This is a genomic window from Leifsonia sp. Y862 (genome assembly GCF_057669585.1).
This window is the reverse complement of record NZ_JBYHFR010000001.1, coordinates 1,713,520-1,825,463: the sequence shown is the minus strand read 5'-3', so window position 1 is coordinate 1,825,463 and position 111,944 is coordinate 1,713,520. Positions and strand designations below refer to the sequence as shown.

Annotated in this window: 109 protein-coding genes, 1 tRNA gene and 1 riboswitch (2 of these 111 only partly in view); of the genes, 66 read left to right on the top strand and 44 right to left on the bottom strand. The window is 65.0% G+C overall.

Translation table 11 applies throughout. The features are described from left to right. From AC25Z0_RS08615 to AC25Z0_RS08605, 3 genes are all read left to right on the top strand, one after another. On the top strand, positions 1–1,549 hold the 3' portion of the coding sequence (locus AC25Z0_RS08615) for an ATP-dependent helicase (RefSeq protein WP_488132904.1). 920 nt of this gene lie to the left of the window's left edge; 1,549 of the gene's 2,469 nt are visible here — the last part of the coding sequence; its start codon lies off the left edge, out of view; the stop codon is at positions 1,547–1,549. Further along, positions 1,549–2,700, top strand: coding sequence for an FUSC family protein (locus AC25Z0_RS08610; protein WP_488132903.1), 1,152 nt, complete (start codon positions 1,549–1,551; stop codon positions 2,698–2,700). The genes AC25Z0_RS08615 and AC25Z0_RS08610 overlap by 1 nt, the downstream gene beginning before the upstream one ends. A gap of 131 nt (positions 2,701–2,831) precedes the next feature. Next, on the top strand, positions 2,832–3,011 hold the full coding sequence (locus AC25Z0_RS08605; RefSeq protein WP_488120649.1) for a hypothetical protein: 180 nt from the start codon (positions 2,832–2,834) through the stop codon (positions 3,009–3,011). 6 nt (positions 3,012–3,017) lie between these two features. On the opposite strand, the gene AC25Z0_RS08600 is transcribed toward AC25Z0_RS08605, so the two are convergent. Next, positions 3,018–3,518 (bottom strand): MarR family winged helix-turn-helix transcriptional regulator, encoded by a 501-nt coding sequence (locus AC25Z0_RS08600; protein ID WP_488132902.1) that lies wholly within the window; start codon positions 3,516–3,518, stop codon positions 3,018–3,020. Between the two features lie 110 nt (positions 3,519–3,628). Here AC25Z0_RS08600 and AC25Z0_RS08595 point away from each other — a divergent pair, with 110 nt between their 5' ends. From AC25Z0_RS08595 to AC25Z0_RS08550, 10 genes are all read left to right on the top strand, one after another. Then, on the top strand, positions 3,629–4,267 hold the full coding sequence (locus tag AC25Z0_RS08595) for an NADPH-dependent F420 reductase (RefSeq protein WP_488120651.1): 639 nt from the start codon (positions 3,629–3,631) through the stop codon (positions 4,265–4,267). A 71-nt stretch (positions 4,268–4,338) separates the two neighbouring features. Beyond that, positions 4,339–6,051 (top strand): long-chain-fatty-acid--CoA ligase, encoded by a 1,713-nt coding sequence (locus AC25Z0_RS08590; RefSeq protein ID WP_488132901.1) that lies wholly within the window; start codon positions 4,339–4,341, stop codon positions 6,049–6,051. A 164-nt stretch (positions 6,052–6,215) separates the two neighbouring features. Continuing rightward, positions 6,216–7,385, top strand: a complete 1,170-nt coding sequence (gene sucC / locus AC25Z0_RS08585) for an ADP-forming succinate--CoA ligase subunit beta (protein ID WP_488120653.1) — start codon at positions 6,216–6,218, stop codon at positions 7,383–7,385. A gap of 13 nt (positions 7,386–7,398) precedes the next feature. Next, positions 7,399–8,286, top strand: a complete 888-nt coding sequence (gene sucD / locus AC25Z0_RS08580; RefSeq protein WP_488120654.1) for a succinate--CoA ligase subunit alpha — start codon at positions 7,399–7,401, stop codon at positions 8,284–8,286. A 117-nt stretch (positions 8,287–8,403) separates the two neighbouring features. Continuing rightward, positions 8,404–9,714, top strand: coding sequence for a cell division protein PerM (locus AC25Z0_RS08575; protein ID WP_488132900.1), 1,311 nt, complete (start codon positions 8,404–8,406; stop codon positions 9,712–9,714). A gap of 45 nt (positions 9,715–9,759) precedes the next feature. Beyond that, positions 9,760–10,353 carry a phosphoribosylglycinamide formyltransferase gene (purN, locus tag AC25Z0_RS08570; protein WP_488132899.1) on the top strand — a complete coding sequence of 198 codons (594 nt, stop codon included), beginning with the start codon at positions 9,760–9,762 and terminating at the stop codon, positions 10,351–10,353. Next, a complete protein-coding gene (gene purH / locus AC25Z0_RS08565; protein ID WP_488132898.1) occupies positions 10,350–12,035 on the top strand; it encodes a bifunctional phosphoribosylaminoimidazolecarboxamide formyltransferase/IMP cyclohydrolase in 1,686 nt (561 codons plus the stop codon). The genes purN and purH overlap by 4 nt, the downstream gene beginning before the upstream one ends. 131 nt (positions 12,036–12,166) lie before the next feature. After that, on the top strand, positions 12,167–13,210 hold the full coding sequence (locus AC25Z0_RS08560; protein ID WP_488132897.1) for an isopenicillin N synthase family dioxygenase: 1,044 nt from the start codon (positions 12,167–12,169) through the stop codon (positions 13,208–13,210). A gap of 377 nt (positions 13,211–13,587) precedes the next feature. Then, positions 13,588–15,444, top strand: a complete 1,857-nt coding sequence (locus AC25Z0_RS08555; RefSeq protein WP_488132896.1) for an ABC transporter ATP-binding protein — start codon at positions 13,588–13,590, stop codon at positions 15,442–15,444. Further along, positions 15,441–17,246 carry an ABC transporter ATP-binding protein gene (locus AC25Z0_RS08550; protein ID WP_488132895.1) on the top strand — a complete coding sequence of 602 codons (1,806 nt, stop codon included), beginning with the start codon at positions 15,441–15,443 and terminating at the stop codon, positions 17,244–17,246. The genes AC25Z0_RS08555 and AC25Z0_RS08550 overlap by 4 nt, the downstream gene beginning before the upstream one ends. Positions 17,247–17,456: 210 nt before the next feature. Here AC25Z0_RS08550 and AC25Z0_RS08545 read toward each other — a convergent pair whose 3' ends face one another. Genes AC25Z0_RS08545 through AC25Z0_RS08530 form a run of 4 tightly spaced genes read right to left on the bottom strand, consistent with a single transcriptional unit; the run spans position 17,457 to position 20,929 of the window. Continuing rightward, positions 17,457–18,254: an ABC transporter ATP-binding protein gene (locus tag AC25Z0_RS08545; RefSeq protein WP_488120900.1), complete on the bottom strand. Its 798-nt coding sequence runs from the start codon at positions 18,252–18,254 to the stop codon at positions 17,457–17,459. Between the two features lie 52 nt (positions 18,255–18,306). Next, the gene (locus AC25Z0_RS08540; RefSeq protein ID WP_488132894.1) at positions 18,307–19,080 is read right to left on the bottom strand and encodes an ABC transporter permease; all 774 of its coding nucleotides are present in this window, start codon (positions 19,078–19,080) and stop codon (positions 18,307–18,309) included. Then, entirely contained in the window at positions 19,077–19,907 is an 831-nt protein-coding gene (locus AC25Z0_RS08535; RefSeq protein WP_488120663.1) for an ABC transporter permease, read from the bottom strand. The genes AC25Z0_RS08540 and AC25Z0_RS08535 overlap by 4 nt, the downstream gene beginning before the upstream one ends. 50 nt (positions 19,908–19,957) lie before the next feature. After that, the gene (locus AC25Z0_RS08530) at positions 19,958–20,929 is read right to left on the bottom strand and encodes an ABC transporter substrate-binding protein (RefSeq protein WP_488132893.1); all 972 of its coding nucleotides are present in this window, start codon (positions 20,927–20,929) and stop codon (positions 19,958–19,960) included. Between the two features lie 156 nt (positions 20,930–21,085). On the opposite strand from AC25Z0_RS08530, the gene AC25Z0_RS08525 reads away from it, so the two are divergent. Genes AC25Z0_RS08525 through AC25Z0_RS08505 form a run of 5 tightly spaced genes read left to right on the top strand, consistent with a single transcriptional unit; the run spans position 21,086 to position 25,438 of the window. Beyond that, positions 21,086–21,817 (top strand): PIG-L deacetylase family protein, encoded by a 732-nt coding sequence (locus AC25Z0_RS08525; protein WP_488120665.1) that lies wholly within the window; start codon positions 21,086–21,088, stop codon positions 21,815–21,817. A gap of 10 nt (positions 21,818–21,827) precedes the next feature. Then, positions 21,828–22,529, top strand: coding sequence for a 4-carboxy-4-hydroxy-2-oxoadipate aldolase/oxaloacetate decarboxylase (locus AC25Z0_RS08520; protein WP_488120666.1), 702 nt, complete (start codon positions 21,828–21,830; stop codon positions 22,527–22,529). Beyond that, a complete protein-coding gene (locus AC25Z0_RS08515; protein WP_488132892.1) occupies positions 22,529–23,329 on the top strand; it encodes an NAD(P)-dependent oxidoreductase in 801 nt (266 codons plus the stop codon). Before AC25Z0_RS08520 ends, AC25Z0_RS08515 begins: the two co-directional genes overlap by 1 nt. Continuing rightward, on the top strand, positions 23,326–24,420 hold the full coding sequence (locus AC25Z0_RS08510; protein WP_488132891.1) for a 4-oxalomesaconate tautomerase: 1,095 nt from the start codon (positions 23,326–23,328) through the stop codon (positions 24,418–24,420). The genes AC25Z0_RS08515 and AC25Z0_RS08510 overlap by 4 nt, the downstream gene beginning before the upstream one ends. Positions 24,421–24,424: 4 nt before the next feature. Continuing rightward, positions 24,425–25,438, top strand: coding sequence for a VOC family protein (locus tag AC25Z0_RS08505; protein ID WP_488132890.1), 1,014 nt, complete (start codon positions 24,425–24,427; stop codon positions 25,436–25,438). A gap of 12 nt (positions 25,439–25,450) precedes the next feature. Here AC25Z0_RS08505 and AC25Z0_RS08500 read toward each other — a convergent pair whose 3' ends face one another. The 4 genes from AC25Z0_RS08500 to AC25Z0_RS08485 form a co-directional block, all read right to left on the bottom strand. Continuing rightward, on the bottom strand, positions 25,451–26,086 hold the full coding sequence (locus AC25Z0_RS08500) for a GntR family transcriptional regulator (RefSeq protein WP_488132889.1): 636 nt from the start codon (positions 26,084–26,086) through the stop codon (positions 25,451–25,453). Between the two features lie 167 nt (positions 26,087–26,253). Beyond that, positions 26,254–27,576: an HNH endonuclease signature motif containing protein gene (locus AC25Z0_RS08495; protein WP_488132888.1), complete on the bottom strand. Its 1,323-nt coding sequence runs from the start codon at positions 27,574–27,576 to the stop codon at positions 26,254–26,256. 224 nt (positions 27,577–27,800) lie between these two features. Further along, positions 27,801–28,151, bottom strand: a complete 351-nt coding sequence (locus AC25Z0_RS08490) for an MGMT family protein (RefSeq protein WP_488132887.1) — start codon at positions 28,149–28,151, stop codon at positions 27,801–27,803. 15 nt (positions 28,152–28,166) lie between these two features. After that, entirely contained in the window at positions 28,167–28,619 is a 453-nt protein-coding gene (locus tag AC25Z0_RS08485; RefSeq protein ID WP_488120673.1) for a GNAT family N-acetyltransferase, read from the bottom strand. Between the two features lie 219 nt (positions 28,620–28,838). Between AC25Z0_RS08485 and AC25Z0_RS08480 the strand changes: the two genes are divergently transcribed. Beyond that, the gene (locus AC25Z0_RS08480) at positions 28,839–30,053 is read left to right on the top strand and encodes an NADP-dependent isocitrate dehydrogenase (protein ID WP_488120674.1); all 1,215 of its coding nucleotides are present in this window, start codon (positions 28,839–28,841) and stop codon (positions 30,051–30,053) included. A gap of 157 nt (positions 30,054–30,210) precedes the next feature. Then, positions 30,211–32,193: a heavy metal translocating P-type ATPase gene (locus AC25Z0_RS08475; protein WP_488133128.1), complete on the top strand. Its 1,983-nt coding sequence runs from the start codon at positions 30,211–30,213 to the stop codon at positions 32,191–32,193. A 76-nt stretch (positions 32,194–32,269) separates the two neighbouring features. Here the strand turns inward: AC25Z0_RS08475 and AC25Z0_RS08470 are convergent, their stop codons facing one another. After that, the gene (locus AC25Z0_RS08470) at positions 32,270–33,052 is read right to left on the bottom strand and encodes an endonuclease/exonuclease/phosphatase family protein (protein ID WP_488132886.1); all 783 of its coding nucleotides are present in this window, start codon (positions 33,050–33,052) and stop codon (positions 32,270–32,272) included. Between the two features lie 281 nt (positions 33,053–33,333). Here AC25Z0_RS08470 and AC25Z0_RS08465 point away from each other — a divergent pair, with 281 nt between their 5' ends. From AC25Z0_RS08465 to AC25Z0_RS08440, 6 genes are all read left to right on the top strand, one after another. Further along, entirely contained in the window at positions 33,334–34,506 is a 1,173-nt protein-coding gene (locus AC25Z0_RS08465) for an ROK family transcriptional regulator (protein ID WP_488132885.1), read from the top strand. Between the two features lie 68 nt (positions 34,507–34,574). After that, positions 34,575–35,924, top strand: a complete 1,350-nt coding sequence (locus AC25Z0_RS08460) for an extracellular solute-binding protein (RefSeq protein ID WP_488132884.1) — start codon at positions 34,575–34,577, stop codon at positions 35,922–35,924. A 132-nt stretch (positions 35,925–36,056) separates the two neighbouring features. After that, positions 36,057–36,983, top strand: coding sequence for a carbohydrate ABC transporter permease (locus AC25Z0_RS08455; RefSeq protein WP_488120678.1), 927 nt, complete (start codon positions 36,057–36,059; stop codon positions 36,981–36,983). Beyond that, positions 36,980–37,933 carry a carbohydrate ABC transporter permease gene (locus tag AC25Z0_RS08450; RefSeq protein WP_488120679.1) on the top strand — a complete coding sequence of 318 codons (954 nt, stop codon included), beginning with the start codon at positions 36,980–36,982 and terminating at the stop codon, positions 37,931–37,933. Before AC25Z0_RS08455 ends, AC25Z0_RS08450 begins: the two co-directional genes overlap by 4 nt. 5 nt (positions 37,934–37,938) lie before the next feature. Beyond that, positions 37,939–39,462 carry a glycoside hydrolase family 3 protein gene (locus AC25Z0_RS08445; RefSeq protein WP_488132883.1) on the top strand — a complete coding sequence of 508 codons (1,524 nt, stop codon included), beginning with the start codon at positions 37,939–37,941 and terminating at the stop codon, positions 39,460–39,462. Between the two features lie 207 nt (positions 39,463–39,669). Beyond that, positions 39,670–40,455, top strand: a complete 786-nt coding sequence (locus AC25Z0_RS08440) for a glucosamine-6-phosphate deaminase (protein WP_488132882.1) — start codon at positions 39,670–39,672, stop codon at positions 40,453–40,455. A gap of 51 nt (positions 40,456–40,506) precedes the next feature. On the opposite strand, the gene AC25Z0_RS08435 is transcribed toward AC25Z0_RS08440, so the two are convergent. Then, positions 40,507–40,809, bottom strand: a complete 303-nt coding sequence (locus AC25Z0_RS08435) for a helix-turn-helix domain-containing protein (protein WP_488132881.1) — start codon at positions 40,807–40,809, stop codon at positions 40,507–40,509. 66 nt (positions 40,810–40,875) lie between these two features. On the opposite strand from AC25Z0_RS08435, the gene map reads away from it, so the two are divergent. Both map and AC25Z0_RS08425 read left to right on the top strand, forming a co-directional pair. Further along, positions 40,876–41,664: a type I methionyl aminopeptidase gene (gene map / locus AC25Z0_RS08430; RefSeq protein ID WP_488132880.1), complete on the top strand. Its 789-nt coding sequence runs from the start codon at positions 40,876–40,878 to the stop codon at positions 41,662–41,664. 25 nt (positions 41,665–41,689) lie between these two features. Then, positions 41,690–42,928, top strand: coding sequence for an MFS transporter (locus AC25Z0_RS08425; RefSeq protein ID WP_488132879.1), 1,239 nt, complete (start codon positions 41,690–41,692; stop codon positions 42,926–42,928). On the opposite strand, the gene AC25Z0_RS08420 is transcribed toward AC25Z0_RS08425, so the two are convergent. After that, on the bottom strand, positions 42,925–43,281 hold the full coding sequence (locus tag AC25Z0_RS08420) for a YrdB family protein (RefSeq protein ID WP_488120685.1): 357 nt from the start codon (positions 43,279–43,281) through the stop codon (positions 42,925–42,927). The genes AC25Z0_RS08425 and AC25Z0_RS08420 overlap by 4 nt on opposite strands. Positions 43,282–43,299: 18 nt before the next feature. Continuing rightward, positions 43,300–44,187 carry a formyltetrahydrofolate deformylase gene (purU, locus tag AC25Z0_RS08415; RefSeq protein WP_488120686.1) on the bottom strand — a complete coding sequence of 296 codons (888 nt, stop codon included), beginning with the start codon at positions 44,185–44,187 and terminating at the stop codon, positions 43,300–43,302. A 229-nt stretch (positions 44,188–44,416) separates the two neighbouring features. Between purU and AC25Z0_RS08410 the strand changes: the two genes are divergently transcribed. Then, positions 44,417–45,685 carry an MFS transporter gene (locus AC25Z0_RS08410; RefSeq protein WP_488132878.1) on the top strand — a complete coding sequence of 423 codons (1,269 nt, stop codon included), beginning with the start codon at positions 44,417–44,419 and terminating at the stop codon, positions 45,683–45,685. 186 nt (positions 45,686–45,871) lie between these two features. Here the strand turns inward: AC25Z0_RS08410 and nagA are convergent, their stop codons facing one another. Genes nagA through AC25Z0_RS08380 form a run of 6 tightly spaced genes read right to left on the bottom strand, consistent with a single transcriptional unit; the run spans position 45,872 to position 51,488 of the window. Next, positions 45,872–47,035, bottom strand: coding sequence for an N-acetylglucosamine-6-phosphate deacetylase (nagA, locus tag AC25Z0_RS08405; RefSeq protein ID WP_488132877.1), 1,164 nt, complete (start codon positions 47,033–47,035; stop codon positions 45,872–45,874). Continuing rightward, the gene (locus tag AC25Z0_RS08400) at positions 47,032–47,817 is read right to left on the bottom strand and encodes a DeoR/GlpR family DNA-binding transcription regulator (RefSeq protein ID WP_488132876.1); all 786 of its coding nucleotides are present in this window, start codon (positions 47,815–47,817) and stop codon (positions 47,032–47,034) included. The genes nagA and AC25Z0_RS08400 overlap by 4 nt, the downstream gene beginning before the upstream one ends. Positions 47,818–47,819: 2 nt before the next feature. Next, entirely contained in the window at positions 47,820–48,677 is an 858-nt protein-coding gene (locus AC25Z0_RS08395; protein WP_488132875.1) for a class II fructose-bisphosphate aldolase, read from the bottom strand. Then, positions 48,674–49,627, bottom strand: coding sequence for a 1-phosphofructokinase family hexose kinase (locus AC25Z0_RS08390; protein WP_488132874.1), 954 nt, complete (start codon positions 49,625–49,627; stop codon positions 48,674–48,676). Before AC25Z0_RS08390 ends, AC25Z0_RS08395 begins: the two co-directional genes overlap by 4 nt. Continuing rightward, positions 49,624–50,589, bottom strand: a complete 966-nt coding sequence (locus AC25Z0_RS08385; protein ID WP_488132873.1) for an ROK family protein — start codon at positions 50,587–50,589, stop codon at positions 49,624–49,626. The genes AC25Z0_RS08390 and AC25Z0_RS08385 overlap by 4 nt, the downstream gene beginning before the upstream one ends. A gap of 5 nt (positions 50,590–50,594) precedes the next feature. Next, entirely contained in the window at positions 50,595–51,488 is an 894-nt protein-coding gene (locus AC25Z0_RS08380; protein WP_488133127.1) for an SIS domain-containing protein, read from the bottom strand. Between the two features lie 297 nt (positions 51,489–51,785). Here AC25Z0_RS08380 and AC25Z0_RS08375 point away from each other — a divergent pair, with 297 nt between their 5' ends. From AC25Z0_RS08375 to AC25Z0_RS08305, 15 genes are all read left to right on the top strand, one after another. Next, positions 51,786–53,033, top strand: a complete 1,248-nt coding sequence (locus tag AC25Z0_RS08375) for an extracellular solute-binding protein (protein WP_488132872.1) — start codon at positions 51,786–51,788, stop codon at positions 53,031–53,033. 53 nt (positions 53,034–53,086) lie between these two features. Next, a complete protein-coding gene (locus AC25Z0_RS08370) occupies positions 53,087–54,061 on the top strand; it encodes a carbohydrate ABC transporter permease (protein WP_488120694.1) in 975 nt (324 codons plus the stop codon). A 1-nt stretch (position 54,062) separates the two neighbouring features. Beyond that, the gene (locus AC25Z0_RS08365) at positions 54,063–55,013 is read left to right on the top strand and encodes a carbohydrate ABC transporter permease (RefSeq protein ID WP_488132871.1); all 951 of its coding nucleotides are present in this window, start codon (positions 54,063–54,065) and stop codon (positions 55,011–55,013) included. A gap of 155 nt (positions 55,014–55,168) precedes the next feature. Continuing rightward, positions 55,169–56,287 carry a sugar ABC transporter substrate-binding protein gene (locus AC25Z0_RS08360; RefSeq protein ID WP_488132870.1) on the top strand — a complete coding sequence of 373 codons (1,119 nt, stop codon included), beginning with the start codon at positions 55,169–55,171 and terminating at the stop codon, positions 56,285–56,287. Positions 56,288–56,307: 20 nt separating this feature from the next. Then, a complete protein-coding gene (locus AC25Z0_RS08355; RefSeq protein ID WP_488132869.1) occupies positions 56,308–57,843 on the top strand; it encodes a sugar ABC transporter ATP-binding protein in 1,536 nt (511 codons plus the stop codon). Further along, entirely contained in the window at positions 57,840–58,856 is a 1,017-nt protein-coding gene (locus AC25Z0_RS08350) for an ABC transporter permease (protein WP_488132868.1), read from the top strand. Before AC25Z0_RS08355 ends, AC25Z0_RS08350 begins: the two co-directional genes overlap by 4 nt. Next, positions 58,853–60,100, top strand: coding sequence for an LVIVD repeat-containing protein (locus AC25Z0_RS08345; RefSeq protein WP_488132867.1), 1,248 nt, complete (start codon positions 58,853–58,855; stop codon positions 60,098–60,100). Before AC25Z0_RS08350 ends, AC25Z0_RS08345 begins: the two co-directional genes overlap by 4 nt. Positions 60,101–60,187: 87 nt before the next feature. Continuing rightward, the gene (locus AC25Z0_RS08340; RefSeq protein ID WP_488132866.1) at positions 60,188–63,250 is read left to right on the top strand and encodes a Na+/H+ antiporter subunit A; all 3,063 of its coding nucleotides are present in this window, start codon (positions 60,188–60,190) and stop codon (positions 63,248–63,250) included. After that, positions 63,247–63,750, top strand: coding sequence for a sodium:proton antiporter (locus AC25Z0_RS08335; protein WP_488120697.1), 504 nt, complete (start codon positions 63,247–63,249; stop codon positions 63,748–63,750). The genes AC25Z0_RS08340 and AC25Z0_RS08335 overlap by 4 nt, the downstream gene beginning before the upstream one ends. Beyond that, positions 63,747–65,312 carry a Na+/H+ antiporter subunit D gene (locus AC25Z0_RS08330; RefSeq protein WP_488132865.1) on the top strand — a complete coding sequence of 522 codons (1,566 nt, stop codon included), beginning with the start codon at positions 63,747–63,749 and terminating at the stop codon, positions 65,310–65,312. Before AC25Z0_RS08335 ends, AC25Z0_RS08330 begins: the two co-directional genes overlap by 4 nt. After that, entirely contained in the window at positions 65,309–65,920 is a 612-nt protein-coding gene (locus tag AC25Z0_RS08325) for a Na+/H+ antiporter subunit E (protein ID WP_488132864.1), read from the top strand. Before AC25Z0_RS08330 ends, AC25Z0_RS08325 begins: the two co-directional genes overlap by 4 nt. Further along, positions 65,917–66,180, top strand: a complete 264-nt coding sequence (locus AC25Z0_RS08320; RefSeq protein WP_488120700.1) for an MrpF/PhaF family protein — start codon at positions 65,917–65,919, stop codon at positions 66,178–66,180. The genes AC25Z0_RS08325 and AC25Z0_RS08320 overlap by 4 nt, the downstream gene beginning before the upstream one ends. Next, entirely contained in the window at positions 66,177–66,527 is a 351-nt protein-coding gene (mnhG, locus tag AC25Z0_RS08315) for a monovalent cation/H(+) antiporter subunit G (protein WP_488132863.1), read from the top strand. The genes AC25Z0_RS08320 and mnhG overlap by 4 nt, the downstream gene beginning before the upstream one ends. Positions 66,528–66,546: 19 nt before the next feature. Beyond that, positions 66,547–66,636: riboswitch (ZMP/ZTP riboswitch) on the top strand. 29 nt (positions 66,637–66,665) lie between these two features. Beyond that, a complete protein-coding gene (glyA, locus tag AC25Z0_RS08310) occupies positions 66,666–67,964 on the top strand; it encodes a serine hydroxymethyltransferase (protein WP_488132862.1) in 1,299 nt (432 codons plus the stop codon). Further along, complete coding sequence (locus tag AC25Z0_RS08305; RefSeq protein ID WP_488132861.1) at positions 67,964–68,863, top strand: bifunctional methylenetetrahydrofolate dehydrogenase/methenyltetrahydrofolate cyclohydrolase; 900 nt, start codon at positions 67,964–67,966, stop codon at positions 68,861–68,863. Before glyA ends, AC25Z0_RS08305 begins: the two co-directional genes overlap by 1 nt. Before the next feature lie 179 nt (positions 68,864–69,042). Here AC25Z0_RS08305 and AC25Z0_RS08300 read toward each other — a convergent pair whose 3' ends face one another. The 4 genes from AC25Z0_RS08300 to AC25Z0_RS08285 all read right to left on the bottom strand — a co-directional run bounded on the left by AC25Z0_RS08300 (position 69,043) and on the right by AC25Z0_RS08285 (position 71,301). Then, positions 69,043–69,579 (bottom strand): gamma carbonic anhydrase family protein, encoded by a 537-nt coding sequence (locus AC25Z0_RS08300; protein WP_488120704.1) that lies wholly within the window; start codon positions 69,577–69,579, stop codon positions 69,043–69,045. A 101-nt stretch (positions 69,580–69,680) separates the two neighbouring features. Next, positions 69,681–69,929, bottom strand: coding sequence for a hypothetical protein (locus tag AC25Z0_RS08295; RefSeq protein ID WP_488132860.1), 249 nt, complete (start codon positions 69,927–69,929; stop codon positions 69,681–69,683). Positions 69,930–70,007: 78 nt separating this feature from the next. Continuing rightward, the gene (locus AC25Z0_RS08290) at positions 70,008–70,484 is read right to left on the bottom strand and encodes a hypothetical protein (RefSeq protein WP_488120706.1); all 477 of its coding nucleotides are present in this window, start codon (positions 70,482–70,484) and stop codon (positions 70,008–70,010) included. 337 nt (positions 70,485–70,821) lie between these two features. Further along, a complete protein-coding gene (locus AC25Z0_RS08285; RefSeq protein WP_488132859.1) occupies positions 70,822–71,301 on the bottom strand; it encodes a hypothetical protein in 480 nt (159 codons plus the stop codon). A gap of 68 nt (positions 71,302–71,369) precedes the next feature. On the opposite strand from AC25Z0_RS08285, the gene AC25Z0_RS08280 reads away from it, so the two are divergent. The 6 genes from AC25Z0_RS08280 (at position 71,370) to AC25Z0_RS08255 (ending at position 76,025) form a co-directional block, all read left to right on the top strand. Then, a complete protein-coding gene (locus tag AC25Z0_RS08280) occupies positions 71,370–71,846 on the top strand; it encodes a YbaK/EbsC family protein (RefSeq protein WP_488132858.1) in 477 nt (158 codons plus the stop codon). Positions 71,847–71,972: 126 nt separating this feature from the next. Further along, positions 71,973–73,400 carry an amidase gene (locus AC25Z0_RS08275; protein ID WP_488132857.1) on the top strand — a complete coding sequence of 476 codons (1,428 nt, stop codon included), beginning with the start codon at positions 71,973–71,975 and terminating at the stop codon, positions 73,398–73,400. A gap of 62 nt (positions 73,401–73,462) precedes the next feature. Beyond that, positions 73,463–73,885: a MarR family winged helix-turn-helix transcriptional regulator gene (locus tag AC25Z0_RS08270; RefSeq protein ID WP_488132856.1), complete on the top strand. Its 423-nt coding sequence runs from the start codon at positions 73,463–73,465 to the stop codon at positions 73,883–73,885. Further along, positions 73,878–75,284, top strand: coding sequence for an MFS transporter (locus AC25Z0_RS08265; RefSeq protein WP_488132855.1), 1,407 nt, complete (start codon positions 73,878–73,880; stop codon positions 75,282–75,284). Before AC25Z0_RS08270 ends, AC25Z0_RS08265 begins: the two co-directional genes overlap by 8 nt. Before the next feature lie 47 nt (positions 75,285–75,331). Next, the gene (locus tag AC25Z0_RS08260; protein ID WP_488120712.1) at positions 75,332–75,568 is read left to right on the top strand and encodes a helix-turn-helix domain-containing protein; all 237 of its coding nucleotides are present in this window, start codon (positions 75,332–75,334) and stop codon (positions 75,566–75,568) included. Next, positions 75,561–76,025, top strand: coding sequence for a Clp protease N-terminal domain-containing protein (locus tag AC25Z0_RS08255; RefSeq protein ID WP_488132854.1), 465 nt, complete (start codon positions 75,561–75,563; stop codon positions 76,023–76,025). Before AC25Z0_RS08260 ends, AC25Z0_RS08255 begins: the two co-directional genes overlap by 8 nt. 24 nt (positions 76,026–76,049) lie before the next feature. Here AC25Z0_RS08255 and galK read toward each other — a convergent pair whose 3' ends face one another. Together galK and galT are read right to left on the bottom strand one after the other, a co-directional pair. After that, positions 76,050–77,216 (bottom strand): galactokinase, encoded by a 1,167-nt coding sequence (gene galK / locus AC25Z0_RS08250; protein ID WP_488132853.1) that lies wholly within the window; start codon positions 77,214–77,216, stop codon positions 76,050–76,052. Then, a complete protein-coding gene (galT, locus tag AC25Z0_RS08245; RefSeq protein WP_488132852.1) occupies positions 77,217–78,368 on the bottom strand; it encodes a galactose-1-phosphate uridylyltransferase in 1,152 nt (383 codons plus the stop codon). A 102-nt stretch (positions 78,369–78,470) separates the two neighbouring features. On the opposite strand from galT, the gene AC25Z0_RS08240 reads away from it, so the two are divergent. The 3 genes from AC25Z0_RS08240 to AC25Z0_RS08230 are packed head-to-tail and all read left to right on the top strand — an operon-like array spanning position 78,471 to position 81,526. Continuing rightward, the gene (locus AC25Z0_RS08240; RefSeq protein ID WP_488132851.1) at positions 78,471–79,292 is read left to right on the top strand and encodes a DeoR/GlpR family DNA-binding transcription regulator; all 822 of its coding nucleotides are present in this window, start codon (positions 78,471–78,473) and stop codon (positions 79,290–79,292) included. Positions 79,293–79,301: 9 nt separating this feature from the next. Next, positions 79,302–80,249: an aldose 1-epimerase family protein gene (locus tag AC25Z0_RS08235; RefSeq protein WP_488132850.1), complete on the top strand. Its 948-nt coding sequence runs from the start codon at positions 79,302–79,304 to the stop codon at positions 80,247–80,249. Next, entirely contained in the window at positions 80,249–81,526 is a 1,278-nt protein-coding gene (locus AC25Z0_RS08230) for a DUF445 domain-containing protein (protein WP_488132849.1), read from the top strand. Before AC25Z0_RS08235 ends, AC25Z0_RS08230 begins: the two co-directional genes overlap by 1 nt. 54 nt (positions 81,527–81,580) lie before the next feature. On the opposite strand, the gene AC25Z0_RS08225 is transcribed toward AC25Z0_RS08230, so the two are convergent. Next, a tRNA-Lys gene (locus AC25Z0_RS08225) sits at positions 81,581–81,653 on the bottom strand. A 26-nt stretch (positions 81,654–81,679) separates the two neighbouring features. On the opposite strand from AC25Z0_RS08225, the gene AC25Z0_RS08220 reads away from it, so the two are divergent. Further along, a complete protein-coding gene (locus AC25Z0_RS08220; RefSeq protein WP_488132848.1) occupies positions 81,680–82,309 on the top strand; it encodes a DNA-directed RNA polymerase subunit beta in 630 nt (209 codons plus the stop codon). Positions 82,310–82,498: 189 nt separating this feature from the next. Then, positions 82,499–83,386, top strand: coding sequence for an aminodeoxychorismate lyase (locus tag AC25Z0_RS08215; protein WP_488120720.1), 888 nt, complete (start codon positions 82,499–82,501; stop codon positions 83,384–83,386). 31 nt (positions 83,387–83,417) lie between these two features. Here AC25Z0_RS08215 and pstB read toward each other — a convergent pair whose 3' ends face one another. The 8 genes from pstB to AC25Z0_RS08175 all read right to left on the bottom strand — a co-directional run bounded on the left by pstB (position 83,418) and on the right by AC25Z0_RS08175 (position 92,441). Next, positions 83,418–84,197, bottom strand: a complete 780-nt coding sequence (gene pstB / locus AC25Z0_RS08210) for a phosphate ABC transporter ATP-binding protein PstB (protein ID WP_488120721.1) — start codon at positions 84,195–84,197, stop codon at positions 83,418–83,420. A 27-nt stretch (positions 84,198–84,224) separates the two neighbouring features. Further along, entirely contained in the window at positions 84,225–85,337 is a 1,113-nt protein-coding gene (pstA, locus tag AC25Z0_RS08205; protein WP_488120722.1) for a phosphate ABC transporter permease PstA, read from the bottom strand. Continuing rightward, the gene (pstC, locus tag AC25Z0_RS08200; RefSeq protein WP_488120723.1) at positions 85,337–86,299 is read right to left on the bottom strand and encodes a phosphate ABC transporter permease subunit PstC; all 963 of its coding nucleotides are present in this window, start codon (positions 86,297–86,299) and stop codon (positions 85,337–85,339) included. The genes pstA and pstC overlap by 1 nt, the downstream gene beginning before the upstream one ends. Positions 86,300–86,386: 87 nt before the next feature. Next, positions 86,387–87,481 carry a phosphate ABC transporter substrate-binding protein PstS gene (pstS, locus tag AC25Z0_RS08195; RefSeq protein ID WP_488132847.1) on the bottom strand — a complete coding sequence of 365 codons (1,095 nt, stop codon included), beginning with the start codon at positions 87,479–87,481 and terminating at the stop codon, positions 86,387–86,389. A gap of 153 nt (positions 87,482–87,634) precedes the next feature. Continuing rightward, on the bottom strand, positions 87,635–88,573 hold the full coding sequence (locus AC25Z0_RS08190) for an NUDIX hydrolase (RefSeq protein WP_488132846.1): 939 nt from the start codon (positions 88,571–88,573) through the stop codon (positions 87,635–87,637). Continuing rightward, positions 88,570–90,747, bottom strand: a complete 2,178-nt coding sequence (locus AC25Z0_RS08185; protein WP_488120726.1) for an RNA degradosome polyphosphate kinase — start codon at positions 90,745–90,747, stop codon at positions 88,570–88,572. The genes AC25Z0_RS08190 and AC25Z0_RS08185 overlap by 4 nt, the downstream gene beginning before the upstream one ends. Positions 90,748–90,799: 52 nt before the next feature. Further along, positions 90,800–91,774 carry a mycothiol synthase gene (mshD, locus tag AC25Z0_RS08180; protein WP_488120727.1) on the bottom strand — a complete coding sequence of 325 codons (975 nt, stop codon included), beginning with the start codon at positions 91,772–91,774 and terminating at the stop codon, positions 90,800–90,802. Beyond that, a complete protein-coding gene (locus AC25Z0_RS08175; RefSeq protein WP_488120728.1) occupies positions 91,749–92,441 on the bottom strand; it encodes a winged helix-turn-helix transcriptional regulator in 693 nt (230 codons plus the stop codon). The genes mshD and AC25Z0_RS08175 overlap by 26 nt, the downstream gene beginning before the upstream one ends. 72 nt (positions 92,442–92,513) lie before the next feature. On the opposite strand from AC25Z0_RS08175, the gene AC25Z0_RS08170 reads away from it, so the two are divergent. The 3 genes from AC25Z0_RS08170 to ygfZ all read left to right on the top strand — a co-directional run bounded on the left by AC25Z0_RS08170 (position 92,514) and on the right by ygfZ (position 94,738). After that, positions 92,514–92,777 carry a hypothetical protein gene (locus tag AC25Z0_RS08170; protein ID WP_488120729.1) on the top strand — a complete coding sequence of 88 codons (264 nt, stop codon included), beginning with the start codon at positions 92,514–92,516 and terminating at the stop codon, positions 92,775–92,777. Between the two features lie 156 nt (positions 92,778–92,933). Next, on the top strand, positions 92,934–93,548 hold the full coding sequence (locus AC25Z0_RS08165) for a heme-binding beta-barrel domain-containing protein (protein WP_488132845.1): 615 nt from the start codon (positions 92,934–92,936) through the stop codon (positions 93,546–93,548). An 11-nt stretch (positions 93,549–93,559) separates the two neighbouring features. Then, positions 93,560–94,738: a CAF17-like 4Fe-4S cluster assembly/insertion protein YgfZ gene (gene ygfZ, locus AC25Z0_RS08160; RefSeq protein ID WP_488120731.1), complete on the top strand. Its 1,179-nt coding sequence runs from the start codon at positions 93,560–93,562 to the stop codon at positions 94,736–94,738. A gap of 12 nt (positions 94,739–94,750) precedes the next feature. Here ygfZ and AC25Z0_RS08155 read toward each other — a convergent pair whose 3' ends face one another. Continuing rightward, positions 94,751–95,719 carry an ArsR/SmtB family transcription factor gene (locus tag AC25Z0_RS08155; RefSeq protein ID WP_488132844.1) on the bottom strand — a complete coding sequence of 323 codons (969 nt, stop codon included), beginning with the start codon at positions 95,717–95,719 and terminating at the stop codon, positions 94,751–94,753. Positions 95,720–95,775: 56 nt separating this feature from the next. On the opposite strand from AC25Z0_RS08155, the gene AC25Z0_RS08150 reads away from it, so the two are divergent. Continuing rightward, entirely contained in the window at positions 95,776–97,104 is a 1,329-nt protein-coding gene (locus AC25Z0_RS08150; protein ID WP_488132843.1) for an MFS transporter, read from the top strand. Between the two features lie 97 nt (positions 97,105–97,201). Here AC25Z0_RS08150 and AC25Z0_RS08145 read toward each other — a convergent pair whose 3' ends face one another. Further along, positions 97,202–98,476: an amidohydrolase family protein gene (locus tag AC25Z0_RS08145; protein WP_488132842.1), complete on the bottom strand. Its 1,275-nt coding sequence runs from the start codon at positions 98,474–98,476 to the stop codon at positions 97,202–97,204. Between the two features lie 121 nt (positions 98,477–98,597). Between AC25Z0_RS08145 and AC25Z0_RS08140 the strand changes: the two genes are divergently transcribed. Then, a complete protein-coding gene (locus tag AC25Z0_RS08140) occupies positions 98,598–99,275 on the top strand; it encodes a TetR/AcrR family transcriptional regulator (protein WP_488132841.1) in 678 nt (225 codons plus the stop codon). A 41-nt stretch (positions 99,276–99,316) separates the two neighbouring features. Continuing rightward, a complete protein-coding gene (locus AC25Z0_RS08135; RefSeq protein ID WP_488132840.1) occupies positions 99,317–100,663 on the top strand; it encodes a CoA transferase in 1,347 nt (448 codons plus the stop codon). An 84-nt stretch (positions 100,664–100,747) separates the two neighbouring features. On the opposite strand, the gene AC25Z0_RS08130 is transcribed toward AC25Z0_RS08135, so the two are convergent. Further along, on the bottom strand, positions 100,748–102,679 hold the full coding sequence (locus AC25Z0_RS08130; protein WP_488132839.1) for an HNH endonuclease signature motif containing protein: 1,932 nt from the start codon (positions 102,677–102,679) through the stop codon (positions 100,748–100,750). Positions 102,680–102,868: 189 nt separating this feature from the next. After that, on the bottom strand, positions 102,869–103,693 hold the full coding sequence (locus AC25Z0_RS08125; protein ID WP_488132838.1) for a class I SAM-dependent methyltransferase: 825 nt from the start codon (positions 103,691–103,693) through the stop codon (positions 102,869–102,871). Between the two features lie 32 nt (positions 103,694–103,725). On the opposite strand from AC25Z0_RS08125, the gene AC25Z0_RS08120 reads away from it, so the two are divergent. Then, entirely contained in the window at positions 103,726–104,475 is a 750-nt protein-coding gene (locus tag AC25Z0_RS08120; protein ID WP_488132837.1) for a phosphoglyceromutase, read from the top strand. A 97-nt stretch (positions 104,476–104,572) separates the two neighbouring features. Here the strand turns inward: AC25Z0_RS08120 and AC25Z0_RS08115 are convergent, their stop codons facing one another. The 5 genes from AC25Z0_RS08115 to phoU all read right to left on the bottom strand — a co-directional run bounded on the left by AC25Z0_RS08115 (position 104,573) and on the right by phoU (position 107,851). Further along, positions 104,573–105,337, bottom strand: a complete 765-nt coding sequence (locus AC25Z0_RS08115) for an ABC transporter permease (RefSeq protein WP_488120740.1) — start codon at positions 105,335–105,337, stop codon at positions 104,573–104,575. Beyond that, positions 105,337–106,191: an ABC transporter ATP-binding protein gene (locus AC25Z0_RS08110; protein ID WP_488132836.1), complete on the bottom strand. Its 855-nt coding sequence runs from the start codon at positions 106,189–106,191 to the stop codon at positions 105,337–105,339. Before AC25Z0_RS08110 ends, AC25Z0_RS08115 begins: the two co-directional genes overlap by 1 nt. Then, on the bottom strand, positions 106,188–106,556 hold the full coding sequence (locus AC25Z0_RS08105) for a DUF1048 domain-containing protein (RefSeq protein WP_488120742.1): 369 nt from the start codon (positions 106,554–106,556) through the stop codon (positions 106,188–106,190). Before AC25Z0_RS08105 ends, AC25Z0_RS08110 begins: the two co-directional genes overlap by 4 nt. 2 nt (positions 106,557–106,558) lie before the next feature. Beyond that, the gene (locus AC25Z0_RS08100) at positions 106,559–106,909 is read right to left on the bottom strand and encodes a PadR family transcriptional regulator (protein ID WP_488132835.1); all 351 of its coding nucleotides are present in this window, start codon (positions 106,907–106,909) and stop codon (positions 106,559–106,561) included. Between the two features lie 285 nt (positions 106,910–107,194). Beyond that, positions 107,195–107,851 carry a phosphate signaling complex protein PhoU gene (gene phoU, locus AC25Z0_RS08095; RefSeq protein WP_488120744.1) on the bottom strand — a complete coding sequence of 219 codons (657 nt, stop codon included), beginning with the start codon at positions 107,849–107,851 and terminating at the stop codon, positions 107,195–107,197. A 180-nt stretch (positions 107,852–108,031) separates the two neighbouring features. Between phoU and AC25Z0_RS08090 the strand changes: the two genes are divergently transcribed. Both AC25Z0_RS08090 and AC25Z0_RS08085 read left to right on the top strand, forming a co-directional pair. Continuing rightward, positions 108,032–109,186, top strand: coding sequence for a sensor histidine kinase (locus AC25Z0_RS08090; protein ID WP_488120745.1), 1,155 nt, complete (start codon positions 108,032–108,034; stop codon positions 109,184–109,186). Then, positions 109,183–109,863, top strand: coding sequence for a response regulator (locus AC25Z0_RS08085; protein ID WP_488120746.1), 681 nt, complete (start codon positions 109,183–109,185; stop codon positions 109,861–109,863). The genes AC25Z0_RS08090 and AC25Z0_RS08085 overlap by 4 nt, the downstream gene beginning before the upstream one ends. Positions 109,864–109,938: 75 nt before the next feature. Here the strand turns inward: AC25Z0_RS08085 and AC25Z0_RS08080 are convergent, their stop codons facing one another. Next, a complete protein-coding gene (locus AC25Z0_RS08080) occupies positions 109,939–110,433 on the bottom strand; it encodes a hypothetical protein (RefSeq protein ID WP_488132834.1) in 495 nt (164 codons plus the stop codon). Positions 110,434–110,589: 156 nt separating this feature from the next. On the opposite strand from AC25Z0_RS08080, the gene AC25Z0_RS08075 reads away from it, so the two are divergent. Then, a complete protein-coding gene (locus AC25Z0_RS08075) occupies positions 110,590–111,072 on the top strand; it encodes a CarD family transcriptional regulator (protein WP_488120748.1) in 483 nt (160 codons plus the stop codon). Between the two features lie 109 nt (positions 111,073–111,181). Continuing rightward, positions 111,182–111,944: the 5' portion of a 2-C-methyl-D-erythritol 4-phosphate cytidylyltransferase gene (gene ispD / locus AC25Z0_RS08070; RefSeq protein ID WP_488132833.1), read on the top strand. The gene runs 485 nt beyond the window's last position; only the first 763 of its 1,248 coding nucleotides appear in the window; the start codon lies at positions 111,182–111,184; its stop codon lies off the right edge, out of view.

The following is a 111,944-nucleotide window of genomic DNA, read 5'->3' as shown; positions in this document are numbered from 1 at the left end:
AGACCAGTCCATTTACGCTTTCCGTGGCGCCGACATCCGCAACATCAGCGAATTCGAACGCGACTTCCCAGGGGCCAAGGTGGTGCTGCTCGAGCAGAACTACCGGTCGACCCAGAACATCCTCTCCGCGGCGAACGCCGTCATCGGCAACAACTTCGACCGCAAAGACAAGAAGCTGTGGACCGCAGACGGCGACGGCGAGAAGATCGTCGGCTACACGGGGTACTCAGGGCACGATGAGGCGCAGTTCGTCGCAGACGAGATCGAAGTGCTGCACCAGGGCGGCATGGCATACCGTGACATGGCCGTGTTCTATCGAACCAACGCCCAGACGCGTGCACTCGAAGAGATCCTCGTGCGCGCCGCCGTGCCATACCGCGTCGTGGGCGGCACCAAGTTCTACGAGCGCGCCGAGATCAAGGATGCCCTCGCCTACCTCATTGCCGTGGCGAACCCACAAGACGAGCTGGCGCTTCGCCGCATCCTGAACACGCCCAAGCGCGGCATCGGGCCTGCGACAGAAACCCAGATCGGCAGCTTCGCCGAAGACAACGGCATCAGCTACCGACAGGCAATGCGCAACGCCGCGTCCCTCGGGCTCGGCCCGAAGGTGACAGGAGCGATCCTGCAGCTGGCCCGCCTGCTCGACGAGGCCGCGCTCATGCTCGACCCAGAAAACCCGGCCGGCGTCTCGAGCGTCTCCGACGTACTGGTGTTCCTGCTTGAGCAGAGCACCCTGCTCACCGTGCTGCGCAGCAGTCGCGACCCGCAAGACGAAGCGCGTGCAGAGAACATCGAAGAACTCGTCGCGCAGACCAAGGACTTCAACCGCGAGAATCCGGATGCCGGCCTGGTCGACTTCCTCACCCAGGTCTCCCTCGTCGCCGCAGCGGATGACCTCGACGATGCTTCCGGCACCGTGTCGCTCATGACGCTGCACACGGCCAAGGGCCTTGAATACGATGCGGTGTTCCTCACCGGCATCGAAGAAGGCCTTCTCCCGCACCAGATGTCGGCCAGCGAACCCGGTGGCCCCGCCGAAGAGCGTCGTCTCTTCTACGTGGGAATCACCAGGGCCCGCAAGCGCCTCTACCTGTCGCTGGCCATGACGCGTGCGCAGTTCGGCGACGTCAACGTTGCGATGCCGAGTCGCTACCTGCAGGAGATCCCAGCCAACCTCATCGAATGGCGCCAGTCGCCAGGCATGGCGAACTCACGTGGCGGCACCCAGCCGCGCGCGCTGAATGCCAGGCCTGGATTCAACGGCGGCTTCGGCAGTCGCAGTGGGGGCAACCAATACGACGGCCAGCAGAGCCTGCCGCCATCGCCCAAGCCGAAGACGGAGTGGGCAAACCGGGTGACCGCACAGGTGCGCGACAACGGCGACCTCACCCTGGAAGCCGGGGACCGCATCCGTCACGTCGATTTCGGCGAGGGGCGCGTGAACCAGGTGACCGGTGATGGGACCAAGCGCATCGCGCACGTACAGTTCGACACCGCGGGCGCAAAGAAGCTCCTGATCAAGATCGCACCGATCGAGAAGATCTAATGGCCGTCGGACCTCAGCCCGGGTCAGCGGCAGAGGAGTCTGGCGCGCAGCCAGCCAAGCCAGAGCTCTCACAGCCGGCCAAACCAGAGAGCCTGCGCGACTGGCTTCGGTCGTTGCGCGCACTCGATCTCGAGGTGGCGTCACGCGCCGCGCTCGCCGTCGCGCTTCCCCTCATCGTGCTTGTGGCGATCGGGCACATCGACTGGATTGCGTATGCATCGTTCGGTGCCATGACGGCGCTGTACGGTCGGACGGAGCGGTATCGGGTACGGATGCGCACGGTCACAATCGGTGCGGTATCCCTCCTCGTCTGCATCGCTCTCGGCATCCTGATGGCGGTCACGAACGCGCCGCTCATCATGCTGGTGCTCGGCTTGGTTGTCGTGATCGCCGGCGGCCTGCTGGTCAGTGCGGTCGGCGGGCTGTTTCCCCCCACCCCGATCTTCTTCGTGTTCGCCTATGTGGTCTGTGCCCAGTCGCCGACCCCCGCCGATGAGGTCGTGGTTCGACTTGCGGTCGCGGTTGCCGCGGCGGCCTTCGCTTGGCTGGTCACGATGTCTGGGTGGTGGTTGCGTCGACTCTCCGGCGACCGAACAGAAGCCGTCTTCAAGCCGCTCAAGGAGGGCAGAGACCTCCGCTTCGGCGCATTCCGTGACCGGCGCGTGTGGCTGGCCATTGTGCAGAACGTCGTCGGAGCCCTGCTGGCCGGTTGGCTCGCTATGGCCGTGGGAATCGGACATCCGTACTGGGCGGTGGTCAGCGTGGTGGCGGTTATCCCACCCCCAGGGGCTGCGCACTCCATCGTGCGGGCCATTCACCGCATTGTCGGCACCTGTCTCGGTGTGATTGTGACGGGCCTGGTGTTGTTCCCGGGCCCGCCGGTCGGTGTTCTGGTTGCCGTGATCATCGTCAGCCAATTCGGTGCAGAGATCCTCGTCGGGCGTCACTATGGGGCCGCGCTGCTGTTCATCACGCCTTTGGCACTCACCGTTGCGCACCTGGCGGCTCCCGTGCCGGTGACCGGGCTGCTCGTCGATCGCGCGGTTGAAACGGCGCTGGGCGGCGCGATCGCCATCGGTCTGGTGCTGCTCGCCCGGTGGCTGTTCCCGCCGGCGAAGCCCGTTGCGGCGGGCGCGACCCCGGCATCCTGACCGCAGCCTGAATAGGTCATTTGTGTCTCATCTGTGACCTTGTGAGCCGATGGGGCTGAGCGTAGCGTTGGCAGCACCGACCACGAACGACCCAGTCACGACTCACCAACTCATTAGAGGAGGGCGGATTCATGGTTAAGGATGAGGAACTCTGGCCACGCGTCACAGACGCTGGCAGTGATGGCATCGATGAGCAACGGGAAGTCGATGAGGCGCTTGCCGCCCTCGATGAGGAGGATCCGGAATTTGACGAGGTGAAGGTCGACGCAGACGATCGCCCTGTCGAAGCCTTGAACGACCCGGATGTCTAGCGTTTGCTACTGCGGCGTCAGCTCATCACTCTCAATGCCGAGCAGTCGATGATCGGGGTCGAGGGTGGTCAGTAGGCGCGCGCAGATGTCGTTGAGTTGCGTCACCTGAACTGGCGTGAGCGAGTCGAAGACCAGCGAACGGACTTCCTCGACGTGGCCTGGCGCACTGTCGACCACTTTCTGCCAGCCGGCATCCGTCAGGGTGGCGATCGACGTGCGCCCGTCGGTGGATGACGCGCTGCGGGTGAGGTAGCCGCTCTTCTCCAGGCGGGAAATCACGTGCGACAGCCGAGACAGCGAGGAATTGGTCTTCGCCGCCACACTCGTCAGCGGTGCGGAGCGGCGCGGGCTCTCCGAAATCATCGCGAGCACGTAGTACTCGAAGTGTGTGAGTCCGGAGTCGCGCTTCAGCTCAGCTTCAAGTCGGCTCGGCAGCAGCATGGTGACGGCCATCAGGCGCAGCCATGCCTGGCGTTCATCGTCGTTGAGCCATCGAGTCTCGGTCATGACGCCATTCTAACATTTAACTTGACGCTTCAAGTAAAGCGGGGTAGCTTTTTAGTTGTCGCTTCAACTAATAGCACCAGGTGACACACAATTCCTCCGAAGGAGCACTCATGACTGACATCACCATCATCGGCAGCGGCAACATGGCCCGCGGCATCGGAACGCGCGCCGTGGCAGCTGGGCGCAGCCTGCAGATCCTCGACCGCGACGCGGCCAAGGCAGCAGCGCTCGCCAGCGAGCTCGGTTCTGCCGTGACGGCCGGGCAGCTCGGCTCCGAGATCTCCGGTGCTCTCGTCGTTCTCGCCCTGCCGTTCGATGCCGCGAAGGAGGTTGCGGGTGCAGAGCGCCAGGTGCTCGCAGGCAAGACTGTCATTGACATCTCGAACCCGGTCAACTTCGAGACGTTCGACTCTCTTGTTGTGGCACCGGGCAGTTCGGCAGCCGAAGAGATCGCAGCCCTGATCCCGGAGTCCACCGTGGTCAAGGCCTTCAACACCACTTTCGCCGGGTCGCTCGCCGGCGGCACGGTCGCCGGTGTGCCGCTCGACGTTTTCATCGCCTCAGACTCCACCGAGGCGTCGAACGCCGTTGCCGCGTTCGTGGCGGATGCCGGACTCCGACCGATCGAAGTCGGCCCGCTCCGCCGCGCTCGCGAGCTCGAAGGCATCCAGTTCGTCATCATGACGCTGCAGGCCAACCCGGCTTTCGACACCTTCAACTGGAACACCGGACTCAACATTCTGGTCTAGGCATATTCCGGCGCCGCGCAGCTCATCGGGGCTGCGCGGCGTGTACCTGTCTGCCCACTTAGAGTTGACCGGTGACTATTGAAGCCGCACAGCCCTGGTTGGCCCACTACGCCCCGAGCGTCCCGACCGAGTTCATCGCCCCCGAAGGATCCCTGATCGACCTGGTGGAGGCATCCGTCACCCAGTTCCCGACCAGGGTGGCCCTCGAGTTCTTCGGCGGCACCGTGACCTATGCCGAACTCGGTGAGCGGATCAACCGCGCGGCAGAGGGGCTTCGCCTGCTGGGCGTGAAGCGGGGAGACCCCGTCGCCCTCATCCTGCCGAACTGCCCGGAGCACGTTGTGGCGTTCTATGCGGTGCTGCGCCTCGGCGCGATAGTCGTCGAGCACAATCCGCTGTACACGCCGCGTGAGCTTCGCCACCAGTTCGAAGACCATGGCGCACAATTCGCCATCGCCTGGGACAAGGTTGTGCCGACCCTGCAGGACATGACAGACGACATCGGCGTGCCAACCATCATCTCCGTTGACATCACCAAGGGCATGTCGCTCGCCACGCGTGCGGCGCTGCTGCTTCCCGTGCGGAAGGCCCGTGAGTCGAGGAATGCGCTCACCGCGCGCACCAGCGGAGCCACGGCGTGGTCGGCGATCGTCGCGAGTCCGCTGCTCGACCCTGACCATATCTCCCCTGCACAGGCCGATCTGGCCGTGATCCAGTACACCAGCGGCACCATCAGCCGACCGAAGGGCGCAGAACTCACGCACGGCAACCTCACCGCCAACGCGGCGCAGTCGCGAGCATGGGTGCCTGCCATCGAGCGCGGCAATTGCGTCGTGTACGCGGTGCTTCCCATGTTCCATGCCTATGGGCTCACCCTCTGCCTCACCTTCGCCCTGAGCATGGGCGCGACGCTCGTGCTCTTCCCGAAGTTCGACGCAGACCTGGTGCTCAAGGCCATCAAGAAGCATCCGCCGACGTTCCTGCCCGCCGTCCCCCCGATCTACGCACGACTCGCGGCGCGGGCGCTTGAGAAGGGCGTGTCGCTTGAGGGCATCAGCATCTCGATCTCTGGTGCCATGAACCTGCCGACATCCATCGTGGATCCCTGGGAGTTCCAGAGCGGCGGCTACCTCGTCGAAGGCTACGGGCTGTCTGAGACGTCACCGGTGCTGATGGTCAATCCGGTCAGCGATGGCCGCAAGACCGGCACCGTTGGACTTCCTGTGCCAGGGACAGAGGCGCGCATCGTCGATCCGGCGAACCCCACTCAGGATGTCGCCTCCGGCGCCGAAGGCGAACTCATCGTGCGCGGCCCGCAGGTTTTCCGCGGCTACTTCCAGAAGCCAGAGGAGACGGCCGCCGTGTTCGTGGACGGCGACTGGTTCCGCACCGGTGACATCGCCACCATGGACCATGACGGCTTCTTCACCATCGTTGACCGCATCAAAGAGCTCATCATCACCGGTGGCTTCAACGTGTCGCCGTCCGAAGTTGAGGACGCGCTCCGCCATGCCACAGGGGTGCTCGATGCCGCCGTCGTCGGACTTCCGAGCCCGAATGGCGGCGAAGATGTGGTCGCCGCGGTGCAGCTGGCTGCCGGCGCACACTTCGATGAACAGGCGCTCCGTGATTTCCTCCGCGAGCGACTGGCGGCGTACAAGGTGCCGAGGCGCATCGTGCAGGTGGATGAGCTGCCGAAATCCCTGATCGGGAAGACGTTACGCCGGGTGGTGCGTGAGCAGTTCCCGGCAGCGGCAGCGCCCGCCGCCAGCCCGGCCTCCTAACGGCGGCCGGGCATCAGCGTGAGCGTGACCGTTTCACGTCGCGATCAGGCGGTAGAGTTCTTCAGGGTCAGTTGTCTTGATATCGAGCTAGTTTCGACGTCATTCGCTCGCCCACATCAACCTCACCCATGCACGAACGCTAAGACGCGGATTGGAAGAGCAGCGTGGATCTTTACGAATACCAGGCCAGAGACCTGTTTGAACAGTATGGAGTCCCGGTTCTTCCGGGCATCATCGCGGACACTCCTGAGGAGGTGCGCGCAGCGGCCGAGAAGCTCGGCGGCGTTGTGGTCGTCAAGGCCCAGGTCAAGGTCGGCGGTCGCGGCAAGGCCGGCGGCGTCAAGGTCGCCAAGACTCCCGATGAGGCAGAGGCAGCAGGCCGCGCCATTCTCGGACTCGACATCAAGGGTCACACCGTCAACCGCGTCATGGTCGCCGGTGGCGCACGCATCGCGCAGGAGTTCTACTTCTCGGTGCTGCTCGACCGGTCGAACCGCTCATACCTCTCGCTCGCCAGCTACGAGGGTGGCGTCGAGATCGAGGTGCTCGCCGTTGAGAAGCCTGAGGCCCTCGCGTACACGTCGATCGACCCGAACACCGGAATCGATCTGGACACGGCCCGTGCGATCGCGATCGCCGCGAAGTTCCCCGCAGAGCTCGTTGAAAAGGTTGCACCCGTTTTCGTGCAGCTGTACAACGTCTACAAGGGTGAGGACGCGACGCTCGTCGAGGTCAACCCGCTCGTTCTCACCGAAGAGGGCGACATCATCGCCCTCGACGGCAAGGTCACCCTCGACGAGAACGCTGACTTCCGCCACCCGAAGCACGCCGCACTCGAAGACGCTGCAGCAGCAGACCCACTCGAGGCGAAGGCCAAGGAGAACGACCTCAACTACGTCAAGCTCGACGGTGAGGTGGGTGTCATCGGAAACGGTGCAGGCCTCGTCATGTCGACACTCGATGTCGTCGCATACGCCGGCGAGAACCACGGCGGCGTGAAGCCGGCCAACTTCCTCGACATCGGCGGCGGAGCATCCGCCGAGGTCATGGCTGCCGGTCTCGACGTCATCCTCGGCGACCCGCAGGTCAAGAGCGTGTTCGTCAACGTCTTCGGCGGCATCACCGCCTGCGACGCCGTTGCCAAGGGCATCGTCGGCGCACTCGCCGAGCTCGGCTCCGCTGCGAACAAGCCGCTCGTCGTGCGCCTCGATGGCAACAACGTCGAAGAGGGCCGTCGCATCCTCGCCGAGGCGAACCACCCGCTTGTCACACTGGCCGCCACCATGGACGAGGGCGCCGACAAGGCCGCCGAACTCGCCAACGCCGCGAAGTAAGGGATTTTCGAATATGTCAATCTTCCTCAACAAAGACTCCAAGGTCATCGTGCAGGGCATCACCGGCGGTGAGGGCACCAAGCACACCGCCCTCATGCTGAAGGCCGGCACCCAGGTCGTTGGCGGCGTCAACGCTCGCAAGGCCGGCACCAGTGTCGTACACGGCGACGTCGAGCTGCCCGTCTTCGGCACGGTTGCAGAGGCCATCGAGAAGACCGGCGCGGATGTCTCCATCGCGTTCGTTCCGCCGGCCTTCACCAAGGATGCCGTGATCGAAGCCATCGACGCCGAGATCCCGCTGCTCGTCATCATCACTGAGGGCGTTCCCGTGCAGGACTCTGCTGAGTTCTGGGCATACAACAAGGCCAAGGGCAACAAGACCCGCATCATCGGCCCGAACTGCCCCGGCATCATCACGCCGGGTGAAGCGCTCGTCGGCATCACCCCGGCGACCATCACCGGCAAGGGCCCCATCGGCCTCGTCTCGAAGTCGGGCACCCTGACCTACCAGATGATGTATGAACTGCGCGACCTCGGCTTCTCGACCGCGATCGGTATCGGTGGCGACCCCATCATCGGCACCACGCACATCGACGCTCTCGAAGCATTCGAGAACGACCCGGAGACCCTCGCCATCGTCATGATCGGTGAAATCGGCGGCGACGCTGAAGAGAAGGCCGCCGACTACATCAAGGCGCACGTCACCAAGCCGGTCGTCGGCTACGTGGCAGGGTTCACCGCTCCCGAAGGAAAGACCATGGGCCACGCCGGCGCCATCGTCTCCGACGGAGCCGGAACCGCCCAGGGCAAGAAGGAAGCCCTCGAGGCTGCAGGCGTCAAGGTCGGCAAGACGCCGAGCGAGACCGCAACGCTGCTGCGCGAGGTTCTCGCCAGCCTGTAGGGCTGCAGAACTGCAGAACCACTGCATGACCGGATGCCGATAATCGGCATCCGCATGAAGGGCTCACCGCTTGTCGGTGGGCCCTTCGCTGTTGTCGGCAGGTAGGCTCAAAAGCCGATGAACCAGCAGATGAACCAGGCGACGAACCAGCCCATGAACCGCACAACGACCGCGATGCTTGCCGCACTCGAGGCGGTGATCGTCGTCGCTATCGGCGTCGGCATCGCGCTGGTTCCGCTCACCATCCTGTGGGCCACCCACTTCGACCTCGCGGTGGACTGGCTGGTCTTCTGGCGCGCTGCCGTCGACATCTGGCTGCTCGGCAACGGCGTCGACCTCACGGTGACTCTCGACCCCGTCATGGTGGCGGCCCTCGGCGTGCCCGGAGCAGAGGCCCCGTTCGAACTCACGATGGCCTTGCTCGGCTTTGCCACGCTCGCCGTGCTGCTGGGCGTTCGCACCGGAACTCGCGCCGCTGAATCCGCGCACCGCACCGTGGGAGTCACCGCCGCGATCGTGGCCTACGGCATCCTGGCCACCCTGCTCACGCTGTCTGCGGGGGCTGCCGCGGTGACGCCAGCGCTCGTGCAGGGCATCGTTCTGCCAACCGCGATCTATGCGCTCGGCGTGGTCATCGGCTCAGAGCTCGGCCGCCGACAGTCTGTGAGTGACGACGACGGCCTCATCTCCCGGCTCACCGAGGCCGTTGAAGCGCAGTACCTGCGGCTCCCGAGTGAAGCGCGGGCCATCATCGCTGCGGCGCTCCGCGGCGGAACCGCCGTTGTCGCTGCCGTCGTCGCCGTGGCCGGCGTCATCGTCGCGGTGCTCATCGTCGTGAATTACGCCACCATCATCAGCCTCTACGAAACGCTGCAGGCCGGCATCATGGGCGGCATCGTCATCACCCTTGCCCAGCTCGCACTCATCCCCAACCTGGTGTTCTGGGCTGTCGCCTGGCTCATTGGTCCCGGTATCGCCGTCGGTGTCGGCACCAGCGTGTCACCCGTCGGAACGGTGCTCGGCACGGTGCCTGGCCTGCCCATCCTGGGCGCGCTGCCGCAGGGGAGCCCGGCCATGGGCTTTCTCGGGCTGCTCGTTCCCGTGCTCGCCGGCTTCGTCTGCGCCGTGTTGATCAGGCAGCGGATGCCGGAGCCCGGCCCCTCGGCGGCCTCGGCGTCTCGCACCAGGGAGTTCGTGCTCTCCGGTGTGGCCATGGGCCTCGTCGCCGGCGTGCTGATCGGCCTGCTCGCCTGGTGGTCGGCCGGTGCGATGGGACCTGGGCAGCTCGCAGAGATCGGGCCTGCACCGCTGATTGTCGGCGCGCTCGCCTTCGTGGAGACCGGGATCGGCGCCGTCGCCGGAATGCTGGTCGGCGGCCGGAAGCTGCCGCTGACGGCATCCGCTCGCGCGGCATCCGTTCACAAATAGGGGCAGCGTCCCGTGCGGGATAAACCGCGGGATAAACTCAGTCACGTGCTCTCACTGGTTGTGCTCATCTCCGGCGGCGGTTCCAACCTCCGCGCCCTGCTCGAGGCGTCAAGGGACGCTGATTTCCCCGCCAGGATCGTCGCCATTGGCGCCGACCGCAACGCTGATGGCCTCGCGCTCGGCGAGGAGTTCGGTATCCCGACCTTCGCCGTGCCGTACTCCGCTTACCCCAGCCGCGAAGCCTGGGGCGAGGAGCTGCTGGCACAGATCCAGACATGGACACCGGACGTCGTCATCCTGAGCGGCCTCATGCGGCTGCTGCCCGCCGCCGTCGTTGACGCGCTGTCGCCGAACCTGATCAACACGCACCCTGCCTACCTGCCTGAATTCCCCGGCGCCCACGGCGTGCGCGACGCCATCGCCGCCGGCGTCACCGAAACCGGAGCCAGCCTCATCGTCGTCGACTCCGGCGTTGACGCTGGGCCGATCATCTCCCAGGAGCGGGTGCCCGTCTTGCCCGGAGACACCGAGAGCTCCCTCCACGACCGCATCAAACCCGTCGAACGCCGCCTGTTGGTTCAGGCCGTACTCGACATCGCCACCGGACACGTCAACCTCAAGGAGCTTTCACACGCATGAGCGGCCACACCACCCCGCAGAGCCTTTACCGTGAGCGCGATCTCGTGCCCGTGAGGCGCGCCCTGATCTCCGTGAGCGACAAGACCGGCCTCGTTGAGCTCGCCACCGCGCTGGCAGGCTCCGGCGTCGAGATCGTCTCGACCGGATCGACGGCGGCCACCATCCGCGCTGCCGGCTTCGAGGTGACGGATGTGTCAGCCGTCACCGGTTTCCCCGAATCCCTCGACGGACGCGTCAAGACGCTGCACCCGTCTGTACACGCCGGCATCCTGGCCGACCTGCGCCTCGAAGCGCACGAGAACCAGCTGGCAGACCTGTCGATCGCGCCGTTCGAGCTCGTCGTCGTGAACCTGTACCCGTTCGTGGAGACCGTTGAGTCTGGTGCTGCCCCCGCCGACGTCATCGAACAGATCGACATCGGCGGCCCAGCCCTCGTTCGCGCCTCGGCCAAGAACCACGCCAACGTCGCAATCCTGGTCGACCCGGCCAATTACGACGAGCTCATCGCTGCCGTCACGGCCGGCGGCACCACCCTGAAGCTCCGCCAGAAGTTCGCTTCCCTGGCCTTCGAGCACACCGCCAGCTACGACCTCAGCGTCTCAGCCTGGTTCACCGAGAACGTCTATGACCAGTGGCAGGACGACAACGAGTCGCTCGCCGACGACATCCTGGAACAGTTCGACGCGTTGCTCGGGACCACCGCTGACAACCTCGACTCTGAATCCGCTTTCCCAGACACCCTCGTGATCGAAGCCGAGCGCGGCTCTGTGCTGCGCTACGGCGAGAACTCGCACCAGGCTGCGGCGCTCTACCTCGGTGAGGGCGGCGCCGGCATCGCGCAGGCCGACGTGCTGCACGGCAAGGAAATGTCGTACAACAACTACGTTGACGCGGATGCCGCTGTGCGTGCCGCATACGACTTCGACCAGCCGGCCGTTGCGATCATCAAGCACGCCAACCCGTGCGGCATCGCCGTGTCGAGCGAGGGTGCTGCTGACGCCATCGCGGATGCGCACCGCAGGGCGCACGCCTGCGACCCTGTGTCGGCATACGGCGGCGTCATCGCGGCCAACCGCACCGTGACCCTCGCGATGGCAGAGACCGTCAGCACCATCTTCACCGAGGTGCTGGTCGCTCCTGGATTCGAGCAGGAAGCCTTCGAGCTGCTGAGCGCCAAGAAGAACATCCGCCTGCTTGAGCTGCCAGATGGATTCCGTCGCTCATCGCTTGAGCTGCGCCAGATCTCCGGTGGCCTGCTCGTGCAGGAAGCCGACACGTTCGAGGAGTTCTCCTCCGCCGACTGGACCCTCGTCTCCGGCGAGGAGGTGGACGCGGCCACCCGCGCCGACCTCGAGTTCGCCTGGAAGGCGTGCCGCTCTGTGAAGTCGAACGCCATCCTGCTGGCGCACGACGGGGCATCCGTCGGTGTTGGCATGGGCCAGGTCAACCGGGTCGACTCCTGCCACCTCGCGGTGAGCCGCGCCGGCGAGCGTGCAGCGGGATCCGTTGCAGCCTCAGACGCGTTCTTCCCGTTCGCCGACGGCCTGCAGGTGCTGCTCGACGCCGGTGTGAAGGCTGTCGTACAGCCCGGTGGGTCTGTGCGCGATGAAGAGGTCATCGCCGCGGCCACCGCAGCCGGCGTCGCCATGTACTTCACGGGAGAGCGTCACTTCTTCCACTAGGACCGCAACACAGCGGGTGAACACGGGCTTTTCGGGGCCCGGTTCACCCGTTCTGTGTCGAATTCGAAACGATGTCGCGGATGCGTCGTAACATGCCTCTCGAGTCATTCTCGCGCTGCCAGAATGGCAGCATGCTGTCCTCGCTCCCCATTCTCGATCTCTCCCGCCTCGACGCCGGACCCGCTGAGGCCGACGCATTTCGCGCAGAACTTCGTCGCGTCACCCACGAGGTCGGATTCTTCTATCTGGTCGGCCACGGCGTCGATCAAGAACTGATCGACGAACTCCTCGCGGTGTCGCGACGTTTCTTCGAGCTTCCGGCCGAAGCGAAGCTGGCGATCGAAAACGTCAACAGCCCGCAGTTCCGCGGCTACACGCGTGTGGGCGGGGAGCTCACTCACGGTGACATCGACTGGCGCGAACAGATCGACATCGGCGTCGAGCGCGAGACCGTCCCGCCGGGGTCAGGAGTGGCCGACTACTGGCGGCTCGAAGGCCCGAACCTCTGGCCGGATGCCCTCCCCGAACTACGCGAGGTCGCCGTGCGCTGGAATGACGAGCTGAACACGCTCGCACTCCGCCTCCTGCGGGCATGGGCGGTCTCTCTCGGCGCCCCTGAGGACGTGTTCGATGCGGGCTTCGCAACGCATCCGTTCTCGTTGACCAAGATCGTGCGCTATCCGGGGGAGTCCAACCCGGAGCCGAAGCAGGGCGTCGGTGCCCACCGCGACGGCGGAGTGCTGACACTGCTGCTCGTCGAGCCAGGCAAGGGCGGCCTGCAGGTTGAGCACGACGGCGAGTGGATCGAGGCGCCCTCGGTTCCCGGGGCGTTCGTGGTGAACATCGGAGAGATGCTCGAGCTGGCTACTCACGGCTACCTCAAGGCGACACTGCACCGGGTGATCTCCCCGCTGCTCGGTGACGACAGAATCTCCATCCCGTTCTTCTTCAACCCGGCGCTTGATGCGACCATGCCCCGCCTCGAGCTCTCGCCAGAGCTGGAGGCCCAGACGCGTGGTCTGTCCGTCGACCCGACGAACAGCCCGATCCTGGAGACGTATGGCGACAACGCGCTGCGCTACCGTCTGCGCGCACACCCGAATGTGGCCGAGGTTCACCACAGCGACCTGGTGAAGCAGCGCGATCTGGTGAAGCAGCGGGACCTGGCAAAGTAGGTCGTCGGGTTCGGGGGCACTCCGGTGGATCCGAGCGCGAAAAAGTGCTTGCGGTCATCCGCTCCGTGCCCCTATTCTGGAAGGCTGCCTGAACAAGGCATGACGATGAATCGAAACGCACTGGGGGACGACATGACAAAGACTGCACAGCTCACGATCGTGGAGATTGCGAACACTGGCACATTCTTTGCCGTGCTCGCCTATCGGCGTCGCCCTGGTACACCGTCCATCGATTAAGGCCCATCCGTCTCGGATCCCTTGCAGCATTCGCTGCCCACTTATAGGAAGCTTGCGCTTCCTGATCGCTGCCGCTTGCGGCCACCGGCTTGCTCTGACGCGGCGTTCACGTGCTTTTTCTTACATTCAGGATTCCCACCATGACTGCGACCGCAGAACACTCCCATCCGCCCCAACCCGCAGGCACACCAGTACCTGCGCGCAAGAACACCTTCCAGACGCTCGTGCGCCTGTATCCCTTTGCCAAGCCAGCACTGCCCCGGATCTACCTCGGCATGCTCGCAGCGCTGCTTGCGGGACTGGTCGCCCTGGCGATCCCGCAGGTGCTCGCCGGCCTCGTTGACGGTCCGCTGTCCGACGGCGACGTGAGCGAGATCTGGCCTGCCGTCGGCATCGTGCTGGCGCTCGGCGTGCTCGAAGCCATCATGATCGCCCTCCGGCGCTGGTTCGTGCTCACGCCGGGCACGCACATCGAGGCGCGCATGCGCAACGGTCTCTACGCGCGTCTGCAGGATCTGCCCGTGACCTTCCACGACCGCTGGCCGAGCGGCCAGCTGCTCTCGCGTGCGGTCAGCGACCTCAACCTCATCAGGCGCTGGATCTCATTCGGCCTGGTGCTGCTCGTGGTCAACTTCCTCACGATTCTGGTCGGATTTGTCATCCTGATCTCGATGAACTGGATCCTCGGCCTGATCTTCCTGGTCTGCTCGATTCCGGTCTGGATCTACGGGTACATCTTCGAGAACAAGTACTCGGAGATCGCCAGGCGCAGCCAGGACCAGTCAGGCGACCTCGCGACAGCCGTCGAGGAGTCGGTGCACGGCATCCGGGTGCTCAAGGCGTTTGGGCGCGGCAAGTTCGCGCTGAAGAACTTTGAGACCCAAGCCGAAAGCCTGCGCGGCACCGAGATCGAGAAGGCCCAGGCGATCGCCGGGATCTGGTTGTGGCTGCTGCTGGTGCCGGATGTTGCATTCGCACTCTGCCTGATGGCCGGCGTCTGGCTGGCCAGCCAGGGCCAGCTCAGCGTGGGCGAGCTCGTCGCGTTCTTCGCGACGGCGACCGTGCTGCGCTTCCCCGTTGAGTCGATCGGCTTCCTGCTGTCGATGACGTTCGACGCGCGCACCGCGACCGACAGGTTCTTCGACATCCTCGACACCCCGAACGAGATCACCGACCCCGAGGCGCCCCAGACACTGGCCGACCCGAAGGGCCGCCTGTCGTTCGAGAATGTGCACTTCAGGTATCACGACTCGCCAGAGCGATTCTCTGACCTGCTCGACGGCATCGACCTGGTGCTCGAGCCTGGCGAGACGATGGCGCTTGTCGGCCTCACTGGATCTGGGAAGTCGACGCTGACAGCGCTGACCACCCGCCTCTACGACGTGACGGGCGGCGCGGTGAAGCTCGATGGCATCGACGTGCGCGACTTCAGCAGGGAGGAGCTGCGCAGCCACCTCGCCATGGCGTTCGAAGACGCAACGCTGTTCTCGACATCCGTCAGGGACAACGTGCTGCTCGGCAGACCCGAGTTCGCCGAACGCAGTCCAGAAGCGGATGCCGCACTGGACGAGGCGCTCGAGATCGCCCAGGCCTCGTTCGTCTACGACCTGCCAGAGGGCGCAGACACCAAGGTCGGTGAAGAAGGCATGAGCCTGTCCGGTGGTCAGCGTCAGCGGCTCGCCCTGGCGCGTGCCGTGGCGGCCAAGCCGGCCGTGCTCGTGCTCGACGACCCGTTGTCCGCACTCGACGTGAACACCGAAGCGAAGGTCGAGGCCGGCCTCCGTCGTGTACTGGCGGCCACCACCGCGTTGATCGTCGCCCACCGCCCATCCACGGTGATGATGGCCGACCGGGTGGCGCTGTTGCAGAACGGCCGGGTCACCGCTGTCGGCACCCACGCCGAACTGCTGGCCGCGAACGACCACTACCGGTTCGTCATTTCCAGCCTGGAAGACGAACAGCGACGCGAAGCACGCCGAGAGGGGGCCTCACTGTGAGTGTGACCGGAGTAGAGGGTGAAGAGCGCAACGACTTCACCAAGGAGGAAAGCGCGCAGATTCGTTCCCGATCGCTGGTGCTGTTGCGTTCGCTGCTGTACCCGGTGCGCTGGAAGGTGCTGCTGGCGATGGTTGTCGTCGTCGTGTCGACGGCAGCGCAGGTTGCAGGGCCAGCCCTGATCGCCTTCGGAATCGACCAGGGCCTGCCTGCTTTGATGAATCAGGACTGGGTGCCGCTCATGGCGACCGGCATCATCTACCTCGGCACCGGCGTGATCGGGGCTGTGCTGATCGCCTGGTACACCGTACTGTCTGCCCGCATCAGCCAGGCCGTGCTGATCGACCTGCGCAAGCGCGTCTTCCTGCACACGCAGAAGCTGAGCCTGGAGTTCCACGAGTCGTACACCTCAGGGCGCATCATCTCGCGCCAGACCAGTGACCTCGACTCGATCAAGGAGCTGCTGGACTCCGGCATCAACCAGCTCGTGCAGGGCGTGCTGTACATGGTGTTCGTCGCCATCGCGCTGTTCTCGCTCGACTGGGTGAGCGGCCTGGTGCTGTTCGTGTCGCTGGTGCCGCTGTTCTTCCTGACGCGCTGGTTCCAGTCGCGCTCGCAGACACTGTTCCGGCAGTCGCGGGTGGCATCCGCTCGCCTGATCGTGCAGTTCGTCGAGACGATGACCGGCATCCGTGCGGTGAAGGCATTCCGCAAGGAGAAGCGCAACGAGAAGGAGTTCGGCGAGTTCGTCGAGGACTACCGCGATGTCAACGCCAAGGTCATCCAGCTGTTCGGTGTCTTCGACCCGGGACTCGTGCTGATCGGCAACGTGACGGTGGCCGGTGTGCTGCTCGTCGGAGGAATCCGGGTAGCGGATGGCCAGCTCGCGATCGGTGCGCTGCTTGCGGCCCTGCTGTACACCCGTCGCTTCTTCGACCCCATGGAGGAGATGGCGATGTTCTACAACTCCTACCAGTCGGCAGCCGCGGCACTTGAGAAGATCTCTGGGGTGCTCGAAGAGCGCCAGAGCGTGCCGGACCCGTTGAAGCCCGTCGACCACCTCGTAGCCCAGGGAACCATTGGCTTCGACAATGTGCAGTTCGCCTACAGGGCCGATCGCGTCATCCTGCCGCACTTCGACCTTGAGATTCCGGCTGGGCAGACCATTGCCCTTGTCGGGTCGACAGGGGCGGGAAAGACAACCCTCGCCAAGTTGATCTCTCGGTTCTACGACCCGTCAGACGGCCACGTGACGCTCGATGGCATCGACCTGCGCGACCTGCACCCGAAGGACCTGCGCAGGGCGATCGTCATGGTCACCCAGGAGTCATACCTCTTCAGCGGCTCGGTGTCTGACAACATCGCGATCGGCAAACCGGATGCCACCTTCGACGAGATCGTCGCGGCGGCGCGCGCCGTCGGGGCGCACGAGTTCATCGAGGGGCTGCCGAACGGGTACAACACCGACGTGAACAAGCGCGGCGGGCGCGTGTCTGCCGGACAGCGCCAGCTGATCTCGTTTGCGCGGGCGTTCCTGGCCAACCCAGCTGTGCTGATCCTCGACGAGGCGACGTCATCACTCGACATCCCGAGCGAGCGACTCGTGCAGGAGGGGCTGACCACACTGCTGGCCGACCGCACCGCCGTGATCATCGCTCACCGGTTGTCGACCGTGGCGATCGCCGACCGGGTGCTGGTCATGGAGCACGGCATCGTCGTCGAGGACGGCACGCCCGATGCGCTCATTTCCGGCACCGGGCGCTTCGCGAAGCTGCACGCGGCCTGGCGGGAGTCGCTGGTCTAGCGGATGACGCCGGCCAGCGGCATCCGCTGCTGGCCGGCATCCGGTGGTCGAGGAGGCCCGCCAGGGCCGTCTCGAGACCAGCCCTCCTCGGCCTCACTTCTGGCGTCCACTTGTTCGCTTCCGACATCCGCTCGCAAGAAATCGACCTAAAACTGATGCTTTGGGTCGATTTCTTGCGAGTGGATTGCGTTGGCGGCCTGCGAGTGCTGGCTAGTGAGGTGCTGGCTGGTCAGGGGCGCCCTGGCCGCTCTTCGCCCGCTGAATCTGGGCATACACGTGTGAGCGCAGCTCTGTGAAGCGCGGCAGTGAGCGCGTGGTGAGCTGGTCGCGCTCGTCCGGCAGGTCGATGCGGAGGTCCTCCTGCACCACCGTTGGCGAGTTCGACAGCACGATCACGCGCTCGCCGAGATACACCGACTCATCGATGTCGTGCGTGACGAACAGGATCGTCACGCCGAGCTGCTTCCAGATCGTGCGGATGAGGTCCTCAAGGTCGGCACGCGTCTGCGCGTCGACGGCGGCGAACGGCTCGTCCATCAGGAGCACCTGCGGCTTGTACGCGACAGCGCGAGCGATGGCCACGCGCTGCTGCATGCCGCCAGACAGCTGCCAGGGGAAGCTCTTCGGCACGTGGTCGAGCCCGACAGCGGCGAGGGCTTCGTCGACAACGCGGGTGCGCTCCGCCTTCGGAACCTTCTGGTTCTTGAGCGGCAGCTCGACGTTGGCCCGAACTGTCATCCACGGGAAGAGACTTCGCCCATACTCCTGGAACACCACGGCCATCGCCTTGGGCGGCCCTGCCACCGTCGTACCGTTCAGCTCGACGGAGCCCGTCGTTGGGCTCATCAGGCCCGCAATGCACTTGAGCAGCGTGGTCTTGCCAGAACCAGACGGCCCGACGAGGCAGACGAGTTCGCCGGCCGCCAGGTCGAAGGTGAGGTTCCGCACCGCCTCGACGTCGCCGGAGGGAGACTTGTAGATCTTCTGCACGCCGCGCACCGAGAGCATCGGAACAGCGGTGCTGGCCGCTGTGGGTGGAGACACGGGCATGGGGAACTCGCTAACTGTCATTTTGGGCCTCTTTCAGGCCGTGGTACCACTGCAATACCCGGCGCTCGACGAACTGGAAGATGAGGGCAAGCGCCAGGCCGATCAGGCCGAGCACCACGATGCCGCTCCACATCTCTGGGATAGCGAAGTTGCGCTGGAATGCCACGATTGTGTACCCGAGGCCAGACGACGAGGCGAACATCTCTGAAATCACCATGAGGATGAGGCCGATCGACAGGCACTGGCGCACGCCGGTCATGATCTGCGGGCTCGCGCCGGGCAGCACAAGGTAGCGCACCCGCGCAAAGCCTGTGATGCCGTAGCTGCGGCAGTTGTCTGAGAGGGTGGCATCGACGCTCCGCACCCCTTCGACCGTGTTGAGCAGCACCGGCCAGATCGAGCCAGAGATGATGACGGCGATCTTCATCTGGTCATTGACGCCGATGATGAGCAGCAGCAGCGGCACAAGCACGGGCGGAGGGATGGCGCGAAAGAACTCGAGCAGCGGCTCCAGGAGCTTCCGCAAGAACTGGCTCGACCCGATCAGCACGCCGAGGGCAACGCCGAAGACGATGGCGCAGATTAAGCCGATGGCCAGGCGGCCGAGACTCGGGAGCACGTCCTCCCAGAACCGCTCGCCCGACCACGTGACCCAGAACGTCTCAACGAGCTGGCCCGGCTTCGGCACATAGAAGTTGGTGGATCCGGCGGTGAGAATTGCCCAGAGCGCGATGAGGATGACGGGGAGGCCGATGAAATACGCGATCCGCTTGAGCAGGCTCATACGATCACCTCTCCTCGAACGGATTGATGCCAGGCCAGGACGCGTCGCTCGACGGCGCGGGCGACGAGGTTGATCAGAACCCCGATCATCCCGGTCGCGAGCACCAGGGCGTACATCGAGGTGACGGCGCCCCCGGCCTGGGTGTCAGCGATCTGCTTGCCGAGCCCTGGCGTACCGATGATCAGTTCGGCCGTGATGGCGAGGATCAGGGCCACGGCTGCGGCCAGGCGAAGACCCGTCATCAGGTAGGGCAGGGTCGTCGGCCAGACAACGTAGCGGATGCGCGCCAGTCGGCCGAGCCCGTAACTCCTGGCGGTGTCGTCTGCAACTTTGTCGACATCCGCTATGCCGTACAGCACCTGGAGCAACACCTGCCAGAACGCCGCGTAGACGACGAGCAGGAGGGTTGATTCGATCCGTTGGCCGAACAGGAGCACGGCCAGGGGGATGAGGGCGACCGACGGGATGGGCCGGAGGAACTCGATCGTGGTGTGGGTGGCGCGCCGCAGGAATTGGCTGGAGCCGATGATGAGGCCGATCACGACCGCTGCGATGCTGGCAATGGCCAGGCCGAGTGCCCAGCTGGTCATGGTGTCGGCGACGTCGCCCCAGAACTCCGGTTCGACGAGGTACTGGCCGAGCTGGGCCAGTACCTCGCTGGCCGGCGGCAGGAACCGCTCGTTGACCAGGCCGAGCCGCGGGGCGGCTTCCCAGATAAGCAGGAACAGGATGATTCCGCCGGCACCGAGGGCCAGGCTGGATGCCCGGGTGATGCCGGCGGAGCCACGTGGCTTGCGCCTCTGACTCTGGTCACTGCTACTACTCATACTGGGAAGCCACTTCGTTGTGTGTATCCGGTGATGGGCGATGCGACGGGCTACGGCAGGAAGGTGCTCATATCCGGTGCGCTCTTCAGGACACCGTACTTGGCGGCGGCCTCACCCAGCTTCTCTGTCGCGTCGGCGTCGATCTCGGTCGGGAACGAGGGGAGGACGATCGTCGCCAGCACGTCGGCCGGTGTCTTGGTGTACGTCGCGATAATGGCGCGCACCTCGTCGGGGTTGGCCTCCGCGTACTCGAGCGACTTCTTCATGGCGCTCTGGAACTTGGAGACGAGCTCAGGATCGTTGTCGACGGTGTCGGACGTGGCGAAGTAGCCGGCGACGTTGAGGTTCGGGTCGAAGTCGGCGTATGCATAAGAGACCACGCGATCGCCGGCGGCCAGGGCAGCCGTGACGAAGGGTTCGACGACGTAGGCTGCGTCGACCTGCTTGTTGGCGACGGCAGCGCCGGCGTCGGGGAACGCGACCTCGACGAATTCAATGGTGGATGAGTCTCCACCGTCTTCGTCGACAAGGGTGCGCACCACGGTGTCGTTGATGTTGCCGAGGCTGTTGCTGGAGACCGTTTTGCCTTCGAGGTCCTTCATCGAGGTGATGGGGGAGTCTCCTGGCACGATGACGGCGCCGAAGTCGCTTTCGGTGTCCCCGGTCGAGGCAACGGCCGCACTGACGACCTGGAGCGGAAGCCCCTTCTCCTCGGCAACCATGAGCGAGAGCAGGTTGCTGAAGCCGAACTGGTAGTCACCGCTGACCACGGATGGCACGATGGCCGCGCCGCCCGTCGCCGTCTCGATGGTGACGTCCAGGCCCTCATCTGCGAAGAAGCCCTTGTCAACGCCGAGGTACAGGGCTGCGGTATCTGCGATGGGGATGACGCCGACCTTCACGGCGAGAGGAGCGGCGTCAGAGGCAGCATTCGACTCTGGTGTATCGGCGGGCGTGTTTGAGCACGCGCTCAGGGCGATGAGGGCCGCAGAGGCGAGTCCGATCACAAGCGTTTTCTTCATGACACTCCATTGTGTTGAGGCTGTTGTGTGAGGGAGCTAAGGGTGTACTACGAGATTGTTGACAATTATGTTACGACTTTGTAGCGTGTGTCCAGTACCAATTTCTGCTTCACGCCATTTGCACCTGCATCTCACCTATCTCACCGAGGAGATTCCATGACCGAGCCTGGTCCGCTGCTTGCCATCACCGCTCACCCTGGTGACTTTGTCTGGCGGGCCGGTGGTGCACTGGCCCTGGCCGTGTCACGCGGACAGCGTGCCGTCATCGCCTGCCTGAGCTATGGAGAGCGTGGGGAGTCTGCCAGCCTGTGGCGCGCAGGGAAGAGCATGGACGAGGTCAAGGCCGTACGGCGGGAAGAAGGCGAAGTCGCCGCTTCGCACCTCGGCGCAGAGGTGCGGTTCTACGACGCCGGCGACTATCCGCTGGTGGAAACCCCTGAACTGCTCACCCAGCTGGTGGAGCTCTACCGTGAACTGCAGCCGAGCGCCGTGCTCACCCACACGCCGGGCGATCCGTACAACGTCGACCACCCTGCCGCCGGCGAGATTGCGCGCAAGGCACGCATCCTCGCCCAGGCGGCCGGTGTGGTCGGGGCCGGCGATGTCATCGGTGCTCCGCCGGTGTTCTGCTTCGAACCGCACCAGAGCGAGGTCTCAGGCTTCGTGCCAGACGTGCTGCTCGACATCACGTCGGTCTGGGAGACCAAGCTCGCTGCCATGCAGAGCCTGGGCGCCCAGGGCCACCTGGTCGAGTACTACAGTGACCTCGGACGCCGAAGAGGTGTGCAGGCCAAACGCAACAGCGGGCCGAACCTCGGGCTGCCAGTCAACACATTCGCCGAGGCGTACCAGCGGGTCTATCCGCAGGTCACGTCAGAGCTGGCTTAGGGGGAAGCGGATGTCGCAACACCTCGTTGTGCGCACCATCGACCGCGCTGACCAGGAGACGATCGACGGACTCGCCAGCGTCGGTGTCGCAACCGCGCACGAAGCGGCTGGTCGTATCGGACTCCTCGGACCAGAGATCCAGGCCAGACAGGACGGCGCGGCCATAGCCGGCAGCGCGGTCACCGTCTCTGCTCACCCCGGCGACAACCTGATGATCCACGCCGCCGTTGAGGTGTGCAGGCCAGGAGACATCCTGGTCGTCACCACAACGTCGCCGTCCGTGCACGGCATGTTCGGCGACCTTCTGGCGACGTCGTTGCTCGCGAGAGGGGTGCGCGGCCTCGTGATCGATGCCGGAGTGCGCGACATCGCCACCCTGCGTGAGATGGGCTTCCCGGTCTGGTCGCGTGCCGTGCACTCGCAGGGCACCGTCAAGGCGACGCCGGGTTCTGTGAACGTGCCCGTGGTGTGCGCCGGCCAGCTGATCAACCCCGGCGACGTGATCATCGCCGACGACGATGGGGTGATGCGGGTGGACCGCGTCGACAGCGCTGCAGTGCTCGCCGCCTCCGAAGCGCGGGTGGCAAACGAGGCGACCAAGCGCCGGAAACTGGCCGATGGCATCCTGGGCGTTGATATGTACAGCTTGCGCCCGCTGCTGGCCGAGCTCGGCGTCGAGTACGTCGACCGCCTTCCCGCTCGCGAGCTCTGATGCCAGACACGATGGTCGTTGCCGTCCTGGGACTCGGTGAGGCCGGTCGCGTCCTGGCCGATGGCCTCGGTGCGACGGCCAGCGTGAGTGGCTACGACCCCGCGGTTGCGCCCCAATCCACCCGGTACACGACGGCGTCCTCTGCCGCGGAGGCCGTGGCAGGCGCCGCGGTCATCTTCGCCCTGACCGCTGCTCCAGATGCCTTCTCTGCACTGGAATCGGTGCTCGGGGCTGCCAGCCCCGGTGCTCTCTACGTTGACTTCTCCAGTTCGAGCCCGCACCTGAAGGTCGACCTCGCCCGCACCGCGAGCGAACACGGCATCAGTTTCGTCGACGCGGTGTTGATGGCACCGGTGACACTAGCCGGGCTGGCGACCCCTGTGCTGGCGTCCGGCCCCGGCGCAGACCGGCTGGCCGATGAGCTCGCCCCGCACGGCATGGTGATCGAGTCCCTGGGCGGCGAGGCTGGGGCGGCCGCAACGCGGAAGCTTCTTCGCAGCATCGTGGTCAAGGGCGTCACCGCGCTCCTGGTCGAGTCGCTGCGCACGGCGGAGGCCTATGACCAGCTCGACTGGTTCTCCGACCACGTCACAGAGACCCTGACCGGATTGAGCCCTGCGGTGCTCGGCCGGCTCCTCGACGGCACCATGCAGCACAGCGCTCGCCGCGTGCACGAGATGCAGGCGGCCGTTGAGATGGTGGAGGGAGAAGGCCTCTCTGCTGCGATGACGCGTGGCACCGTCGAAACGCTCATGTCGGTGGGCGCCGTCAGCATTCCACGGGGCGGTGTGCTGCGATGACCGCGTCCGGCGAGGCCGACGGCATCCCGTGCATGCTCATGCGCGGAGGCACCTCGAAGGGGGCCTACTTTCTCGCCGATGACCTGCCAGCGGATGCCGTAGAGCGCGACGACCTGTTACTGCGCATCATGGGTTCGCCCGATCCGCGGCAGATCGACGGAATTGGCGGCGGGCATCCGCTCACCAGCAAGGTCGCGGTGATCTCCCGCTCTGCAGAGCCGGAAATCGACATCGACTACCTGTTCCTGCAGGTGCAGGTCGATGCGCCGCTGGTGTCTGACCAGCAGACCTGCGGCAACCTCCTGGCCGGGGTGGCGCCGTTCGCGCTCGAACGCGGGCTGCTGCCGGCGCTGGGCGGGGGAGCGGATGCCGTCACTGCCGTGCGCATCCGCATCCTGAACCGCGGTGGGGGCACGGCAACCGCGCGCGTGTCGACCCCGGATGGACGGGTGAACTACGCCGGCGATGTGCTGATCGACGGGGTGCCGTTCCCGGCTGCAGGGGTGCCGCTTGAGTTTCCGAGCACCGGCTCGCCGCTGCTGCCGACCGGCAACGCCAGGGACACGTTCGCGGGGGTGGAGGTCACCTGCGTTGACGCCGGTATGCCTGTCGTGTTGCTGCGAGCAGACGACCTCGACGTCTCCGGTGCGGAGAGCCCCACAGAGCTTGAGGAGAATGGCACGCTCACTGCGCTGGTTGAGGAGATCCGGTTGCTCGCCGGCCACGCGATGGGACTCGGTGATGTGCGCGACAGCACGGTGCCGAAGATGTCCATTGTGTCGGCGCCCCAGCACGGTGGCACCCTGTCCACCCGCACGTTCATTCCGAAGCGGGTGCATACCTCCATCGGTGTCGTCGGTGCCATCTCGGTGGCCGCCGGCGCGCTGGTGCCCGGATCTGTCGCCGCGGACCTGGTCGGTGCGCGCACGGCTAGCGGGGCATTCCGCATCGAACATCCAACCGGGTACTTCGACGTCGAGGTTGAACTCGCGACGCACACTGGTGAGCTGCAGCTCACCCGCAGTGCCGTCATCCGCACCGCTCGCAAGCTCTTCGACGGCCGCGTCTGGCCCCGTACGCAAGGACACTGACACCATGGCAGACAGCCCCGCAACCGCGCCACTCGTCGACATCGCTGCGCCGAAGCTGACGCACGACCCTGCGCGTTCCCGCGACATCGCGCACGTGGGGCCGATCGAGTTGTACACGCCTGTGCTGGAGGAATCGCGCGATTTCTTCGTGAACCTGATGGCGTTGCGTGAGGTGTACCGCGACGCAGATTCGGTGTACCTGCACACCTGGGATGACTACCAGAGCTATACCGTGCGGCTTATCCAGCGGGAGGCGGCCGGCATCGGACGCACGTTCCTGCGGGCAGCGAGCCCCCAGGCGCTGGATCGCGAAGTCGCCGATGTCGAGGCCAGCGGCAGGGGGATGGGATGGGACACGTCGGTGCGCGGGCTCGGACCGGTCTATCTGTTCGACGATCCTGACGGTCACCCGATGGGGCTGTACTGGGAGGTCGAGCGCTACCAGGCAGACGACTCAGACCGGCCGGCCCTGAAGAACCAGGCGGCCGCCTTCCCCGGGCGCGGCGCGAATGTGCGCAGGCTCGACCACGTCAATTACCTGACGGGCGATGTGCCGCCGGTTGCCGATTTCCTCGGCGATGTGCTTGGCGCTCGCTGCACGGAGCGGATCGTCACGGACGACGGTGAGCCGGCAGCGATCTGGTACTCCGTCTGCAACAAGTCATACGACCTCGTCTACACGGGCGACTGGACGGGAGCCTCAGGGCGGCTGCACCACGTCGCCTTCGCGACGGACACCCGCGAGGACATCCTGCGGGCGGCAGACGTGTTCCTGGAGGCCGGCATCCACATCGAGACCGGCCCGCACAAGCACGCCATCCAGCAGACGTTCTTCCTTTATGTCTGGGAGCCGGGCGGCAATCGCATCGAGCTGTGCAACGCCGGCGCGCGGCTGATACTGGCGCCGGACTGGCAAACAATCAGCTGGACGGCGGCCGAACGCGCGAAGGGTCAGGCCTGGGGCCTGAAGACAATCGATACGTTCCACACCCACGGCACCCCGGTCGTCCCTGTCTAGAGGTCGGCGGGTCTAGACGTCGGCGGTGCGCAGCGGATCTGAGAGGGTTCTGGTCAGCTGGGCGAGGTGGCTGCGCATGGCCTGCTCTGCGGCATCCGGATCACGCCGCACAATGGCATCGACGACGGCGCTGTGCTCCGCGAACGATTTCTCCGGCCTGCCCGGCTGCATGATGGTGCGGTAGTGGTACCGCACCAAGTGTGAGTTGAGGTTGGCGACGAGGCGCGAGGCCGTCGTGTGCCCAGCCAGCTCCATGATCTCGCTGTGCAACTGCATGTTGACCTCTGAGGCGCCCATCAGGTCATCGGAGTCGAGGCGTGAGCGGATGTCGGTGACGAGCGCATTCAGGCGGGCGAGGTCGGCATCGGTGGCGAGCTCTGCGGCCTTCCGCGCGGCGAGTCCTTCGAGCAGGGCGCGCACCTCGTAGATCTCGATCGCCTCTGCCTCGCCGATGAATCGCACCCTGGCTCCGCGGTTGCGTTCGTGCTCGACGAGCCCTTCCTGCTCGAGGCGGACGAGTGCCGTGCGCACCGCGCTGCGCGACGCGGCGTAGCGGGCGCTGAGGTCGGCTTCGACCAGGCGCTCATTGGGGTGCAGCTGCCCGGTCGCAATGGCGTCGCGCAGCTGCTCGTAGATATCGACACTCATGGTTTTGATCGTAGTTCCAGTTGCGACCGTTGCTCTGACATGCGGGCGTGTTCGCTGCGGTGTCGAGCAATGACACCGCTGGCGCGGCGCAGCGATGAGAGACCGGTCGGGCGAGCTAGAACGGCGAGCTAGAACGGCGAGCTAGAACGGCGAGCTGGAACGGCGACCTAGAACGGCGGGATGCTCGTATCGGGTTCGGCCGGGACCGGGAGGACCGAGACTGGGACTGGGACTGGGACTGGGACTGTGGCCGGAACGCGTGGCCCGATCTCGTTTTCGGGTTCGGTGTCGTATTTGTGGCCGGTTGGGGATATCCAATGCAGGATGCCATCGTCGTTCTGACTAACCTGCCAACCGATCTCGTGCTTGTCGCGATGGTGCTTCGCGCAGAGGCAAGCCATATTCGTCAACCTCGTCTCACCCTGCTGCCCGTTCTCTTCGAATGGGATTGTGTGATCAAGATCGCTCTGCCTCCCGGCCCTGTTGCAGCCGGGGAACCGGCAGGTGCCGTCCCGCAACTGCAACACCGTGCGGAGATCGGCCGGTGGCCGGTAACGTTCCCGTCCCACGGACAGGAACGCGCCTGTTTCGGGGTGGGTGAGGATGCGCACGAAGCTCGTCGCGGAGCCAACGAGTTCCTTGGCGGTGTCCAGATCGATCGGGCCGTAGCCTTCGAGGATGGCGGGCTCGTCGCTCCGCCCGAGGAGCGTCAGCGCCGGCACCAGGATGGCTACATCGGCTTTGATGCCGCGGTTTCCACCACCGTCCGCGTCAAGGACGAGATCGACCAACACATCCGCCTTCAACTGCGTCAGCGTGCGCGACTCATCCGCACCCTGCAGACTCATCGCAAAGTTCGTCACCCGGTTCACGATCGCCTGCCCCTGGGCTGCAGGGAGGAACGCGCTGACCCAGCACATGCCGTCTTTGGCGGGTTCGAAGAAGACCGCTCGGTCTGCAACACTGCGTTCATGCCGGGCCGTGATGGACTCCGCATCGAGACGCTCCCGCACCAGGCGGGTTTTCCGCGCGAACTTCGCCGCCGTCAGCCTGCCCGCATCGGGCAGCACGGCCGCCTCCAGGGCCGCGGTGTTTTCCGGCGAGAGCCCGATGGTCTGGTCGACGAGGATGGTCGCGTGCCGATAACTGATTTCTCCTGTCTCCAGGACTGCCAGGGTGGCGGGCAGCTCATGCACAAGGGCTTTGCTGACCGCGATCATCGTTTCCACGGTGCGCTCCGGCACCCGGAACGCACAGGTCAGTTCGGTGACCAGCACTCGCTCGTTCGCCAAGGCTTGTTCCGCCTGGGGTGCGGTGATCGGTGCGGTGGTCATGGACTCGCTTGTCATGCGAGCCCGGTCGATCGCGACGGCCTCCGCCGCCGCGATGGTCGCGAGGCTCCGATGCAATCGGGCGGCCTCCTCGACTTCTATGCCGAGTTGTTTCATGAGGGGGTTCATACCCTGAATTATCCTCGGCACCACCGACATTCTTATGGGTCAGAAATATGCCCTGATCTGGGTATTTCACTGTGGATAACTGCCGCGAGGCGCGACCTGTGGAGGAGCCTGTCTGACGCCGGCCGAGAGGTCTCGAGACGCTCGCTGGCGCTCGCTCCTCGACCACCGGAGGTGGGCTCCATGTCGAGCTCAGCACGTTTCGAGATCGGCGCGCGTGGTGTCGAGGCCCGACCTCGTCCCTCAGGCGTTCGTCGTCAGCCGAGGTCGTCGTTGGGCGGGAACCAGCGCGCAGCGGGAGCAATGCGATACGTGCCCGTGGCCGCGCTGGTGCCCGTCCCCGACGCCAGCACCAGTGGCGTCTTCTCCGCCAGGTAGTGCTGCAGGGCGCGCTGCTCGTGCTCAATCGGCGGATGCCCGCCGGCGCGGATGACGCGCCACCACGCGACATCCGCTCCGTAGTGCGACATCACCTGGCCCACGAGACGAGCACCGCGTGAGCCGAGTACAGCCGCGACATCCCCGTAGGTCATCACGCGGCCGGCTGGAATTGAGTCGACGATGTCGAGCACGCTGGCCACGAACGGGCTGTCGGGGCCGAGGCGCATCGCTGGGGGAGGGCGCTAGAGTTCGAGCGCGCCGATGGTCTCGCCGTACTGGGTCTCGCCGACGTCGGTGAAGCCGATGCGGTGGAAGAACGCTTCAGGGCCGTCTTCGCCCGGCTCCCAGATGACGGTGATGCGGTTGAAGCCACGCTTCCGCGCTTCTTCGGCGAGGGCGTGCGCGGCAAACTTGCCGACACCCTGGCCCTGCGCGTCGGCGTCGACGTTGATGCGCCAGATGCAGGCGCGCAGTTCTTCCTGGGGAGACTCTGGGTCGAAGTTGCCGTGAATGAAGCCAACGACCTTTTCTTCGCTCAGCACAACGCGCTGCCAGGAGGTGGCCGGGTTGATGGTCGACGCGGCGACGGAGTACGTGACAGGGGCGATGAATTGCTCCTGGCCGGGCTTCAAGCTCAGGTTGTTGGCAGCAACGATGTTGCGTGCGGACAGTTCTTCCAGTCTCAGCTCAGGCATGTGAACAGGCTAACGTGCCGGTGGGGCTGGTGGTAGTCGTCCGTAGGGATGACATCTGGCGTTCACAGCGAATCCTTGCTACTTCACCGCAAACCTTGGGCGACGCACAGCGGATGTTTGGCTGCATTCAGCTGAAAACTGTCTCGATGTCGAGATACTTGACTGGCTCAGGTAAGCTTGACGCTGGCCAGCGCGGCCCACTTTCCTGAGGAGAAATAATTGTCGAAGATCAAGGTTGAAGGCACAGTCGTCGAACTCGACGGCGACGAGATGACCCGCATCATCTGGCAGGCCATCAAGGACACGCTCATTCACCCGTACCTCGACATCAACCTCGAGTACTACGACCTCTCGATCCAGAAGCGTGACGAGACCGACGACCAGATCACGATCGACGCGGCCCACGCCATCCAGAAGCACGGCGTTGGCGTCAAGTGCGCGACGATCACCCCCGACGAGGCACGCGTCGAAGAGTTCGGCCTGAAGAAGATGTGGCGCTCGCCGAACGGCACCATCCGCAACATCCTCGGCGGCACGATCTTCCGCGAGCCGATCATCATCAGCAACATCCCGCGCCTGGTTCCCGGCTGGAACAAGCCGATCATCATCGGCCGTCACGCGTTCGGCGACCAGTACCGCGCCACCGACTTCCGCTTCGAGGGTGAAGGCACCCTCACCATGACGTTCACGCCGAAGGATGGCAGCGAGGCCCAGTCGTTCGAGGTCTTCCAGTCACCGGGCAGCGGCGTCGCCATGGGTATGTACAACCTGGATGACTCGATCCGCGACTTCGCTCGTGCATCGCTCAACTACGGCATCTCCCGCAACTACCCGGTCTACCTCTCGACCAAGAACACCATCCTCAAGGCATACGACGGTCGCTTCAAGGACCTGTTCCAGGAAGTCTTCGACACCGAGTTCAAGGCTGCGTTCGAAGAAGCAGGGCTGACCTACGAGCACCGTCTCATCGACGACATGGTGGCATCCGCCATGAAGTGGGAGGGCGGCTACGTCTGGGCCTGCAAGAACTACGACGGCGACGTGCAGTCCGACACCGTTGCACAGGGCTTCGGCTCGCTCGGCCTGATGACCTCCGTGCTGGCCACGCCAGACGGAAAGGTCGTCGAGGCTGAGGCTGCTCACGGCACCGTGACCCGTCACTACCGCCAGCACCAGCAGGGCAAGCCCACGTCGACCAACCCGATCGCGTCGATCTACGCCTGGACCCGTGGGCTCGCGCACCGCGGAAAGCTGGACAACAACGACGCACTCATCGAGTTCTCGCACATCCTCGAGGATGTCGTCACCAAGACCGTTGAGAGCGGCAAGATGACCAAGGACCTCGCGCTCCTGGTCGGACCTGACCAGGCGTACCAGACCACCGAAGAGTTCCTCGCGGCCATCGCGGAGAACCTGCAGGCTCGCCTGGCGTAGTTCGTCTCTCGTCACGGTCGCTTCGCACCTGTGACACCCCGAAGGGCCTCGATCGATTCGATCGGGGCCCTTTGTGTTGCAGTGCGTCGTGAGTGAGGACACCGAGGCGAGCCTGTCCTCGCTGGCGCAACCCGCCACGAGTGACGACACTGGAGTCATGCGAGAAGTGCTCTCACTCATGCGTCGGTATCCGCTGGTCGCGGCGACCATCGTCATCGGCATCCTTGGCCTGGTGCTGTGGGCGATCGGATTTACCGAGCCGATCCCCTGGATTTTCAGCCTCTTCGCGCTTCTGGTGGCGGCCAGGTCGTTCATCGACATGCTCAGGGAGCTGAAGAGCGGCAGCTGGGGAATCGACATCCTCGCCGTCACGGCGATCATCGCCACCGTGCTCGTCGGCGAATACGTGGCCAGCCTGCTCATCGTGCTCATGCTCACAGGCGGCGAGGCGCTGGAGGATTATGCGGCCGGCAGGGCCAAGCGTGAACTGACTGCGCTGCTCAGTCGGGCGCCACAGATTGCGCACCGGATCGGCAGCACCGAAACCGGCAGCACCGAAACCGGCAGCGTCGAAACTGGCAGCACCGGTACCGGCAGCGTCGAAACTGGCAGAGACGAAACGGATGTCGAAGACGTGCCGGCCACGCAGGTGCGGCCAGGAGACATCCTGCTGCTCCGCCCCGCAGAAATCGTTCCCGTCGACGGCGACCTCCTCTCGCCGAGCGCGTCCTTCGACGAGTCGTCGCTGACCGGGGAAAGCATCCCCGTTGAGCACGTCACCGGCGACAGCATCCTGAGCGGGTCGATCAACGGCCAGTCAGCGGTGACGATGCGGGCGACGGCCTCGGCCGCGAACAGCCAGTACCAGCGCATCGTCGCCCTGGTCGCAGAGGCCTCTGAGAGCCGCGCACCCGTTGTGCGCCTGGCCGACCGCTACGCGGTGCCCTTCACGATCGTGTCCCTGCTGATCGCGGCGACGGCCTGGATCGTCACCGGTGACCCCGTGCGCTTCGCGGAGGTGCTCGTCGTTGCCACGCCGTGCCCGCTGCTCATCGCGGCTCCCGTCGCGTTCATGGGAGGCATGAGCAGGTCGGCCCGCAACGGCATCATCGTGAAGGGCGGGGGAGTGCTCGAGCAGTTGTCTCGCGCCAAGACGGTGGTCTTCGACAAGACCGGCACCCTCACGTATGGGCAGCCGTCGATCAACCGCATCAACCCGGCGGGTGCCGTCGCCGAACGGCCAGATGCCGAGAGCGAGCTGCTGAGGCTGGCCGCATCCGCTGAGCAGTATTCGTCGCACGTGTTGGCGGCGTCGATCATCGCCGAAGCCCACGCCCGCGGACTCGCGCTCGAACCGGCTGACGCAGCTAGCGAAGTGGCCACCAACGGCGTGGTTGCGAGAATCCACGGTCGCGAGGTGGCCATCGGCAAATTCGCCTTCATCGCCCAGCGGGCGAGCGACGCTGTCACGACCGAACTGCAGAGCGGCGAACTGGCCATTTACGTCGCCGTCGATGACTCCTTTGCCGGCAGCATTGTGGCCAGCGACCGGGTGCGCGACAACGCGCGCGCCACCATCGAGAACCTCGCCGCACACGGGGTGCGGAACACCATGATGCTCACCGGCGATGCCCGCGTGACGGCGGAGCACATTGCCAGAGACGTCGGCATCGACAAGGTTCAGGCAGAATGCCTCCCCAGCGACAAGGTCGACACCGTGCGCGGGTTGACCATTCGCCCGGTCATCATGGTCGGCGACGGCGTCAACGATGCCCCGGTGCTGGCCGTTGCCGATGTCGGCATTGCGATGGGGGCAAAGGGGTCGACAGCGGCGAGCGAATCAGCGGATGTCGTCATCATGCTCGATGACATCTCCCGCGCCGCCCGCGCTGTCATCATCGGGCAGGACACCGTGCGCATCGCCTTGCAGAGCATCTGGCTCGGCATCGCGCTCAGCATCGGCCTGATGATCATCGCGGCATTCGGCTTGATTCCGGCCACGATCGGCGCCTTGCTTCAGGAGCTGGTCGATCTCGCCACGATCCTGAACGCACTGCGGGCCATCGGTGCGCGCCGCGATGCGGCCGGGAAGCTGCTGTCGAGCCCCAGCCCGTCGCGCGTGCCCGCTGCCCGATCGTGATGCCGCGCGTCGCATCCGCTCGGTACCAATTCGACGCCCATGCGACGTGAGAGATTCCTCAGGATCGCAGGTTTGGTTAGAGCACGAAGTCGTCGTCCGTTGGCTCCGCCTTCGGCGGGGCAATACGTCCGGCTGGCTCGTGAGTCACGCTCTCCCGCACGGCTTCCTCGTGTCCGGCGCCCTGCTTGCCCGTCGTGTATGACGAGGTGACCAGGATCGGCATGTGGTCGCTCGTGCCACGAGCCAGCGTCTCGATGTTGTCGATGGTGAGACCGACGGACGTGGCGAGATCGAAGTGGCCACGGAAGAACTTGTATCGCGTGTACGTTCGGTTGTCGCTCAGAGTGAGGTCGTAGCCAGACTCCTTGACTCGATCGCTGAGGTGCGCTTTGAAGATTGGGTAGTTGTAGTCGCCGACCATGAGAGTGGGCAGGCCGGGGCCCAGCAGCCGCAGCTCGTGGAGCGCCGTGTGGATCTGCTTGCGCCGCAGGGAGTTGAGCGCCGTGAGTGGCGCGGCGTGGAAGGAGGCGACGACAAGTTCGCGTTCGGCTTCCCTGTCAATGAGGCGCGTGCCGATGAGGCGCTCGTGGGCAGGCTTCAGCACACGGTCGTGCAATGACTTCTTGAGCTCGAAGGCCTGTGTGGTGACAGCGTCGAACCTGTCCTTGCGGTAATACACGGCAAGGCCCAGCCGGTTGCGGCTCGTGGAGTCTGCCAGGTGCAGGTTGCCGATCTCTGCAGGGAGGTCGACGGTGTCGCATTCCTGCAGGCAGAGAACGTCTGGCCGGTAGTCCTCTGTCAGTGCGACTAGTTCGCCGACTGCGCGGTTCTTGCGGAGGTTATAGCTGATGACCCTCACGAACGACCTGCCTCAATTCTTGTAACGAGTTGCGTGTAACGAGTTGCGTGTAACGAGTGGTGCCTGCGCATGACGTGCGTGCGGTGAGCCAGCATACGACGATTACCTCTGAACTGGCAGATGCCGGGCGCATGAGTACGACATTCCCGCCCTCTCTCGAATCGCGAACCTGGCGCGACCACCCGTGCAGTGTGACTGCCGAATGTTACAACTGGGTAAAGAACCCGAATCGGCGGATCTTTTTCTTGCCTTCCTTTAGTTCGTAAGCTTTACTAACAAACATGACGGCAACGGATGCCCAACGACTGATTCACAGTCGGGCGCTACGCACCACCTCCAAGGTGTTGCCAGAGCATGCCCGTGGGCATAACCGCGCTCTCGTGCTGCAGACCCTCTATCACGCCGGGTCCCAGAGCAGGGCCGACCTGGCTCGCGAGACGGGCCTGACGCGGGTGACCATCTCCGACCTGGTGTCCGACCTCATCGCCGACAAGCTCGTCATTGAGCTCGGGCAGCGCGAGTCAGTGCGTCCTGGCAAGCCAGCCACCCTCGTCGACATCGATAGGGCCGCCTTCCAGATCATCTCCCTCGACCTGTCGGGGCACCGGATGCTGCGCGGCGGCGTCCTCAGCCTCGACGGCACCGTGCTGGAGCGATCAGAGGTCGCACTCGGGGCTGCGACCGGCGACGGCGCTGTAGCCCAGGTGATCGCCCTGCTCGATGCGGTGATCGCGCTCGCCACGGCTCCAATCCTTGGCGTCGGCATCGGGTCCCCAGGCATCGTCGACCTCGATGGTGTCGTGCGCAGCGCCCCAAACCTCGGCTGGGAGAACCTGCCGCTCTGCGCGCTTCTCGAGCAGCACACCGACCTCCCGGTCATCGTTGCCAACGACGCGAACGCCGCCGTGCTCGCCGAGCACAGCTTCGGGGGAGCGGATCACGACCTCCTGCTGGTCAAGGTCGGTCACGGCGTCGGTGCCGGGCTCATCATCGGCGGACGCCCGGTCTTCGGCGGCCGGTTCGCAGCCGGTGAGATCGGTCACGTGGTCGTCGGCACAGACGGCGGTCCGCTGTGCGCCTGCGGCAAGACCGGTTGCCTTGAGGCCTGGCTGGCCGCTCCCCGCCTGACCCAGGAGATCGAGCTGGCCATGGCATCCGTTGACCAGGCGAATGCGGCAGAGGCCCGTGACCACATTCTTGCGGAAGCAGGCCGACGCCTCGGCATCGTGCTCGCTCCCGTCGTCGGCGCCCTCAACCTGCACGAAATCGTGTTGAGCGGCCCAACCTCACTTCTTGATGGGCTGCTGGCAGCGGCAACCATCGAGACGCTTCGAAGCAGAACCATGGTCGATTTTCACAGCGACCTCACGCTTCGGATGACCTCGCAAGGAGCGGACATCGTACTTCGCGGCGCAGCCGTGATGGTCTTGTCCGGCCGACTCGGGGTTTCTTAACACAGCTTTTCCCTGCTCCACTCGGTGTGGCATCCGCATACGCCGGCAATCCAAGAAAGGAACCTCTCATGAAGAGAAAGCTCATCACGCTCGCCGCAGTGGCGACAGCGTCCGCCCTCGTTCTTGCAGGATGCTCCTCCGCCGCGCCTGGCGATGACGCCAGCACAGACGGCGCAGGCAAGACAATCACGTTGTGGCTGGCGGGCGGCGACACTCCAGACACGCTCCGGGACTACCTGAAGACGGAGTTCAACAAGGAGACCGGCGCAACACTGAACATTCAGCAGCAGGACTGGGGAGACCTCGTCACCAAGCTGACGACCTCGCTCCCAGACGCTAACAACACTCCGGATGTCACGGAGATGGGTAACACGCAGTCCCCAACGTTCACGAACGTCGGTGCGTTCCTCGACATCTCCGACATGTACGACGAGCTCGGCGGCGAGAAGCTGCTGCAGTCCTTCGTCGACGCCGGCAAGGTGGGCGACAAGAACTACACGCTGCCGTACTACTTCGGATCGCGTGCCGTCTTCACTCGCTCAGACGTCTGGGAAGCTGCCGGCGTTGCGCAGCCCACCACGCTCGATGAGTTCAATACCGCCGTTGCAGCCGTCAACGCCGCCAACCCGCTGAACATCCCCGGCTTCTCCGGCTTCTACCTGGGGGGACAGGACTGGCGGAACGGTATCTCCTGGATCTTCGCCAACGACGGAGAGCTCGCCACGGTGAAGGACGGCACCTGGACGTCGACGCTCGCGTCTGAAAACACCCAGAAGGGCCTCGAGCAGCTTCAGGAGCTGTACAACACGGCGTCCAACGCGCCGAACGACGCCAAGGACTCCAACCAGTACATCTACCTGAACGACAGCGACGAGATCAAAGACGCCGACGGAAACGTCACGTCGAGCACCTCACTCTCCGCCGCGACGATCATGGCGCCGACCTGGGCGCACTGGTCGATCGGAACGCTGGGAACGGATGCCGACGGCAAGGCCACCCGCACCTGGGATGACAGCAAGAATGCCGTCTTCGCTCTGCCTGGCAACGACGGCAAGCCGGCACCGGTCTTCGCCGGTGGCTCCAACATCGGTATCTCCGCCACGAGCAAGAACCCCGAACTGGCCAAGACCCTGATGAAGATCATCTACTCAGAGGACTACCAGACGATGCTCGGCGAGAACGGCCTCGGCCCGGCAAACAGCGACTACGTGAACTCGCTCGGTGACGACCAGTTCGCCCAGGCACTCATCGAGTCGGCCTCCAACTCGAAGCTCACCCCGGCAGCACCCGGCTGGGCAACGGTTGAAGGATCGCTCGTGATGGAAGAGTTCTTCAGCAAGATCAAGGACGCACCCGACCTGAAGGCGCTCGCCGCAGAGTACGACGAGAAGCTGACCCCGATGTTGAACGGCAAGTAACACTGCACCACGCCGTCGTTGGTTGAGGAGGCCGTTCACGGCCGTCTCGAAACCTCGTGATGGTTTCGAGACGGGCCTGACGGCCCTCCTCAACCAGCGACGTGTCAGTCACCACATGAAAGGAGGGACAGCGTGACAACGCAGAACCTCGTGTTGGCCGAGAGGCCACGCAGGAAAAGGGGCAGATTCACCCCCTACCTGCTCATCGTCCCCGCCATCGCCATCCTCGTGCTGGCACTCGGCTATCCGCTGGTCTGGCAGTTCGTCACCTCGATGCAGAAGTTCGGCCTTGCCCAGCAGTTCGGGCAGCCCCCTGAGTTCGTCTGGTTCGACAACTACATCACCCTCTTCACCGACCCGTACATGTGGGCCGTCGTCGCCAGGTCTGTGGCGTTCTGCCTTGTCACCGCCGGCGTCACCATGGTCGTCGGCACCCTGCTCGCGCTGCTGATGAACGCCGTTAACGCCGTGGTGCGCATCACCCTGCAGATCGCCATGCTGCTGGCATGGGCGATGCCCGTCGTCGCAGCCATGACGGTCTGGAACTGGCTGATCGACTGGCGTCGTGGCGTGCTCAACTCGGTGTTGGTGAGCATGGGCCTCGACTTCCAGAACCACAATTGGCTGGCCGAACCGCTTTCCTTCTTCTTCATCGCCATGGTGATCGTGGTCTGGATGAGCGTGCCGTTCGTGGCTTTCTCCATCTATGCCGGGCTGACACAGGTGTCAACCGAGGTGCTGGAAGCGGCCCAGATGGACGGCGCGCGGCCCGCGCAGCGGCTGCGGTTCATCATCGTGCCGATCATCCGTCCCGTGCTTGCGATCATCATGCTGCTGCAGGTGATCTGGGACCTGCGCGTCTTCACCCAAATTCGGTTGTTGCAGGATGCCGGCTCGATCGCATCCGAAACCAACCTGCTCGGCACGTACATCTACCAGCTCGGCGTTGGCTCCAGCGACTTCGCCATGGCCAGCGCCGTCTCGATCTTCGTGCTGATCCTGACCGTCGCACTCAGCTGGTTCTACGTGCGCAGCATGCTCAAGGAGGACGAATCATGACCTCAGAACTGACCTCGCCCCGCACCGAAGATGGTGCAGCGGGCACAGCGCCCGCGCGACAGGGTTATCGCCCTGCTGGCGCCAGTGGAACCCAGGGGGCACGGAGCGGCAACCGCCGTTTCAAGCCCACCAAAGTACTCCTCGGCGTCGTCGGGATCGTCGTCTCGCTCATCTGGGTGTTCCCGGTGTACTGGATGGTCAACTCGTCGCTGCTGCCGAACGTCGTGCTGCAGAACACCACACCGACCTGGCTGCCGTTCGGCGGATCCCTCGACAACTTCGTCGCGGTCGTCGAGGGGGGAAGCTTCCTGCCTGCGCTCGGCATGAGCGTGGCGATTGCGTTCATCACTGTGACGTTCTGCCTGCTGTTCGCCTTCTTCGGCGCACTGGCAATCAGCCGGTTCCGATTCAGGGGGCGGAAGTCGTTCGTGCTCGCGGTGCTGCTGATCCAGATGCTGCCGGCCGAAGGCCTGTTCATCGCCCAGTACAAGCTGATGGGCAGCCTCAACCTGCTCAACTCCATCGTCGGCGTGAGCATCATCTACATTGCCGCCGTTGTGCCATTCACGATCTGGATGCTGCGCGGCTTCGTCGCCGGCGTGCCAGCCGACCTCGAGGAGGCCGGCATGATCGACGGGCTCAGCCGTACGCAGGCGTTCATGCGAATTACGTTCCCGTTGCTGGCCCCTGGGCTCGTGGCATCCGGTGTCTATGCGTTCCTGCAGGCCTGGAACGAGTTCACGGTGGCGCTGGTGTTGCTGCAGAACAATTCAGACCAGACGCTGCCGCTGTGGCTGCGCGGCTTCATCCAGGCCAGCGCGAGCAGGGCGATCGACTGGGGCCAGGTCATGGCCGCATCGACGCTGGTCGCCGTACCCGTCATCATCTTCTTCCTCTTCGTGCAGGGGCGGATGACCAGCGGGCTGGTCAGCGGGGCGGTCAAGGGTTGAGCCTCGTGGACACGGCGGTGGAGCGCGACGTGCTGCGTCGACAGATCGCCACAACACTCATGCCCGGCTTCGTCGGCACCACCCTCCCGGCCTGGCTGGAGCGTCGCCTGCGGGGCGGACTCGGTGCGGTGTGCATCTTCGGGCCCAACATCGTCTCGCGCACGCAGCTGCGTCGGCTGACGGCTGAGATCCTGGCCGCGAATCCGAATGCCGTCATCGCCATCGACGAGGAGGGTGGCGATGTCACCCGGCTGTACTACGAATCGGGGTCGCCGTACCCCGGCAACGCCATTCTTGGTCGACTCGACGATCTGGAGCGCACCGAACGCGTCGGGCGCATGGTCGGCTGGGATCTGCGGCAGACCGGCTGCACTCTGACCTTCGCACCGGATGTCGACATCAACTCCAACGCGGACAACCCCGTCATCGGGGTGCGGAGCTTCGGCACTGACCCTGAGCACGTGGCTGCCCACAGCGCGGCGTGGGTGCGCGGGCTGCAGTCGACGGGCGTCGCGTCGAGCCCGAAGCACTTCCCTGGCCACGGCGACACCGCCCAGGACTCGCACCTGGCGATGCCGGTTGTCGATCTGACCCTCGCTGAGCTGCAGGAGCGGGAGCTGGTGCCGTTCAGGGCAGCGATCGCCGCGGGTGCTCTGACCGTCATGACGTCGCACATTCTGCTGCCGCAGGTGGATCCGGTGTACCCGGCCACGCTGTCCAAGCGCATCCTGCTCGGGTTGCTGCGCGATGAACTCGGCTTCGACGGCGTCATCGTGAGCGATGCGCTCGACATGGCAGGGGCAAGCGCGCAGCTGGGCATTCCGGCCGCGGCTGCCGCAGCGCTGGCCGCCGGCTGTGACCTGCTCTGCATTGGTACAGAGAATACCGACGCCCAGCTGGATGAGATTGAGGCTGCGGTGCTCGGCGCGATCGAGTCCGGCGAGCTGGACACCGACCGGGTGGCTGAGGCCGCCGCGCGAGTGCTCGCCCTGGCAGAGACGACACGGGCCGCTGCGGCGGAGCTGCCGATTCCGGCCGGCGTGAATTCCGTCGATGAGCCTGAGTTCGACATCCGCTTGATCGTGGATTCGTTTGCGATGAATGAGGCGGCGGCGACCTGGGTGGCTTCCGCCCCTGCGGTCTACTCGGTGGTGCGGCTCGAGACGGTCGCGAACATCGCCGTTGGAGTGGCACCGTGGGGGCCATTCGCTGAGGCGGCGGACCACCCGGAATCTCCGTCGGTCGAGGCGTGGGCTTCGCATCCGGTCGTGACCTGCACGGTGGACAGTGAACGGGAGATCGTGCTCGCCGGCCTGGCCCCGGTGCTCGTGATCGGCAAGGACAACCACAGGCACGAATTCGCCAGGGCGATCATCGATCGGCTGCGGGCAGAGGGGCGCGAGGTACTTGTCGTCGACATGGGTTGGCCCTCTGATGACCTGGCGTACGCCGATATCGCCACCTTCGGGGCGTCGCGGCTGGTGGGGCGGGCGCTGTTGGCGCTGCTGGTAAATACCCCCGTTGATTGAGGAGCGAGCGCCAGCGAGTGTCTCGAAATCTGTCGGCCGATCCCTTCGCTATGGGTCTCGAGACGGCCGCTGCCGGCCTCCTCGACCAACGACGCCGCGCAGCGGCGCCACCGGGCGAATTCTGGCCGGCGATGACGTGATTGATTCTGATTGGTAAAGATAGGATTAGCGCAAGGAAAGTCAGAGTTATGTGGTTGGAGTTGGGTAATGGCTGAGGTTGTCGTTGTAGAAAATGAGTGGGCAGCCGGTGAGCTGATTGCAGCATCCATTCGGGATTTGATCGCGCACAAGCCGGATGCCGTGCTCGGCCTGGCCACGGGGTCGACGCCGCTGCCTGTTTATCGCGCGCTCGCAGAGTCGTTTGCGGCTGACCCTCTCGACGTGTCCCGCGTGCGCGGCTTTGCGCTTGACGAGTACGTTGGCTTGCCGGCCGGACACCCGGAAAGCTACCGCGCGGTCATCACGCGCGATGTCGTCGAGCCGCTCGGCCTGACCGCAGCGAACATCCACGTGCCGAACGGCGACCTGGCCACCATCGCCACCGCTGGCGACGACTACGAGCGTGCGATCATCGAAGCCGGCGGGGTCGACGTGCAGATCCTCGGCATCGGTCGCACCGGCCACCTCGGCTTCAATGAGCCTGGATCGTCGTTCGCGTCGACCACCCGCATCAAGACGCTCACAGAGAAGACCAGGGAAGACAACGCACGGTTCTTCGATTCCCCCGACGACGTGCCCATGCACTGCATCACCCAGGGACTCGGCACCATCCTGCGGGCCAAGCACCTCGTGCTGCTCGCGTTCGGTGAGGCCAAGGCCCACGCCATCGCTGAGGCCGTCGAGGGTGCGCTCTCTGCCAGCCAGCCAGGCACCGCGATCCAGCTGCACCCGCGGGTGACGGTCGTGGTCGATGAGGCCGCAGCCAGCCAGCTCGCCAACCTGCCGTATTACAAGCACGCCTGGGCACACAAGCCCGCCTGGCAGGGCATCTAGCCGTACCTGTAGCCGCCTGGGCAGCCGTTCGCCGGCTGCTCGGGTTGTGAGTTACGAGACCAACCGCTCACGTGGGTGGTGACCGGAGTGCTCCGGCTCACCGACGTGATCGGGCTCGTTGATCTCGGCCCACACCGCATCGAGGGAGAGGCCGACGACATCCGCGATTGCGGCGATCGTCGGGAATGCAGGAGTCGCCACGCGGCCAGACTCGATCTTCCGGAGGGTCTCCGGGGACACTCGGGCGTCGAGCGCGGTCTGGAGCATCGAACGCTCGCCCCTGGCTCGCCGCAACAGGGCCCCAAGGCGCTCTCCACGCTCGACCTCTGCGGGAGTAAGCGGCAACCTGACCATGGCTCCGATTCTAGTACCGGGATAATATGGCCGGTATAGTTATTGGTTCCACGAGGAAGGCACCGGATGATCGAGATACTGAACCCCACTGAACTGGCCAAAGCGAAGGCCACAGGCGGCCTGGTCGCCGACATCCTGCAGGCCATGAAGAGTCGCAGCGCAGTCGGCACGAACCTCCTCGACATTGATCGGTGGACCAAGGCCATGATCATCGAGGCCGGAGCGCAGTCCTGCTACGTGGACTACGAGCCCTCCTTCGGACGCGGGCCGTTCGGCCACTACATCTGCACGTCCGTCAATGACGCTGTGCTCCACGGACTGCCACACGACTACGCGCTTGCCGACGGCGACCTGCTGACCCTGGACCTCGCCGTCTTGCTCGGCGGAGTCGCCGCAGACTCTGCCATCAGCTTCATCGTGGGCGAATCGAAGCCCCCGGAGAGCGTCGCGTTGATCAGCGCGACCGAACGCGCGTTGAGCGCGGGAATTGCCGCCGCAGGACCAGGCGCTCGCATCGGCGACATCTCGCACGCCATCGGTACGGTTCTCAGCGAGGCCGGATACCCGATCAACATGGAGTTCGGCGGTCATGGCATCGGAACGACGATGCACCAGGACCCCCATGTCTCAAACGACGGGCGGCCCGGCCGCGGCTACACGCTGCGCCCTGGGCTGTTGCTCGCGCTGGAACCGTGGGTCATGGTGGACACCGCTGAGCTCGTCACCGATGCTGACGGGTGGACGCTCCGTAGTGCGACAGGCTGCCGCACAGCGCACAGCGAGCACACCATTGCCATCACCGACGACGGAGCCGAGATCCTCACCCTGCCGACACAAGCGCCCCTGCACCCCTGAGAGCCCGAGCGATTACGCTGGTCGGATGAGATCTTTCCGGCACGGCGGCACTGATATCCGCCGAGTCGGGTCGAAGCCGCGGTTGCCCCGCGATGTCTACGTGCTGGGCGTCATCTCCTTCTTCGTGATGGTCGGCTTCGGCGTCGTCATCCCCGTGCTGCCCGTGTACGTGCGCAGCTTCAACGTCGGAAACTTCGAGATCGGCGCTGTCGTCTCTGCGTTCGCCCTGATGCGTCTCGTGGCGAGCCCGTTCTGCGGTCGGCTGATCGACTGGATGGGCGAACGCCTGGTACTGGCCATCGGAATCGGCATTGTCGCGGTATCAAGTGGCATGGTCGGCATCGCGGCCAACTATCCGCAGCTGCTGGTCCTCCGCGGGGTCGGCGGCATTGGCTCTGCGATGTTCACCGTCGCTGCGATGACCATGCTCCTCGGCTCCACCTCGCCAGCGCTGCGGGCCAGGGCCATCGGCTTCTACCAGGGCGGATTCCTGCTCGGCGGCATGGCAGGCCCAGCCATCGGCGGGCTGCTCGCCACAATCTCTCTCACCGCACCGTTCTTCTTCTACGCCGGCACACTGGCGATTGCCGGGATCATCGGGCTGGTCCTGCTCAGGCCGCGCACTCTGCACCACGACGCGGCAGCGGATGCCGAGGCTGCCGTCCCGATCCCGTTCCGGATGGTGCTCACCGATCGCCGGTACCGGGCAGCATGCGTGGCCAACTTCGCGCAGGGCTGGACCTCGTTCGGGGTGCGGAGCTCCCTCATCCCTGTGCTCATCGTCGAGGTGTTGAACGGGCCAACGGCGTGGACGGGCATCGCCTTCGCGATTGCGGCCATCGCCCAGACGATCGCACTGGCTCCCGCAGCCCGCTTCATCGACACGGTGGGCCGGAAGCCGGCCATCGTCGGTTCGTTCGCGGCCGCAGCACTCATCATCGCCGCAGTGCCGTTTGCGCCGAACATCGGCGTGCTGACCGTGCTGCTGTGCCTCTACGGGATCGCGTCGGCGTTCATGGGCACCGCGCCTGCCGCAGCCGTGGGGGACGCTGCAGGGTCGCGGAGCGGTCGCGCTGTCGCGGTGTTCTCGATGTGCGCTGACGTTGGCGCCATCGTCGGTCCGCTGGCCGCAGGGCTGCTCGCCGACACGTTCTCATACCCCGTGGCGTTCGGGGTGGGCGGACTGCTGTTCCTGGCGGCATCCGCTTACGCACTGCGGATGCCGAGGGACGTGCTCAGGCCGGTGGCGGCACCTGCGGACTAGCGCAGTTCCTTGCGGCCTGAGATGATGCCGCTAGCCGTCGCGACGACAGCGAAGACGACGGTGATGATCGGCTGGCCGAGGTCCCACCACGCCAGCGCTGCTGCGCCGAAGACGAAGATCTCCACGATGGCCTTGCCGAACGGGTCGAGCTTGAAGACGGCCTTGGGGGAGCGGAACAGCGCCCACACCAGGATGGCGAAAACGGGCGCGCCGATGCCGATGAGTATGCCGGGCCATGGCAGCGGCCAGGCGACGAAGCCCCAGATGCCGAGGCTGACGAAGGCGAACAGTTCAAGGATGAACCGGAGAATGTCGTTGGCGCCGATCTTGACGGGCGCTGGTGTGTCTGTCACTCGATAATTCTACGGGGGCTAGCGGAAGATGATTGTGCGGGCGCCGTCCTGCAGCACGCGGTTCTCCGCGAACCACTTCACGGCCTGCGTGAGGGTGCGGCTCTCCTCGTCCTGGCCGATGGCCACGAGTTCTGCCGGGCTGCGGGAGTGGTCGACGCGCACGACGTTCTGCTCGATGATCGGTCCCTCGTCGAGGTCGCTGGTCACGAAGTGCGCCGTCGCGCCGATCAGCTTCACGCCGCGGGCGTGTGCCTGCCGATACGGGTTCGCGCCCTTGAAGCCGGGCAGGAACGAGTGGTGGATGTTGATGGCCATGCCCTCAAGGCGCGTGCAGAGCTCTGGGGAGAGGATCTGCATGTAGCGAGCGAGCACAACGAGCTCGATGTCGTGTTCCTCGATCGCCTCGATGACGCGGGCTTCGAAGGCGGCCTTGCTGGCGGCATCCGTTACGGGGTGTGACTCGAATGGCACCCCGTAGAACCCGACGAGGTCGCGCAGCGTGCCGTGGTTGCTGAGCACCAGCGGCACTTCGACGGCGAGCTGGCCACCACGCTGGCGGAACAACAGGTCGTTGACGCAGTGCGCGGCCGTCGAGGCCAGCACCAGGGTGCGGAGCGGGCGCCCGACGACGTCGACGATGGCGTGCATGCCGTAGTGCTCGATGACAGGCGCGAGGGCTGCTTCGATCTCGGCGCGGTCGGCGGGCGACTCCACCTGCAAGCGGATGAAGAACCGACCGGTGTCCGCACTGGAGAACTGCTGGCTCTCGGTGATATTCCCGCGGGCGCTGACGATGGCACCGCTGACCGCGTGCACGATTCCCGGCTGGTCGGCACATACGAGTGAGATCACCCAGTGGTGGTGAGCGCCAACCGAAGCGGATGCGATGAGCGACGAAGTGTCCATCCAGCCAGATTACCGGCCCAGGCCATTCCAAGGACCGCACAGCGACTTCTCGAACACACAGGGACTTCTCGAACTCACAGCGACTTCTCGAACACACAGGGAGTGTCGGGTAGGCTACCCAGTGGTTGGCGCAACTCGTTGGCCCCGGGCGCGCACGTTGGCGCGCAGTCGATTTTGGGCCTGTCTGTGACGGGCGTGCAAGATCCGCCGTTCGCGAGCACTCATCACTATGTCGAAAACAATTCCCCTGTCCGCGCCTGCCACTGCTAAGCCGTTCCCGTGGCTCGGACTCATCACCCTGGCAGCTGCCGTCTTCCTCTCCGTCACATCTGAGATGCTGCCCACCGGCCTGTTGCCGGACATGAGCCAGAGCCTGGGCGTCAGCGAATCCCAGGTCGGCCTGCTGGTCACCTGGTTCGCCTTCACCGTCGTGCTCACCACGGCGCCCATGACCCACCTGACGCGCACCCTGCCGCGGCACGGACTCATCGTGACGGTGCTCATCGTCTTTGCCATCAGCAATGTGCTGACGGCCATCGCACCGAGCTACGAACTCGTCATTGCCTCCCGGGTTATCGGTGGTCTCGCCCACGGGCTGTTCTGGTCCGTCGTCGGTGCATACGCCGGCCACCTGGTTCCGAAAGAGCAGATCGGTCGCGCGGTGTCGATCACCGTTGCCGGTGGAACCCTCGCCTTCATCTTCGGAGTGCCGCTGGCCACGGCTGCCGGGCAGCTGCTCGGCTGGCGCCAGTCGTTCGGCTTGCTCGCCGTGCTCATGCTCATCGGTGCCGTCATCGTCTGGAAGTGCCTCCCGCCCGTCGAGCACTTCGGTGCGAAACAAAAGCGGGAGCGCGCAGAAGCCGCTGCCGTCACGGACAGCGCCCGACCAGCGGTCGACGTCCCCACTGACCGTGGCATCTGGCGCGACCCGAGCATGATGGCCGTCGTGTTGCTCTGCTCGATCACCGGCCTCACCATGATCGGCCACTACACGTTCTACACGTACATCGCGCCGTTCCTCATCGACGGCATGGGCGTTGACAGCTCAGCGGTTGCCCCGCTCCTGTTCGCGTACGGCATCGCCGGAGCCGTCGGACTTCTGCTCTCCGGCACGGTCTTCGGCCCGCGCCCGCAGGCGGGGCTCGTGATCTTCCTCGCGGTCTGCGCCGCGAGCGTGACGGTCCTCGCGGTGTTCGCCGCCAACCTGCCGGTGGCCATCGGCGCGTTCGTACTCTGGGGCATCGCGTTCGGTGGTATTCCAGCCATGCTGCAGACGCGCCTGCTGCACACGGCATCGCCCCGCATCAGGGACGCGGCCAGCGCGTTCTACACCTCGGCGTTCAACGCCGGAATCGGTGGCGGCGCGTTGCTCGGTGCAGGCCTGCTCAACGTGGTTGGACTGTCGGCGCTCCCGTTCGTTTACGTGGGCATCGTCGTCGCATCACTCGCGCTCGTGGTGATCAGCGACCTCGTCATGCGTCGGCGTCGCCTGGCCTAAGTGCTGCGCGGCCCATCCGTGTAGCGAATACAGGATCAATCGCGCAACTGTCACCGAATACAGGACAGATCGCGCTCTCTGCGACGATGTTTCCGGTTTTCGCGACCTCGATCAACGGGGAGATGTGCTGCCGGCCGCGCGCCAGGATTCGGTGGTCGAGGAGGCCCGCTAGGGCCGTCTCGAGACCTAGCGCAAGCGGATGCCGGCGGCGTATACCTCGTCGACCTCAAGTGCGGCGTTCAGCAGCACGGCGTCCGCGGCGTAGCCGACCGCGAGGCGGCCGAGGTCGTGCGCGCGTCCCACCGTGCGAGCTGGTGTTTCGGTGAGCGCGGTGATGGCGTCCGTGATGCTGACGCCGACCTCGTTCACCGCGCGGCGCAGCGCGTCGTCGAGCGTGAGCGTTGAACCGGCGATGGAGCCGCCCTCTGTGAGGCGAGCGACGCCGTCGGTAACCGTCACGGCCAGGGTGCCGAGCATGTATGCGCCATCGGTCGAGCCGGTGGCCGCCATGGCGTCGGTGATCAGTGCGATGCGGCCTGGGGCTCCTGCGAACGCCAGTCGAACGACCTCAGGGTGCACATGCACGCCGTCGTTGATGATCTCCAGCGTGACGTTGTCGCTGTGCGTCGCTGCGGATACCGGGCCCGGGGCGCGGTGGTGGATGCCTCGCATGCCGTTGAAGGCATGCGTCAGGATCGACGCGCCTGAGGCGAAGGCAGAGATGGCCGTCTCGTAGTCCGTTGAACTGTGGCCGACGGCGACGGCGATGCCGGCATCCGTCAGCGCGGCGATGGCCTCCGGTGCGCCGGGGAGTTCAGGAGCCAGCGTGACCTGGCGGATGTGACCGCGCCCCGCCCGAATCAACCGGGCGATGGAATCGGCGTCAGGGGCACGCAGCAGCGCGGGGTTGTGGGCGCCGCGGAACGCATCGTCGAGGAACGGGCCCTCGAGGTGCGCGCCGAGGATCAGCGGGTTCTGCTCTGCTTCGGTGGCAATCGCGTCGAGGCGCGTCTCCAGGTCATCGACGGTTGCGGTGACGAGGGAGAGCACGATGCGCGTTGTGCCGTGCGCGTGGTGCACGGCAAGCGCGGTACGGATGGCGTCGGCACCGTCGTCGAAGGCGCTGCCACCGGCACCATGGCAGTGAATGTCGATGAATCCGGGGGTCAACCATCTCCCGGCGGCGTCGGTGACAACAGTATCGACCACACCAGCAGTGACGTGCGCACGCCAGCCGTCGCCAGTACCGACGGCTGACACGAGTTCGCCGTCGAAGGCGACCCACGCATCCGCTGTGATGGACCCGCCTGAAACGAGAGTGGCCGAGTGAATGATGACGGAGGCGTTCACGCGACGATCACCTCAACGCCGTTCTCGGCGAAGGCGGCGAGTTGCTCGGCGGTGATGCCGGCATCGGTGATGAGGGTGTTGAAAATCTTGGAGGAACCCATGGTGGCGAACGCGTTTCGACCTATCTTGCTTGAATCGGCCACGATGACGGCGCGGGATGCGCGCCTGGCCATGAGGGAATTGACGGCGGCCTCACGCTCGTCGTGCACGGTGGGGCCGACGACGGGGTCGATGCCGTTCACACCGATGAACGCGATGTCCATGGTGATCTGCTCGAGCACGATGTCGCTGTATGGGCCGACGAGTTCATACGACCGGGAATGTACGACGCCGCCGGTGACGACAGTCTTGATCTGCGGGCGCATGGCGAGCTGGGCTGCGATGTTGATGGCGTTGGTGACGACGGTGAGGTTGGAGTGCGGTGACGCCTCCATGATGTCGGCCCTGGCGCCGAGCACCGTCGCGATGGCGGTGCTTGTGGTGCCACCGCAGAGCCCGATGACGGCGCCGCGCGACACGAGCGCACTGGCAGCCTGGGCGATGCGGAGCTTCTCAGGGGCGTGCTGCTCCTTCTTGTACCGGATCGGCAGGTCGTAGGCCACCGACTGGCCGATGGCACCGCCGCGCGTGCGGGTGAGCAACTGCTGGCTGGCCAGAGTGTCGAGATCGCGTCGCGCGGTGGCTGCAGAGACACCAAGTTTGGTGATGATGTCGTCGACCTCGACCTGGCCGGTTTCGGCGAGGAGGTCGAGCACGGCGTTCAAACGCTCGGCGCGATTCATGACTAACTCCTGGTTCCTGTCCCCGGTCGCAGTGCGAACAACTCTAGAAGTCTGGCAGCCTCTCCGGTGATCGCCGTACGCCCCGCCGCCAGGTATTTCCGGGAGTCGACGACGCTGGGGTTATCCGCCAGGTACTCGCGGATGGCCGCCGTGAAGAAGCCGTTGAGGTGGGTAGAGACGTTGATCTTGGTCATCCCGGCATTGATCGCGGCCACGATCTGCTCGTCAGAGGCACCGGAGGAGCCGTGCAGCACGAGCGGAACGGTAAGTGCGGCGTGCAGGATGGCGATCAGGTCGGTGTCGAGGGACGCCGAACGGCTGGTCATCGCGTGCGATGAGCCGACGGCGACGGCCAGGGCGTCAACGCCCGTCGCGGCAACGAAGGCCACGGCCTCGTCGGGGTCGGTGCGCACGCCTGGCGCGTGTGCGCCGTCTTTGCCGCCAACCTTGCCGAGCTCCGCTTCAACGTAGACGTTCGCGGCATGGGCGTACGCCGTCACGCGCTGGGTCGCTGCGACGTTCTCGTCATAGGCGAGATGGGCGCCGTCGTACATGACGGAGCCGAAGCCGAGGTCGACGGCCTGCATGGCAAGCTGCTCGTCTTCGGCATGATCGAGGTGCAGGGCAACGGGAACGGATGCCGCGCGCGCGACATCCAGGCTGGCCAGCGCGATCGGTGCAAGGCCCCCGTGGAAGGTGGCGCAGTTCTGTGAGATCTGCAGGATCACGGGCAGGCCGGCGCGCTCGGCCGCGGCAACGAGTGCCTCTGCCGTTTCCAGGTGGATCACGTTGAATGCGCCGATTCCAGTTCCGCGCTCTGCCGCGGCGTCCATCAGTTCGCGCGTCTGGATGAGGGTCATGCACTGGTCCTGTCTGTGGTGATGGTGATGTCGTCGGCAAGTTCACGGTGCAGGGGAGAGATCTCGCCCGCGAGCGGCATGAGCACAGCGGCGGCAGACCAGGCGGTCGCGAGGCGGAGAATGCGCTCGGGGTCTGCCACACCGCCGTCGCTCACAGCGCCGTCGGCCAGGCCGGCGGCGATCGCAGCAACGGCCGCGTCGCCGGCGCCGGTGGGGTTCCCACGCAGCACGCGATTGAGCGTGGCCCGCAACGGATGCTTCTGGTCGGCCTGCGAGAGCGCGAGCATGCCATCCTCGCCGAGCGAGACCAACACGAGCGATGCGCCGCGGGCGAGCAGCGCCCGTGCGCCGCGCACGGGGTCATCGTCGCCCGTTGCCTCGGCGAGTTCGTGCCGGTTGGGCTTCAGGACCGTGGCGCCGGCCTCGGCCGCGGCGAGGAGTGCGGGGCCTGACGTGTCGATGACGGATGGAATACCCAGCGCCGTCGCAGCGGCGACGAGCTCAGGATAGAAGCCGGGGTGGGCGTCGAGCGGCAGGCTTCCAGAGCCCACCAGGCAGGCGGCCTGTTCGAGGGCGGCCAGCGTCGCGTTGGTGAGGCGCTGCCATTCAGCGGGGGAGTGATTCTCGCCGTGTTCATTGAAGATGCTCGTCTGGGCGTTGGTGTCGTCAACGAGCGCAATGGTTCGCCTGGTCGCTGCCCGAACCGGGATGATGCGGTGGGGCAGCCCGCTGGCAGACAGCTCGCCAGAGAACTCGTCTCCGGTGAGTCCTCCGGCCACGCTGATGGCGAGGGTGTCGATGCCCTGCTGGTGCAGGACACGGGCGACGTTCAGGCTCTTGCCGCCGGCCCGCACGGCTGCGGCACCGACGCGATGGGTCTCGCCGAGCTCGATGCCTGGGACGACATAGGTGAGGTCGAGGGCGGGGTTGGGTGTGACGGTGACGATCATGATGTGGCTCCAGAGCGATCGGCGAGTTCCCTGGCGAGAAGTGCGGCGCCGATCAGGCCGGCGTTCTCGCCGATTTTGGCGGGGATGAGTTCAGGACGACGGTGGAAGCTGAGCATCGCGTCGACGCGAGCGCGCAGCGGCACAAAGAGCGTATCCCCGGCCTGTGCCAGCCCGCCACCGATGACCACGGCCTGGGGCGCGATAACCGCCGTAACCTGCGCAATGCTGAGGGCGAGGGCGTCGAGCGCCTCATCCCACACGCTCTGGGCAATGGGATCGCCCGCCGCTGCCCTGCCGAGCACATCCTTCGCGCCTGCGGGTGTCTCGCCGCTTCGCTCCGTGTAGCGCCGGGCGATGGCGCCGGCTGACGCGATGGCTTCGAGGCAGCCGCGTGCGCCGCATGGGCAGAGCGGGCCGGCCGGATTGACAATCGAGTGGCCGATCTCGCCGGCGTATCCGTCGGCCAGGTGAGCGCGTCCGCCAAGGAACAGCGCGCTGGCGATGCCGGTACCGATGACGAGAACCATGACATCCGTGAACGGTTCGGCGGCGCCGAGCAGGTACTCAGCCTTTCCAGCTCCCCGCACGTCGTGGGAGAAGGTCACCGGCATGCCGAGACGTTCCTCTGCCAGGCTCCTGAACGGGACGTTGCTCCAGTTGAGGTTGGCAGCATGGATGCCGATGCCCTTCTCGTCGTCGACGAGGCCAGGTACCAGGAAACCACCGGCAACCGGGGTCACCGATGGGAAGTCACGGGCGAATCCCTCTGTGAGCTGGGCGAGGCGGTCGAGCACGGCGCCAGCCGTCTCCGCTCCTCTGTGAGGTGTCGGAGTGCGGCTGAGGCCCAACATGGTTCCGGATGCGTCGAAGAGCGCGGCCTTGGTGTCAGTGCCTCCGACGTCGAAGGCGACGACGGCGCCGCCGGTGCCGAGGGAAGGGGTCTGATCGTTGCTCGCGCTCATAGTCACTAGTTGAGGATGACAGACCGCGTGAGGTTGCGTGGCAGGTCGGGGTTCAGTCCCTTGGCCTCTGCGCGCAGCAGGGCGAGCTTCTGGGCCCGGACGAGTTCGGCCAGCGGGTCGAGATCGCTCGAGACGAAGCGGGCGCCCGTTGCGTTTACATCGGACTCGATGCCGGCCGGTGCAGCGCCGAACATCCAGGTGACGCGACCGGGGGCCGCGATGCTGATCGGTCCGTGGCGGTATTCCATCGCCGGGTACGACTCTGTCCACGACTGTGATGCCTCGCGCATCTTGAGGGCTGCCTCGTGTGCAAGGCCGACGCTCCAGCCGCGGCCGAGGAAGGTGTACTGCTCAGCGTTGATGAGGTCGTCGTCGAGGTTGTCGGCGACGGCGATCTCAGCATCCGCTATGGCCTTGGTGAGATCTTCACCGAGGGACGCGCGGAGGAACGCGAGTGCCGTCGTGGCGAAGCGGGTCTGCACGACGGACTGCTCGTCGGCGAACGGGAGGGCGATGAGCGAGTCGACCCCGTTGACGAACGGCGAGGTGACATCGCCGACGATGCCGATGATGTTGGTGGAGCCGCGGTGGGCAGAAACGAGTTCGAGAACCTCGCTCGTTGTGCCTGAACGGGTCAGGGCGATGATGTCGTCGTAGTCGCGATTGACGAATGCCTCAGATGCGGCGAAGGCGTCTGTCACGCCGTGCCCGCCGGTTTCGCGGAGAGCCGCGTATGCCTGCGCCATGAACCAGGAGGTGCCGCACCCGACGATGGCGACCTTGCGTCCAGATGCCGGCAGGAGTGCCTGGTCGGCGGTGAGGGCTGCGGCGCGCGCCCAGGTCTCGGGCTGCGAGGCCAGTTCGGTGGCCATGTGCGTGGCGGTGGTCGTCATGGTTATTCTCCTCAATTACTGCACGTCAATGATTACTTATGATCGTAACTCGTGTCTAGCGATCAGTATTTCATGCTTTTCCGTTTTATTAAGGACGGGTAACAAATTGCTGCACCCCTCTTGACCACGAAAAAGTTTCCCGACATGCTGTGGCGATAGCTGAACAGTCGTGATTGTTTAGTGATTAAAACAGTCATCATTCATCACACCATCCGTTGGTTGGGCGCGGTGAAAGAGGCTGCACGCGCCGTCGCGTGAGGTGAAGTCGCGGGCGGAGTCCATCCAAGAGTGAGGAAGCACCACATGAAGAAGTCTCTCCGCATTGGAGGCATCGTTGCCACGGCAGCGCTGGCCACCATGTCGCTCGCGTCCTGCGGATTCGGCGGCGGCGATGCAGGCGGATCCGATTCGGCAACGTCGATCGATCTGCTCGTTCCCAGCTATTCAGATAACACCCAGGGCCTGTGGGAAGGTGTGATCGACGCCTTCGAGGCGGAGAACAGCGACATCACGGTCAACCTCGAGGTTCAGTCCTGGGACAACCTCAACGATGTCATCACCACCAAGGTGGCCGCGGGCAAGGCCCCAGACATCATGAACGGTGGCCCGTTCGCCGGTTTTGCAGCGGATGAACTGCTGTACCCGATCAAGGACGTCGTCTCAGCCGACACCCTGTCCGACTTCCAGGAATCCTTCGTGGAGAGCGCATCGGTCGACGGTGTGCAGTACGGCGCTCCGCTCATCGCATCCGCTCGTGCCCTGTTCGTCAACGAAGACCTGCTCGCACAGGCCGGCGTCGCGGCAGTGCCGACCGACTGGGACGAACTGCTTGACGCTGCAACGAAGATCTCCGCGATCGGTGGCGGCGTCGCCGGCTATGGCATGCCCCTCGGCTCAGAAGAAGCCCAGGCTGAAAGCGCCATCTGGTTCTACGGTGCAGGCGGCGGCTTCGGAGACGCCAAGGAAATCACGATCGACACTCCTGAGAACCTCACGGGCGCCCAGTTCATCCAGACCATGGTCGACGCGGGTGCAACCCAGCCAGACGCAGGAGCCACCGACCGCAGCCCGCTGATGGACGTCTTCGTCCAGGGCAAGATCGGCATGATCATCGGCCTCCCGCCGACAGTCGGCCAGATCGCAGAGGCCAACCCAGAGCTCAACTACTCGATCAACCCGATTCCGACCGCTGATGGTTCAGCGTTCACCCTCGGCGTTGCCGACCACCTGATGGCATTCAAGAACGACGAGAAGAAGCAGGACGCAATCACCAAGTTCCTCGACTTCTTCTACACGCCAGACCAGTACGTCAACTGGGTCACCACGGAGAAGTTCCTGCCGACCACGAAGTCCGGCGCAGAAGTGATGAACAGCGACGAAGACCTCGCACCGTTCCTCGCCACTCTGCCGAGCGCGCAGTTCTACCCGAGCACCAACCCCAACTGGTCTGCAACGGATGCTGCATTCAAGAGCCTCGTCGGCCAGCTGGCACAGGGTAAGGATGCACAGGCAGTCCTGACCGAGATCCAGGCGAAGTCAGACGCCGGCTAACCAGCCGCATCACACCCTGATTGACGAACACAACGAATCGGTGATTGACGGACATGACTGAAACAATCCAGCAGACACCGACCCAGGCGGGGGCGACCAATGGTCGTCCCCGCCGAGGGGCCGTCGGCACTCGTGCCACGGCCAGGGCCGGCACCCGACTGACGGATCTGGTGGGAGCGCTGCCCTGGATTGCGCCTGCGCTCATCCTGATCTTCGGCATTGTCCTGTTCCCCGCCGTGGTGATGTTCTACAACTCGACCAGGGACATCAGCCTGAGCGGTGTTGACAAGGGCTTCGTCGGGTTCGAGAACTACCAGACGCTGCTCGACTTCGAGCCGCTCGCCGGCATCATGCTCCGCACGCTCATTTGGGTCGTCGCCGTTGTCAGCATTACCGTCATCCTGTCGCTTGGCCTCGCCCAGCTGCTGAACAAGGCGTTCCCCGGCCGCCAGCTCGTTCGCCTGGCCGTCATCATCCCGTGGGCGGCGAGTGTTGTCATGACGACGCTCGTGATCTACTACGGGCTAGAGGGCTACATCGGCATCATCAACAAGTTCCTCGTTGACATCAACCTCATCGATGCGCCGTACGGGTGGACGAAGAACGCCGTCAGCGCGTTCAGCTGGTCGATCGGCATTGCCGTCTTCGTCTCGCTGCCGTTCACGACCTATACGATCCTCGCTGGCCTGCAGTCTGTGCCAGGCGACGTGCTCGAGGCCGCGAAAATGGACGGCGCAGGTCCGGCGCGCACCTACTTCGGCATTGTGCTGCCGCAGCTGCGCGGTGCACTCTCTGTCGCCATCCTCATCAACATCATCAACGTCTTCAATTCGCTGCCGATCCTGAAGACCATGACCGGGTCGATACCGGGGTACGACGCAGACACAGTGATGACCATGATCTTCAAGTACATCCAGAACGAGCACAAGATCGACGTGGCCAGTGCGCTGAGTGTTGTCGCGTTCCTCATCGTCATCGTGATCGTCGCGATCTACGTCAAGCTCGTCAAGCCCATGAAGGAGGTCTGAGATGACCGCGCTCACCTCGCCGCCTGCCGCTGCCCCTCGTGACCAGCCACCGACATCCGCTCTGGGTGGTGGTACCGCCGGCACACGCCAGCCCCGTCGGCGTAAGCGATACACCGCAGACCAGGTTCCGCTCGGCAATGTCATCTGGCGGATGGTGGCCGGCCTTGTCGTTCTGGTCATCTTCGTCATCCCGTACCTGATCATGTTCTTTGGCTCTGTGAAGACCAAGAGCGAGATTCGCTCGGTGGAGCCGACGTACTTCCCGACGGAATGGCACTGGGAAAACTACGTCAACATGTGGTCGACCCCAGAGACACCGCTGGTGCAGAACCTGATCTCCACGATCGTGATCGCCGTCTTCGCCACGATCCTGGTGCTGCTGGTCGCCCTGCCAGCGGCCTACTACACGGCCAGGGTCATCTTCCCCGGCCGGATGGTGTTCCTCTTCCTGGTCATCGTCACGCAGATGCTGCAGCCGGCTGTGTTGACCTCAGGGCTGTTCCGGCAGCTCAGCTTCTTCGGGATCTCTGATACCTGGCTCGCGATGATCCTGGTGAACGCCGCCTTCAACCTGTCGTTCGCGGTCTGGATCATGCACAGCTTCTTCGCCGGAGTGCCAAAGGAGATCGACGAAGCCGCGCAGATCGACGGCGCAGGCCGACTGACCGTGCTGTTCAAGATCAACCTGCCGCTCGTCTGGCCGGGTATCGTCACGGCGATCGTCTTCACGTTCGTGGCCTGCTGGAACGAATTCGCGGCGAGCCTCGTCATCCTCTCGACCGCTGGAAACCAGCCGTTGTCGGTCGCCCTGACGAAGTTCGTCGGGCAGTACGAGACCAGCTGGCACTACGTGTTTGGTGTGTCGATCGTGGCGATCATCCCCGTTGTCGTGCTGTTCATGCTCATCGAGAAGCGCCTCGTCGGCGGCCTGACGGCGGGCAGCGTCAAATAGCACGATGCTCGACAGCTCGTGCTCTGTGACGAACAATGACCAACGGATTGGTTCTGGCACGGCGGGGAACAATAGGCTCCAAAAACGGGTGAGGGCCTCCGGTATGCCGGAGCGGTCCTCCCCGTTTCCTTTGCCCCCTTCCCAGAAAGAACCCCATGGCCAAGAAATGGATCATCGGTGCGGCCCTGACCGTGTCGGCAGCCCTGCTGCTCTCCGGCTGTACGTCTGAACAGAACGCGCAGCAGGATGGCGAAGCCGCAGCGAACCCGTCGGCAGCAACCCCGCAGGTCGCCGGCAGCACGGAGATCCCCGATGCGCTGACAGAGCCGCTCGACATCGCGCTCGTCACCCGCATCACCACCGGCTCGTGGTACGAGACGTACAGCCGCGCGCTCACGGCGCAGGCAGAGGCGTTCGGCGGTTCACTGAAGGTCTACGACTCCTCGAATGACCTGGCCAAGATGGCCTCCAACGTTGACGCAGCCGTCAACGCCGGCGTCGACGTGATCCTCGTCAACAACGGCACAGCGGAGGCGCTCAATGCGCCGCTCGAGAAGGCGCTCGCCGCCGACATCACGGTCGTCACGTACGACAGTGACATCACCCTCGAGGGCGTCACCGCGATCAACCAGGACGACTACCTGCTCGCGTGGAACGGGCTGCGCCAGCTCGCCACCGACTTCAACGGCGACGCCAACATCGTGGTGCTGTCCGTCGCAGGGTTCCTCCCTCTCGACCGTCGTTCCGTCATCGTTGATGCGTTCTACGAGCGCTTCCCCGGCATCATAGAGGTCGCCCGCGCCGGCCAGGTCACCGGTTCGACCGCGCTCGACACCCAGGCCCAGGTCGAGGCGCTGTTGCGCCAGTACCCTGAGCCCGGCCAGATCGACGCCATCTGGTCGCACTGGAACGAGTTCACCCGCGGCGCTCTCGAAGCGCTCAAGCAGGCCGGCCGCACCGACATCGCGGTGTACACGATCGACCTCACCGACCAGGAGTTCCCGTACTTCTGGGACGATGGCGTCGACCTGCGCGCGGCCTCCGCAACCAACCCGAGCAACATCGGCGCCGTCCAGGTGCGCCTGGCGTACCAGAAGGTGGGAGGTGACGAGGTGGCCAATGACGTGCTCGTCGACCCGTCGCTGATCCGCGCCACCGACCTTCCTGAGTCGCCGATCGCATTTGACACACTCAACGAGGTGTTCCCCAGCTGGTCGGTCTCAGAGACGGCCATCTCGGCGTGGATGACCACGCTCGAAGACCAGAACAAGTAGCAGCGAGAGCGCACCACCGGATGTCTCTGATACTCGACGCCATCACACACGACTACGGCGCAGGCCCTGTCGTTGAACAGGTGACTTTCGAGCTGCGTCCGGGGGAAGTGCATGCGCTGCTCGGAATGAACGGGGCGGGGAAGAGCACCCTGCTGCACATTGTGGCAGGGGCTCTGACCCCATCCAACGGGCGCATTCTCATCGATGGCGTGCCCGTCGACCTGTCCCGTCCGGGCGAGGCGGCCAGGCGCGGCATCGTTCTGCTCGCGCAGGAAGTCGACCGTGCGCTCGTTCCGCAGCAGAGCGTGCACGAGAACCTCACGGTGATGCTGAGGCGGAGGCGCGGCGGTGCGCTGTTCAGCGCGCGGCGCAACCGCGCTGAGGCCATCGATCTGCTTCGGCAGTATGGCATCGACATGGATGTTGACCGCGCTGTCGGCGGGTTGTCCATCTACGAGAAGCAGCTCATCTCACTGGTGCGCGCCGTCAGCGATGAGGCGAAATACATCCTGCTTGACGAGCCGACCGCCACCTTCGACCAGCGCGAGAGCGAGCGCTTCTACGCGATCGTCGACCGGCTGCGCCAGCAGGGCATCGGCATCGCGTTCATCTCGCACAAACTGCAGGAGGTCTTCCGGGTCGCCGACCGCGTCACCGTGCTGCGCGGGGGAACCATTGTGTTGGCGGATGCCGCCCAGGCGACCAGCGTGGCCGCCGTTGTCGAGGCCATGACGGGGGTCGCCGGCCACACGAGCCGCCGCGAACCTCGATCCGTTGTCGCCGCCACCCGGTTCGCGGCATCCGCTCTCGAGCTCGGCGCCGACCGGACCCCGATCGACCTCAGCATCGGGCGCGGGGAGATCGTCGTGATTTTCGGTCTGCTCGGCGCAGGCAAGACCAGACTCGCTCGGCGCCTGTTCGGGCTGGACGGGCCGTACAGAGCGGAGATCGATGGCGCCCCAGTGCGCATCGCGTCGTCACGCCAGGCGGTGCGGCATGGCATGTCGTATGTTCCTGAGGAACGTCGCCGGCACGGCATTTGGACGGGCTCCGACATCCGCACCCACTTCGCCCTGGGGTTCGGGGGCTTGATCAGGCCGTCGAAGGAGCGCGCCCACGCTGACAGGCTCATCGCCGATTTCGGTGTGCACCCGGCCAATCCGGCGCATCTGGCCGGTCGGCTGAGTGGCGGCAACCAACAGAAGGTCGCCATCGCCAAATGGTTCGGCAGGGCGCGGACGCTTGCCCTGTTCGACGAGCCGATGAAGGGGATCGATGTCTCTGCGAAGGAAGCGATCTTCCAGATGATCGAGCAGAGCGCACGTGCCGACACCAGTGTTCTCTACTTCACTGCTGAGCCGGACGACGCTGTGCGCATCGCAGATCGCATCATCGTGCTCGCCCGCACCGGCGTCGTAGCTGAATTCGATGCGCAGCAGGTAACTCCAACCGAGCTGATGCTCGCTGCCGACCCGGAGTCCCACGCCTCAACACCGCCCAGTACACCCGGACTCACACCCGCACCCGCCAGAACACGCCGCAGAGAGAACGCATGAGCACCCCAACCATCACCGCCACCGGGAGCCGGCTCAGCAGGGCCGACATCGTCAGGTTCCTCTACCGGTACGCCGCGATCATCGTCATCATTGCGGTGATCGTCTTCTTCTCGGTGGCGAACCCGAACTTCCTCACCTTCTCGAACTTCACCGACATCTTCAAAGCGATCTCGGTGTCGACCTTCCTGGCGCTCGGGGTGACCTTCAGCCTCGTGGTCGACGGCTTCGACGTGTCGATCGGCTCGACCGCGAGTCTCGGCGCCATCGCCGCCGCCGCCCTCATGGTCTACTACCAGCAGGAATTCATCGTTGCCCTGCTGGTGCCGATCCTGCTCGGCGCGCTCGTTGGGCTGGTGAATGCCTTCCTGATCGTCAAACTGCGCCTGCCAGACCTGCTCGCCACCCTCGCGATGCTCTACATCATCAACGGCATCCAGCTCACGTACACCAACGGATACTCCATCTACGAGGGCGTGATGACGGATTCCGGCCGTGCGCCAGGCATCCTCGTGCCGTCGTTCCTCTTCCTCGGGCAGGGGTCGGTGCTCGGCGTGCCGTTCGTGGTGATCCTGCTGCTCGTCGTTGTGATCCTGCTGCACCTGTTCCTGGAGCGCACCACCCTCGGCCGCCATATGTACATGGTGGGTGGCAACCCGGAGGCTGCTCGACACTTCGGGCTGTCTGTCGGCCGGCTGAAGACGCTGGCCTACGTGATCAGCGGCATCCTCTCCGCGTTCGGCGGTGTGGTGCTGGCCAGTCGTATCGGTTCAGGCCAGATCTCTGCTGGCGCACCACTCATGATGGATGCCATCGCCGCGGCGTACGTCGGCTACGCCCTGTTCGGGCAGAAGAAGCCGAGCGTGATCGGCACCCTCCTCGGGGCCTTGCTCATCGGCATCCTGCTGAATGGGCTCACCATGATGAATGTGCCCTACTACGCCCAGGACATCGTCAAGGGCGGCGTTTTCGTCGTTGCTTTGGCCTTCGCTTTCCTCAGAAAGACCGAACGATGATCACGCCGGACTATGGCTACAACTTCAGCTTCCTCGGTCACACCGACCAGGGCGGCCGTGCCGATGGCACCCAGATCATGGTGCATCGCGGGTTCGCGTACGTCGGGCACGCGTTCTCGAATGGCTTCACCGTCATCGACGTGCGCGATCCCCGCAATCCGCAGCCGGTGAACTACATCGCCACCCCGCCAGGCACCTGGAGTGTGCACCTTCAAACAGCGGATGATCTGCTGCTGGTCATCAATGCCAAGAACCTGTTCGCAGACTCGGCGTTCGCCGACGAATCCGCGTACTACGGCCAGTCCGTCGGCGCAACGGCCGCCGGCGCGAACACCGCACACACCGATAGAGGGTTCGCCGCAGGGCTCCGCGTCTACGACATCAGCACGCCGGCTGCGCCGCGCGAGATCGCGTTCATGCCGGTCGATGGCATCGGCCTGCACCGGCTCTGGTACACCGGTGGGCGCTGGGCATACGCGTCTGCGCTGCTCGACGGCTTCACCGACTACATCTTCGTGACCATCGACCTGGCAGATCCCACCCGCCCGCAGCTGGCGGGGCGCTGGTGGTTGCCCGGCATGAATGAGGCCGCAGGGGAGAGCCCGAGTTGGGACGCCGACCGCTGGCGCTACGGACTGCACCACGCGATCGTCTCCGGTGACACCGCCTATGCGTCCTGGCGCGACGGCGGGCTGACCCTGCTCGACGTGACCGACCGTACTGCCCCCACGTTGATCGCTGAGCGCAACTGGACAGACCCATTCGGCGGTGGCACCCACACGGCGTTGCCCCTGCCGGACCGCGATCTGCTCATCGTTGCCGATGAGGGCATCGCAGACAACGCGGCAGACGGCGTGAAGCACACCTGGGTGTTCGATATCCGTAACCCGCGGAACCCCGTCAGCATCGCAATCCTGCCCGACCCGGCCGAGACCGACTTCGTGGCCAAGGGTGCGCACTTCGGGCCGCACAACCTGCATGAGAACAGGCCGGGATCGTTCCAGAGCAGCGAACTCGTCTTTGCGACGTACCAAAACGCAGGGCTTCGGGCATATGACATCCGTAACCCGTTCGCGCCCGTGGAGGTCGGCGCGTGGGTGCCGCCAGCGCCGGAGCGGATGTACGACGTGCGTCCTGAGCGGCCACGCGTGATCCAGAGTTTCGACGTGTTCGTCGACGAGAACGCTGTCGCATACGTGACTGATTACAACGCTGGCCTCTACATTCTGCAATACGAGGGGTAGCGGTCGGCCTGTACCACACGGGATGACTACCCGCTACTGCCGGTAAGCTGGGGGAGACACCACGACCGTAACAAGCCGGGAGGCCGCATGGCGACATTCCTCCTCGCTTTCCTGCTCCTGGCCGTGCTCACGCCCACTCTCACGCGCCTCCTGTCTGTGCGGGTCTTCTATGTCATCGCGCTGCTCCCCGCCGCAGCGTTCGTCTATACGCTCACCCAGACATCCGCTGTTATGGCCGGCGGCGCTGTCACAGAGAGCATCCCGTGGATCCCGGCGCTCGGCATCTCCCTCTCGTTCAGGGTCGACACGCTCGCGTGGCTGATCGCACTCATCGTCACGGGCGTTGGCGCGCTCGTGCTGTTGTACTGCGCACGCTACTTCTCGCCGACGGAGCCGGGTCTCGGCCGTTTCGCTGCCTGCCTGTTGGCGTTCGCCGGCACCATGTACGGACTCGTCACAGCCGACGACATCCTGGTCATGTTCATGTTCTGGGAAGTCACGAGCATCCTCTCGTACCTCCTGATCGGGCACTACACGGGTAAGCGGGAGAGCCGCGGTGCTGCCCTGCAGGCCCTCCTGGTCACCACGTTCGGTGGGTTGGCGATGCTCGTCGGCGTCGTGATGCTCGCCAGCCTCGCCGGCACCACGTCGCTCGCCGAGATCGTGGCACACCCGGTGACAGAGGCAGAGGCTGGCCCGCTGCTCACCTGGTCGATCATGCTGATCCTGGTCGGCGCGTTCTCGAAGTCGGCCCTGATCCCGTTCCACTTCTGGCTGCCGGCTGCGATGGCGGCGCCCACCCCGGTGAGCGCATACCTGCACGCGGCCGCCATGGTGAAGGCGGGCATCTACCTGGTGGCACGCCTCGCCCCCGGCTATGCAGACACCACGGGGTGGATGCCGGTGCTCATCGTGCTCGGCGTCTGGACCATGCTCGTCGGCGCCTGGCGATCCCTGCGCCAGTACGACCTCAAGCTCGTGCTGGCATACGGCACGGTCAGCCAGCTGGGCTTCCTCATGATCGTGGTGGGCTTCGGCACGCGCGACGCCGCTCTCGCTGGCGTCACCCTGGTGCTTGCCCACGCGCTCTACAAGGCCGCGCTCTTCCTGATCGTCGGCATCATCGACCATCGGGCCGGCACCCGAGACTGGCGCGCGCTGTCGGGGATCGGCCGCCGAGAACCGGTGCTCGCCACCATCGCATTCATCGCCGTCGCGTCCATGGCCGGCATCCCGCCGCTGCTGGGGTTCGTGGCCAAGGAAGCCGTGTTCACCGCCTTCATCGACGCTGGCCTGCACGGCGACGGCTGGGGCTGGGTTGCGCTCATCGGCACCGCGATCGGATCTATGCTCACCGTGGCATATAGCGTCAGGTTCTTCTGGGGCGCGTTCGCCACCCGGCCGGACACCGCACCGACACCGCTGCACCACAGCCGGTGGGATTTCATGCTGGCCCCCGGCATCCTGGCCGCAGCCACGCTGCTGCTCGGCCCACTCGCCTTCATGCTCGACCCGCTCTTCGCACCATACGCCGACACCGTTCCGGGCGGCGGCCACTACCACCTGGCCCTCTGGCACGGCCTCGAACCCGCACTGTTCATCACGATCATCGTGCTGCTCGTCGGCTGGGGGCTCTTCCTCGTGCGCCGCAGGGTCGCCAGGCTGCAGGATTCGGTTCCGCCGCTCATCGACGCCGGTCGTGGATACGGTTCGACGGTTCGCGGCGTCGACCGCATCGCCCTCTACGTCACGCGCATCGCCCAGAAGGGCGGGCTCCCGCAGTACCTCGCCACAATCCTCGTGGTGTTCGTGCTCGCGCTCGGCGCCGCCGCGACCATGAACCGCACCTGGCCGAGTGAGATCGTGCTCTGGGACTACCCAGGCCAGGTCATCATCGCCATCATCATGGGCATCGCGGCCATCATGGCAGCCCGCGTCGGCCAGCGGATGACGGCCGTGCTGCTCGCCGGTGTGACCGGCTACGGCATGGTGGCCTTGTTCGCCTTCCACGGCGCACCAGACCTCGCCCTCACGCAGGCGCTCGTCGAAACGATGACCCTCGTCGTCTTCGTGCTGGTGCTCCGCCGCCTCCCTCCGAAGATCGCCCAGCACAATCGGCCGATGCACCGCAAGCGTCGCGCGCTGCTCGGCGGGCTTGTCGGCCTGGTGATGGGAACCATCGGCTTCATCGCACTCGGTGCCAGGCAGGCGGAGAGCATCTCGACCGAACTGCCGCGCCTCGCCGTCGAAGAGGGCCACGGCGCGAACATCGTGAACGTCATGCTCGTCGACATCCGCGCCTGGGACACCATGGGCGAGATCTCGGTGCTCATCGTGGTGGCCACCGGTGTCGCCAGCCTGCTGTTTGTCTCTGGACGCAACCCCGATCTGCACCGCCTGCGCGAATCCCGGAAGCTCCGCCGGCCGAAGAACCGCCGCCGCATTGTGAGCGATCCCACTGCCTCGAACGAGGGCGCAGACGTCACCCGCCAGTCCTGGCTGCTGGCCGGACGCACCCTGTCAGGGCGCAACCGTTCGATCCTCATCGAGGTCATCGTGCGGCTGCTGTTCCACCCCGCGATCATCGTGTCGATCTACCTGCTCTTCGCCGGTCACAATGCGCCGGGCGGCGGCTTCGCCGGCGGTCTCATCGCCGGCCTCGCGCTGGTGTCCCGCTATCTCGCCGGCGGACGCTACGAGCTGGGCGAGGCCGCGCCCATTGACCCTGGCAAGATCCTCGGCCTCGGCGTGATCCTGGCCGTCGGCATGGCCGTCGTATCGCTGTTCTTCTCCGGCATCCCGCTGGAGTCCGCCTACTTCTCCACCGATCTTCCGGTTCTCGGCCACCTCTCGTTCGGCACCTCGACCATCTTCGATATCGGCGTCTACCTCGTCGTCATCGGCCTCGCCCTCGACATCCTGCGGAGCCTCGGCAGCGAGATCGACAGGCAGAGCGATGCTCCTGAAGAGCCGGGCGGCGAACCGGGCGGAGAGCCGGGCGGCGGCGGCGGCCTTGACGAGCCGACAGCGGACGACGACGCACTGCCGGACTCCTCAGAGGCAATCGGCCCAGAAGCGGATGACAGTCGCACGCCCGTGACGGACGCCCCCGGCCAGGCTGGCCGCCCAACGTGGGAGGTCACGCGATGAGCGCATCCCTGACCCTCGTCATCGTGATGGCCGTGATGTACGCGGCGGGCGTCTACGTCATGCTCGAGCGCAGCCTCACCCGGCTGTTGATCGGATTCCTGCTCGTCGGCAACGCCACGAACCTGCTCATCTTCATCATGAGCGGTCGTCCTGGCAGCTCCCCAATCGTCACGGGCACGCCGCTCGATGACAACATGGCCGACCCGATGCCGCAGGTGTTGATGCTCACGGCGATCGTGATCAACTTCGGCATCACGGCGCTGCTGCTCGCCCTCATCTACCGGTCGTGGTGGCTGGCGCAGCTCGGCGATGAAGGTGACGAGGTTAGCGATGAGCACGCCACAGAAACCTCTGATGAGACCGAAGAGACGTTCCGCTCGTCGACAGACGACGAAGCAGCCATCCAGGCCGTCCTGGACGCCAGCGAGCGTGAGGATATGACGCCAGAAGAGATCGCCGCCGCCGTTGCAGCCGCACACGAGGGAGGCGACCAGCAATGAACGTGAACGTGCTCGTTCCCCTCGTGGTCGCGATTCCGCTGCTCGGCTCTGCCATCGCGCTGATGCTGGGTCGCCGCCGACGCCCACAGATCGTCGTGAGCGTCGCGGCGCTCACGGCCGTCGTCGCAATCAGCGCCATCCTGCTCGTGCTCGTCGACCGCGACGGTCCAGCCGTCGTGCACGTCGGTGGCTGGGACGCACCATGGGGGATCGTGCTGGTCGTCGACCGACTCTCGGCGATCATGCTTCTCATCTCAGGGCTCATGCTGCTCGGCGTGCTGCTCTTCGCCGTCGGCCAGGGCATCATCGACGGGCACAGGGAAACCCCGATCTCGATCTTCCACCCCACCTACCTGGTGCTCTCCGCCGGACTGTTCGACGCGTTCATCGCCGGCGACCTGTTCAACATGTACGTGGGCTTCGAGATGCTGCTCTCTGCGAGTTACGTGCTGCTCACCCTCGGCGGCACTGGTGCGCGCATTCGCGTCGGCGTCACATACATCGTGGTCAGCCTCATGTCGTCGCTGCTCTTCCTCAGCGCCATCGCCCTGCTCTACGGTGCGACCGGCACCGTCACCATGGCGCTGCTGGCCGAACGCATCCCCGACCTGCCGGCCGACGTGCAGCTGATCCTGCACCTGTTGCTCCTGCTCGCATTCTGCGTGAAGGCTGCCGTGTTCCCGCTGTCGTTCTGGCTGCCTGACTCCTATCCGACAGCGCCTGCACCGGTCACTGCTGTGTTCGCCGGGTTGCTCACCAAGGTGGGCATCTACGCCATCATTCGCACGCAGACGCTGTTGTTCCCCGACGACAGCCTGATGGTCCCGCTCATGATCGTGGCGTTCCTCACCATGATTGTCGGCATCCTCGGTGCGCTCGCCCAGGCCGACATCAAACGATTGCTGTCGTTCACACTGGTCAGCCATATCGGGTACATGATCTTCGGCATCGCGCTCGGCACGCAGTTCGGCATGGGCGCCACTATCTACTACGTGGTGCACCACATCAGCGTGCAGACGACCCTGTTCCTCGTCGCCGGCCTCATCGAGCGCACAGGAGGGACCACCTCGCTGTCGCGGCTCGGGGGGCTGTTGAAGGGCGCGCCCGTCGTCGCGATCCTGTTCTTCATCGGAGCCCTGAACCTGGGCGGCATCCCGCCATTCTCCGGATTCCTCGGCAAGGTGGCCTTGTTCCAGGGCGGTGTCGCGGTCGGTGGCCCGCTGGTCTATGTGCTGATCGCAGCCGGTGCTGCAACCTCGCTCCTCACGCTGTACGCCCTCGCTCGCGCCTGGAACATCGCATTCTGGCGGTCGCGCTCAGAGGTCAAGAACTACGACTCCCCGGTGCTCGGCGCCCTGCAGGAAGACCCGCACGATGAGGGCACCGTGCTCACCAAGACCGTCTCACCCCTGATGACCGGTGCAACGACGGCCATGCTCGCCCTCACGGTTGCGCTCACCATCTTCGCGGGGCCGATGTTCGCGCTCACGAATCGTGCGGCGGCAGATATTGAGAATCCGGCCACCTACATCGACGCCGTGTTCCCGAATGGAACGCCATGACATCCGCTAAGGAGCGCAGGGCTCGCACCTACAACCAGCTCCCACTCTTCTTAGGGCTCGTGCTGCTGTGGATGCTGCTCTGGGGCAATTTCTCGTGGCTGAACGTGCTGACGGGAGCGATCTTCGCGTTCGTCGTCTCCGTCGTGTTCTACCTGCCAGCGGTGCAGCTGAGCGGGCGGCTGAACATCTGGCGGCTCGCGCTCTACCTCATCTGGCTGCTCACCGACATCGTGCGCGCTTCTGTGCAGGTGGCCTATCTGGCGCTGGCGCCGCGGTACAAAGCGAGCAATGCCATCGAAGCGATCCACCTGCGCACGCGCAGCGACCTCATTCTCACCTGGGTTGCGGTGTCGACGTCAATCGTGCCCGGCTCCATCGTCGTCGATATCGACCGCGTGCACTCCACGCTGTACCTGCACGTGTTGAACGTGCGGAACACCGAGGAACTCGAGCGTTTCCGTCAGTCGGTGCTCGACACCGAACGGCGGGTTGTGCTCGCCATCGGGTCGAAAGAAGACCTGGCGCGATTGCGGGCGGCTGACGAAGAACCGAACGACCAGGGCGAGCAACCGAACGACCAGGGTAGGCAAGGAGGAACATTCGTATGAGCGTTGTCATCATCATCACGGGAATCCTGCTCGGCGCCGCGTCGCTCTGCGCGGTGTACCGCATCGTCAAAGGGCCATCCGTGCTCGACAGGGTGATCGCCGCCGATGTGCTCGTCTCCACGGTCATGTGTGCGCTCGGCGCCGACATGGCCTTCAACAACCACATCGACACGCTGCCCGTCCTGCTGGCGCTTGCCCTGTTCGGCGTGCTCGGCTCGCTGAGCGTCGCCCGCTTCCTCCCGAGGCAGGACAGCGCATGAGCGACACCGTGCGCGATGTGATCACCGCCGTGCTCGTGCTGGCCGGGGCGCTGATGTGCTTCGCGGCCGGCGTCGGCCTGCTGCGCTTCCCCGATGTGCTCAGCCGCCTGCATGCCGCGACGAAGCCGCAGATCTTCGGTCTCATGGCCATCACAGCGGATGTCGCACTCAACAACCTGACAATTGGCACGGTCACCCTCGTGGTCTCGATCGTCTTCTTCCAGTCACTGACCGCCCCGCTGGCCGCCCATCTGGTGGCGCGCGCCGCCTATGACACCCAGCACCTGCGCACCGACCTGCTCATCGCCGATGAGCTGAAGCCCTACCGAGACACACAGGGCAGCTGACCGTTCGTGGCTGATATGCTCCAAGGGTCGCAACTGGCGTAGCACGAAAGATGGGTCACCATCGGGGAGCGACTGACACGGTTAGTGGCCGCACGCCTGGGCTGCAACATCCACTTTGAAATGTCTAAGGAGACGCCCGTGTCTACGAATGTGCCTGCTAGTTCATTGCCTTCCAGCTTCAACGAGCCGCTTGAGGTCGTTGACCCTGAGATTGCCGCGGTCCTCGAGCAGGAGCTCGGCCGCCAGCGCGACTACCTCGAGATGATCGCCAGCGAGAACTTCGTTCCGCGCGCCATCCTGCAGTCGCAGGGCTCTGTGCTCACCAACAAGTACGCAGAGGGTTACCCCGGACGCCGCTACTACGGTGGCTGCGAATACGTCGACGTGGCTGAGCAGCTCGCCATCGACCGCGCCAAGGCCCTGTTCGGCGCCGAGTACGCCAACGTCCAGCCGCACTCGGGCGCGACCGCCAACGCAGCAGTGTTGTCGGCCATCGCAACGCCTGGGGACACCATCCTCGGCCTCGAGCTTGCTCACGGTGGACACCTCACCCACGGCATGAAGCTCAACTTCTCGGGCAAGCTCTACAACCCGGTTGCATACGGCGTTGACCCGGAGACGTTCCGTGTCGACATGGACGTCGTGCGCGACAAGGCGCTTGAGCACAAGCCGCAGGTCATCATCGCCGGTTGGTCTGCCTACCCGCGTCACCTCGACTTCGCTGCATTCCGTGCGATCGCCGATGAGGTCGGTGCCAAGCTCTGGGTCGACATGGCGCACTTCGCCGGACTCGTCGCAGCCGGCCTGCACCCGTCACCGGTTCCTTATGCGGATGTCGTGTCGAGCACCGCTCACAAGACGCTCGCCGGACCCCGCTCTGGCTTCATCCTGTCGCGCGACACCGCACTGGCCAAGAAGCTCAACTCCAACGTGTTCCCCGGCCAGCAGGGCGGCCCGCTCATGCACGTGATCGCCGCCAAGGCCACCGCGTTCAAGCTGGCAGCTGAGCCAGAGTTCAAGGACCGCCAGGAGCGCACCCTGCGCGGTGCAAGCATCCTCGCCTCTCGCCTCACCGCCGATGACTCCAAGGCCGGCGGCGTCGACGTTCTCACCGGTGGCACCGACGTGCACCTGGTGCTCGCCGACCTCCGCAACTCGGAGATCAACGGCCAGCAGGCTGAAGACGCACTGCACGAGGTGGGTATCACCGTGAACCGCAACTCGGTTCCGTTCGACCCTCGCCCGCCGATGGTCACAAGTGGCCTCCGCATCGGTACCCCTGCCCTTGCAACGCGTGGCTTCGGCGACGCCGAGTTCACCGAGGTATCCGATGTCATTGCCGAGGCGCTGAAGCCCGGTGCAGACATCCAGGGTCTGCGCTCACGCGTCAAGGTGCTGACGGATGCCTTCCCGCTCTACTCGGGTCTGGTCCAGTAATGACCGCTGTCGTACTCGACGGCGTCCAGACTGCATCCGCGGTCAAATCCGAGCTGGCTGAGCGCATCACCGCGCTCCGCCAGCGCGGCATCGTGCCAGGACTCGGCACGCTGCTGGTCGGAGACGACCCTGGATCGCGCTCGTATGTCGCCGGCAAGCACCGCGACTGCGCTGAGGTGGGTATCGAGTCGATTCGCGTCGACCTGCCCGCCACCGCGACATCCGCTGAAATTCGGGCGGCGATCGCCGACCTGAACGCCAACCCCGCCGTCACCGGATACATCGTGCAGCTGCCGCTGCCCGCCGGCCACGACGAGAACGCGATGCTCGAGCTGATCGACCCGTCGAAGGACGCCGACGGCCTGCACCCCATGAACCTCGGTCGTCTGGTCGCCGGAATCAGCGGAGAGCTCGCCTCTCCGTTGCCCTGCACGCCGGCCGGCATTGTCGAACTGCTGCAGCGCTACGAGGTGCCGATCGCCGGGAAGCACGTCGTCATCGTGGGCCGTGGTCTCACCGTCGGTCGGCCGCTCGGCCTGCTGTTCACCCGCAAGGGACTCGACGCCACTGTCACGCTGACGCACTCCCGCACCGTTGACCTGGCCGCCGAAGTGCGCCGGGCCGACATCGTGGTGGCCGCCGTCGGTGTGCCGCACCTCATCCAGCCGGACTGGATCAAGCCAGGCGCCGCCGTGCTCGACGTGGGAATCACCCGCGTCGAAGACCCGGAGACCGGCAAGGGCACGCTGACCGGCGATGTGCACCCCGATGTGGCAGAGGTGGCCGGATTCCTGTCGCCGAACCCGCGTGGAGTGGGCCCGATGACTCGCGCCATGTTGCTGAGCAACGTGGTGAAGGCGGCAGAGCGCGACCTGGCTGCGGCCATCCGTCACTTCTAGTAACGCACCTCCTCGTTGGTCGAGGAGGCCGCTCGCGGCCGTCTCGAGACCTACGAAGTCCTCGAGAGTCGCCGTTTGTGCCGAGAGTCGCCGCTGTAACAGCGACACTCGGCACAAACGGCGACTTTCGGCGTCGTACGGGGCGCCGGGTGCTGCGCGCCGAGCTGCGGGGTGCGTTGTTACGCCAGCGCCGCCGCGTGCAGTGCCACGTGTCCGAGATAGTTCTCAGCGTTCCGACGGATGCCGGCAATCTCGTCATCCGTCAGCTCACGACGTACCTTTGCCGGCACCCCGGCCACGAGCGACCCCGGCGGCACGACCATGCCTTCGAGCACGACGGCCCCTGCCGCGACGAGGGACCCCGAGCCGATGACAGCTCCGTTCATCACGGCGGCCGCCATGCCGATGAGCACGTCATCTTCGATGGTGCAGCCGTGCAGAACCGCGCCGTGACCAACGGAGACACCCGTGCCGAGCGTGAGCGGGAAGCCGCGGTCGACGTGGCAGGAGACGTTGTCCTGCAGGTTGGACCCGGCGCCGATCGTGATCGGCTCTGCCTCAGCGCGCAGCACGGAGTTGTACCAAACGCTGGAGCGATCACCGAGCGTGACCTGTCCGACGAGGATGGCGCCGGCCGCCACGAATGCGGTGTCTACAACAACGGGCGCAGGCAGACCGGGCAGGGTGATCAGGCGTGCGGAGGAATCAATGCTCATGGCGCCAGCCTAGCCAAGGGCTTAGGTGGCCCGGCGTCGCGCCTGAAGCCTGCCGATAAACGCCAGCATTTCTGGCTGCTTGCATGGTTCGAGTGCCCGCATCACTTCGCGGGGACGGGCTCCAAGCAGGCCTGGACGTAGTCTCTGGAGTAGGCGACGTCGTCAGTCGCGTAGGTCGTGACGACGATAGCGCCGTCATCGATCGTGTAAGGAATACCAGCATCTTCCAGACATTCAACGGTTGCATCGATCGCGGTCGTCTTGATTGCGCCACACCCAGCTGCCGTGGTCATCAGAAGTAGTGGGATTCCGGACGCTGCAAGAACTCGGCGACTCTTGTTTGCACGCATGCCTCAGATGCTAGCTGCGCTAAAACTGGCTGCGGCAGGCTGGCCGCGCATCGTAACCAGATGTTCACCTTGCTCTTCTCAGCCGGCGCGAATGAGGTCTACGAGCTCCTGGGCGTTGTCATCTGGCGAGAGCAGGATCTGGAGGTGGTTGTCTTCCAACGCTTGCATCACCCTGGCGGCGGCCCGTACCTTTATACCGATCTTCATCAGCAGACGCGCCGAATCTCCGGATTGGGCAGCCTGCTCCGTGAGCGTGCGAAGGACCTCCGCTCCATCATCGCTGAAGGTCACGTCAACCGCATTCTGCCCGTCACCGTCGGCGACGGTGGCATCCGCAACACCGGCTCGGTCGAATGTGGATGGGAGTACAACATTCACACCATTGACCAAGACGCACGGGTAGTCGGAAACCTCAGTGCACGTTTTCGATACCGCCAACTCGATCGTTCCCCCGGTAGCCGACGTTGTCTCGTCGGCGCCAGCATCAGCGGAACACGCGCTGAGCGCTAACACTGCAAGCACGGCCAGTGAGAGCCTGGCTGCTCGAGAAGTCATGAATATCCTTCCTCAGACGCGCGAGCTGGATGCTGGCACAGCTTCAGTGCAACCCTAGGGGAGCCGAGAAGCACCCACCAGTCCGCCGAATGGTGAGGCTGAGCACGTTTCTGTTCGGTACAGCGATATTGAAGCGAAAGGGACGATCGCCCCAGACGAACGTCTGTAGGCGGAACCTATTGCGAGCCCAATTGGGCTCCAGCACCAGGAGCACTCCTATATCGTGCAGTTCAATTCTGTGCAGATCGTTTCCAGGGTGCTGATCCTTATGATCGGCCTACTCAGAACTGCAATCGTCCGACCGGCATCGGCACTTGGTGCCCTGTCCATTGGACATCTATACGGACAGCCAGCAGTAGACCGCCTGGTGGGGCTCAACTCCGTCGCACATGACCTTGAAATCACGGAGGAAGAGTTTGAGGTCGTCGGCCGGATAGCTATTGGAGAATTCTTCGATCTCTGACCAATCGTCAGCCAGACTCAAAACGTCCGACTCCGCCGTTCCGCGTAGTGCCCTCACTAAGAATTCTCCGATTCGGAGAACGACGCGCTCCCCTTCGTTCCGCAGCGCGATGACACGCCGCGACTCGGGATCGTCAAGTTGTTCTTCGAACGCGCGACCGGTTAAGAGTTCCTCCAAGCTGCCGAGAATGACAACGGGCTCAATCGTTTCCGAAATGACCGAATAGCCGCCGCGACGGCCGAGAAGCCTATCCTGCCAGCGGCCGCTACCTTCACTTGGCCCACTCAGCCAATCAATAGTTTTGGCCGCATGGGCGTCGGAATCTGCCACAAAATATTCGATGAGGAGGCCCATTGCCGAAGAGTAACAGTTCGCCTCAGCGCAGTGCCCGGTTCTGTGTCACAGCCATCTAGGATTCCTGCATGGTGAATATGAAGCATCCGGCCGTCGACCGTGTCACAGCAGCGCTCGCCGCCCATGATCTGGCGCCGGAGGTGCGCTGGTTCGAGGTGGCAACGCCAACGGCCCAAGCTGCGGCGGAGGCCCTCGGCATCGAGGTCGGTGCCATTGCCAACTCACTCATCTTCACGCTCGATGGCGAACCGCTGCTCGTGCTGACGTCTGGCTCGCACCGCGTCGACACAACCTGGCTTGGCGAACAGCTGGGTGGCACGATCGCCAGGGCGTCGAAGGACGTCGTGAAGGATGCCACCGGGCAGGTTATCGGGGGAGTGGCGCCCGTCGGGCATCCGTCGCCCATCCGTACCCTGGTGGATGTGGCCCTCGCCGACTACGACACCGTCTGGGCTGCTGCCGGCCACGCGCACACCGTGTTCCCCACTACCTACAGTGAGCTGTTGCGCATCACCGGCGGCGAACCAGTGTCTGTCGCCCCGTAACGTAACCCCGCGCACGGCCTCGCCGTCATCCACTCGCAAGAAATCGACCTAAACCCGCGCGTTTAGGTCGATTTCTTGCGAGCGGATGCGCAGGCTATTCAGCACAGCGGCTATTCAAAACAGTGGATGGGCAGGGTTTTGGAATTACACGAATACGCCAGCTTCGACGCGGTCGGACTGGCCGGGCTGATCCGATCCGGCCAGGTGAGCGCGCGCGAGGTCGAAGCGACCGCCAGACGAGCCATCGACCTCGTGAATCCCGACCTCAACGCGCTCACCCAGGCGCTCTTCGACCCCGCGCTTGACCACGATCCGACAGGGCCGCTCGCCGGGGTTCCCTTCCTGATCAAGGACAGCGGCCCGTTTGCCCGTGGCGTCTCATTCGCGCTCGGCAGCCGGAGCATCCGTGGTGCGTTCGCCGACGTCGACCACGAGCTGATGACCCGCTTCCGCGCTGCAGGACTTGTGACCCTCGGCCAGACCACCGCCCCTGAGCTCGGGCTGAGCTTTGCGACGGAATCGCTGCGCTACGGCGTCACCCGCAACCCGTGGGCGCTGGACAGGGGCGTTGGCGGGTCGAGTGGCGGCTCCGCAGCGCTCGTCGCCGCTGGCGCCGTGCCGATGGCCCACGGTAACGACGGCGGTGGATCGCTGCGCATCCCCGCCTCCAGCTGCGGGCTGGTCGGCTTGAAGCCCGGCCGCGGCCGCACCCCAAGCGGGCCGCTCGTCGGGGAGGCCGGCTTCGGCCTCATCGCCGAGTTCGCGCTCACCCGCACGGTGCGGGATGCCGCGACGCTCCTGGATGCCGTCTCGGCGCCGGCCGCAGGTGAGGGGTACGGCGAGAAGTACACGGCTCCGCCGCCACGTCGCCCCTTCGTGTCGGAGCTGCGGGCCGACCCAGGGCGACTCAGGGTCGCACTCATGACCGAGGCGTGGTCGGGTGTGGCCGTCGATGAGCAGGCGGCGGCGGCATCCGCTTCGGTGGGAACGATGCTGGAGTGGATCGGTCATGCCGTGACGCCAACCGGCCCCGCCATCGAGCCTGAGGACATCGTCGAGGGCTCCATGCTCGCGGCGTATGCAACGGGCGGGGCGATGCTGCGGGCACCCCGGCGGCCGGATCCGTCGCTGCTTGAGGCGGTATCGCGTGCTGTGCTGGCCGAGACGGCGGCGGCCTCTGCGCTCGAGGTGCTGACGGCACTCGACGCGCAGCACCGCGTGACGCGCGCCGTCGGGCTCTTCTTCACACAGTACGACCTGCTCGTCACGCCCACGCTTGGGCAGCTGCCTGCACCGCACGGAAGCCTCGACTACGACAATTCCGACTACACGGCGCGCGCGTGGCTGCGCCGCATCTTCGAACACGGGCCGTTCACGGCGCCCTTCAACGTGTCTGGCAACCCGGCGATCAGCCTGCCGCTCGGCCAGAGTAGGGAAGGGTTGCCGATCGGGGTGCAGCTGGTCGCCGCCCATGGCCGCGAGGACCTGCTGGTGCAGGTCGCAGCCCAGCTGGAACAGGCCATGCCCTGGGCAGACCGACAACTGCCGATCTAGGCGCGGCTGGCGCCCACACAATACTCAAGCAACTTGATCAATTAGGTTGTACAATTGCGTAAATGAGTGATGCTGCAACACAGTCCTTCCTGGAGGCGCTCCGCCCGCTGTCCCGGCGGCTGAGCGCCGAACGCACGATCTCCGCCGGCAAAATGGGGGCGCTCAGCCACCTGGCGGAGCACGGGCGCGCAACCAGCTCCGAGCTGGCGGCCACGCAACGCGTGAGCCCCCAGGCGATGTCGCTGGCCATGCAGGAACTCGAACAGCTGGGGTTCGTTCTGCGGGTGCGGGATTCAACGGATCGCCGCCGCATCTGGATCGAGCTCACCGACGCCGGGCGGCAGAAGCTGGCCGCAGAACGCCTGGCCGGCCACGGCTGGCTTGAGCAGGCGATCGCAGAGCGGCTGACCCCCGACGAGCGGAAGACGCTCGAAGCGGTCATTCCGACGCTCCGGAAGCTCGGCGCTGAGGCATCCGTTGACTGAGTCGACACCCCGCACCCACTTGATGCCTGCCCTGGTTTACGCTGCCCTCTCCACGGCAATCGTCAGCTCGCTCGGCATGCTGCTGGTGCCGTCCATCTCCCGGGCGATGGACGTGTCGATCAGCACCGCCCAGTGGATGCTCACCCTCAATCTTCTGGTCGGCGCCATCGCCACGCCCGTCATGGGTCGACTGAGCGACGGTCCGCACAAGAAGCGGCTGCTGGTGTGGTCGCTGGTGATCATCCTCATCGGTTCGATTGTCGCCGCCACGGCGCCTAACTTCACCGTCTTTCTGATCGGGCGCGCACTGCAGGGTCTGACGTACGGGATAGTCCCGGTGACAATCGCCCTGGCCCGCCGTTACCTTGCCGCCGATAAGGTCCAGTCGTCTATTTCCAGCCTGTCGGTGACCGTGTCGACAGGTATCGGCATCGGCTATCCCCTGACCGGGATCATTGCAGGGCTGGTCGACTACCGATTCGCATTCTGGTTTGCCGCGGTCTTCGTGGTCACGGCAATTGTCGTGGTGTTGCGTATCGTGCCCGCAGGCCCCGACGAGCGCGCTCCCCGCGTGCCGTTCGACTTCACGGGCGCCGGCCTGCTCGGACTCGGGCTCGGAGCGCTGCTGCTCGGCATCAGCGAGGGATCGAACTGGGGCTGGGCATCGTTCTGGACCATCGGCACCTGCGTCGTCGCGGTCGTCATCCTGGGCGTCTGGGTGAGGGCCGAACTCCGCTCGCGGCATCCGCTGGTCAACCTGCGCGTTCTTCGGAACGGCGACGTGCTGCTGGCCAACGCCACGGCAATCGGACTGGGTGCCGCGATGTACCTCGGCCTCTCTGTCTCGAGCCTCGTTGCCCAGGCGCCAGCCTCCACCGGCTACGGGATAGCCCTGCCGGTGTTCTGGGCCGGCTTCGTGATGTTCCCGCTGTCCGTGGGCAGCTTCAGCGCGAACCGCCTCGTGCGCCGTCTCTCGAACCGCATTCGCTTGACGACGCTACTGCCGATCGGGGCCGCCATGATGACGGCCTCTGCGATGCTGCTCTGGTTCGCCCACGCCGAACTCTGGGAGGTGCTGATCGGGATGCTCGTGCTCGGCCTTGGCATGGGAACCAGCTATGCCGCCATGCCCGCCTTGATCGCCCGCAGTGTGGCCACGGCAGAGCTCGGCAGCTCGGTGAGCTTCAACCAGGTACTGCGCACCGTGGGCAGCTCGTTCGGCACCGCGATCTCCGGCGCCGTGCTCGCGGCGCATATGGGGGCCGACCTGCACCCGACCGACACTGGGATCAGCACCACGCTCGCGATCGGCGCGTTGATCTGCGTCGCGGTGTTCGTCGCACTGCTCATCCACTTCGTGATCACGCGTCGTCGAGGCGCGGAATCGCGCGCCCACTAACGCAGTCACTGATTCTCTCGGCGTCAGTTTGGGTTGACGGATGCCGCGTGTCAAGTCAGACTGACACCATGGAATCGTTCGACCTGGACCACGTGTACACAACAGACCCGGCCACCGGGCTGCACGCCGTCGGCGCGCTGCACCGTCTTGCCGAGCGTGTGGAGGCCGTGCATGTTGCCGAAGCGCGCCGCGCAGGCTGGTCGTGGGAGCAGATCGGCGATGTGCTCGGCGTCACGCGGCAGTCGGTGCACGCAAAATACGGAAAGCGAGACAACAATGTTTGAGAGATTCGCTCACACGGCACGGGCCGCTGTCGAGGACGCGCGCTGTGAGGCCGGACGTCGCGGTGATCGACGGATCGGATCCGATCACCTGTTGCTTGCTCTCCTGCACGACGACTCGCTGGCCGAGATCGTGGGCGTCGATGTCGCAGCCGCGCACGAGGCCGCCGATCAACTCGATCGCACCGCACTCGCCGCGATCGGGCTCCCGCTCGGTGAGTTCCGGCCCAGCGGGAGCACGGCATTCGGCAAACCCGTGTCGCGGATGACCTCCGGTGCTAAAGCGGTGCTGCAGAAATCCCTGGCCAACGCGGCGGCCGAAAAGGCGCGGGCGATCACGGCACGGCACATGATGCTTGCCGTGCTCGACAGTCATGAACCCGATCCAGCCGCGACTCTGCTCGCCGCACTCCCGATCGATCGGTCTGCAGTGAGAGAGCGCCTGGCCGCGACCGCGTAGCAGTGTGGCAGCCAGGCGCCGCTGTTACTCGTTGCGCATGGCCCCATCGGCAGCGCGCACGACGAACAAGTTCGGGGTGCCGAAGCCTGCTGCGGCGAAGGCGGCGAGCACGGCGGCCTCCACGGCGGGGATGAGTTCGCTCGGAGTCAGCGCAATCGCCGCTCCACCGAAGCCGCCGCCGGTCATCCGGGCGCCGATCGCCCCCGTGGACCTGGCGGTCTCCACGGCCAGGTCAAGCTCGGCGACGGAGATCTCGAAGTCATCCCGCATCGACACGTGTGAGGCATCAAGCAGCGCGCCGATAGCGGTCGGCCCCTGTTCACGGAGCGTGCGCACGGTGTCGAGCACGCGCTGGTTCTCGGTGACAACGTGGCGCACCCGGCGGAAGGTCTCGTCGTCGAGCAGCTCTGCCGCCCGGTCGAGGTCGGCCACGCTGACGTCGCGGAGCGAGTCTGCGCCGAGCGCGGCAGCGCCCCGCTCGCAGGAGGCCCTGCGCGATGCGTAGCCGCCGGTGGCGTGCGAGTGGCTGACCCGCGTGTCGATGATCAGCAGCTCAAGGCCGGCCTCGTCGAAGCCGAGGGGGATGACCTCGGAGTCGAGGCTGCGGCAGTCAAGGAAGACACCGGCATCCGCTTCACCGAGCAACGACGCCGACTGGTCCATGATGCCCGTCGGGGCGCCGACCGCGCGGTTCTCGGCGAGCTGGCCCACCTTGGCCAGGGTGCGGCGGTCGAAGTCCAGGCCCCAGACCTCGTTGAGGGCAACGGCAACCGCGCTCTCGATGGCGGCCGACGACGAGAGGCCGGCCCCGATCGGCACATCTGAGTCGATGTAGATCTCGAAACCGGTCACCTGCGCCAAGTCGGCACCGAATTCGCCGAGCGCCCAGGCGACGCCGAGCGGGTACGCCGACCAGTCGTGCAGGTTCTCCGGAGCCAGGTCGTCGAGTGAGATCTCGACGACGGCCTCAGAGAACGAGCTGGCGATGCGAATCAAGCGGTCGGCGCGCTGGGCGAGGGCGACAACGGTGCGCCGATCGATGGCGAACGGGAAGACGAAGCCGTCGTTGTAGTCGGTGTGCTCACCAATCAGGTTCACGCGACCTGGCGCTGACCAGATGCCTTCCGGCTGGCGGGAGTATGCGCTCTCGAAGCCGGCGCGAACTGCTGTCTCGAGTGTCTGGGTGCTCATTTATGAATCCTTTCCTGCGGCACGAGCCACAGCATCCCGAATCGAGGCGGCGGCCTGCTCGGGGGCGACGTCGCCGATCCAGGCGCCCATGGCTGCCTCTGATCCGGCGAGGAATTTGAGTTTGTCTGCAGCGCGACGAGGGCTCGTCACCTGCAGCATGAGACGGATGTCGTCACGATGCCTGGCGACGGGGGCCTGGTGCCAGGCGGCGATGTACGGCGTTGGGGTGTCGTACAACTCGTCGATGCCGCGCAACAGCTGGCGGTACAGCACGGCGAGCTCGTCACGTTCGGCGAGCGAGGTGGCGGCGAAGTCGGGCACGTGGCGGTGCGGCAGCATGTGCACCTCGATGGGCCAGCGGGCGGCGAATGGCACAAAGGCTGTCCAGTGCTCTCCACGCAGGATGACACGGTCGCCGGCCTGCTCGCTCGCCAGGATGTCGGCGAACAGCGTTGGCCCGTACTGCTCGACCGATTCGATCACGCGCTGGGTGCGCGGGGTCACGTACGGGTACGAGTAGATCTGGCCGTGCGGGTGGTGCAGGGTGACGCCGATGGCCTCACCGCGGTTCTCAAACGGGAACACCTGCTGGATGCCGGGCATCTGCGAGAGCGCGTGGGTGCGTTCTGCCCAAGCCTCGATCACGGTGCGCGCGCGAGTGGTCGACAGGCTGGCGAATGAGCCCTCTGTGGCGGGGCTGAAGCACACGACTTCGCAGCGCCCGACGGAGGTGCGCGTGCGGCCAAGACCGATCGTGCTGAGGTCGTCGAGGTCGGCGGGGGCGTTCTCGTCGTCAAGGAGCGGGCCGAACGACGGCGACTTGTTCTCGAAGACCGCTACGTCGTAGTTGCTCGGAATCTCTGACGGGTTCTCCGGCGTCGACGGCGCAAGCGGGTCGAGGTGCGCAGGGGGCAGGAAGACGCGGTTTTGCCGGGCGGCGGCGATGGAGATCCACTCGCCGGTGAGAGCATCCTGTCGCATGGTCGCGGTGGCTGGACGCGGCGCCAGGTCCCGCTCGTCAGGGGCCCTGTCTGGGGCCAGCGTGGTGTCCGGGTCGTCGAAGTAGATCAGCTCGCGGCCATCCGCGAGCGTGTGCCGCTGTCGTTTGATGCCGTCATCGCTGACAAAAGTGGTGGGTGTGGTGGTGTCCATAACAGTGCCCAGAATAGCCGATTTGCGTAATCGAAATGTATGCTTTCGATCACGCAACTAAAGCGAAGAAAGCGTAGGTCTGGCGATCATGGCGGAAGAACAATGATGGCCGAGAATAGCGAGCGAGAACCCGTGCCCGCCGCAGTGCGCCGAGAGCAGATCCAGCGCCTTATCGACGAACGTGGCTTTGTGCGGGTCAGCGAACTGCGCGAGACGTTCGGGGTGTCCGGCGTCACCGCACGCGCCGATCTCGATGCGCTTGTCGCCGCCGGGCAGATCAGCCGTGTGCACGGCGGGGCGATGCCAACGCGGGCCATGGGGCGGGGACGCACCGACCGCGAGCCGTCGTTCGAGGAGTCGCTCGAATCATCCGTCATCCCCAAGCAACAAATCGGCACGCTCGCAGCGTCGATGGTGCAGAGCGGCCAGAGCATCATCCTCGACGTCGGCTCGACAGCCCTGGCGATTGCGCGTGCGCTCGTCGCGCGCACCGATCTCTCCGAAGTCGTGATCATCACGAACGGTCTCAGTATCGCGCTCGAGCTGGAGCAGGCCATACCGCGCTTCACCGTGATCGTCACCGGAGGCTCGCTGCGCCCGCTGCAGCACTCGCTCGTCGAGCCGCTGGCCTCCACCATCCTCAGCAGCGTGCACGCCGACCTCGCCTTCATCGGCTGCAACGGTGTCGACGCGGTGGCTGGGGTCACCAACATCAACCTGCCTGAGGCGGGCGTCAAAACGCTCATGTTGCGCGCAGCTGCCAGGGCGATCGTCGTGGCCGACGCCTCGAAGCTCGGCCAGGCCCATCTCGGTACCATCGGTGCGCTGGCGGCATTCGACACGCTCATCACGGATGCCACGGCGTCGGCCGATCTCCTGGCCCCACTCGAAGAAGCCGGGCTCCGCGTGCTGCAATCGCAATAGGCTGAAAGTATGCGCGCACCAACTGGCATCCAACATCACCTCGTGGCCGCCGGGCCGCACGGCACGTCGACGGCGACAATCACGGAAGTGGCGGCCGGGCTCCGGTCATATGCCGTCAACGGCATCGACCTGGTCGAGACGTTCCCTGAAGAGTCAACGCCACCGATGGCGGCCGGCATTGTGCTCGCTCCCTGGCCCAATCGCATCCGTGATGGGAAGTGGACGCACGAGGGTGTCACCCGACAGCTGGCCATCACAGAGCCGGTGAAATACAACGCCAGCCATGGGCTGCTGCGGTTTGCGCCATACAGAGAAGTGGCGCACACCGAGAACTCTGTGACGCTGGCCGCGACGATCTTCCCGCAGTCCGGCTACCCGTTCCACCTCGACACCACGGTCACCTACACCCTCACCGCCGACGGCCTCGACGTTGAGTATGCGGTGCGAAACGTCGGGGCGGATGCCGCGCCCTATGCCGTCGGCGCCCACCCGTACTTCCAAATAGGCGGCGTGCCGACCGGCGACCTGACGCTGACGAGTAGTGCAGCGACGCGGATCCTGGTCGACGAGCGCAGCAACCCGATCGGCACGGAATCCGTGGCCGGCACACCATTCGACCTGCGGGTCGGCCGACTCGTCGGTGAGCTCGACCTTGACTCAGGGTTCGGCGATGTCGCTGTCATCGACGGCCGCGTCGAGCACACCCTCAGCGCGCCAGACGGCCGCAGCCTCACGGTGTGGGGCGACGAGAACATGCGGTACGTACAGATGTACACCCCGCGCAACTTCCCGACCTTCGGAGACGCCCCCGCGATGCACCAGGCCGTGGCCATCGAACCGATGACGGCCCCGGCCAACGCGTTCAACTCGGGGGAGGGTGTGCACTGGCTCGAGCCCGACGCGCACTGGAGCGTGCGCTGGGGTGTCCGTCACCACGGTTTCGGCGGCGTCGCGTGATGAGCGCACCGGCCACGACGCTCAGCCCCGCCGACCAGGAGCGCCTGTATGCCCTGAACAGCATGAAGCGCCTGGCGACCGCGCTGCTGCTCGTCATGGCCGTGATTTTTGCCGTGTCGTTTGCCCTCGAAGACCGCTATCCATGGCTGGAGTACGTGCGGGCCGCCGCGGAGGGTGGCATGGTCGGTGCCATCGCCGACTGGTTCGCTGTCACGGCGCTATTCAGGTACCCGCTTGGACTTCGGATTCCGCACACCAACATCATCGCGAGTCGCAAGGACGAGATCGGGGCGTCCCTCGGTGAGTTCGTCGAAACGAATTTCCTTTCGAGCGACGTCGTGCGCGGGAAGCTCGAATCGATCGGTATTTCGAAGCGGGCCGGCATCTGGCTGAGCCAGCCTGCGAACGCGCAGCGCATCTCTGACCAGCTTGCGGTCGCCGGTACCGGCGTGCTCGACGTGCTGGCCGACGATGACATCAAAGACCTCATCGAAACCATCGCCCGCTCGCACCTGATCGAGCCGGAGTGGGGCCCTGCCATCGGGCGGGTGGGGGAGCGGCTGGTCGACTCCGGCCAGCAGCACGCGGGCGTTGACCTGCTACTGGAGAAGGCCGAAGGCTGGCTGGTCACGCATCCGGAGGCCTTCGGGCGTGCCGTGTCGGCCAGGCTACCCAGCTGGATGCCTGGCTTCGTAGACAAGCTCGTCGACGACAGGGCCTTCAAAGAGGTGCTTGCGTTCGTGCAGAATGTGCGGGCTGACCAGTCGCATCCGCTGCGTGAGGCCATCGACCGTTATCTGGCCGATCTCGCCCGCGACCTGCAGTACGACCGCACCACGATCGAGCGGGCAGAGGCGCTGAAGACCGGCCTGCTCGACAGCCCGCGTCTGCGTGAGTTCGCCAGTGAGGCCTGGGAGTCGGTGAAGGCGTCGCTGCGTGAGGGGCTGGCCGATCCGTCGAGTGCGTTGCGTGGCGGCATCCGCTCGACGTTGATGGATGTCGGGGTCAAACTCTCGACGGATGCCGCGCTCGGCGCACGCATCGACCGCTGGATCGCGGATTCGGTGAGCTACGCGGTGCAGCAGTACCGGCATGAGCTGGCCGGCGTGATCACCGAGACCGTTGAGCGCTGGGATGCGAAGGAAACGACGGAGAAGATCGAGCTGATGGTGGGCAAGGACCTGCAGTTCATCCGCCTGAACGGCACGATCGTCGGTTCGCTGGCTGGGCTGGCGATCTTCACCATCGCGCAGGCGATCGCAGCCCTCCTCGCCTGACGGTTTCCCGCCCCAGACAGCACAAAGCCCCCGACGAATCGGGGGCTTTAGCGGTGGGCCCCGTCGGGCTCGAACCGACGACCCAAGGATTAAAAGTCCTTTGCTCTACCAACTGAGCTAGAGGCCCGCGGTTAATAATCTAGCGTGGATCTTATGGCTGACGAATTCCACAAGCCCACCAAGTTCTCTGGGAGCAAGTTTGAGAGCCTCAAAGGTGGCGAAGATCCCGCACACATCAGCAGGATCGCCCACGAAACCGCGCACGCGCTGCTGGCGCGGGTGAGGGACGACCCCGACCCCGACATAGTCACTCGTCTGGTCGAATACACCGACGTTCACGGCATCGACGCAGTCGCCGAACTTTGGTCGAGCGCCACTCCCCGCAGTCTGCCAGGCGCGCTCTGGCGTATCTACCTGGTGCGGGTGCTGATCCGGCAAGACCCCGACGGTGTCGCCTACCTGTTCCAGCGCGGCACGGAAGTGGTTCCGAGCATCGACCCGCTCGTCGCTGGCGCCTCTGCGCCCACTGGTCCAGCCGAGATCATGGTTCTCGCCGACCAAATCCTGCGCGGACTCTTCACCGGCGACTTCGCCGTTGCGCTCGACCGCGCGGCTGCCTTCTGCCGGGTGACAGCCGCCGGATGCACCAGCGTCGCCGACGACCTCGAGCTCACCGAGCCAGAGCGTTCCACCGAACTGACCACGCGCGCTCTGCGCTTCTCAACGACGGCCCAGGAATTTGCCTCCTGCGCGCGGCTCTGGCGCAGCAACTCGCTCGATTAGCAGGGAACGCGCCCGGCGTGCCAGGTGCCGCTCAGAGCGAACAGTCAGCAGCGCCGCCCAGCCTGCTTTACACTGGTATCTGGTCGGGCCGCAGTAACCCCGGGCTCCAATATTCGCCGCTTTGAGCGGCCTCGCGCCGAGAGGCGTTCTGCGGCCTGGCCTTAATCTTCCTGGCGATAGGATCTGGTCATGCCTCTGCCGTACACGCTGCTGATCGATCCCGTTGCCGCCGATGACGCCCGCACCGACTTCGCCGACACCTTCCACGAGGTCGACTCGTCAGAACCGGCACTTCGCGTCGCTGAACTCAGCACGCAGCGCGGCGACGGCATCTTCGAGACGCTCAGCGTCGTCGACTCGCACCCGCAGGAGGTCGAGCCGCACATTGCGCGCCTCAGCAACTCCGCACGCATTTGCGAGCTGCCGATGCCCAACGAGAACCAGTGGCGCGCTGCGATCGATTATGCGGTGAGCCAGCTGCCAGCCGAAGGACAGTTCTCGCTGAAGTTCGTGCTCAGCCGCGGCGTGGAGGCCGGACCTGCTCCCACCGCGTGGCTGCACGCCACGGCCACCCCCGATTTCGCCGCTGTGCGCGAGAACGGCATCCGGGTGGTGACGCTGGACCGCGGCTACCCCCGCGGCGTCGCAGAGCGCGCTCCATGGCTGCTGATGGGCGCTAAGACGCTCAGCTACGCCGTGAATATGGCCGCGCTCCGTGAGGCGCACCGCCGAGGCGCAGACGACACCATCTTCCTCACCACAGACGGCTACGTGATGGAGGGGCCGACGTCAAGCGTCATCCTGCGCACCAAGGGCGTCTACGTGACCCCGGCGCCGAGCGGCGCCATCCTGCACGGCACCACGCAGCAGGCTGTTTTCGAATACCTCGAGTCGCAGGGGCAGACCACCGAGTACCGCGACGTCACCGTCGACGAACTCCGGTCAGCGGATGCCGCCTGGCTCGTCTCCAGCGTGCGTCTCGCCGTCGCAATCACGGCTCTCGACAATGAACCGTTCCCGGTGGACTTCCCGCTCACCCACGCGATCAACGCGTACCTGCTGGCACGCACGGCATAGCCGCCGCTGCGTGCCAGCAGGTGCCTGCACTTTAGCCGAAGCGGCCAGACACGTAGTCTTCCGTCGCCTGCACGCTCGGGTTCGAGAAGATCGTGGTGGTGTCGTCGTACTCGATGAGCTTCCCAGGCTTGCCGGTGCCCGCAATGTTGAAGAATGCGGTGCGGTCTGACACGCGTGATGCCTGCTGCATGTTGTGCGTCACGATCACGATCGTGTACTCGGCCTTCATCTCCTCGATGAGGTCTTCGATGGCCAGCGTCGAGATCGGGTCGAGGGCAGAGCACGGCTCGTCCATCAGGATCACGTCTGGCTGCACCGCGATCGCGCGGGCGATGCAGAGCCGCTGCTGCTGGCCACCGGAGAGGCCTGAGCCCGGACGGTCGAGGCGGTCCTTGACCTCGTTCCAGAGGTTCGCGCCGCGCAGGGCCTTCTCTGTGAGCGCGTCGCCGTCGCTCTTCGACATCCGGCGGTTGTTGAGCTTCACACCGGCCAGCACGTTGTCCTGGATCGACATGGTGGGGAACGGGTTCGGGCGCTGGAAGACCATGCCAACCTGGCGGCGCACGAGCACGGGGTCGACGCCAGGCCCGTAGAGGTTGTTGCCGTCGATGAGCACTTCACCATCGACGCGCGCGCCTGGAATCACTTCGTGCATGCGGTTCAGCGTGCGCAGGAATGTCGACTTGCCGCATCCGCTCGGGCCGATGAAGGCGGTGACGGTACGGGGCTCAATCGTCAGCGAGACGCCTTCGACGGCTAAGAAGTTGGTGTAGTAGACGTTGAGGTCGTTGACTTCAATGCGCTTTGACACGGGGATTCCTTTGGGGTTCTGGACGCGTTAGCGGCCGAATTTGGGAGAGAATATCTTGGCGATGAGGCGGGCGAGCCCGTTGAGCAGCATCACGATGAGAATGAGGGTGAGGGCGCCGGCCCACGCGCGGTCGATATAGGCCTGCGCATTCGCTCCCTGGTTGGCGTACTGGGTGTACACGAAGACGGGAAGGGTCATCATCCGCTCGCTGAACAGGTTGTAGTTCATGCTTGAGGTGAAGCCGGAGATGATCAGCAGCGGGGCGGTCTCGCCAATGACGCGCGCGATCGAGATCATGATGCCCGTCACGATTCCGGCGATGGATGTCGGCAGCACGACCTTCAGAATGGTCAGCCATTTCGGCACACCGAGCGCGAACGCGGCCTCACGCAGCTCGTTCGGCACGAGCTTCAGCATCTCTTCACTTGACCGCACGACGACAGGGATCATCAGCACAGACAGCGCGATGGCACCACCAAAACCGAAGCGGATGCCCGGGTCGTTGAAGAGCAGCGAGAAGAGGGCGAAGGCGAACAGGCCCGCAACGATCGACGGGATGCCCGTCATCACATCGACGAAGAACGTGATGCCACGAGCGAGCCGGCCACGGCCGTATTCGGTGAGGTAGATCGCGGCGAGCAGCCCGATTGGCACCGAGATCAGTGTGGCGACACCGGTGATCATCAGGGTGCCGACGATGGCGTGCAGTGCGCCGCCACCCTCGCCGACGACGTTGCGCTGGGACTCGTTGAAGAAGGTGGGCGTCAGGAACGCCGGCAGGCCGTTCGTCACCGTCGTGTAGATGAGCGAGGCGAGCGGGAGCAGGGCGATCACGAACGCCGAGGTGACCAGGGCTGTGACGAGGCGGTCCTTCGCCTTGCGCGATCCTTCGACGAACAACGACAGCAGGTAGATCGCGAAGCAGTACAGCACGGTGCCGAAGAACAGGGTGCCGACAATGTTGAAGCTGTCCGTTGCACCTGACAGCTGCAGCACGACGAAGACGAGGGCGGTTACGAACCAGCTGCCGAGCAGAACCCAGAGCGATGAGCGCTTGGGGAGCTTGCCGGCGGTCAGCGAGTTAGTCAGTCCGCCGGATGCCGGCGAGGAGGGAGTCGGGGTGGAGGTCATCGTCGTCATCAGTTCGCTCCAGAGAATGCCTTGCGGCGGTTGATGATGTACCGCGCCAGCATGTTCACGGCGAGCGTGATGATGAAGAGGATCAGGCCGGTGGCGAGCAGGATGTTCACGCCGGTGCCGTGCGCTTCAGGGAAGTTGAGGGCGATGTTCGCTGCGATCGTCGTCGGGTTCTGCGAGGTGAGCAGCTGGAAGAGGATCTGCGGGCTGGGGGAGAGCACCATGGCAACGGCCATGGTCTCACCGAGTGCCCGGCCAAGACCGAGCATCGACGCAGAGATGATGCCGGGGCGACCGAACGGCAGCACGGCCATCCTGATCATTTCCCAGCGTGTTGCACCGAGGGCCAGTGCGGCCTCCTCGTGCAGCACAGGCGTCTGCAGGAAGACCTCACGGCAGATCGCGGTGATGATCGGGAGCACCATCACGGCCAGCACGATGGCGACGGTGAGAATGGTGCGGCCGGTACCAGAGACCGGGCCGGCGAAGAGGGGGATCCAACCGAACCACTCGACGAGGGTCGTGTAGAACGGCTGCACGAGCGGGGCGAGAACGCCGATGCCCCAGAGGCCGAAAACGACGGATGGCACAGCAGCCAGCAGGTCGATGATGTACCCGAGGCCCTGTGCCAGTTTGCGCGGGGCGTAGTGCGAGATGAAGAGTGCGATACCGATGGCGATCGGAACGGCGATCAGCAGGGCGAGGAACGCCGACCAGATGGTGCCGAAGGCCAGCGGCAGAACGTACGACCAGAAGTTGGTGAAGTCGCCCTTGAAGTCGTCGGCCGGGGCGACGAAGGCCGGGATGCTCTGCACCATCAGGAACACGGCGACGGCCGCGAGAACGGCGAGGATCAACCCACCCGCGACAACGGTCAGGGTGGAGAAGACCTGATCCCCCGGGCGTTGTTTGGCCTTGGCCGACACGCGTGGCGTGCGCGACCTCTTGTCAACTGCGGTGGTCATGCCTGGCGTCTCCCTGGAGCGTGGGGTGTAGCTGGAGCGTGGAGCCCCGGCCGGGTTTTACGCCCGGCCGGGGCAGGAGGTGCGTTGTTACTTGATTGTCGCGATTACCGCGGCAACCTTGTCCTGCAGTTCAGCGGACAGCGGGGCGGCTCCTGCGGATTCCGCTGCTACAGCCTGGCCGTCAGCGCTGGCCATGTAGCCGACGTACGACTTCACGAGCTCACCCTGTGCGGCATCTGCGTACTCGGTGCAGACGATGGCGTAGCTCACCAGAACGAGCGGGTAGTGCGTCGCGTCCGTGGTGGTGCGGTCAAGCTGGATGGCGAGGTCGCCATCGGCACGGCCTTCGACCATCGGGGAGTCGTTGACGACTGCGGCGGCGGCCTCTGCCGTGTAGCCGACGAACTCGTCGCCTACCTTGATCTTGGCGACACCGAGCTCACCGGCGCGGGAGGCGTCGGCGTAGCCGATGGTGCCAACACCGTTGGTGACGGCGTCAACGACACCGGAGGTGCCCTGTGCACCCTCACCGGTCTGGAACGGGAACGCGTCTGCGGGCTTCTCGGTCCAGACATCCGGTGCAACCTGGTTCAGGTAGTCAGCGAAGTTCTTGGTGGTGCCGGAGTCGTCAGAGCGGTGCACGGCGGTGATCGGCGTGGCAGGCAGGGTTGCCTTGGCGTTCAGCGCGGCGATGGCCGGGTCGTTCCAAGTGGTGATGTCGCCCTTGAAGATCTTGGCGAGGGTCGCTGCGTCGAGGTTCAGCTCGTCGACGCCGTCGACGTTGAAGATCACGGCGATCGGGGAGATGTAGACGGGAAGGTCGACCGCGGTGGTGCCTGGAACACAGCTGGCGAATTCCCCTGCCAGTTCCTCGTCCTTCAGGAACGAGTCAGAGCCGGCGAAGGCCGAGCCGCCAGCGGCGAAGGTCTCGCGGCCGGCGCCAGAGCCCGACGGGTCGTAGTTGATCGTGACGCCGGAGTTGGCGGACTGGAATGCAGCGGTCCACGCCTCCTGGGCTGAGCCCTGCGATGAGGCGCCGGCGGCGTTGATGGTGCCAGAAAGCGTGCTTTCGGGGGCGGCGGAGTCAGTGCTCGTTGCCCCTTCGTTTGCTGCACATGAGGACAGTGCAAGAGCGGCTGCGACAGCAATGACCGCTGGGCGGCCAAAACGCTTGAAGTTCACGTGATTCCCTTTCGAGGGGTTTGGATGCAGTGGGGGCCGGTGCTGGCCCTCAAGTGACGCTAAGTGCTCCGATTAACGACCCTCCTGCTTCCAGGTGAACGGGAGGTGAACGACACCCGACAAACGGCCCTGACTTCACCCCTGTACGGGGGACTACACCCGCGGCGCGTGCGTTTCGATGGCGATGATGCCAGAGCTCGGATTGTCGCTGGAGAGGTGCACGACGGAGAACCCGCCGGTCTCGAGGCCAGCGGCATCCGAGATGTAGGCGCCGAGCGTGGTGCCCGTCGCCAGCGCGAGTTCGCGCAGGATCTCTGGCAGCACTGGACCATGGCCGCACACGACAGCATTCTTCCCAGAGCGCACCCGCTTGCCGACCACGCGGCGCACGTCGGCCGTGCCGGCATCCCAGGCATCCTGGCTGATGAGGTCTGTGCGCTTGATCTCCACACCGGATGCCGCGGCAAGCGGCACAACGGTCGTCACGCAGCGTGTGGCCGTGCTGGTGACGATGCGCGTTGGTCGCCAGGCGCTCAGCGTGCCCACCAGGGCCGCGGCCTGCTTGATGCCGCGCGGAGCGAGGGGGCGCGTCGCGTCCGGGCCGTCCCAGCTGTTGGCAGGGACGGCCTTGCCATGCCGGAGCACGATGACCCCGAAGGTGCTGGTGACCCCGTTGTTCACGAGAAGGTCGAATGCGTCGAGGATCTCGACATCCGCTGGATAGCTGAGGTACGTGCGGGCGCGCTTGATGGTCACCCACTCCAGGGCAGCCACCTCGCCGTTCGGCACGAAAGTGGAGTGCAGGATGGCGTCCGGTGTCACCTCTGCAGCCCAGTAGTGCACGATCTTGTCGCGGCCGGCCGGCATCGTGTAATTGGACACACCAAGGGGAACGCCAAGCCTGACGGTGAGGCCGGTCTCTTCCTTGATCTCGCGCACGGCGGTCTCAGGCAGTGATTCTCCTGGGTCAACCTTGCCCTTGGGGATGGTGACGTCGCCGTGCACGGTCCGATGAATGACAAGAATGTGCATCTTGCCATCGATGAAACGCCAGCACACGGCTCCGGCCGCGTACACCGCTGTGTCGGTCATCGGCGAGCGGCCGTACGCTTGCGGTTGCCAATCTGTTGCATAAGCCTATTTTGCATGTCGTCGAGCAGGTGCCCGGCATCGTCGCGCGAGTGCCGAACCCAGGTGCCGTCGCTGTCGAGCCACCACGATGACGTGCGCGGATCCATGGCGCGCTCGAACAAGCCGTCGATCTCGACGAGGTGGTCTGGGTCGGTCAGGCGCACCAGGGCTTCGACGCGGCGGTCGAGGTTGCGGTGCATCATGTCGGCGCTGCCGATGAAGACCTGGGGGTCGCCGAGGGTGTGGAACGAGAAGATCCGCGAGTGCTCCAGGTAGCGACCAAGGATCGACCGCACGCGGATGTTCTCGCTCATGCCCTCGACGCCCGGCCGCAGGCTGCAGATTCCGCGCACCCAGACGTCGACGGGCACACCGGCCTGGCTGGCCCTGTACAGCGCGTCGATGATCGTCTCATCGACCATGGAGTTGACCTTGATCCGGATGCCGGATGGCAGGCCGGCCGCGGCGTTGGCCGTTTCATCGGCGATGCGCTTGAGCAGGCCCTTCCTCAGGTGCAGGGGAGCGACGAGCAGACGCTTGAACTTCTTCTCGATCGCGTAGCCGGAGAGTTCGTTGAACAGCCGGGTGAGGTCCTTGCCCACCTGGTCGTCTGCGGTGAGCAGGCCGAGGTCTTCGTAGATGCGGCTGGTCTTCGGGTTGTAGTTTCCGGTGCCGATGTGGCTGTAGTGCCGGAGCACCTTGCCTTCCTTGCGCACTACGAGAGCCGCCTTGCAGTGGGTCTTCAGCCCGACGAGCCCGTAGACGACGTGCACGCCGGCCTTCTCGAGCTTCCGCGCCCATGAGATGTTCGCCTGCTCGTCAAAGCGGGCCTTGATCTCGACGAGGGCGAGCACCTGCTTGCCGGACTCAGCAGCGGCGATGAGCGCTTCGACGATGGGGCTGTCGCCGGAGGTGCGGTACAGCGTCTGCTTGATGGCGAGCACGTTCGGGTCGGCAGCGGCCTGCTCCAGGAACGCCTGCACGCTTGTCGTGAACGATTCGTACGGGTGGTGCAGCAGGATGTCGCCGCGTGCAATCGACCTGAACACATCAGGGGCCAGGTTTGGCTCTGCTGGCATGAGCTGCACGGCCGTCGTCGGAACGTGCTTGGGGTAGTGCAGGTCTGGGCGATCGATGCGCGCCAGGTCGAACAGGCCACCGAGGTCGAGCGGCGTCGGCAGCCGGTAGACCTCCTGTGTGGTGATGTCGAGTTCACGCACGAGCAGGTCGAGGGTGACGTCATCCATCTCTTCGGTGATTTCGAGACGGATGGGCGGACCGAAGCGGCGACGCAGCAGCTCCTTCTCGAGAGCCTGGATGAGGTTCTCTGTCTCGTCTTCCTCGATCTCGACGTCTTCGTTGCGAGTGACGCGGAAGATGTGGTGCTCGAGGATTTCCATGCCGGGGAACAGGTCGCCGAGGTGGTTGGCCATCAGGTCTTCGAGGGTGATGAAACGCACCTTGTCGACGGACTCACTGCGATCGACTCGCACGAAGCGGGGCAGCATCTGCGGCACCTTGAGCCTGGCGATCTCCTGCTTGCTTGTCTTCGGGTTGCGAACCCGTACCGCAAGGTTCAGCGAGAGGCCGGAGATGTAGGGGAACGGATGCGCAGGGTCGACAGCCAGCGGCATCAAGACGGGGAAGATCTGCTTCCCGAAATAGTCGCGCAGTGATTCGCGATCTTCGTCATTCAGCGTGTCCCAGTCGACGACGTCGATGCCGGCCGCCGCGAGGTCTGGGCGCACCAGATCCTGGAAGGCTGCGGCATGGCGCAACTGCAGCACGTGCGCCGCCTTCGAGATGTCGCTGAGCACATCCGCTGGTGCGCGTCCGACGTTCGTGGGAACGGCCAGTCCCGTGAGGATGCGGCGCTTCAGCCCGGCAACTCGCACCATGAAGAACTCGTCGAGGTTGCTGGCGAAGATGGCCAGGAAGTTGGCGCGTTCCAACACGGGAATGTCGGGGTCTTCGGCGAGTTCCAGGACGCGCTGGTTGAACGCCAGCCAGCTGATTTCCCGGTCGAGGAAGCGATCCTCTGGTAGCGCGGGGTCATCAGAGAGAAGATAGGGATCGAAGTCGTCGTCAAAGTCGCTGCCGAGCCCGCTGTCGTTTTGGATGTTTTCGCCGTCCATTCGACCATCTTGACACTGCCGACTGCGCGAAACGCACGATCGGCATGAACGGTTACTTAACTGACAACCGTCTGTACTGCACGTCGATGGTGAAATCGGTGAAGCCGAGCGACCGATACAACCGCACGGCGCTGGTGTTGTCAGCTTCGACATACAGCGAAGCACTCGTGCAGCCGCGTTCGCTGAGCCTGGCCAGCCCGCGCTCCATCAGCAGGCGCCCGAGGCCCTGGCCTGCGGCATCCGGATGAATGCCAATCACGTAGATCTCGCCTGCGTCAGGTTCCCCGCCACCGGCGTCATCGTCGTCGTCAGGGTCGTCGTCATCGTCGCCGTGGTCCGTGCTCGGCTCGATCTTCAGCCAGTTGTATCCGATCATGCGACCGGATGCATCGCGCGCCACCAAAAAATCGCCGGCGTTGAACCATGACTCGGCTTGTCTGTCTGCCAGGTCGCCCAGGGTGATGGAACCCTGTTCGGGGTGCGAGGCGAAGATCAGCGCGTTGAGGGCGACCCATTCCTCATCGTCGACACCGGGAACGAAAGCGTTGATCGTCACCTCTGGTTTCGCGGAGTTAGCGGCAGCAGGCACACGCAGTGGCGAGAGGCGCAGGTGCAGCAGCGTGCGGGTCGCGACAAAACGGTGGTGTACGGCGAGCACGCGCGCGGCCGGATGATCGCCGTGCGACCATGCGGTCACTTCGCTCGGCAGGTGCGGCAGCAGCAGGCTGAGCGCCGCGTTGCCGAAGCCCTTGCCGCGGCGCTTCGGAATGATCACGAGGTCGAGTTCTGCCGTGTTCTCTCCGCGGCCGACGGCTGCGGCGCCGACGACCTTCGCCGGCTTGGCCGGGTGTGACTCGTCATGGAACAGGAACAGGTATGCCTCGCGGCGGCCCGCCGCGAGGTCGAGCAGTGCCTGCTCGTTGAACGGGGCATAACCGTCGACGGCAGTGGCGGCATCCGCAACGTGTGTGAACTGCGCTGCGACTGCTGGATCGCTGAGATCAGCTGGAGACAGGGCCAGCGACACGCTCGTCGTTTTCTTCCTGCACGTTGAAGCGGTAACCGACGTTGCGCACGGTACCGATGAGGGATTCCTGGTCACCGAGCTTGGCGCGGAGGCGACGGACGTGCACGTCAACGGTGCGCGTTCCTCCGAAGTAGTCGTAGCCCCAGACCTCACTGAGCAGCTGCTCGCGGGTGAACACCCGTGACGGATGCGCGGCGAGGAAGCGCAGGAGCTCGAATTCCTTATAGGTGAGGTCGAGCGGGGTGCCGTGCACCTTGGCCGAATAGTTGGCCTCGTCGATGACAACGCCGGCCGCACGAATAGTGGGGGAGACAGCCATGCGTGAAACGCGGCCGACAGCGAGACGGATGCGGGCATCCACTTCGGCCGGGCCTGCTGAGTCGAGCACGACATCGTCGATACCCCAGTCGGGGCTGACGGCGGTGAGCCCGCCCTCTGTGATCACCAACATAAGGGGGACGGAGATGCCTGTTGTGCGCAGAATCTGGCAGAGCGACTTGGACGCCATGAGGTTGGTGCGGGCATCGACCAGGATCAAATCCGAATCAGGCGCTGTGATCAGCTGATCCGGGCGTGCGGGGATCAGTCGTGTGCTGTGTGAAAGCAAAGCCAGGGCAGGCAGAACCTCATTGTCCACAGCCGAGGTAAGGATTAGTAACTGCGCCACGCGCATCCTCCAAATATCGTGCCCTCATACTACTGTGCCTCAGAATCGGCCTTGAACAGGCAGAATGGGTACGTGAGCAAACACTGGTCTGGCATCGTCGTTGTGTGGGTCCTCGCCGTGATCATTGTGGTGTTGATCGCCGTCTTTTCCACGCCTGAGCAACAGATCGTGTGGACAAGCCTCGGTTTGGCTGGTTGCACGATTGTTACTCTTGCGATTCAAATCGCGCTGGGAGAGAAGGACGGTTACGTCTCCAGGGTCATCGCGAGCCTGGCGGGCGGCGTTGTCGTCTTCGGCATCGCAACAGCATTTTTCGGGATAGCGCAGCTCGGCTGATCCGTGTCTGAGCGCACGTCGGGTTAGAATCGAACCATGTCGCCGCTTGCACTCGAAATCCTCTTCCTAGGGCTACTCGCGCTGGCCAGCCTTGCAATCGTCTGGATCTCCGGAGTGGTTGTGTACAAGCTGTTCAGGGGGCAGCGGTAGTCCATCATGTTTGACCTCCCGGTGGATCTTCCCTCTGAACTCGTTCCGCTGTCCTGGCTTATCGGGGTATGGGAAGGTTCCGGCGTACTCGACTACGCCATCGGCGACACGTCGGTCACCCGTGAATTCGGCCACCGTGTGAGCTTCAGCCACGACGGTCTGCCTCACCTGAACTACAACTCGTACACCTGGCTTGAGCCAGAACCTGACTCTGGGTCAGACGAGAAGATCCCGCTCGCCACCGAGACCGGCTACTGGCGTCTCAGCCGTGAGCGACAGGACGGCGATCCTGGACCCGGAATGCTTCCCGGTGTTGGCGAACGTCCGTTCACCACGGCAGAGGCTGTCGAAACGTTGCGGAACGCAGACGGCGGCTTCGACATCGAAGTGACGCTTGCGCACCCTGACGGGGTGGCAGAGCTCTACCTCGGGCAGGTCAAGGGTCCCCGCATCGACCTGGCAACGGATGCCGTCATGCGCACCCAGGGCGCCAAGCCCTATGCGGCGGCAACTCGCATCTACGGCCTGGTGGAGAACCACCTGCTATGGGCGTGGGACATCGCCGCTCTCGGCCAGGACCTGCGCACACACTCGTCTGGCCGCCTGGCCAGAGCTGACTAACTAAGTTGGATATGGATTCCCCCGACGTGCCTCCTCGTTTCGTGTCACCGCTTCTCGAACTCGACGGCGCTGTCGCCATGGGGGGAGCGGATGCCGGCATAGCCGCGCACTACGGCAACCCGATGATCGAGCAGCGTCACCTGCTCGCCGGTGAGGCTGTCGTTGACCTGTCGAACCGCGGCGTCCTCTCGGTCGTTGGGCCAGACCGGCTCAGCTGGCTGAACTCGCTCACCAGCCAGGCGCTGCTCGGCCTGCCCGTCGGCGAGTCGACCGAGATGCTGCTGCTCGACCCTGCCGGCCACCTTGAGTACGCCGTCCACGTGTTGGACGACGGCGTCGCCACCTGGCTCGTTCTTGAGGCGGCCGAACTGCCTGGCCTGCATGCCTGGTTGTCCAAGATGCGTTTCATGCTGCGCGTCGAGGTGCTCGACCTCACCGATGACTACGCGGTGATCGGCACCATGGCCCGCGATGTCGCCGATGTGCAGCTGATGCCGGCGAGCTCGAATGGAGTACCGCTGGTGTGGCGCGACCCGTGGAGCGGTGTGAACCCTGGCGGGTTCCAGTACGCCCAGGTCGCCGAGCATCCCGGCATCCACTGGAATTGGTCTGAAGTGCTGATTGCTCGCAGCGACCTGCCTGCGCTTCGCGACCGGGTCGCATCCGGTGAAGTTGCCGCGGCTGGCCTGCTGGCCGAGGAAGCGCTGCGAATCGCTGCCTGGCGTCCCCGAGCGGCGACAGAGGTTGACGAGAAGACGCTGCCGCACGAACTGGATTGGCTTCGCACCGCTGTGCACCTGAACAAGGGTTGCTACCGGGGGCAGGAGACCGTGGCCAAGGTGCACAATCTCGGGCACCCGCCGCGTCGACTCGTGATGCTGCACCTCGATGGCTCAGATTCGGTGCTCCCCGTGCACGGAGACGTGGTCGAGGGAACCAGGGTGCTGCCCGGCGGTGAGCCGGAGCGTCGACCTGTCGGTGCGATCACGTCCAGTGCCATCCACTATGAGCTCGGGCCGATCGCGCTCGCCGTGATCAAGCGCACTGTGCCAGCGGATGTCACGCTCTACGTTGAGTCGCAGGGCATCTCGATCGCCGCCAGCCAGGAGATCATCGTGCCGCAGTCAGCCGGAGCGGTCGCGGATGTCCCGCGTCTGCCGCGTCTCGGCGTGCGTCCGCCGACGCGCTAGCTTTTCTCCGCGCTATCCCAGCTGCACCGTGCCAAGCAACGCCGAACCCAGCGGGCTCCTCAGGTACAGCATGCTGTGCCCGTATCGGGTTGAGGTGACAAGCCCAACCTCCCGCAGCGCACGCAGATGCTGGTTCACGGCAGAGGTGCTCACGCCGAAGCGGATGCCGAGCTCCGTCGATGAGGCAGGCGTCGCCAGTGCGGTGAGCAGGCTGGCTCGCGTCTGACCGAGCAGGTGTGCGACGGCACGCGGATTGACCACGCGCTCCGTCTCCCACATCGCTCCCTGCCCGCGGGCCGGGTACATCACCAGAGGGGGTTCATCGAGGTCGACGGGCGCCGAGGCGCGCCGCGTGAACATTGTGGGCACCAACATGACGCCGCGCCCGTCGGCGTGCACTGTCCGGTCAGCAGGCACAGAGGCCAGCTGTACGTCCAACGACGCTCCGTCGAATGACACCGACGAGGAGATGCCATTCAGCATCTCGGCCAAGCCGGTCTGCGCCACCACGCGCCCGCGGTGGGTGATATCCGCCTCCAGAATGGTGCGCATGCGCGGCCAGTGTGGCGCGAAGCAGCTGTCCCAATAGTCGCTGAGCGCCGACACCATGCGACGGATCGCTGCGCGAGGTGGCCCGCTCAACGCGTCGGGCAGGTTGCCATGGATACTCTCAAGCTGGTGGGTGAAGTGAGCAGGGCTGAGCGCGGCCAGCTCGGCGAACTCGTCTTCGACGCGCGTCAGTGGCGATGACGGTCGCGGGTTCAGGAAGTCGGGCGTCCACAGCCGGTCGTTGACGAGGCCGAGCAGCAGGTCGAGGTCAAGACTCTCCCTTGCCTGGCGGGTGCGCGACAGCCACGGAAGCTGGAGCGGGTAGCGTCCAGGGTCTTTCACGGCACGCAGCGACAGCCCGAGTTCGCAGAGCGGCGAGATTCCAAAGCGGATGCCGCCCAGGTCGGCATCACCCAGCTCGTAGCGCAACATGAAGCCATACGCTACATCAATATGCGCCGCCATCACGGTCGTGGGACAAATGGCCTGTGCCACTCACTCCCACTTCAGACCCGGCAACGGGCGTCATCTCCCTTCCTGAACCCCTGGCATCCGCTTCATCCGGCCAACAGACAGGCTTCGTCCGCCGGCTGATGGAGTCCATGTCAGACCCCGTGCTGCGCATCCTGGTGATTGCCACCCTGATCAGTCGAGTGGGCCGCGGCGTCTTCCTCACCGTCACCGTGCTGTACATCACCTTTGTGATCGGACTCTCGGCGGGGGAGGCAGCCACTGTGCTCGGGATATCGAGCGCGGTGGGGGTGGGAACGTCGTACCTGGGCGGGCGGCTCGCCGACAGGTTCAGTGCCAGACGGCTCTTGTTCGGCCTCATGGCCGCAGAGGGCCTCGCGCTTGGCTGCTATCCGTTCGCAGGGGACTTCACGAGTGTGCTGGTCATCGCCTGCGTGGCGTCAGCCGTGGGGAGTGCGTCGAACGCAACGCGGATGGCGATCATTGCCCGCGCATTCGAGGGACCTGCGCGGGTGAGCACCCGCGCCATCCTGCGCACTGTGACGAACGTGTCGATCGCGCTGGGCGCGGCCATCGCCGGTGTGGCACTCCTGGCCGACACCGTTGCCGCATACCAAATCGTCATGGTCGGCGCGGGCGTCGTCTACATCATCGGTGTCATCCCGGTCTGGCGGCTGCCGAAGCGGGTGAATGCTCCTGCTGGGCAGGTTCAGGAGGGCGAGGCGGCACGGCCCGCCGGGCGCTCTCCGTTCCGGGACCGGCGCTACCTGATCCTCACGGCGCTCGCCGCCGTCTTCGCCATGCAGTTCGGCCTGGCAGAGGTCGGGGTCCCGCTGTGGATTGCGCACAACACCGAAGCGCCGACCGCGCTCGTGTCAGTGCTGCTCATCCTGAACACTGTGATCGTGATCGTGTTCCAGATTCCGCTCTCGCGCGGCACCGATGACCTGCGGAAGGCTGGCAAGGTCGTGACGACCGCCGGGATACTGATGGCGGTGGCATCCGTTGTGTACGCGCTGGCCGCCGGGGTCTCTGTGGTGCCAGCGGTCGTGCTGCTCGTGGCGGCGGCTGCGGCCCATGCCTTCGCCGAGGTCTGGTCGCAGGCCGGCACGTGGGGGCTCAGCTTTGAACTCGCCGATCCGACGAACGCCGGGGCATACCAGGGCGTGTTCGCGATGGGATTCGGACTGGGCTCCATGTGTGCGCCGTTCGTCGTGGCGGGGACGGCACTGGCGTTCGGACTGGCGGGCTGGGTTGCGCTCGCCGTGATGTTCCTGGTCTCGGCGCTCGGGATCGCGTTTATCGCGCGGCGAGCGGCGGAGCCTGCGTCGACTGTCGTCGCTTAGCGAGGGGGCAGGGCGCTTTGATCGCGTTTGCCGAAGCTCGGCGAGCATGGCGGAAGGATGCCGACCACGGATGGGGTCGGCATCCTTCTGCAATGGCTCAAGCGGGGAGGAGTGCTGCGCCGCGACGCCACACCTGACGGATGTTCAGAGTGTCGGTGATGTCGGTCGTTGGATCGCCATCGACGAGGAGGAGATCGGCGCGGAGGCTAGGCGCAATGCGGCCACGGTCGGTGAGGCCGAAGCGACGTGCCGTCGTGGCTGTTGCCGCGCGCAGCGCCTGAACGGGACTCAGGCCGGCGCTGACCAACAGCTGGAGCTCGTGGTGCACGCTCGCTCCATGCGCAAGACCGCCGAAAGATGGCACAGGGACAGAAGCATCTGTTCCGACGAGGATATCGACGCCAGCATCGCTGAGCGCTTTTACGCTCGCGAGAACATCATCGAGGTTTCCTTCTGGGTACTTGTTAAAGCTGCTCTTCAGGGTGGCCAGCCAGGCCTCATCCAGCCGAGACGAGACGCGCGGGTCGGCTGCGAAGGCCGCTCCGGTGAGCCCCATCATGGAGGCGTTCAAGACAGCACAGGGGACGACGAACGCACCGGATCGGGCAATCAGCTCGATAACCTCCGGGGTGCTTGGCTGGTCCATGAACAGGTGGGCAAGCCCATCGATACCGGCATCGATCGCCGACACGGTTGCGTCAATCGCCAGCGCGTGAGCAACGGTGAGGAGTTCGAGCCGGTGAGCTTCTGCCACGCCGGCTGCGACGGTGGCGTGGTCAAGCGAGGGCAGGCCAGGGGCGCCTTCGACGGTCCCGTCGTCAATCATGAACTTGATGTAGTCAGAGCCACTCGTAGCGAGCTGCGGGATGAACGCGACCGCTTCTTCCGGAGTAGTTGAAAACGGCATGACAATGTTCGCCCAGGGGTTCTCGCCACCATCCTCAGTCTCGCCACGTTGGGGCATGGACTTTCCCTCGTGGTCGTCACCGTGTTCGTCGCTTCCTTCATGAGAGAACAACTCGCTGGGGTGTCCGCCGGGAGGGGTCAAGCCGAAGCCAGCCGACCGAACGTCTGCGACGCGATCATTGTTCGTGACGGCTTCACGATTGTGCTTGGTGAGTGCACCCTGCATTTCCAGTTCGGTCGTGACACCGAACGTCAGCGCGAGTGCAAGCGATTCGATCGAGGTGTGCACGTGGGCATCGATGAGTCCTGGCATCAGCGTTGCGCCGCTGACGTCGATGATCTCTGCGTCGGACGGGATTTCCCCGCCTACCGAGAGAATCACCGCACCCTCCAGCACCACGGTGGTGTCGGCGAGGACGGTCTCGCCGTCGAAGATTCTGGCGTTGACCAGGGCTGTCTTGCTCATAGTTCGTTCTCCTGTGCTGGTTTGGGTGAGGATCAAAGAACATGTTCTTCACAAACATGTTCGTGATCACCATACCCGGAGAACCCGGTCGTAGCGAACATGTTCGTGATAGATTTGCCGAATGATTGAGTCAACCCGCCCCGTGAGTCGCCGCGAACGACCTGCAAAGCCGCCTCTGACCCGGGCCGGCATCATTGCAGCCGGGGTGTCGATCCTCGAAACCGAGGGAATGGACAAGGTCACGATGCGCCGGATCGCGACCGCGCTCGACACCGGTGCCGCCTCGCTCTACGTCTATGTGCAGAACACCGCTGACCTCCACGCGCAGATTCTCGACGAATTGCTCGCGGACGTGCGGCCTGGCACGTCCGGCCCGTGGCTCGCGCGCCTGATCGATCTCCTCGAAAGCTACGCGGCAGTGCTTTTCGAGCATCCGGAGATCGCCCGGATCTCAATGTCAACCCACACATCGGGCCCCAACTATCTTCGGCTCGTCGACGCCATCCTCGGACTGCTCGAGGAGGGCGGTGTTCCCGCCGGCCAGGCGGCATGGGGCGTCGATCTGCTCTTCGCCTATCCAACCTTCCTGGCTGCAGAACGAGGCTCACGCACCACGGCGCAACGGACCCCCAACCGTGATCTAGCCGACCTCGCTAGCCACATCGCCTCGGCCGATCCTGCAGAACTCCCACACGTCGCCGCCGCCGGTGCCGAGATCGTTGCGGGCACACCCGCCGAACGCCTTCGATGGGGAATCACCGTGCTCATCAACGGAATCACCACAACCGAACGAGCTTAGCCGCGCCTCGGCGTGCGTGCCCCTGGGCGTAGGCTCGCCGCATGGGCAGCCTTTTTACGAACCTGGCAGCTGCGGTCGTCGATGACGCGGCCGCGCAGCGGGTGCGTGTCGACCCGGGCGAAACGGGCCTCACCGCGCGACTGCGGGCTGGCGAACTGGCGACAGACAGCGTGGCGTTCTTTGCCAGTCAGGCGGGACGCCTTCTGGGGCTGCCTCGGATCACTGTCAATCCGCGCAGGGTCGGCGTCAACTTCAGCAGTTTCACCTATCTGAGCGTCGACGGAGTACCTGCGGCGGCCTGGGCTCCACTCAGTGGGTTCTTTGCAACGGATGACGGGTGGGTGCGCACCCACGCGAATTATCCGCACCACCTGCATCGGCTCTGCGCGGCATTCGGTCTTGAAGCGACCGCGAGCCGTGAGGAGTTCGCTGCAGTGCTGGCGGGGATGTCTGCGGCGGATGCCGAGGCCCTGGCCGTCGCTAACGATGCCCTCTGCGTGCGCGTGCGCCGCCCAGAGGAGTTTGCCGACGTGATCGCTCCTGCGCCGCTGCTGGACTGGAACGTGAACGGCGACGGCGTCGGCGACGGCGTCGGCAATGGCGCCGGCGCGGGCGGTGCTGGTGCACGTGGACTGGCCGGGCGGGCGCCGCGCGTGCTCGATCTCTCGCGGGTGATCGCGGGGCCGACGTGTAGCCGAGCGCTCGCGCTGCTCGGCGCGGACGTGCTGCGGGTCGACCCCGTCGATCCGGCGGAGATCGCCGTGCAGCACATCGATACAGGAGCAGGTAAGCGGTCGATCATGCTCGACCTCCGCCGCGATGTGACCCTTCTCGACGGCTTGTTGGCCGAAGCCGACGTTGTGATTCTCGGATACCGCCCTGGCAGCCTCGACCGGTTCGGCCTCGATGAGCGCAGCCTGCGCGAGCGTCATCCGCGCATCGTGACCGCTTCCCTCAGTGCGTACCCGGCGGGCAGTGCCTGGGCGGAACGCCGCGGATTCGACTCGCTCGTGCAGGCAGCTTCCGGGATCGCGGTCATCGAGGGCGGCACCGACAAGCCAGGGTCGCTGCGAGCCCAGGCACTCGACCACGCCACCGGCTATGTGCTGGCGGGAGCGATCTGCGCGGCACTTGCAGATGGCAGGGCGGCACACATTCGAGCATCGCTGGCCGCAACTGCCCAGGCGCTGATCGGACTAGGCGTTGTCGACAACGCTGAGCAGCCACTACCAACGGATGCCGCCGCACTTGCTTCCGAGCTCGAGACCGTTGACAGTGACTATGGCTCGGTGCGCCGTGCTCGCTCAGTGGTCGATATCGCCGGTCGCGAGCAGGGTCCCGTCGTGCGACTGGGGAGTTCGCGGGCGGCCTGGCTTGAGCCGGCCTGAGACACGCGGTCTGCCTGAGAAGGTGTCTGGCTCCAGATGAGCGCGCGTGCGCTGGGACCAACTGCATTATTGAGACTGCGCTATTTAGAACGGCGGGTTCTCTGGCAGTGGTGTGCGGGATTCCCGTAGCTTTCGGAGTAGTGGCGAACGTGCCAGCGAATTCGTGGGCAGCGGATGCCGGGGCAGTGGATCGGGTGGTGCGTTGATCCCGACGTATCCCGTGGGGGTGGTGACGGTGACGCTGCCGTCTGGGTCTCGCTTGTACCGGATCTTCGTCAGCGTCTTCAACCGGTGATCGGATGGGCAGAGCGGGATCAGATTGTCTTCGTTGGTGAGTCCGTGGTCGCGGACCCACTCCTTGAGATGATCGACGTCGGAGCTGACGGCGAGCCGGTTGCAGCCTGTCCGTGCGCAGGTGCCGTACTTCACGGCGAGCCACTCGCGTTGCGCTTTCGTGGGCCGGTAGCGAGTGCGGTCGAAGGAGAGGATCTCGCCGCTGAACGGGTCGGTGCCCACCCGGCGGAACGCCGGGGCATCGATGAAGAGTTGCGCGGCGGTGACGGGGTCGATGGGTCCGTAGCCCTGCAAGACTGCGGGCTGATCGAATGGGACCGGCTGGCCGGCCTGGGCAGCTGGGCCAGTTTGATCGGTTGCACCGGCAGTGCCCGCGTGGTTGAGATGTCCGTTGTGCCCCACTGGGTTCGTGCCACCGAGCAGCTCATGGATGGGGACGAACAGCAGCGGGCGGACCTTCGCCGCGGTCGGGGTGCCATCGCCCGCGAGCCAGCCGGCGAACAGGTCGGTGCGGATCTGTGCCCGGGTGCGGCACCGGTCCCGACCGGTGCCGGCGGCTCGGGCTTCTTTTGCTTCCTTCTTCGCGATCTTCTTCGCGGTGGCATCCAGTCGGGCGTTGATCCGGATGCCGTCCGCGGCGCTGATCACCGCGAACACGGTGCACATGCCGTCGGTGGCCGGTTCAATGATGACGCGGCGGTCAGCCATCGCGCGTGCGTGGCGGAGTTCAGGGGGTTCGGCGAGAAGTCGTTGCTGCAGGGTGCGGGCTTTGCGTTGGAATGCTTCCGGCGTGAGCTCGGTGGCCTTCGCAGCGAGTTCGGTGTCGTAGTGGGCGATCACCTCGGGGTCGGTCAGCCCGGTGAGATGGTTGACGGCGGCGCGGGCCTGCGCGTATCCGGTGTGACCGGCTTGGAACAGTGCCCAGAGCTGCGGCAGCGACTCGGCGAGCACCAACCCTTCGTGGGCCATGGTCCGCACCTGGTCGGGCGAGCGATGCAAACGCAGACTCAGGTCGGTGGCCGCGGTTCGTTCGGCCAGGTCCAAAGCGTCGGGCTCACTCATCCCGCCGGGCGTCAAGTAGATGCTGAGGTTGTTACGGGCCAGACGGATGACCTCCGCCGCCGCCGCTACCTCCACGGCCAACGACTGAGCGGTCGTGGACTGTGCGGTCTCGGCTTTGCGGAGCGCGAGGTTGATCGCGCCGTGTGCGGACTCCGTTCCCGGGCCACCGACATCGCCGACCAGGACCTGCGCTGCAGCCATCTCTTCAGCGACCGCCTCCTCAGTAGCCCGCTCTGCGGCTTGCGTGGCGGCCACTTGCTCCGCGGCCTGCGCTGCGGCATCTTCTGCGGCCTCTTCCTCGGCCTGCTGCACGTCCCATTCGAACACCCACTTCGAGAGCTGCTTCTCGGCATTGGACCAATTAAAGTCCACGGGTCCGCGCGGCGCCGCAGCGAGCCGAACGACGGTCGCCAGGGCGCGGTCGGCGAAGGAGGATGTGGGAAGAGCCGAAGCCGCAGGAAGCGAGGCGGCGGGAAGAGGGCCGGCGGGAAGGGGGCCGGCGGGAAGCGAAGCAGCGGGAAGTGACGCAGCGGGAGGTGACGCAGCGGGAGGTGGGGCAGCGGGACGAGATGCCGCGGGAAGCGAGGAGACCGAGCGCGTGGAGTGTGAAGAGGCGGGAGTGTTCACCGGCCGTTCGGGATGTTCCAGCGCTGGATCCATACCCCAATTCTAGATCAAATGTTCGAAAGAAGCTAGAGGTTTCCTCATTTTACTCGTATAGTTGTGCCCATGAATCGTTCACCGCCGGCACCACGGCACGCCCCGCCTCGGACATCCGTCACCGCAGGCCACGCGACCGAGCAACCGCACCCGCCACCGCAAACCACGGCCGTCCGGCCGTCGAGCACCCTACTTCCAGACGAATCCCTGCGGTTCAACGGATGCCCACGGCACCGTCAGTTCGCCGAGCTTCCAGCGATGCGGCGAGCCCTGCACAGGCCAGCCCTGCGCCTTGAGCGCCATCACGGTCGCCACCCAGCGCTGCTTTGGTCCATAGGCGGCGAGCGGCGACTGGTGCTGCCAGTGCCGGTCAAGGTCGACCAGTAGCTGGTGAATCCGTTCCCCTGGCACGTTCCGGTGAATCAGAATCTTCGGCAGCCGCTCTGCCACGATCGACGGGCGTTCGAGGTCTGCGAGCCGCAGCGAGATGGAGAAGCGCACCGGACCATGGCGAGTGACATCCACCCAGGCGGCGATCCGCCCGATCTCGTCGCAGGTGCCGTCAATCAGCACGCCGTGATGCTGCAACCGCGGTGCCAGCATCCGCCAGGCCGGCACCACCTCTGACTCGTCATACTGCCTGAGCACGTTGAGGGCCCTGATCACCGCGGGCTTTCGTCCCTTGGCGAGCGGCACTTCGAAACCACCGACAGCGAACGAGACGCGCGCATCGGCAGCGAATCCGGTCGTGCCCGCACGCACCTCGGCGAGCTGGTCGTTCGCGCCCTTCACCCGAGCTGGGTCGATCTCGAGACCGAGCACGGCGACATCCGCTCGCTTCTTCGCCAGGCGGTGGTGTAATTCAAGGCTGGTCACGGCGCTCGCGCCATAGCCGAGGTCGACAACAAGGGGATCATCGGTGTGACGGAGGACGGGGAGGTGACCAACCCATCGATCGACGCGACGCAAGCGATTCGTGTTCGTTGTGCCGCGCGTAATGGTTCCAACAGGCATACCTCTATTGTCCACTCGCTAGAGTGGATGACATGTCTGCCCCATACACTCTCATTCTTCTTCGTCACGGAAACAGCCTGTGGAACCAGCAGAACCTCTTCACCGGTTGGGTGGATGTAAGGCTCAGCGAACAGGGCATCACCGAGGCCAGGCGTGCCGGCGAATTGCTCGCCGAAGCGCAGATCCTGCCCGATATCGTGCACACTTCTGTACTGACCCGCGCCATCTCGACGGCGAATCTCGCTCTTGAGCAGGCCGACCGCGCCTGGATCGACGTCAAGCGCTCCTGGCGCCTCAACGAGCGTCACTACGGTGCGCTGCAGGGCCTCGACAAGGCAGAGACCCTCGAGAAGTACGGTCCAGAGCAGTTCCAGCTGTGGCGCCGCAGCTTTGACGTGCCGCCGCCCGAGCTCGAAGCGGATGCCAAGTGGTCGCAGGTCGGCGACCCGCGTTACGCCGCACTCGGCGACGCCGTTCCCCGCACCGAATGCCTGAAGGACGTCATCGAGCGGATGCTGCCCTACTGGGAATCCGACATCTCCGGCGACCTGCGCGACGGAAAGACGGTACTCGTCACCGCACACGGCAACTCGCTGCGCGCCCTCGTCAAGCACCTCGACAACATCTCGGATGACGACATCGCCGAGCTCAACATCCCGACCGGCATCCCGCTCGTCTACAAGCTGGGCGAAGACCTCATGCCGCTCGGCCCCGGCGAATACCTCGACCCTGAGGCCGCCGCTGCTGGCGCCGCAGCTGTCGCGGCACAGGGCAAGAAGTAGAACGACCTAGCCCGTAAAGACTCCGCCCGCCTCCCTTCATGGGGAGGCGGGCGGAGTTGTTTGGTGACAGTGCGCCTGGCCTGAGCGGCGCTCGACCTCAGCGAACCTTTCGCCGGTAGATTGAGATAGCCCAGGCGTAGGCGACGATGAGGATGCCAATGAGCCAGGCAAGGGCGATCCAGATGTCGCTGCCGACGGGTTGCTCGGCGAACAGCGCTCTGATGGTGTTCACGATCGAAGTCACGGGCTGGTTCTCGGCGAACCATGCGACCGGCCCTGGCATCGAATCAGTGGGCACGAACGCCGAGCTGATGAACGGCAGGAAGATCAGCGGGTAGCTGAACGCGCTCGCACCGTCAACGGTTTTCGCCGAAAGTCCGGCGATCACGGCGAGCCAGGTCAGCGCGAGGGTGAACAGAATCAGGATGCCGGCGACGGCGAGCCAGGCGCCCACGGATGCACCGGTGCGGAACCCCATCACGAACGCGACGCCGATGACGACTGCGACCGAGACCAGGTTCGCAACCAGGGAGGTGAGAACGTGCGCCCAGAGCACGCTCGACCGGGCGATCGGCATGGATTGGAATCGTTCGAAGATGCCGCCCTGCATGTCGAGGAACAGTCGGTACGCGGTGTATGCGACCCCCGACGCAATCGTGATGAGCAGGATGCCGGGGAGCATGTAGTTGATATACGACTCGTCGGATCCCGTGTTGATCGCGCCGCCGAGCACGTACACGAATAGCAGCATCAGGGCGATCGGGGTGACCGCGGTGGTGATGATGGTGTCTGGACTGCGGAGGATGTGACGCAGCGATCGGCCGGTAAGAGTGCCGGTATCGCCGAGGACGTGGGTGGTCATCAGGATTCCTTTCGTGCGGGGACCGTGTCGCCGGCACGTTCGTCGGCGGGGGTGGCGGTCGCATCTGTGTCGGTCTCGTCTGTCTCGCCGGTGTCACCAACGAGGGCGAGGAAGACGTCCTCAAGGGATGGCTGCTTCTCGACGTATTCGACAGTCGCGGCCGGGAGAAGCTGCTTGAGTTCGGCGAGGGTGCCGTTCTCGATGATCGTGCCCTTGTGCAGGATCGCGATACGGTCGGCTAGCTGCTCGGCCTCGTCGAGGTACTGCGTCGTGAGAAGCACCGTGGTGCCCTGGACGGCGAGTTGTTTGATGGTCTGCCACACCTCGATGCGCGCCTGGGGGTCGAGGCCTGTCGTCGGTTCGTCGAGGAAGACGATCGGCGGATTACCGATCAGGCTCATCGCGATGTCGAGCCTCCGTCGCATGCCGCCCGAGTACGTCGCAGCCTTGCGGTTGCCTGCTTCGGTGAGCGTGAAGCGGGCGAGCAGGTCGTCGGCGATCCCACCGGGGTTCTTCAGATGACGCAGCTTGGCGATCAGCACGAGATTCTCGCGACCGGTGAGCACGTCATCGACCGCAGCGAACTGGCCGGTCAGGCTGATCGACTCGCGCACGTCACCGGGATTCGCGGTGGTGTCGAAGCCATGGACAGTTGCTGTGCCCGCATCGGGCTTCAGCAGTGTCGACAGGATTCGCACGAGCGTTGTCTTGCCGGCGCCGTTCGACCCGAGCAGGGCGAGAATACTTCCCGCCGCCACGTCGAGGTTGACGCCCCGCAATACATGTATGTCCTTGAACGACTTCTCAATGCCCTGCACCCGGATCGCCGGTTCGAGGGCCTGGTTGATGGTCATAACTGTTCCTCGCGTTCTGCGTCGTCGATCGCCTTATTGAGGCGAGCGCGTTCCTTGTCGATCCACCGCTTGCCGCTGTAGGCCAGTGCGAATGCCTCGGCGAACTCGACCGGGTCGTCGCCGACGATCGCTCGCACCGGGGTGCCGTCGGTCGCGGCCCGCTCCCACAGGTCGGCAAGGTCGCCGATCATCGTCACCATGGTGTCGCCGTCGGTCACATCGCCCGAGTACAAGAGGTAGCGATGCACAGCGTTCGCCGCGGCGGCGTACGGTGCCGGCAGATCATCCATTCGTGCCTTGGCCTGCTTGTACTGCTTTTTCTGCTCGAGCGAGCCGGTGACGGCCTCGATCCATTTCGCAGCCATGGTTACTCTCCTTCTTCGTTCGTACGTTCGATGTGGTGATGGAGCTGTTCGATGCGTTCTGCGAGGAAGCTCCAGGTCCTCCAAAACTCTTCGAGGTACTCGCCGCCCTGCGCGTTCAGCGAATAGACCTTGCGCGGCGGCCCCTTCTCAGACGGGACTTTCTCCACGTCAACGAGGCCGCGCTGCTCGATCCTGAGCAGCAGCGCATAGATGGTGCCCTCGACGATGTCGGAGAAGCCCTCGTCGCGCAGCCGTGCCGTGATCTCATAGCCGTATGCAGGTCGCACGGCGAGGATTGCGAGGACGATTCCCTCGAGAGTGCCCTTGAGCATTTCGGTCGCTTGCTTGCCCATGAAACCCTCCCTTCCACTACTCAGTGATGCTGCTATTCAGTGTTACTGCTATTCAGTGTTACTGACTACTGGTAGCTAGTTTCACCGAGTAGTGGCGATCGCGCAAGGGGTGAACGAAAAAAATGTGAATGCAATTTCCGCACGCCCTGCCAAACGCACAACGCAAAAACGCGAAAGCGCAGTTCGTGTCGGTTGACCGAAGTCATAACGACAAGAACTGCGCTTTCGCGTAGCGGATGAGAACCCCCGAGCGGAACCGAGCGGAGCCGAGGGGGAGGGGAGTGGCTAGTCGGCGCTGTCCTGGTGCCAGTCACCCGTTGCGAGGTACTGCACCTTCTTTGCGATGGACACCGCGTGGTCCGCGAAGCGCTCGTGGTAGCGGCTGGCGAGGGTGGCGTCGACGGTGTCGGCGGCCTGGCCCTTCCAGGTTTCGCCCAGCACGGCGTCGAACACGCTGAGGTGCAGGGCGTCGACCTTGTCGTCTTCGTTGCGGATGGTCTCGGCGAGCTTCACATCTTCAGACGTGAGCAGCTCGGTGAGCATGGTTGCGATCTCGACATCGAGGGCGCCCATCTTCCTGAACGTGGGGCGCAAGCTCTTCGGGATCACCTTGTCTGGGAACCGGTAACGCGCCAACTGGGCGATGTGGGTCGACATATCGCCCATCCGCTCAAGGGAGGCGCTGATGCGCAGCGCGCTCACCACGATGCGCAGGTCGCGTGCGACCGGCTGCTGGCGGGCAAGGATGGTGATGGCGAGCTCATCGAGCTCAACCGTGAGGTCGTCGATCTTGTCGTCGTCTGCAATGACCTCTTCGGCCAGACCGACGTCAGATTCGTTGAACGCGCGCGTTGCCTTCTCAATGGACACGGCGACCAGGCCGGAGATCTCAACGAGGCGTTCCTGTACCTCGGCGAGCTCCTGCTGAAATACTTCACGCATGCGGGGGTGGTCCTTCCTGGGGCGTGGGCACAGTGGCCCGCAAGACCGACACGGCCTTATGGCTCATGATGCCGACGGCAGATGAACAACAGGTGCCGAAGGCCTGAACACTTACTAAAGTAGCGTGCCTCGCGGGGCGATCGGGCGAAGACTGCCCGTGATGCTCGGTACGCTTGGAAAATGGAATCGACCTGGCTGGTGCTTCTGTCGCTGGCACTCGGGCTCATGGTCGGTGCGGGCTTCGTTACTCTGCTGAGCTTTGCTGCGCGTCAGGGGCAGATGGCGGCTGAAGTCGTGAACCCCGCAGTCCCCGACGGCATTGACCAGGTGCTCGATGCGCTGGAGTCGGCCGGAATCGTTCTCGACCCCTCCAACAACGTCGTCAAAGCTTCGCCTGGGGCGCTCTCGCTCGGCCTGGTCTGGAACCAGCACCTCGTGCACCCAGAACTCACCAAGCTCGCGAGTATCGTGCGAAAGACCGGCGAACCCATCTCAGAAGAACTGGTGCTCACGCGCGGCCCGTTCGGTGACGCCAGCATGCACTTCGGGGTGCGGCTGGCCAGGCTCGGCACCCGTTACGTGCTGCTGCTCGCCGAAGACCGCACAGAAGCGATCAGGCTCGACGAGGTGCGCCGCGACTTCGTGGCGAACATCAGCCACGAGTTGAAGACACCCATCGCATCCGTTGGACTGCTCGCTGAGGCGCTTGACCAGGCAGCGGATGAGCCGCACCAGGTCCGCAGGTTCGCCAACCGGCTCACAACGGAGTCCGGCCGCCTCGCCCGCCTCACCCAGGAGATCATCGAGCTGTCGCGGCTGCAATCCCAGGATGCCCTCGAGCACCCCGAACTGGTCAGTGTCGACAAGGTCGTCGCGCAGGCCGTCGATCAGAACCAAATCGTCGCAGCGGCCAACGACATCACCCTCGCTCTCGGTCGCAAGTCGCACGCGGAGGTGAACGGCGACGAGAAGTTGCTCGTCATGGCCGTGCAGAATCTCGTTGCGAACGCCGTGCACTACTCAGGGGCCGGCTCCCGCGTCGGTATCGGTGTGCGCCGCCATGAAGGCGTCGTCGAGATCGCCGTCACCGATCAGGGGGTCGGTATCCCCGAGGCCGACATCGACCGGGTATTCGAGCGATTCTTCCGAGTCGACCAGGCTCGCTCTCGCCACACAGGCGGCACGGGCCTCGGCCTGTCGATCGTCAAGCACGTCGTACAGAACCACGGCGGCGACGTTCGAGTGTGGTCGCAGGAGGGTCGCGGCTCGACTTTCACCATCAGGCTTCCCGAAGCAACAACGCCAATCCAGGCTACGGCAGGAGAACAACAGTGACCCATATCCTTCTGGTCGAAGACGAGAGTTCGCTCAGCGAACCACTGGCCTTCCTGCTCGAACGTGAAGGCTACGAGGTGACGATCGCCGAGGACGGGCCGAGCGCCATCACGGAGTTCGAGCGAACGGGCGCCGACCTCATCCTGCTCGACCTGATGCTCCCAGGGCTCCCAGGAACAGAGGTGTGCCGCGAGATCCGCACGCGTTCCTGGGTGCCGATCATCATGCTCACGGCCAAGGACTCAGAAGTTGACATTGTCGTTGGGCTGGAACTCGGAGCGGATGACTACGTCACCAAGCCGTACTCAACGCGCGAGTTGCTGGCGCGCATTCGTGCAGCGCTCCGTCGCCGGAACGACCACGTGGAGGAAGACGACTCCGTGCTGGTCGCCGGTACAGTGCGCATGGATCTCGAACGCCACACGGTGGCCGTCTCCGGCGCTGAAGTGGCCATGCCACTGAAGGAATTCGAGCTGCTTGAGCTGTTGCTGCGAAACGCCGGACGCGTGCTCACACGCGGCCAGCTCATCGACAGGGTGTGGGGCTCCGACTACTTCGGTGACACCAAGACCCTCGACGTGCACATCAAGCGGATCCGCTCACGCATTGAGGCCACCCCGTCTGAACCGACGATGCTCGTCACCGTGCGCGGCCTCGGCTATCGCTTCGAGGCGTAACAACGCGCCAAGCCGCCAGGCAACAGGAAAGGCCCCACGGTTACCGTGGGGCCTTTCCTGTGAAAGATTACGAAGCTACGGCACCACAGGGGTGGGAGCCGGCGTCGGTACCAACGTCGAGTATGCCTCGAGCTTGCCCTCAAGCACGGGAACCAGCATTTCAACGCCGGTCTCGCTGCCGTACTGCACGAAGACGGGGAACAGGCTTCCCGGTACGGCGTCCTCGGCCGAGACGGTGACGGCCGGGCCATCCGCTCCACCAAGCACGACGGTGCTGCGCGGGTTGATGGTGACGTCGGTGCTCACCTTGGCGCCACCGGCCTCGTACTGAACTTCAAGGCTGTGGGCTGAGTCGCCCTTGTTCACGACGGTGGCCGAGAGAGTTGCGTCGCCCTCGCCGTTCGAGATGAGCAGTGCGTTCCGCACGGCGATGTCTCCAACGTTCGCGCTCACACCATCGCTCGGGTCGTAGTGAATCGTCGTTGCCTGGGGCGCAAGCAGATTGCACGCGCTCGTCCCCAGCAAGATTCCAGCCGCCAGTACGACTGACGTTGCGATACGCGCCCTCACAAGACCTCCAACAATTCAGCACCCGCCGGATGTGGCATGGCGCTGCAGATTTTCGCTTTGAGTTTAGCCTATCGGCAGCGAGGAGGCATTTCGGCGCGGCGAACCCTACCATTACCTGCTGTGGTATCCTAGAAGTCGCCGAAAGGATATTCGTTCATGCTTTTTGAGGTTGGCGAAACCGTTGTATATCCCCACCACGGAGCCGCGACTATCACCGAGGTGAAGACGCGAACCATCAAGGGTGTTGAAAAAGTTTACCTGAAGCTCAACGTCACTCAGGGCGATCTCGTTATCGAAGTCCCCGCCGAAAATGTCGACCTCGTCGGTGTGCGTGACGTTATCGGCCAAGAAGGCCTCGACAAGGTCTTCGAGGTGCTGCGGGCTCCCTTCACAGAAGAGCCCACCAATTGGTCCCGCCGCTACAAGGCGAATCTTGAGAAGCTCGCTTCCGGAGACGTCATCAAGGTGTCTGAGGTCGTCCGCGACCTGTGGCGCCGCGACCAGGACCGCGGCTTGTCAGCCGGTGAGAAGCGGATGCTCGCCAAGGCCCGCCAGATTCTCATCTCCGAACTCGCGTTGGCCGAGAAGACCGACGAAGACGCGGCATCCACTGTTCTCGACGAGGTTCTTGCCTCGTAGTTCACTTTTCGATTTTTCACATTGCGTGAGAAGGCGGCGCCGGCAGGTGCCGCCTTTCGCATGTGCTCAGCTTCGACTCCATTCGCCCCTCACCAGATAGCCTCCTTCCATGACTGAATCGCCCGATCCCGCCGCCAGCGCTGCCGATCGCGCCGACAATGCTGACGTTGCTGTCATCGTCGTCGCCGCGGGCAGCGGCACGCGTCTGGGAGCTGTCGAACCCAAGGCGTTCGCCATGCTCGCCGGTCGGACGCTGCTGCACCACGCGCTCGCAGGCGTGTTCGGTATGCGGACGGCGGCACAGGTGATCGTGGTCGCGCCTACCGAATGGATGACCGTGGCGGCGTCCATCGGAGCGGATGCCGCAGGCGCAGCATCCGCTTATCTCACCGTGGTGGCTGGCGGCCAGACCCGTCAGGAATCGGTTGCGCGCGGGCTGGACGCACTTCGCCCAGGCATCCGCACGGTGCTGGTGCATGACGCCGCTCGCTCGCTCACCCCTGCTGCGTTGTTCGACAGCGTCGTTCGTGCGGTTGAGACGACTGGCCACGGCATCGTGCCAGGACTCGCGGTCGTCGACACGATCAAACGAGTTGACGCAGACGGCACGATTCTCGGCACCGTCGATCGCAGCGAACTCTCCGCGGTGCAGACCCCGCAGGGCTTCCCGCGCGACATCCTGGTCGCTGCGACCAACGCCGTGACGACCGACGTGACGGATGATGCGGCGACGGTCGCAGAGGCCGGTCACGCGGTCAGCGTGGTCGTCGGCGACCCGCTCGCCTTCAAGATCACCACGCCGTGGGACCTCAATCGCGCAGAGCAGCTGCTCGCCGCCGTGACCCCTCCCGCTGCCGCACCACGGGTGGGCA

What these genes read in the sequence shown, in the direction of transcription:
- AC25Z0_RS08610 (WP_488132903.1), top strand. Translation starts at nt 1,549, where the DNA reads ATGGCCGTCGGACCTCAGCCCGGGTCAGCGGCAGAGGAGTCTGGCGCG.
- AC25Z0_RS08605 (WP_488120649.1), top strand. Translation starts at nt 2,832, where the DNA reads ATGGTTAAGGATGAGGAACTCTGGCCACGCGTCACAGACGCTGGCAGT.
- AC25Z0_RS08600 (WP_488132902.1), bottom strand. Translation starts at nt 3,518, where the DNA reads ATGACCGAGACTCGATGGCTCAACGACGATGAACGCCAGGCATGGCTG.
- AC25Z0_RS08595 (WP_488120651.1), top strand. Translation starts at nt 3,629, where the DNA reads ATGACTGACATCACCATCATCGGCAGCGGCAACATGGCCCGCGGCATC.
- sucD (WP_488120654.1), top strand. Translation starts at nt 7,399, where the DNA reads ATGTCAATCTTCCTCAACAAAGACTCCAAGGTCATCGTGCAGGGCATC.
- AC25Z0_RS08575 (WP_488132900.1), top strand. Translation starts at nt 8,404, where the DNA reads ATGAACCAGCAGATGAACCAGGCGACGAACCAGCCCATGAACCGCACA.
- purH (WP_488132898.1), top strand. Translation starts at nt 10,350, where the DNA reads ATGAGCGGCCACACCACCCCGCAGAGCCTTTACCGTGAGCGCGATCTC.
- AC25Z0_RS08560 (WP_488132897.1), top strand. Translation starts at nt 12,167, where the DNA reads ATGCTGTCCTCGCTCCCCATTCTCGATCTCTCCCGCCTCGACGCCGGA.
- AC25Z0_RS08555 (WP_488132896.1), top strand. Translation starts at nt 13,588, where the DNA reads ATGACTGCGACCGCAGAACACTCCCATCCGCCCCAACCCGCAGGCACA.
- AC25Z0_RS08545 (WP_488120900.1), bottom strand. Translation starts at nt 18,254, where the DNA reads ATGCTCTCGGTGCGCGGCGTGCAGAAGATCTACAAGTCTCCCTCCGGC.
- AC25Z0_RS08540 (WP_488132894.1), bottom strand. Translation starts at nt 19,080, where the DNA reads ATGAGCCTGCTCAAGCGGATCGCGTATTTCATCGGCCTCCCCGTCATC.
- AC25Z0_RS08535 (WP_488120663.1), bottom strand. Translation starts at nt 19,907, where the DNA reads ATGAGTAGTAGCAGTGACCAGAGTCAGAGGCGCAAGCCACGTGGCTCC.
- AC25Z0_RS08530 (WP_488132893.1), bottom strand. Translation starts at nt 20,929, where the DNA reads ATGAAGAAAACGCTTGTGATCGGACTCGCCTCTGCGGCCCTCATCGCC.
- AC25Z0_RS08525 (WP_488120665.1), top strand. Translation starts at nt 21,086, where the DNA reads ATGACCGAGCCTGGTCCGCTGCTTGCCATCACCGCTCACCCTGGTGAC.
- AC25Z0_RS08520 (WP_488120666.1), top strand. Translation starts at nt 21,828, where the DNA reads ATGTCGCAACACCTCGTTGTGCGCACCATCGACCGCGCTGACCAGGAG.
- AC25Z0_RS08515 (WP_488132892.1), top strand. Translation starts at nt 22,529, where the DNA reads ATGCCAGACACGATGGTCGTTGCCGTCCTGGGACTCGGTGAGGCCGGT.
- AC25Z0_RS08510 (WP_488132891.1), top strand. Translation starts at nt 23,326, where the DNA reads ATGACCGCGTCCGGCGAGGCCGACGGCATCCCGTGCATGCTCATGCGC.
- AC25Z0_RS08505 (WP_488132890.1), top strand. Translation starts at nt 24,425, where the DNA reads ATGGCAGACAGCCCCGCAACCGCGCCACTCGTCGACATCGCTGCGCCG.
- AC25Z0_RS08500 (WP_488132889.1), bottom strand. Translation starts at nt 26,086, where the DNA reads ATGAGTGTCGATATCTACGAGCAGCTGCGCGACGCCATTGCGACCGGG.
- AC25Z0_RS08495 (WP_488132888.1), bottom strand. Translation starts at nt 27,576, where the DNA reads ATGTCGGTGGTGCCGAGGATAATTCAGGGTATGAACCCCCTCATGAAA.
- AC25Z0_RS08490 (WP_488132887.1), bottom strand. Translation starts at nt 28,151, where the DNA reads ATGCGCCTCGGCCCCGACAGCCCGTTCGTGGCCAGCGTGCTCGACATC.
- AC25Z0_RS08485 (WP_488120673.1), bottom strand. Translation starts at nt 28,619, where the DNA reads ATGCCTGAGCTGAGACTGGAAGAACTGTCCGCACGCAACATCGTTGCT.
- AC25Z0_RS08475 (WP_488133128.1), top strand. Translation starts at nt 30,211, where the DNA reads ATGCGAGAAGTGCTCTCACTCATGCGTCGGTATCCGCTGGTCGCGGCG.
- AC25Z0_RS08465 (WP_488132885.1), top strand. Translation starts at nt 33,334, where the DNA reads ATGACGGCAACGGATGCCCAACGACTGATTCACAGTCGGGCGCTACGC.
- AC25Z0_RS08460 (WP_488132884.1), top strand. Translation starts at nt 34,575, where the DNA reads ATGAAGAGAAAGCTCATCACGCTCGCCGCAGTGGCGACAGCGTCCGCC.
- AC25Z0_RS08450 (WP_488120679.1), top strand. Translation starts at nt 36,980, where the DNA reads ATGACCTCAGAACTGACCTCGCCCCGCACCGAAGATGGTGCAGCGGGC.
- AC25Z0_RS08440 (WP_488132882.1), top strand. Translation starts at nt 39,670, where the DNA reads ATGGCTGAGGTTGTCGTTGTAGAAAATGAGTGGGCAGCCGGTGAGCTG.
- AC25Z0_RS08435 (WP_488132881.1), bottom strand. Translation starts at nt 40,809, where the DNA reads ATGGTCAGGTTGCCGCTTACTCCCGCAGAGGTCGAGCGTGGAGAGCGC.
- map (WP_488132880.1), top strand. Translation starts at nt 40,876, where the DNA reads ATGATCGAGATACTGAACCCCACTGAACTGGCCAAAGCGAAGGCCACA.
- AC25Z0_RS08425 (WP_488132879.1), top strand. Translation starts at nt 41,690, where the DNA reads ATGAGATCTTTCCGGCACGGCGGCACTGATATCCGCCGAGTCGGGTCG.
- purU (WP_488120686.1), bottom strand. Translation starts at nt 44,187, where the DNA reads ATGGACACTTCGTCGCTCATCGCATCCGCTTCGGTTGGCGCTCACCAC.
- AC25Z0_RS08410 (WP_488132878.1), top strand. Translation starts at nt 44,417, where the DNA reads ATGTCGAAAACAATTCCCCTGTCCGCGCCTGCCACTGCTAAGCCGTTC.
- AC25Z0_RS08400 (WP_488132876.1), bottom strand. Translation starts at nt 47,817, where the DNA reads ATGAATCGCGCCGAGCGTTTGAACGCCGTGCTCGACCTCCTCGCCGAA.
- AC25Z0_RS08395 (WP_488132875.1), bottom strand. Translation starts at nt 48,677, where the DNA reads ATGACCCTCATCCAGACGCGCGAACTGATGGACGCCGCGGCAGAGCGC.
- AC25Z0_RS08390 (WP_488132874.1), bottom strand. Translation starts at nt 49,627, where the DNA reads ATGATCGTCACCGTCACACCCAACCCCGCCCTCGACCTCACCTATGTC.
- AC25Z0_RS08385 (WP_488132873.1), bottom strand. Translation starts at nt 50,589, where the DNA reads ATGAGCGCGAGCAACGATCAGACCCCTTCCCTCGGCACCGGCGGCGCC.
- AC25Z0_RS08375 (WP_488132872.1), top strand. Translation starts at nt 51,786, where the DNA reads ATGAAGAAGTCTCTCCGCATTGGAGGCATCGTTGCCACGGCAGCGCTG.
- AC25Z0_RS08370 (WP_488120694.1), top strand. Translation starts at nt 53,087, where the DNA reads ATGACTGAAACAATCCAGCAGACACCGACCCAGGCGGGGGCGACCAAT.
- AC25Z0_RS08365 (WP_488132871.1), top strand. Translation starts at nt 54,063, where the DNA reads ATGACCGCGCTCACCTCGCCGCCTGCCGCTGCCCCTCGTGACCAGCCA.
- AC25Z0_RS08360 (WP_488132870.1), top strand. Translation starts at nt 55,169, where the DNA reads ATGGCCAAGAAATGGATCATCGGTGCGGCCCTGACCGTGTCGGCAGCC.
- AC25Z0_RS08355 (WP_488132869.1), top strand. Translation starts at nt 56,308, where the DNA reads ATGTCTCTGATACTCGACGCCATCACACACGACTACGGCGCAGGCCCT.
- AC25Z0_RS08350 (WP_488132868.1), top strand. Translation starts at nt 57,840, where the DNA reads ATGAGCACCCCAACCATCACCGCCACCGGGAGCCGGCTCAGCAGGGCC.
- AC25Z0_RS08345 (WP_488132867.1), top strand. Translation starts at nt 58,853, where the DNA reads ATGATCACGCCGGACTATGGCTACAACTTCAGCTTCCTCGGTCACACC.
- AC25Z0_RS08340 (WP_488132866.1), top strand. Translation starts at nt 60,188, where the DNA reads ATGGCGACATTCCTCCTCGCTTTCCTGCTCCTGGCCGTGCTCACGCCC.
- AC25Z0_RS08335 (WP_488120697.1), top strand. Translation starts at nt 63,247, where the DNA reads ATGAGCGCATCCCTGACCCTCGTCATCGTGATGGCCGTGATGTACGCG.
- AC25Z0_RS08330 (WP_488132865.1), top strand. Translation starts at nt 63,747, where the DNA reads ATGAACGTGAACGTGCTCGTTCCCCTCGTGGTCGCGATTCCGCTGCTC.
- AC25Z0_RS08325 (WP_488132864.1), top strand. Translation starts at nt 65,309, where the DNA reads ATGACATCCGCTAAGGAGCGCAGGGCTCGCACCTACAACCAGCTCCCA.
- AC25Z0_RS08320 (WP_488120700.1), top strand. Translation starts at nt 65,917, where the DNA reads ATGAGCGTTGTCATCATCATCACGGGAATCCTGCTCGGCGCCGCGTCG.
- mnhG (WP_488132863.1), top strand. Translation starts at nt 66,177, where the DNA reads ATGAGCGACACCGTGCGCGATGTGATCACCGCCGTGCTCGTGCTGGCC.
- AC25Z0_RS08305 (WP_488132861.1), top strand. Translation starts at nt 67,964, where the DNA reads ATGACCGCTGTCGTACTCGACGGCGTCCAGACTGCATCCGCGGTCAAA.
- AC25Z0_RS08300 (WP_488120704.1), bottom strand. Translation starts at nt 69,579, where the DNA reads ATGAGCATTGATTCCTCCGCACGCCTGATCACCCTGCCCGGTCTGCCT.
- AC25Z0_RS08295 (WP_488132860.1), bottom strand. Translation starts at nt 69,929, where the DNA reads ATGCGTGCAAACAAGAGTCGCCGAGTTCTTGCAGCGTCCGGAATCCCA.
- AC25Z0_RS08290 (WP_488120706.1), bottom strand. Translation starts at nt 70,484, where the DNA reads ATGACTTCTCGAGCAGCCAGGCTCTCACTGGCCGTGCTTGCAGTGTTA.
- AC25Z0_RS08285 (WP_488132859.1), bottom strand. Translation starts at nt 71,301, where the DNA reads ATGGGCCTCCTCATCGAATATTTTGTGGCAGATTCCGACGCCCATGCG.
- AC25Z0_RS08280 (WP_488132858.1), top strand. Translation starts at nt 71,370, where the DNA reads ATGGTGAATATGAAGCATCCGGCCGTCGACCGTGTCACAGCAGCGCTC.
- AC25Z0_RS08275 (WP_488132857.1), top strand. Translation starts at nt 71,973, where the DNA reads ATGGGCAGGGTTTTGGAATTACACGAATACGCCAGCTTCGACGCGGTC.
- AC25Z0_RS08270 (WP_488132856.1), top strand. Translation starts at nt 73,463, where the DNA reads ATGAGTGATGCTGCAACACAGTCCTTCCTGGAGGCGCTCCGCCCGCTG.
- AC25Z0_RS08255 (WP_488132854.1), top strand. Translation starts at nt 75,561, where the DNA reads ATGTTTGAGAGATTCGCTCACACGGCACGGGCCGCTGTCGAGGACGCG.
- galK (WP_488132853.1), bottom strand. Translation starts at nt 77,216, where the DNA reads ATGAGCACCCAGACACTCGAGACAGCAGTTCGCGCCGGCTTCGAGAGC.
- galT (WP_488132852.1), bottom strand. Translation starts at nt 78,368, where the DNA reads ATGGACACCACCACACCCACCACTTTTGTCAGCGATGACGGCATCAAA.
- AC25Z0_RS08240 (WP_488132851.1), top strand. Translation starts at nt 78,471, where the DNA reads ATGATGGCCGAGAATAGCGAGCGAGAACCCGTGCCCGCCGCAGTGCGC.
- AC25Z0_RS08235 (WP_488132850.1), top strand. Translation starts at nt 79,302, where the DNA reads ATGCGCGCACCAACTGGCATCCAACATCACCTCGTGGCCGCCGGGCCG.
- AC25Z0_RS08230 (WP_488132849.1), top strand. Translation starts at nt 80,249, where the DNA reads ATGAGCGCACCGGCCACGACGCTCAGCCCCGCCGACCAGGAGCGCCTG.
- AC25Z0_RS08220 (WP_488132848.1), top strand. Translation starts at nt 81,680, where the DNA reads ATGGCTGACGAATTCCACAAGCCCACCAAGTTCTCTGGGAGCAAGTTT.
- AC25Z0_RS08215 (WP_488120720.1), top strand. Translation starts at nt 82,499, where the DNA reads ATGCCTCTGCCGTACACGCTGCTGATCGATCCCGTTGCCGCCGATGAC.
- pstA (WP_488120722.1), bottom strand. Translation starts at nt 85,337, where the DNA reads ATGACGACGATGACCTCCACCCCGACTCCCTCCTCGCCGGCATCCGGC.
- pstC (WP_488120723.1), bottom strand. Translation starts at nt 86,299, where the DNA reads ATGACCACCGCAGTTGACAAGAGGTCGCGCACGCCACGCGTGTCGGCC.
- AC25Z0_RS08190 (WP_488132846.1), bottom strand. Translation starts at nt 88,573, where the DNA reads ATGACCGACACAGCGGTGTACGCGGCCGGAGCCGTGTGCTGGCGTTTC.
- AC25Z0_RS08185 (WP_488120726.1), bottom strand. Translation starts at nt 90,747, where the DNA reads ATGGACGGCGAAAACATCCAAAACGACAGCGGGCTCGGCAGCGACTTT.
- AC25Z0_RS08165 (WP_488132845.1), top strand. Translation starts at nt 92,934, where the DNA reads ATGTTTGACCTCCCGGTGGATCTTCCCTCTGAACTCGTTCCGCTGTCC.
- ygfZ (WP_488120731.1), top strand. Translation starts at nt 93,560, where the DNA reads ATGGATTCCCCCGACGTGCCTCCTCGTTTCGTGTCACCGCTTCTCGAA.
- AC25Z0_RS08155 (WP_488132844.1), bottom strand. Translation starts at nt 95,719, where the DNA reads ATGTTGCGCTACGAGCTGGGTGATGCCGACCTGGGCGGCATCCGCTTT.
- AC25Z0_RS08145 (WP_488132842.1), bottom strand. Translation starts at nt 98,476, where the DNA reads ATGAGCAAGACAGCCCTGGTCAACGCCAGAATCTTCGACGGCGAGACC.
- AC25Z0_RS08140 (WP_488132841.1), top strand. Translation starts at nt 98,598, where the DNA reads ATGATTGAGTCAACCCGCCCCGTGAGTCGCCGCGAACGACCTGCAAAG.
- AC25Z0_RS08135 (WP_488132840.1), top strand. Translation starts at nt 99,317, where the DNA reads ATGGGCAGCCTTTTTACGAACCTGGCAGCTGCGGTCGTCGATGACGCG.
- AC25Z0_RS08130 (WP_488132839.1), bottom strand. Translation starts at nt 102,679, where the DNA reads ATGGATCCAGCGCTGGAACATCCCGAACGGCCGGTGAACACTCCCGCC.
- AC25Z0_RS08125 (WP_488132838.1), bottom strand. Translation starts at nt 103,693, where the DNA reads ATGCCTGTTGGAACCATTACGCGCGGCACAACGAACACGAATCGCTTG.
- AC25Z0_RS08120 (WP_488132837.1), top strand. Translation starts at nt 103,726, where the DNA reads ATGTCTGCCCCATACACTCTCATTCTTCTTCGTCACGGAAACAGCCTG.
- AC25Z0_RS08115 (WP_488120740.1), bottom strand. Translation starts at nt 105,337, where the DNA reads ATGACCACCCACGTCCTCGGCGATACCGGCACTCTTACCGGCCGATCG.
- AC25Z0_RS08110 (WP_488132836.1), bottom strand. Translation starts at nt 106,191, where the DNA reads ATGACCATCAACCAGGCCCTCGAACCGGCGATCCGGGTGCAGGGCATT.
- AC25Z0_RS08105 (WP_488120742.1), bottom strand. Translation starts at nt 106,556, where the DNA reads ATGGCTGCGAAATGGATCGAGGCCGTCACCGGCTCGCTCGAGCAGAAA.
- AC25Z0_RS08100 (WP_488132835.1), bottom strand. Translation starts at nt 106,909, where the DNA reads ATGGGCAAGCAAGCGACCGAAATGCTCAAGGGCACTCTCGAGGGAATC.
- phoU (WP_488120744.1), bottom strand. Translation starts at nt 107,851, where the DNA reads ATGCGTGAAGTATTTCAGCAGGAGCTCGCCGAGGTACAGGAACGCCTC.
- AC25Z0_RS08090 (WP_488120745.1), top strand. Translation starts at nt 108,032, where the DNA reads ATGGAATCGACCTGGCTGGTGCTTCTGTCGCTGGCACTCGGGCTCATG.
- AC25Z0_RS08075 (WP_488120748.1), top strand. Translation starts at nt 110,590, where the DNA reads ATGCTTTTTGAGGTTGGCGAAACCGTTGTATATCCCCACCACGGAGCC.